Source organism: Sporosarcina sp. P1 (assembly GCF_002743155.1).
Taxonomy (GTDB): Bacteria; Bacillota; Bacilli; order Bacillales_A; family Planococcaceae; genus Sporosarcina; species Sporosarcina ureae_B.
Genome location: NZ_PDYS01000009.1, coordinates 1 through 115,343, shown reverse-complemented (window position 1 = coordinate 115,343; position 115,343 = coordinate 1). Strand labels below are relative to the sequence as shown.

The following is a 115,343-nucleotide window of genomic DNA, read 5'->3' as shown; positions in this document are numbered from 1 at the left end:
AGAAGATCAATGATTTTTAGAGAAAAGAAACCCCTTGTTTATGTCGTGACTGGACATGAATGAGGAGGTTTTTGTATGGTCAATATATGGAATGCACAAGAAGCAAAAAATAATTTTAATTTGAATCGCTTATTTTTCCCGCATGATGAAATGAAAAAATGCAATGCCATAATCGCACAGAAGGCAATTCACAGTAAAAATGAGTAAGGGGTGGGCTGAACTGGTTAAAACAATAACTTTTTCATTCAAAAGTACTGAATTTGAAGGTGTTGAGGCAAGTGAAACGTTTACTTTTGAAAAATTAGAAATTGATGAGAGTATGGATGAAAAAGAAGTAGAAATCGAACTCGAACGAATGTATCAAGCGTGGGTTTGGAACAAGCTAAATATATCGGGCAGCATCGTTACGGAAAAACCGGACCCAAGTTAATAATACTTGCCATGGAATCGGATATTGTAGTAGGAGGGGGAATTTTGAATGACTACTTTAGGCGTGGATATTGGTGGGACAAAGATGTTGTTAGTCGTTGAATATCAAGGTGAAAACATCTCGAAAATCGTACCGACAGGAAAGGCTAGTATTATCGCAAAAGCGAATACTAATGCCGATACACTACATAGAAACATAGAGCAGGGTGACACTACTGCGCATGAGATCGTCCAAATCGCCAAGGAGAACACACTTCCGGAATTATGGGCGGTATGCACCATTCGAAAATCAGAGAATGCTAAATATAAGGAAGCTGATGCTAATCTTTTGGAGTATAACGATTGTCAAGAAATTACCTTTTGAGGAAGGAAGAAAAGCGAGAGCGGCTTTCCGCTAGTATATGATTGTGGTATAATCGTCCTGGTTATGCCGGTTCGGACTCATGATCAGGCCGTTACATAAGGGGGATTTGCATTGGAGATCGATAAAAAGCAACTTATCATAGAGGCAGCCAAACTTTACTACCAATTTGATTATACTCAGCTCGCCATTTCAAAAAAACTGGGCGTCTCAAGGCCCACCGTTTCTCGGCTCTTACAGCAAGCGAAAAAAAATGGCTACGTGAAAATCGACATCATCGATCCATTTCATGACAATAATCAATTGGTGAAATCCTTACAGCACAAATATCAAATCGAAGAAGTGAAAATTGCGTACTCGGCAGTGGAAGATGAGCGGGATGTGATCCAGGCTATCAGTACAGAAGCGGCGGACTATTTGTATCGAACCGTAAAAGACGGTGATATTCTTGGCGTGACGTGGGGCCGGACGATGTATCGGGTGGCCAACGCATTGAAGCAAAAAGATGTAAAAGGAGTCGAGGTCATCCAGCTTAAAGGCGGCATCGGCTTGTCGGACGTCAATACATATGATTCTGAAACGGTTTACAAATTTGCGGAAGCCTTCCATACCATCCCCCGTTACTTGCCGCTCCCCGTCCTAGTCGACACGCCTGAAGTCAAAGTCGTGATTGAATCGGACCGGTATATGCACCGGCTCATTGAACTTGGGAGACAGGCGAATATCGCCGTGTTCACGGTGGGCGCTGTCGACAGCGAATCGTTGCTGTTCCGTCTCGGCTATTTGACTGCCGAAGAAGAACAGCAACTCCATCGAGAAGCGATTGGCGACATTTGTTCACGCTTCTTCAAACGTACAGGCGAAGTATGCGAGACTACTGTCAATGATCGGACGATCGGTATCCGGCTTGAAGAGTTAAAGCAAAAGGAAAAATCCATTCTTGTTGCTGGTGGGAACCGTAAAGTAGAGGCTATCCATGGGGCGCTTAATGGAGGCTATGCGAACGTCTTCATAACGGATCAGTATACGGCACAGGCTTTGTTGCTTCACCAATAGAAATACAGGGGAATCCGCTTATTAATAAGCGTGATTCTTTTTTTTATTCAGAATGAACAATGTTTCACCTACTCTGCACATCTGCTCAAGGTCTATGATATACTATACATAAAGTCAGGTCGTCTCGGCATCCTAAGAAAAATGGTGTGCAAGAAGCAAGTTGTAAGCGTAACCAACATGCAAGGGAGGAAGTATGATGAACTTTGTATTTTACATAACCGGATTGTTACTCGTGTTAACCGTGGGCTTGATTGTCAGTGTGGACCGCAGGAAAATCCACTATAAACCGATTGTGATTATGCTGGTGACCCAGCTTGTTTTGACATTTATCTTGTTGAATACAAAAGTGGGTGTAGTTTCCATCGGCTTTGTTTCGGCTTTATTCTCGAAGCTGGTTGACCTTGGGGTAACGGGTGTCAATTTCGTTTTTGGCGGTTTGGAAAATGAAGGGGAATCCGTATTCTTCTTGAATGTGTTATTGCCAATCATTTTCATTTCCGTGTTGATTGGTATATTAAATCAATTCAAGATTTTACCGTTCATCATTAAATATGTAGGACTCGTACTGAGCAAGTTGAATGGCATGGGGAAAATGGAGAACTATATAGCCGTATCCTCTGCGGTTCTCGGGCAGTCCGAAGTATTTTTGACTATCAAGGACCAAATGGATGATATTTCGAAAAGACGTTTGTACACGTTTTGTACTTCTGCGATGAGTGCAGTCAGTGTCGCTATCGTAGGTGCATACATGGAAATCATCGAACCGCAATTTGTCGTAGTGGCGATTGCGCTCAATATTATGTCGGCACTGATTGTCGCAAGCATCATCAATCCCTATGAATTATCGAAAGAAGAAGATACGCTGACGATCGAGTCGAAGAAGAAGCTGTCATTCTTTCAGATGATCAGCGAAAGTATCATGGATGGTTTTAAAGTCGCGATTATTGTCGCTGCCATGCTGATCGGTTTCATCGCGTTGATGAACGGAATCGATTATCTCTTTGAAATGCTGTTCAACGTTTCCTTCCAGACTATTTTGGGATATATCTTTGCTCCGATTGCCTTTGTGATGGGTATCCCTTGGGTGGACAGTGTACAAGCGGGCAGCATCATGGCGACCAAGCTTGTCACCAACGAGTTTGTTGCGATGTTAAGTTTCACAGATATTTCGGCAGGCTTGTCAACGAAAGCGGTAGGTATGATATCGGTATTCCTCGTTAGTTTTGCGAATTTCAGTTCCATCGGGATTATTACAGGTTCTGTCAAGGCGTTAAGTTCAAAACAAGGGGACGAAGTGGCAAGAAATGGTTTGAAATTACTTTTGGGTTCAACATTGGCGTCAGTTCTTTCAGCGACTGTCATTGGGCTATTTTTATAATAGGAATAGAACAAAAATTTAAAAACAGGAGTGGTGGATAGTATGCGTATGGTAGATATGATTGAGAAAAAGCGGGATGGACATGTGTTGACAAACGAGGAAATTTCATTTGTTGTCAATGGATATACGGATGGTACAATTCCAGATTACCAAATGTCGGCCTTTCAAATGGCGGTATATTTCCAGGGGATGACGTTGGAAGAAACCGCGCAGTTCACAATGGCGATGGTGGAGTCAGGCGACCAAGTCGATTTGTCTGCTATCGAAGGCGTCAAGGTAGATAAACACTCTACAGGTGGAGTTGGCGATACGACAACACTTGTGCTCGCACCACTTGTCGCCGCACTCGATATCCCGGTAGCCAAAATGTCGGGCCGCGGATTGGGGCACACGGGCGGAACACTTGATAAGCTGGAGTCAGTTCCCGGTTTCCATATTGAAATTACGGACAAAGAATTCTTTAATCTTGTCAATACGAACAAAATTGCGGTGATCGGACAATCCGGCAATATCACCCCTGCAGACAAGAAGATTTACAGTCTGCGCGATGTCACGGCAACAGTCAGTTCCATTCCGTTGATCGCAAGCTCGATCATGAGCAAGAAGATTGCGGCGGGATCGGATGCAATTGTTCTCGATGTAAAAGTCGGAACTGGCGCTTTCATGAAAGACCTCGACATGGCTCGTGAACTCGCGGGTGAAATGGTGCAGATCGGAAACAAAATCGGCCGTCAGACGATGGCGGTAATTTCGGACATGAACCAGCCGCTCGGTTATGCCATAGGAAATGCACTCGAAGTCAAAGAAGCCGTCGAAACGTTGCAAGGCAATGGCCCCGAAGATTTGCACGAACTGTGCTTGACGCTCGGCAGCCATATGGTTCGTTTGGCAGGAAAAGCGGACTCGACGGAGGAAGCACGAAAAATGCTCGAAGAAGTTATCCAAAACGGCAAAGCGCTTGAGGTATTTAAACTATTCTTGCGGTCTCAGGGCGGTGACACATCCGTCATTGACGATGTGTCGAAGCTTCCTACGGCCAAGTACAAAATAGATGTGCCGGCAAAAGAAGCGGGATATGTCTCCGCAATTATCGCGGATGAAATCGGTACGGCCGCGATGCTTCTGGGTGCGGGACGCGCAACAAAAGAGTCCGAAATCGATTTGGCGGTCGGACTGGTGCTGCACAAGAAAATCGGTGATTCCGTGAAAGTGGGCGAATCGCTCGTGACGATTCACAGTAATACAGAAAATATCGAAAGCGTAAAAGAAAAGATCTATCATGCGTATGGTGTATCGGTGTCTAAAGTACAGCCCGTCAAACTTGTGCATGACGAAATTACAAACTAATCAAAGGAGTGGTTCGCAAATGAATAAAGCACAAATGATTGACCATACACTATTGAAAGCCGACGCAACGAAAGACCAAGTCGCGGCGCTCATACAAGAAGCAAAAGACTATCAATTTAAATCGGTGTGCCTTAACCCGGGCTGGGTTTCATATGCCGCTGAACAGCTAAAAGGCACAGATGTGTTGGTCTGCACGGTGATTGGTTTCCCTCTTGGAGCGTCTACTTCTGCAGTCAAAGCATTCGAAACTAAAGATGCAGTGGCGAACGGAGCCGGAGAAATCGACATGGTCATCAACATCGGAGCGCTGAAAGACCGGAATGACGAATGGGTCGAATCGGATATTCGTGCGGTGGTCGAAGCAGCCAACGGTACATTGGTCAAAGTCATCATCGAAACGTGCTTGTTGACCGATGAAGAAATCGTCCGTGCATGCGAGCTATCTGTCAAAGCAGGCGCTGATTTCGTCAAGACGTCAACTGGATTCTCGACAGGCGGAGCGACGATACATGACGTGGCTCTTATGCGGAAGACGGTAGGCCCGAACGTTGGAGTCAAAGCGTCCGGCGGCGTGCGTAGCGGAGAAGATTTCGATGCGCTAGTCGAAGCGGGGGCTACGCGCATTGGCGCAAGCTCAGGTATTAGTATCGTAAAAGGCGAAGTTTCAGACTCGAATTATTAATAGATCCGTTACAGGACTGTTCTGCATATACGCAGGGCAGTCCTGTTTTCATGGAACGAAACGACCTGTACCGTCTCCAGCAATTGATATTGTACTTCTCGCTTCAACCTGAAAAGACTGGTCGTGTGTGTCCGGTCTCTTTTGGTTTTCTGAAAAGTTTCATATATATGTCTGTGTTGGTAAAATAAAATGAGAGAAAAAGATCAGTTTAAACTACTCCCTCTTCTACACGTAGTGAAAGTAGAAGTAGTTCAAGTGGAATAATTAATGACCTAGAAACGGGTGCAATGCTTATGCTATAATTATTTATATTAAAAAGTGAATATTCAGTAATAACTATCTTCAGCAATCGGGCCATATAGTGTTATGAGTTATGAGTTAGTAGTAGTCATGAGCATCTGATTTTGTGGGGCATATGATGAGTTTATAATCATATTTTATTGGGGGAATATTATAATGAATAACACTTATTATATGTACCCTTACCCGGTTGTTTATTATGCTAATGCACCAATGTGTAACTGTTGGAATATGCCGAATCGGACAGGTTATGAAAGGCAAGTTCGAGCGCATTCAAACACTCAGGGTTACACTAATCCTATATTAAAAGATTATGGGCAAGAACCCTTTGTTGTGAATATTAACCAAGCTACCAAGCAAAATAACACATATCGTACAGCTATATGGACGAGAAGTCACTTGCAAGTTACCTTGATGAGTATCGGTGTCGGAGATAATATAGGCTTGGAGATGTATCCTAATGTAGATCAATTTCTGCGTATTGAGGAAGGTCACGGATTTGTCCAAATGGGCAAGAACAAGGATAATTTGGACTTTGTAAGAAATGTAAGTGATGATTCTGCAATTATGTTTCCTGCTGGTACATGGCATGATATAACCAATACAGGAAATGTACCATTAAAGCTTTATTCAATCTACGGACCTCCTAATCATCCATTTGGTACTGTTCATCGGACTAAAGCAGATGCAATGGCCGCAGAAGAAGGCCATAGTAATGGAAATACAGTAGTTTTTGGAAGGACTCCAGATGAATGGATAAGATATACGGAGTTTTTGCTGCAAGAGGGATTGGAAGACGTTAAAAGAGGAATTAATATGACACACATCTTACAAGAATTTATTTTAATGGGGGTTCTTGTTGGAAAAGGATATTCTCCTGAAAAAGCATATGAAACGGTGGAAGAATGGGAACGTACAGGAGAATCCAAACTACTAAAGCAAAGCAAAAACGTGTAGAACATTTACATTTCCACAATCGGGCGCGATTGTGGAAAATCATAGCTATGAAATGATCAAACTTTATTTTAATGCCACACCTCACGCATTTTTACGTCCAACCCCAATCTAACTTAAGTTAGTTGTATCATGTGTTAAGTTAGATTCAAATGAGAAGCGAAAAAATGCACGAATAAAAAACAGCTTCGTCCTTTGTGTAGCAAGGGATGAAGCTGTTTTTATGAATCGAACATATTTACATTGTGTTAGATCATATTTTTTGGGCCACACTTAAATACATCTACTTCTACTCTTTGTCATCGGATAACAATGTAGAGCGATCATCCAAATAACGATATAAAGTAGACTTACTAATTCCAGTTACTTCTTTTATGTCATATAGCGTATAAGTCTTACTGTCATACATTGAAAAAGCCAACTCTAAATTGGCATCTGTTTTTCGTGGCCGACCAATCGATTTACCCTGCTGTTTAGCAGCTTGTAGCGTAAATGTAGAAGAATGGCTTAGAAACTTTGATTGCAAATCCGCAAAAAATGTAGCGCTTTGAAGTAATGAAGCTTTTTGTATCGTTTGGTTGGTTAATTGTTCATCGACAAAGTGAATAGTGATTTGATCTCGTTCTGCTAGTCGCAAAATATCTAAAAGTTGCTGAAGGGAATCTGCTAATACTGCGATATTTTGGACGAATAGCTCGTCATCTTTTTGAACAGTCATCAATAATTGTTCAAGCTCAGTTCGTTTCTTGGCAAGTCCATGTGCCTCTTTAAATAATGTATCAAAGAAAAGTTCGTTTAATTGATGGGTGCATTGTTGATCCTGAACAATCGGGCGGATGTATCCATATTTCATTTTTTTGCTCCTAACTTCCCAAAACGATTCACTTTTGGGAATCTAAATGATATGCTACATACATTCTAACATCGATAGTAGCTATGTTGAAATTTATGTCTTTATGAAAGGGGAACAGTATGCATACTTTAAAACAACAGTGGTTTGGGAATGTACGCGCTGATATTTTAGCCGGCATCGTTGTTGGGCTGGCGCTCATTCCGGAAGCATTGGCTTTTGCGTTCATTCTGGGTGTAGATCCACGTGTCGCATTATATGCTTCATTTACAATGGCGGTCATTACTGCGTTTGTCGGTGGCCGTCCTGGGTTAATCTCATCAGCAACAGGTGCGATGGCATTAGTACTCGTCAGCTTAGTGGCGAATCATGGCTTACAATATCTACTCGCGGCCACTATTTTAACAGGAGTCATTCAATTTATACTTGGGTTGTTTGGTGTAGCGAACTTGATGCGTTTTATTCCAAACTCCGTCATGCTAGGCTTTGTGAATGCGCTAGGGATTATGATTTTTATAACGCAACTGCCATATTTAATAGGTGGTGGCATGATGACATATGTCTTTGCAGGCGTTACGCTAATATTGGTGTATTTGATTCCGCGATTTTTTACCGCGATTCCTGCACCGCTCATTGCCATTGTGCTCATGACGGGCATTGCGCTCCTAAGTGGCGTGAAGTTACAGTCGATTGGTGATCTTGGATCGATGCCAAATTCGTTACCGATTTTTTTCTTACCAGATATTCCGCTTAATTTTGAAACGTTAAAAATTATTTTACCGTATGCATTGGCGCTTTCGGTTGTCGGTTTATTAGAATCACTACTTACATCCCAAGTGCTGGATGATATGACAAATACGCCGAGCAATAAAAATACAGAAGCGCGTGGGCAAGGGATTGCTAACTTCATCACTGGTTTTTTTGGTGGGATGGCAGGTTGTGCATTGATCGGGCAGTCGATTATCAATATTAAATCAGGAGGGCGTGGGCGTTTATCGACATTAACGTCAGGTATTTTTCTCATGTTTTTAATTATTGTTTTGGGCGATGTCGTCGTCAAAATACCGATGCCTGTTCTTGTTGGTGTGATGATTATGGTTAGTGCGACAACATTTAATTGGAGCTCGTTTAAGTTTTTGAAACAAGCGCCTAAATCGGAGTCACTTGTTATGCTTTTTACAGTTGCGATTATTTTATATACACATAATTTAGCGATTGGTGTTGTTATTGGAGTTATTTTGAGTGCGCTATTCTTTGTTGCAAAGATTTCTCGTGTGACAGTAACGCATGATAAGGATGGATATCAGGTAAAGGGTCCTTTGTTTTTTGCATCAACTACAAAATTTATTCAGTCATTCGATAACGTTTCAGAAAATGAAATCGTCATTAATTTTGAAAATAGTCAGCTGTGGGATGAATCTGCAGTAGCTGCAATATTTAAAGTGAAACAGAAGCTTGAGCAAAAAGGTATGAAGGTAGAGATTCAAGGGTTAAATTCTTCAAGTGAACAATTGTATAAACAATTAACGTAAGGGAGGAATCTACATGAGGATTGCTGTAGCAATTGATGGGTCAGAAAATGCTTTACGTGCGGCAAAAAATGCTATTACACTTTGCAAATACTTACCCGAGGCGCATTTAGAAGTTATTTATGTATCGGATTATAATAAGGTGAAAGATGAGCGGCTGTTATCTCAAAGCCCTGAGAGCTTAACATTGAAAAGAGAACAAAAAGTGCAGCCTATTATAGAACTAGCAAAAGACGTCGGAGTGAAGACGAAGATTACCATGTTAAAAGGGAATCCGAGTCAAGAAATCATTCAGTATGTGAATGCAGAAGAAATTGACCAACTTGTCATCGGGAGTCGAGGTTTAAATACTTTTCAAGAAATGATCCTTGGTAGCGTCAGTCACAAAGTCATGAAGCATGTGAATTGCCCAATTACCATTGTTAAATAAAGAACTTTCATTCCCAATACTATACGATGCGGTGACTGGTGAGAAATCAAATACAAGAAAAGCCCTCATTTGAAGGGCTTTTCTTGTTGTATCACAATAAAGATAATAATGATCCACCGATAGCTCCAGAAACCACAATAATCCAAGGTGGAAGTTTCCAATAGGCTAGCATACTAAACAAAATTGCAGCTAGAGCAAAATCAACAGGTGCCAAGATTGAACTTGTCCAAATCGGAAAATAAAAAGCAGAAATTAAAATTCCGATAACTGCTGCATTTACGCCCATTATTGCACCTTTAATTTTAGGATTGTTACGTAAACGATCCCAAAATGGTAACGCACCAAGAATAAGAAGGAAAGCAGGTAAGAAAACTGCAAACGTTGCAACTAAACCACCTTGCCAACCTTTCATAACGGTTCCTAAATAGGCTGCAAATGTAAATAGAGGACCAGGTACTGCTTGCGTAGCACCATAACCTGCTAAGAATGACTCTTCGCTTATCCATCCAGTTGGTACAAGTTCCTGTTCTAATAAAGGTAAAACGACATGCCCCCCACCGAAGACTAAAGAACCTGAACGATAAAAACTATCGAACATTGCTACCCAATAGGATCCGGTAACTTCTCTGATAACCGGTAATAGAAATAACAAACCGAAAAATAACAGTAGACAGATCACCGAAACCCTTTTAGCTATCGGGAAGTTCGATCTAGCTTCTTCAACTTCATCGTGTTGTTTAAATAAAAGGAACCCAAAGAATGCTGCGATTAAAATGACACCTACTTGAGTAAAAGCTGATTGCCAAAGAAGTGTACCTATTAGTGCAAATAAAGCGATGGCTTTTCTTTTTAAATCAGGCGTCAAGTTTTTGGCCATACCGATTATGGCATGTGCAACTACCGCTACTGCCACAATCTTTAATCCGTGTATCCATCCTGCATTTCCGATATCAAATCCAGTGAGCAGTAAAGCAAAAAGGATAAGCGCAATAACTGAAGGTAGCGTAAACCCAATAAAAGATGTAATTCCACCTAAGACACCTGCCCGCATAACGCCAATACCGATTCCCACTTGGCTACTGGCAGGGCCAGGTAAGAATTGAGATAAAGCAACTAAATCCGCATAACTTTTTTCATCCATCCATTTTCTTCTGCGTACATATTCTTCATGGAAATATCCTAAATGAGCTGTAGGTCCACCAAAAGAGGTCAAACCAAGCCGTGATGAAACTAAAAGTATTTCCAAAAGTGATTTAAATCCTCTATTTAGTTTCGTTTTTTTTATCATCAACACATCCTTTGTTAATACATAATTATGTCCTTATATTATTTGTATAAGGATAGCCAAGATATGAATCTATGGCCTATTTTACTTATTCACCTGTTTTAGAGAAACGTTCAATCCTTGCACCAATTTCATCACGAACACGTTGGAAAAAAGCCCACTTTTCTTCATCTGTTCCTTCTGCTTTTGCAGGATCATCAAATCCCCAATGATCACGTTTTACATAGGGGGGTGTCATCGGACACTTGTCAGCAGCATCTCCACAAAGTGTAACGACAAAATCTGCATTATTTAAGATTTGTGGATCAATAATATCCGAAGTTTGATCCGTAATGTCAATGCCAGCCTCATCCATCGCCTTAATAGCACTTGGATTGACGCCATGTGCTTCAATTCCCGCACTAAAAACTTGCCATTCTTCACCAAGATACTTTTTACCCCAGCCTTCAGCCATTTGGCTACGACATGAGTTACCCGTACATAAGAAATAGAGGGTTTTTTTCGACATAGTAAAAATCTCCTTTTTGTGTTTTATTGTATAAATGATAGCCATAAATACAGTCCGATTAGTGTAATCAGGAGTGTAGGGATAGTTAAAATAATACCGATTTTAAAATAGCTTCCCCAAGAGATCTTCACGCCTTTATGTGACAAGACATGCAACCACAATAAAGTGGCCAAAGAACCGATTGGCGTTATTTTAGGACCTAAATCCGACCCGATGATATTTGCATAAATCAATGCTTCGCGAATCGGCTCTGTTGTATTCGTTTCCGATATTGCTAGGGCGTTGATCATAACAGTAGGCATATTATTCATAATCGATGATAATATTGCTGCAATAAAGCCCATCGAAATCGTTGCTACAAAAAGTCCTTGATTGGCTGCCATTTGAATAACATCTGCCAAGATACCTGTCAGTCCGGCGTTACGCAATCCGTAAACGACCACGTACATTCCAACTGAAAAGAATACGATTGCCCAAGGAGCTCCTTTAAGTACTTGCTTCGTGTGGACCGCAGGACTTCTTTGTGCCATAAGCATAAAGAATATTGCTGTAATTCCAGCAATAATAGATACGGGCAATCCCGTAAATCCACTAGAGAAATAACCTACGAGTAATACGCTTAAAATCACCCAAGCTAGTCGAAACAACTTTATATCTTTGATTGCATCCTTCGGTTCTTTTAAATCTGATACTTTATAGTTTTTAGGGATACTTTTACGAAAGAATAACAACAGCACTAAAATACTCGCAACTAATGCAAATAAATTAGGTACAATCATCCGCGATGCGTATTCGACAAAGCCAATACCAAAAAAGTCTGCCGAAACAATATTGACTAAGTTACTCACGACCAATGGTAATGAAGTCGTATCAGCTATAAAGCCACTGGCAATAATAAATGGGAAAATCATCTTTTCATTGAAATTCAAATTTCGTACCATTGCAAGTACGATTGGCGTTAGTATAAGAGCAGCCCCATCGTTTGCGAACAAAGCAGCAACAACTGCCCCTAGAAGACTGACGTAAATAAACATGCGAATACCGCTGCCTTTAGCTAATCTAGCCATGTGTAAAGCAGACCACTCGAAGAATCCGATTTCATCTAAGATTAAGGAAATGATTATGATAGCGATGAAAGCTAACGTGGCATTCCACACAATTCCCGTTACATCTATAACATCCTGAAAATTGACTACCCCTACTAGCAAAGCAACTACTGCACCAATACAGGCTGACCATCCAATTGATAAATTTCTAGGCTGCCAAATTACAAAAATCAGTGTTATTACGAAAATCAATGATGCGGTAAAAACTGAAATCAACTTGCATTCCCCTCCTTACTGGCAACAAACTCGAAGCCCTTGTGCTTCCAGTTCAGCGATTGATTCGTTCTGTTCTGGAAGGTGTTCAAGAATGCTTTGAACAAACGGATAATCTTCATGATCTTTATTTATCGAAAAGAAAATCCATTGACCCCTGCGTTCTTCTTTCACTAACTTAATATCTCTAAGTTTACGTAAGTGCTGGCTAATCGCGGGCTGACTCATCTTGAAAATCTCAACAAATTCACATACACAACATTCATGTGACTGGAGTAACTTCATCATCGTCAACCGTGTCGGATCTCCGAGCAATTTTAATAGTTGTGATGCTCGTTGCAGATCAATCGTTACTGTTGTATTCATGTATCATCCCTCCTCAGAGTGCTTAGAAAACTTTCGAATTCATCAACATTATATAAGCATATGCTTATATACGCAAGTATGTTAATTGTTTAAATAAAATAAAAGCCGACAATACCTCAATCGAGGGAAGGTCAGCTTTTATTTTATCCTTTCGTAAATATAATTTGGAATGAAAAAATACGAGAAATTAAGCCATATTCCTTACAATTACAAAAGGCTTGATAAGGAAGGAATACTTAGTGAAACGAGTAATTTTAAGGTCTAACCTTATTCAACTAAAGGGCGCGATTGTTGAACATCAAAAGCCTGATTTCCCTAGCATTTAAAAGGGAAATCAGGCTTTATTATTAGTATTTATTTAACTTGCAAGTTATTCTTTTGGTTCTTGGTTATTAAAGACACAAAAAACAGCCTACTTATTCGATAAGTAGACTGTTTTCACTATAAACACTACATATTTCATGTTTCTAAATCGCTCTGTAACGCATTTAGAAAAGATTTCGTAGGTAATCCTCCATTAAACGCTAATTTGAAGCCTTATTTAAAAGAGAAAAACCCATTATTAATTTTGGTCGATCCAGTAAGCAATTAGTTCACTGGCACTCATGCCGGAATCGTCTGCTAATGATCGTAACTTTCTCTTATGAGTAGGTGTTAGCATTATTGACATCTGTTCTTTCGTTTCTTTAATTTTTTTAGGTGGAATACTGCTCTTAGTGAAAGGTGCTTTCGTATTGACTTCTTCTTTGGCTTTATTAAAATTATTGAATTTATCCATTGTCAATTAACTCCTTTATTTTTCGTTTATTATTGAAATGATTTTTTCAAATAGAACATTAATAGTATTATAAAAACCTTCGTGCCTCGCTCTTTCCTTGTTGTTCATAGTATCTTGCATTTTAAAAATACTTCTATCTTCTAAAAGTGTTTTCGCAAGTAATTCCTTTTTCTGAACCATGCCTAGATAATTGGGCTGTAATTCAACGATTTCTAAAAACGGTTTACTACTATTACCAATCTGATCTGCTTTATTAGCGATCAAATAAGGTGTAGCGGTAATATATGTTTGAAGAGAAAGTGAGTCAACTATTTCTTCTTTCAGATTATCTAGGTTTCCTCTAGTTCTAACCATGCTCGGAAACCATTTCGAGAAGGTTCAGAAGCACCTAATACTATATCAGCTACGGCTAAAAAATTGTTAGTCATAAGACTGAGGGTACATCTCTTTATTTGATTTAGGATTCTGACGTTTGGAATTTAGTGGATAAATATAAAATATATATAAATGAAGAGGTAACATATTTTCAACTAGTAGGTGTATAAAAGTTAATAGAAAATCTAGAATGAAGGATTTACTTTTACTCAATTAAGGTGTGGAGTTGTTGTGTAAGACTTACTACACTTCAATCGGGTGCGTTTTGGGAAGTACGTTTGAAGCACTTACTTAGTTGAACTTCGCTACAGCCGGCTACACCGAGAGCCATAACGAAGAACGGCTTTTGCGAGTGAAGCGAAGTGGGGTGCACCGCTCGCCCATAGGACATTCGTCAGGCTGTAGCGCAGATCAACGAGTTCCAACCACTGTAAAGTTAGGATGCGATTGCAGTGTAGACAAAATAGCGCGATGAACTTACACCGTCTATTGATTTTACCTCGCGAAAACTATATGCTTAGTAACAGTTACATAGAGTATTTTGGTTCTTTGTCCCGTAAACAAAGAGTAAATAGGAATCAGGTGAAAATCCTGAGCGGTCCGGCCACTGTAATGGGAAAATTGCCCCTAAGTCAGGAGACTTGCCAAAGTATGTAAGCATGACACCTTCCGGTAAAGGGTGATTTGTGTATCATTCAATTTGTGCAGTTTAATTATTGAACATACATGGTCCCCATCTCATTCAGGAGGTGGGGACTTTTTGAATTCAAAACGCTGTGCACAACATCCCTTTATAAGTAAAGAAAGGACGAGTTGGATGAAAAAAACGAAGAATGCATTCATGAAATACAAAAATTATATCTATTACAGCCTTATCGTCTTACTTCTATTTAGCACAATTACATATGCGGCGACTTCTACTGAAGAAACGACTCCATTTGATTTCAATGAAAAAGTGGTGGCTTCTACGCTAAAGTTAGCTAGCGGGGGAAGTGGGTCTTCTGATACGGAACCGAATCAAACGATGGAAAATGATGCTGATCAAGAAAACCCGCAACAACCGACAAATCTGGACAAGCCGCAAAAGGAACCGCAAGAACAGCCGCACGATCAACAAAAACCTGAGCCGGAACCGCAAAATAAGCCGATGGACAAGCCGGGAACTACTACACCCGATGCGAAACCGGATTCAAACGACAAAAACACCGCACCTGCTGACGGCAATACAGCCCCGGCACTAGGTAAACCAAAACCAAATGCCAAGCCAGACATCGAAATCGTCGATATCGCGGATCAGCAAAATCGCTACTTTACTACGAACATCACCAATAATGAAACCGTTACCAGCCCATTATATAACGTCAACGTAAATCATCTGGACGATACACTCATTCCCCAGGAAATGAACGTCAAGCTAAATGGCAAGAAACTGGATGACTACCAAGGTGTCATCATGCTAACGGAAGGCACGAACGATATTCAATTTCAAGTAATCTATAAACAAACGAATAACAAACTACTGCGCGTCAGTCAGTCGTATCGCGTGATGCTGAATGCTCACGATATCGTCATTACGACGCAATTAAAAGATCAAACCGTGAATGAAGAATCTCTTACATTCACAGCAACAGCCACGCAAGGTGAACTAGATGCCAAACTAACGGTCTTCGTCAATAACAAAGAACTAAAGCCACTGGCTGGCAGCGCGTATAAAGCCACACTAGCTGAAGGGAAAAATACGCTCAAGCTCACCGCGCAACGACATGGGAAAAAAGCGGACCAGACCTATACCGTGATCTATGAGAAAGAAAAAATCGCTATTTCATTGAAAACAGACTTAAAAGACCAACAAGCTAATGGCGCAGATTTTTCATTCTATGCGAAAGCTACAGCGAATGAAGTAGAAGTACCACTCCGCATTACCGTAAATGATCAACTGGTAAAATCATCGGATAGTACGAATTATCATGTACAGCTGAGCAATGGAACGAACATTATTAAACTCGTTGGACAATATAAAGACGAACAATTGGAACGGCAGTATACAATCACTTATAACGATCCGAATGAGAACGGGAACCCGCAAGTAGATCCCGATGCACCGAAACTCGTGACCGATCTAAAATCAGGCAGGAAAGTCAAAGGAGACATCAAGACGATCAATGTCTGGCCGGTAACTGCATCAGGGGAACGCATTCGAGGGAAAAACGTCCAAGTGCAAGTCAATGGAGAAAATATTCCGTTCACATGGGATGACAGCGTGAAAACCAGTTATAAACTTACATTGCGAACGGGACAAAATACCGTCACGATCAAAGTATGGGACGATGAAGGGCGCACAGTGGCAGAAACATTCACGGTCACGTCAGTAGCACCTGCAGAAGATGGTGTCATCGGTCAAGTAACGATCAGTCTAGAAGCTTCGGTATTAGGAATTCCCTATCTCATCAAGCCGACGAAGATGGATATACACCAAGGCCAAAGAGGTTCCTATATTCTGGATCAGCTACTGCGCAATAATGGTTTCACATATGGAAAAACTGGAAACCTCGACAGCAGTTTCTATTTGCGAGACGTCAGTAAGCCGGGCATGTTGAACAATGTAGCGATTCCCGATGATCTATGGGAAGTAGTCGAGAAAGTGTCTACCACTTCAAATCGGGATGCCTATTCACCAGATAGTTTAAGTGAATTTGATTTCGCGAACGGCTCTGGCTGGATGTACAGCGTCAATGGCGATTACCCGAACTATGGATTTTCGGATGCTTATTTCCTCGATGGAGATGTAGTGAGAGTTCGCTATACCCTTCATTATGGTAAAGATATTGGTGGGCATGACAGTTCAGGTACAAGTGATGCGAATTGGGATAAAGAATGGTAAGGAAAGAGAAGTGACGGAATGAGAAATGTCTATGCATGGCTAGTGACGATCGTGATGATGACGGCGGTATTATGGCCGTCCGTTGCGCTCGCGACACCTGAAAAAGAAGATTCGCTGTTGCACACAATTGAACAAATTATTGCGTGGAAAAAGCAAGATGAAAAGATCGCAGAGTCTGCCCCCTTACTAAGCAAACCGTTTCTTGCGCATGCGGGTAATACAAATGGTGACTGGTATCCGGTGGGTCTCGGCCGCATTGGATATCCTGACGATTACCAGGCGTATCTCGCGGTCATCAAGAATAATGTCATCGAACGCTATAAAACGAAAGATCAGCTTAGCGATATGAAAGCGACAGAATGGCACCGGATTTCATTGGCGATCTTGGCAGCGGGCGGTGACCCGACAGCTATTGGAGATATCAACTTGATCGCGGACGGTACGTATAATCGTGGATTGAAAACTTCTTTAGGTGCACAAGGGATCAATGGCTGGATCTGGGGGCTGATCACGCTCGATAGTATGCGCTATAAAGTGCCGGATGACGCGGATATGACAAGAACCGAGATCATCGAAGAAATTCTCTCCCTGCAACTCGAAGATGGTGGGTTTTCGTTTTATCAAGACGAAGCTGAGACCGATATGACCGCCATGGCAATCCAAGCACTCTCGCCATATTATCAAAGCACGGAAGAATTCAGCTATACACAAAAAGATACAGGAGAGAATGTCACGAAAACGATTCGTACCATCGTTGACGAAGCACTAGCGAAGTTGTCTGATATGCAAACAGCAACTGGTGGGTTCAGCACTTTAGATGACCCCAATGTCGAAAGTGCGGCACAAGTACTCGTTGCGCTGACGTCACTCGGTATCCATCCGAATGAAGACGAACGCTTCAAGAAAGGCGATCATACCTTGCTGGATTTCATCATGGACTACCAAATGGATGATGGCGGTTTTGTCCATGCAAAAACGTATAATCCGGATAATCCATCTTCCTTACCGGATGAATCGAACTCGATGGCTTCTGAGCAAGTACTCTATGCACTGGTGTCGCTTTACCGACTCGAAAACGGCTATCGTTCCATGTATGATTTCCGCCCTGAAAATCCGCAAGAGATGAAGCAGCAAATGATGGAGTTGATGGAAGACATTCAGGCTATCAATGAACAGACCAACGCCAAACAGCTTCAGCAATTGCTCGATACATACGAGAACTTCCCGATAGAGGAACGGTCCTATGTCTACAACTTCCATAAGCTCGCGGAAGCTGCAAAAAAGCAGTCCATCCCACTCGATCTTCCTGCATTCAGCGAGGCTTATGAAGTGTACACGAAGGGCGCCGGCACGATTGCACCGATCTATCAAGAGCAAACCGCGCCACGGAGTATTACCGAACAAGATGTAGAGAGAATCGATGCGATTCCTACACCTCTGACGACAGAGCCGTATATTGACGTCGTTTCACTGATCGACCAGTTCGAACAAGCAGATAACAAAGGCGACTTTGAAAAACAATTGGCCCAACTATACGAATACAAAGAAGAGATGGAGAAAATTGAAGCCGAGATCCAACGTATCAATGAAGATGTACTCGATCAACTGTATCCATTCAATGAATTAACAAGCAAAGATCAAGACAACGTCAATGCGATTCTCGAGCGATTCAACGCACTGTCTCCCTATGATCAAGGAAAAGTCTTGAACTATGAAGACCTCAAGAAATCAAAAACGCAAATTGACAACGCCGTTCGAGCACAGCGCATTTCATGGGGGCTCGGAATCGTTGCAGTAGGTTTACTCATCGTAGTGCTACTGAGAATCAAAAAAAGAAGGCGTCAAAGAGACTAGAGGGATATAATGAAGAAAGATCTATTAGCCGTAGCATTCATCCTCTTCATCGTCGGGTGGCTCGTCACGGGAACGAAGATTCAATCGGTAGAAGAATATTATTTGACGCATATCGACGAGATCACGGAAGAGTCGGAGACGGTGACACTTGAAATACGCAGTGACACCGTCCTTGATTCCATGGACAAGTTGAAGCCGGGTCTCGAGAAATATGTAGAACCAGACGGCGAAATCCTCGAGAAAACGGAGTATGTGCTGCAAAGTGGCGATACGGCATTTGATCTACTCGATCGCGCGACACGCCATCACCGCATCCCGATGGAGTACCAAGGAGCGGACTATAATATTTACAACAGTATTTACGTACAAGGCATCGCCTATTTGTATGAGTTCAATTGTGGTCCGCTAAGCGGCTGGATGTACAAAGTGAACAACGAATTTCCGAGCCGTGGCGTCAGTCAATACGAATTGCAAGACGGTGATGAAGTGGAGTTCCATTACACATGTGATTTAGGTAGAGATCTAGATGGCTATATACGAAAATAACAGAAAGTAGGAAACTAGATGAGCGCATTCTCAAACTTTCACCCTATATTGCTACTTGTCTACGTAACAGTTGTTTTGGTCACGATGTTCAGCTCGTTTCATCCGATCATCGTGGCACTGGCCATGATCGGGGGCATTTTGTATTACTTCATGCTGCATGGTGTACGGTCTGCTAGTAAAGACTTGATCTATTATTTTTTGGTCTTTCTACTACTTGCCGCAGCCTATCCGACTTATGTCCATAACGGTTTCACTCCGTTGTTTTTCCTCAATGACCACGCGGTAACGCTTGAAGCCGTGACGAAAGGACTCGTCGTTGCGGGAGCCGTAGTCGCAACCAGTTTCTGGACGAAGAGTTATTTCGAGATTTTCACGACGAATAAAGTACTCGCCGTACTGACGAACGTGTCCGCTAACCTCTGCATCCTCGTTTCCATGCTGTGGCGATTCATTCCGTTATTCAAAACAAAATGGCGTGAAAAGCAAATGGCACAACGCGGGATCGGCTATTACAAAGTCGGGAGCAGAGTGGAAAAACTTCGCCGCGCGTTCGCATTGTGGCGGCAGACGCTCGTTCAGACAGCGGAGTTTGTCTTTGTAAAGCCAGATATCATGAAAGCGCGAGGATATGGGATCACGAAAGAGAGAACGCAGTATAAGGTGATGCGGTTCACGAAACGGGATGGAATATTGACGGCTGGTCTCGTTCTGTTTCTTCTGTATTACATCGGATACTTTACGCAGCACCAAACGCAGTATTACCCGAAGATCAGTGAACAGACACTAGGCGCAGGACATTATGTCATCATCGGTTTGCTCATGCTATTACCGTTTATCTATGAAGCGAAGGAGAGTGTCAAATGGCGATACTTACAGTCGAAAATCTAAACTTCCATTATGAAGAACACCATGTGTTGCAGGACATTAGCTTTTCGATTAAGCGAGGAGAATTCGTAACGCTTTTCGGTCCTACCGGTTCAGGAAAGTCTACGTTATTGAAAATGGTGAAGCGGGAAATGCGACCGAACGGTAAACTTAGTGGCACGGTGTATTTTAACGGTGAAAAAATCGATGAACTGCCTGTGTCGACTACAGCGACTGCTATTGGCTACATGATGCAAAATCCAGATGAACAAATGGTCATGGAGAAAGTGTGGCAAGAGTTGGCATTTGGTCTCGAAAATATGAGTGTATCGACGGAAGACATGCAGCAGAAAATCGCCGAAGTCGCCAGTTTCTTTGGTATCCAGAACTGGTTGCATAACAGTATTAGTGATTTATCAGGCGGGCAGAAGCAACTCGTCAATCTAGCGGCAGTGCTTGTGATGGAGCCGGATATTTTATTGCTTGACGAACCGACTTCCCAACTTGATCCCATTGCGGCTTCAGAGTTCTTGACACTGCTTGAGAAAATCAATCGCGAACTCGGCATGACGATTTTAATTGTGGAGCATCGGCTAGAAGAATTATTACCGGTGTGCGATCGAGTGTTGTTCATGGAAAACGGCTCGCTTCTATATGACACGACGCCTAAAGCAATCGGCAACTTCTTGCTAGAACATCCGATGCTCGACGCACTCACGACCGCGATGCGTGTCTATTATAAGCTCGGCTTCCGTGATGAGACGCCGATTACGGTGCGAGAGGGAATGGATTTCATACGGCAATATCCACCGGCCATTCTGCCAATGGGTCCGGTGAAAAAAAAGCATCCACCGCTCATCACAGTGAAAGATGTGTATTTTCGATACAATCGGAAGAGTGATGATCTACTCGCCGATATGACATTCACCGTACATCGCGGCGAAATTTTTACGATTGTCGGTGGCAATGGAGTCGGCAAGTCTACGTTATTGAAATTGCTCGCTGGACTGCATAAGCCGTATGCCGGAAAGGTGTGGATGGATAATGTCGTGCCGGATAAGTGGAAAGGCAATATCGTCTTGTTGCCGCAAAATCCGCAAGCTTTATTTATGCATTCAACAGTGAAAGAAGAGCTGACCCACGCGGTTCCTGTGCAGAAATTGCCGAAAGAACAGAGAGAATCCGCTGTGTCTGGCATGATGAAACAGCTACATATCGAACATTTAGCAAAGCGAAATCCATTTGATTTAAGTGGTGGAGAGCAGCAGAAGACCGCGCTTGCGAAATTATTATTGCATAAACCAGATGTTTTATTGCTTGACGAGCCGACGAAAGGCATGGATGTCCTATCTAAACGAGAGGTGACGGAGTTGATCCGAACGCTTCAAAAACAGAACATCACGACGATTATTGTGACGCATGATATTGAATTTGCAGCAGAAGTATCGACACGTGTTGGTATGCTGTTCGATAAATCACTCATCGCAATCAATAATCCAAAAACCTTTTTCACATCCAATCGCTTCTACACAACCGCCGCCAGCAAAATCGCACGCGGATTATTCCCATATGCCATCACAGCAGAAGACATCGTGGACGCTGTGAACTTAAACAACAGGAGGAACTAAACAATGAGCAATCCATCAACACACGTACTGAATGAAATGAAAAAGGTAATTAACGGTAAAGACGACGTCATACAAAAAGTGTGGATGACGTTCCTAGCCGGAGGACATGTATTGCTAGAAGATTTACCGGGAGTTGGGAAAACGACACTCGCGAAAGCATTCAGCCGAGTCGTCGGTCTCGATTCGAACCGCATCCAGTTCACACCGGACGTTGTCGCGTCTGACGTCATCGGATTCACGATGTTCGACAAAGAGAAAAACGAATTCGTCTTTAAAGAAGGCGCGGTCATGTGCAACTTATTGCTCGGCGATGAAATTAACCGGACGTCTTCGAGAACGCAAGCTGCGCTCCTTGAAGCGATGCAAGAGAAACAAGTAACAGTGGACGGCATGACCTATCCGCTGCCGGCACCGTTTCACGTTATCGCGACGCAAAACCCGTACGGTACAATCGGTACACAACCATTACCGAGCGCGCAAATTGACCGTTTCATGACCAAGTTGAGTGTAGGGTATCCCGATTTTGAAGATCAAGTAGACATGCTGAGAAATCGTCAGCAGGCAGATCCATTATCCTCACTCACACAAATCATTACGAAAAACGAATTGCTTGCGCTACAACACCAAGTACAGAACCTGTTCATTCACGATGAAATCTTGCGCTACGTTACGGCACTAACCGAGAAAACGAGAAATCACTCGTCGATTCATCAAGGAATCAGTCCACGTGGCGCACTCGCTCTATGCCAGATGGCGAAAGCGCATGCCTTCTTACAACAACGCGATTACGTCATTCCGGAAGATGTCCACGCTGTGTGGTTGCCGACGAGCCGACACCGCATCGTCATGTCGAGCGTGCCAGGTACTGAACAGGAGCAGGATACGTTACTCGAAAAATTACTGCAAAGTGTTGCCACGCCCGACCAAGCAATGCTTGCGACATTTTAAGGGCTGATCGTATGATATGGACATTACTCATAAGCGTCGTGTGGCTGCTGTTTACGCTCGCGTTTTTCATCTTCACGACGACGCATTTTGCTCTATTATTCGCAGCGGGTTCGTTTCTTTTATGGCTGTGGCTCGTGTTGAGCGTCTATCTCGTCAAAGGAAAAATCCAGTGCGAGATCATCACCGCGAATGAAATCTATAAAAATGAACAAATGGGTTATCAACTGCGCGTACAAAATACAAGTCGCTTATCCGTTACACAACTACAAATACATCTCGTCATCGAACATATATTTACTGATAGACAAGAAAGTCACCAGCACAAATTGTCCATCCCAGCGAAAAGTACGGAAGAGTTTTCGTTCGTGCTACCGCAGAAATATATGGGGCAAGTGACTATACGAATCAACCAACTGACGATTAAAGACAGTTTCACGTTTTTCCGTTCGATGCAGAAAATGGATACGCAGTCCGCAATGTTGATCATGCCGAATCCGTATTTCCTGAAACTTCAACGCATCGAGCAAAATCAACATGTGCTGCAAACGCCGGGCATGATCCCGATGAAGAAGATCGCTGGCGAAGAGCTGGCGGAGTTGTCGGTGTATAAACCGGGCGACTCGGTCAAACAAATTCACTGGAAATTATCAAGTAAAGTGGATGAGTTATTCGTCAAGCAGCATGAAACGCTGACAGGAGATGCCGTCATGATGACGCTCGATTTTACATCGTTTACCAATCGCGTGACGCTATACAACGAATTTATTGAGACGTTTTCCGCTCTGCTTTATTCCTATGTTGCAGGCGATCACGAAGTCCAGCTTCTAGTGGATCATTCGACAGGTGAGCAGTTGACGATCGACAATGAACGAGGGGCAGCGAACGCGATAAAAGAAGTGTTGACGAGAAGTGCTGCGCACGTTTCGATGTCAGATGAACAGTGGAAGAAGCTCAGACGAACGTATCCAAGCTGTATCGTATTGACGACCAATAGTGCGCGTAGTACCGAATATCAGACGATCGTGATCTCGGATCAGAAGGAGGGATCAGTCGCATGAAATGGCTAGATGGAGTAGTTGCGTATAGTGTCCTCATAGCGGCGTTCCTCGTCATCCGTGCGATGCTGTTTCCTGAGATGAGTAGCATGCCCGCGTTCATTCTCGTCTTGCTGTGGATGATTGCACGGATACTGTGGAAACAGCGTGGCGGCGACATCGTCTTGATCGCAAGCGTGATCTTTAGTTTGATTTTCTTGTCAACGTACATAGACGACGTGAAACGAACGATCAACGCGTTGTTCATCACACTCTCAGAACACAAACATATCTATATGGATCTATTGTCCGTCAATGAAACGACTTCGTGGCTAAACGGCATGATCCTCGGTCAAATCACTTTGCTAATTGGCAGTGCCATTTATTACGCCATTGCGAATCAAAAACGTTGGATTCCTGTTGCGCTCGCTATCGTGATTTGGTCGATGCAATTACTACTTGGCACATCACCCGCATTGATTCTCGATATTCTATTTTTCGCGGCACTGATTCTGGCATTGCTGTATATGAATCAATTAACTGTACACTGGTGGAAACGGATTGCGATCGTGCCTATTTCATTGGTCATGCTAATGTTCATTTATACGGTGATCAATGAAAATGGTAATGAAGAATTTACGGGCAGCTCGAAAATGGAAGATACTGTACGGTATCAAGGCGAGAAGTTACGCTATTTTAAAGGTGAAGAACCTGTGCTGACAGCTGGCAACTTCGATCGGCTTTCCACGTTTACACCGGGCGATTATACCGCGTTAAAAGTCGCGATGGAAAATCCGAGTCCACTGTATTTGAAAGGATTCGTCGGTTCGACTTACACGCCGAGCGGCTGGAAGGAAATCGATGGGGAAGCGTATAGGGAAGAGAAATCTCTGCTTGAAGCGCTAGAGAAAGAAGATTTCACGGGTGCGAAACAACTGAGCTTGGCTGCGAAAAGTAGTCTGCAGGATGAGTACGAAGAAGCGAAACTCGTCATTCAAAACGTCGCTGCTTCTAGTCGCTATATTTACGCACCGTATGAATTAGCAGAGTTGGATGCCAATCTTTTCCGTACCAAACAAGCCGACGCGCTACATGCGACAGGGATATTTGGCAGACGGACAGTGGAAATGCACTATATGCTGACACCGTACACCGATTATCCGCAAATCGCGAATGCGTTGTACAAAACAAAAGACACCGACTATTTACGTCGTGAAAGTTATTATAACCAATATGTCTACAATGAATATCTTTCGGTGCCGCAAGAAAGTTTAACCGTATTGCGCAATCATATGGACGAAAGCGTGCTCGATGTAGAAACACGTTTACCGTACGAACAAACAATTCAGGAAGTGGAACGTTTCCTCGCACAGTCGATGAGTTATAACGAACATGCCAAACCGATAAAAGACCAGGATTTCCTGACAGGGATTTTGGAAGTGTCGAAAGAAGGTTATTCAGTTCATTATGCGACAGTTGCTACATTGGCATTCAGAATGCTTGGCACGCCTGCGCGTTATGCGGAAGGCTATATCGTCGGACTGAATGACGTGAAAGATTTACAGTCATTCAGTGAAATCAACGTCAGCGAGAAAAATGCCCATGCGTGGACAGAAATCTACGTCGACATGGTCGGCTGGGTGCCGATTGAAGTGACGCCGGGGTATGCTGAAAAAATGCCGGACATCAATAAACAAGACTACCCAGCAGCAGGCGCTGATTTACCGGATGCAAACAGCGGAAGTACGGCTGAACCTGAACCGAATGACACGACAGAAGTGCAACAAGATCAAGATAAGCCAGAAGACGCAAAGCAAGTGAATTCGAACACTACTATATGGTTCTGGATGAATATCGTCATTGCGTTCGTTATATTCTTCCTGTTATTGCTGTACTTCTTAAGAAAAAGAAAACGTCAACAAAAACTTCAAGTGAAAGATCATCGAGTAGCCGTTGTACACCATGTTCAGTTCATGGTGCAGATGCTAGAAAAAGAACAAGTTGTCGCGAAGCTGCCTTCATTCGAAATGCTACCTGAGGCAGTTGGTAAAATCGATCCGCAACTTCAACAGGATTTCGAGGACGGGTTGAAAATCTATCAAAAGGCTATGTACAGTCCACACGGCGTTACCCATGATGAACGCGCGAAGGTAGAAACGTTATTTGCGCACGTTCATACTGTGGTGAAGAAATCGAAAAAAGGGTTGAAGAAGTTACGATTTATCGTACGTTATCAATAAATAGTGAAGTAGAGAAAAAGCATCGCATAACACGGTGCTTTTCTTTTTTGAAAATGGAGATATAATTGAATAAATTAGAAATTTTGGAAAAAACGAACCCTTCGGCACTTTATGAACGTATGAATAGTAGAGTGATGCATGGTCTGTAGACGGTATAATTTACAGAATAAATATAGGGAGAGCATTTTTTGCAACGGGTGAATATTTATGGGTTTCTTGATTCCGAGTTGCTAAATAAAATTTAAAAATCCACGTGAAAATTTTCTGAGACTCCGGCACACTAATCAGAAAGTTTGAATGTTTATCTTAATTTAATTTGGGCTGTTAAATGAATAAGAATCGTACAACAATCGAGAGGGATTTTATGAACACTAATTATATATGTTTTATTGACATCGGTTTCAGTGGTGGGGATATTCAATTTGACGTTTCGAGTGATACACAGTTATTTAGTTTTAAATCAGGGATAGGCTTTATAGCGATACCTAATTTTTTCTCAACGCTTGCCTCTTTATATAAAGGCGAAATCAGTGAAGCCCAACTAGATTGTGAAGGAAACTTTGATTACTATATATTTTCCAGTGATGGTGAAAGACTTTTAATTGAACATAATGGTCATTATCCAGAAGGTATATTTAAATATGAATTCAATCTGAAAGAGTATATCTCAGCTATCTGTACTGGGTTTCAAGAATACCTGAAACAACTTGAAAGAGAAGGAATATTGCCTTTAAAAAATCAAGAACTTGCCCATCCATTAGGTGAGAATGTATTAAACGCTTTTGATGACTTCTCATCAATTGTAAGTAGTTAATTATGTAGATCTCTTAGTGTGATCCAACTAACGGATAGAATGATTAGCGTTCACTTTTTATAAATAGGTCATTTAACGATGTGAAATACACTGCAATCATATTGTTCACTATTAAAGAGCGATATGAAACATTGGAGGGAAGCTCTTGTTAGGAGAAGAGTTCTACAACCGGATCGGGAAATCAAGGAATACATTTTTGGCTTTTGCGATTAGCACAATTCTTTTCTTTTCAGGGATATCATTTACTTTTGTAATTCCCGGACTAAAAGGGTTTAGTTTGTTTTATATGATTGCGACATTATCAATGTACTTTATTGCGGCAAATTTATTTGTGGGCTTATTTAAAAATAGAGTATTGTTTGTTTTTACGCTCTGTATCATTTCAAGCGGTCTTGGAATGGGCTGGCGTTTATGGCTTGAATGGGGAGAATTTAATTTAATTGAACATATGAATTTAGCAGTTTATATCGGTTATCCATTTATTAGCGCTATCATCATTACAATATTATATACTATCAATAATTCTATATTTAAAAAGAAGGTTAACATTTCATTATGATAACAGATTGTTTTAAATGAGTTATTTTCTAACATCGAGCGTAATTGTTGAAGAAAGCATTGTGCTTGAAATGGGCCACTTTGTCTCATAGTGCATTATGCAGTAAACAAAGGGAGGATAAGAATGGATATATTCACTCTAATTAGCATAGGCTTTTTTGCAAATTTATTAGTTTTTATTATATCCAAAGTATTTAAACAAACCAATAAAATTTCATTACAGATTAGCTTTTATACATTTGTTGCGATTTTTATAGCATCGTTCGTTATTGGTGCTTGGGTAGGGCTGAGTATGGTTGTGATTAGCTCAGGCCTGTTCATTTTTGTTGTTTTTGCTAGTATTATTACTACCCGTTTATACCTGAAGAATGATGAAGAATAAATTAATAGATGGTGTTTTTAGCAGTTTAGGTATGCTGGCATTTCCATTTTTTATTCCAGTGCTAACAATTATTAATTTCTATACTCTAGAATTTATAAGATTTCAAAGCAAAAAAATCTTACTAATAATTTATTTGATTTCTTTAATGGAAAAAGTTTATGGGATAAGTTCAGAAGTGTTCACTAAGTTGCATTTCGTTACAGCCGACGACTCGGGGAGCTCATCGCATGACCTCCGGAACACGTCCGTCTACAGCACAAATCAACGAGTTTAAACTACTACCCAACTTTCGGGTGCGTTAATGAGAAATAGCTCTACCACAATAGGTCCAATTTTCGAATTAGAATTGCTGCCGCTACACAATAGGATTATTTCAAGGATTAATGAAATACAAAATGTAGAAATAAAAACGACTAGGGGGATTTCAAATGGAAGTATATCAAGCTACGATTGCGGATTTGGAAGGTGTAGCAAATCTATTCAATGCATACCGAGTGTACTACGAACAACCGTCAGATGTGGAAGGTGCAAAGGAATATATAAAAGAACGTCTGGAAAAAAAAGAATCTGTAGTATTTGTAGTGAAGAAAAACCAAAAGTATGTCGGCTTCACACAACTGTATCCTACTTTTTCATCCATCTCGATGAAAAAAGCTTGGATACTAAATGATATGTTTGTAGATCCAGAAGCCCGACAACTAGGAATTGGTCAAATACTTTTACAACAGGCGAAAAACTATGCCCGTGAAACAGGCGCAAAAAGTATTGTGTTGGAGACGGCACCAGATAACTACACGGCTCAAAAACTATATGAGAAAAACGGGTATGAGCGAGATACACAATTTTATCATTATGAATTAAGTTTATCTTACTAGGTAAATGATAGATTCTATCGTTAACGGATGGCTCTAGTGTGTAGAATCTAGTTTTATGTAGTAAGAGGACTAGGTAGGAGTGAGCCGATGACAGGTAAATGGAAAACGGAAAATTTCATATTCGATAGCTTGTTCGAAGCGGACGTTTGGGCCGATTCAATTGCAAATGAAATGTATGCAAAACTGTACGATGGCTATGCAACATCTGATTATAAAATAGCGTATGCTTTAGCTTTTAGACTTGCGCAGGTAGAAGAATTTAGGGTGATGACAGAAAGATCAATAGACGATAAATATAAAGTTTGGGTAATGCCGTCTTAGAATGGAAAAACACTCCCGAAAAATGAAGAGTAATTCTATTAACTGACGTAATTCTTCAATAAGGATTATGTCCGTTTTCATAAAACAAGTCATTTTTTAAAATTTAAGAAGTTCTAGATATTTATTCAACTTGGTTAACGTCATCTAGAGAGGAAGTCATATTAATGGATCAGGTTAAGAATAGGTCCGAAAAAAATACACATAGTTCCAAAACCAAAGATATGAACTTTGTGTTTTGTTCATTTACGTTCATTTGTTTCGCGATCATCTTTGCCCTTGTGGTTTACGATGTACTTACCATACAAAATTTACTTTCGTTTGATCGACCCATGGAATCTATCATGATTTTAGGTGTTTCATCTATTGCTTTATTACTATTCGGAGTCGTTCTGACTTTAACTATTCCCTCGAATTATATTGATGATAATAATCATACATACCAAGAAGATTCACTGCCAAGGATATTTACTTTTATGTTTATAGCAGCATTGTTTGAAGAGACATTATTTAGGGGCATCATTCAAAACGTACTTTTCCTATTTATATCTCATGAGTGGATGGCCATTCTATTAACGACTGGATTATTTCTGGTCTTTCATATCCAATATTTTAAGAAGCCTATTATGTTACTGAATATCAGCATTCCGAGCTTAGTTTTTGGTTGGATCTATTTTAAAACAAATAATCTACTAGTACCGATTTTTGTTCATTTCATAATGAATATCGGGATGACGATGTTATTCAAATACAAATTAATACGCTTTAAGAAATGATTACACAATTAACGGGTGGGAGTCTAGCCAAGGAAATGTGTGGTGATCAAAAGGAGGTTTATTTCCATGAAAAGAACTTTTAGTATATGGTCAATCATTTTTATCGTTTTAGGATTAGTAGCACTCATGGTCAATTGGATGACAACTGAAATAATTGAACCTGCTATTCTCATAGGATATTTCTTCTTACTATTTAGCGTGATCTTTAGTTTTATCGCTTTTTTGAAAATGGAAGAAGGCGTACTGAAAATACTATCAAGCGTATCCTTTTTCATTATTTTACTTTGTCTTGTGTTGATTGAGCCACTTATGTTTATTTATATATTAACTTGGTTAAAAAACTTTTTTTAACATTTGTGCGCCATTTTGGCACTTATGTTAAGCAAACGTTCATTGTCTGGTGCAATTAATAGGCCGATCCTGAGTTGCTAAAAGGAGGACTTATAATCTTGAAAGTTAAAAGTAAACTGTTGCTAAGTTTCACCTTGTTTTTATCTGTTTTTGTATTAGGAGCTTGTTCAAAAGAGGAGTCAGAAGATGCGAATAAGAAAGTGATCCAGGCGGTGCTTGAACTTCAATTCGATGGCCCCGACGAAAAATTCATGTCGCTTATTCATGATCCCCAATACACTACAATTATTGAGGGTTCTGAAGTGAATCCAGAATTGGATAAATATGTACAAGAAGAATACGGTCCATACTTTACACAGTTTTATGTTGAAGCCTTCCTTAACACTACTGGATTGATTTATCCTGTGACTGCTTATGTATCGGAATATAAGCTGAACTTAAAGGATGTAGTTATTGAGAAATTCAAGGATATTACCAATCGCTATACTTTCATAGCAACAGTTGGCTACCAGCAAGAAGGAGAAGAAGAAAAAATTGCTGATGTATCAGGTAGCGTTCTCTTTTCTACCGATGAAAAAGGAAAAATCGGCAAGTTGGAATATGAAGATGATAATGGTCTATTAGCAGAATTGAATAAGCAATAAGTAGTTCAAACTGGATTAGAGGTAAAGTGAGTTTCGGTCAGTATATTTTCGAAGAACCGAACCGTAAGATAAAAAGCCATCCCCTCGACAAGTGGAGGGAATGGCTTTCGTTCATATATCGCAAAACTATGGATTACAGCTTTGCCCAACGTTCCTCTAACCAATTCATAAATTCTACACCTTTGTCGCCTTCATATGCATCAAAGACATCTAGACGCATACGTTTTAGTTTATCCGCAAAGTCTTCCACCGAATGGTCCTTCGGCAAGCTCTTTTTGACGCGAAGGAAGATCTTGTCTGTGTTTTTAATAATATCAAAACGTGCAGGTAAAGGCTTCTCTACGTCCTCGCCAAACGCCGCAAGCGCTTCATAAGCTGCTACTTGCACCTGGCGGACAGGATCATGCTGCATACGATTTTTTAATAAATCTATGATTTTGTCATGTTGATAAGCCGATAATACGTTGACTGCTTCTAAACGTTCTCGCCAGCTAGACGTATAATTAGCCTGTTTTTTAAATGTTTCATAATGCTCAGGTAATGCTGTTTCAAACTGTTTCAAGTGATTGCACCTCTTTTTTTAACTAAAGGAAGAATGGATTCTTCTTCTTTTGCTTCTCTTATTATACGTTGTCTGGGTGAAAATAGCGATGAATCGTTGGTATCTGAAAAGTCAATAGATGCCTTCACAATAGTAACAGAAAGAAAAGGAACGAAACATTGTGGCTTGAATTCAAAACCATTGTAAAAACGAACTCTTTCATTCATTATGAACGTATGAATAGGAGAGCTATGCTTGTTCCGCACATTGTGCAAAGCCCCGATTGGGTAGTACAATCAATAAAATGGGAGAGTGAAGTATGGAAACGGAAAAACGAATGGAATTGGTTAATGTGATTGTTGAAGAAGTAAGACCATTATTACAAGGTAGTGAATCAAAAAAAATAGTCGACTATGGGAGTGGTTCGGGTCTAGTAAGTTTAGAATTAACGGACTTAGTAGATTCGATATTGCTCGTGGACTCTTCAAAACAGGCATTACAGGATGCAGCAGATAAAATTATGACAAGAGGCATTACGAACTGCGAAGTACTGTATTCAGATTTTACGGAAGACATGCCTGAACTTAAGGCAGATATCGTGTTACTCTCTTTAGTTCTTCTTCATATTCCCGACACTAAATTAATTTTGCAAAGGCTGTTTAGCATTTTACCTACTGATGGCCTGCTAATAATTGTTGACTTTGACAAAAATGATCAAGTCAATCATCCGAAAATTCATAGTGGATTTTCGCATAATGAACTAAAAAGCATATTAGTCGAAGTCGGATTTACGTCGACTACATGTAAGACCTTCTATCATGGGAAACAGATTTTTGCAAATCAAGATGCATCGATGTTTATAGCCACTAGTAGAAAGTGAAATTCCATATAAACCAGCTTGATTGCGTATTCAATGCAATCGAGCTGGTTTGAAAAATAATGTAATACCTACATAAATTGCAATAATCAGTGGAGTTGGAAACAAACAATAATAAAGACGACCACATTAAACCCTGCCATGACTTGCCCGTACTGCGAAGAAAAACAATATCAAACGCAAAAATCCAAAGGGGAAATTGGCATGTTAACTCCGATTGTTTTATTGCCACTGATTATTCAAATGTTCTTTGAGGTGCCAGAAGCTATAATACTTAGCTTATTTCCTATTTTATTCATTTTGGTTATCATTCTATATCCGTTTTTAGTAAAGTTAAATAGCCAAGAGAAATACAAAGGGTAATGCTGAGATTGTTTAATACGCCAGGTTTCAGCGCTATTCAACTGGTTACACAGAAAAAACCATCTATTGGAAAAGGATATACCCTGATCGCTTTAGATGGTTTTTCTTTATATAGTCACGTTAGGCAATAAATAGCGAAATGAAATAAGGGAATGTGTATCTATTAATTCCAATATGAATTTGTATCTCCAATCATGGTTTTCGATGTTTGCAATCCGCCGCCATAGAACCATGCTTCTGTATCCAGATAAATTACATAATCATTCTTATAAGCATTTGTCATTTTCCTGAGCTAATTTTCCCTTCATTCACCATAAAAATAAACGTTTTCCAAAGCTTAGTCCTGTACCGGATGCGATTGTATCATGAAGGATTTATGCTCTTTTAGTAATAAGACCAATAGTTTGTATAAATATCAAATTAAATCCAACAATAAATATAAGCGATAAATTATTGATAAGGGGAGAAGAAAATGATTAATAAAATCGGTCAAGTTATGTTGTATGTCAACAACCAAGATGATGCGGTGGATTTTTGGATAGAAAAAGTAGGGTTTATCGTAATATCAGATGAAGATAACGGTCAAGGAATGAGATGGATTGAAATTGCAGCTACAAAGGAAGCCGAAACAAGCATTATACTTCACAATAAGGCAATAATTTCTGAAATGCAGCCAGAATTGAATCTTGGTACACCTTCATTAATGTTTTTCTCGGAAGATCTCGATAAGTTGCATAGCACCCTGTCAAATAAAAATATCACAGTCGGAGAAATTGTAACTATGCCTTCCGGAAAAGTATTTAATTTTGCCGATAGCGAACAAAATTATTTTGCGGTTATGGAAAAGAGTAAATAACTACTAGTAGCACGTCGCATAAAAGTGGGATTTCGGAATCATTTCAATTAATTTACTTGGAAATTAGGTACAGTTAGTGAAAGGAGGTATTTATATCTTACTGGAAAATATACTGAAAAGTAAAAATAAATTTAAAAAGGAGAAATAATTATGGTTAAAAACTTTTGGGTCAATTTACCAGTTGAAGATACAAATAGATCAAAAGAGTTTTATAGCAAACTTGGATTTTCGACGAATACACTACCTGGTGATAGCGATCAAGTGCAATTAGTCATCGGAGAGAGTAATGCTATCGTAATGCTTTTTCCTGTTTCCACTTTTAAAAACTTCACAAAACATGAAATTGTCGATACAAAACAGGCTACCGAAGTATTATTTTCCATAGATGCAGGGAGTAAAGAAGAAGTAGATGAAATAGCAAAGAGGGCTGTAATGGCTGGAGGCACGATTTTTGGTGAACCTTCAGAGAACCAAGGTTGGATGTATGGGTGCGGTTTTGCTGATCTAGATGGTCACCGTTGGAATGTGTTGTATATGGATATGAGCATGATGCCGAAGGGGTAAGAAATAGAAAGCTGAATTTCTTATCAATTTATCGGGTGTAATTTTGTATAAGAGATCGGTAGCCTATTCAGTAATCGGAACAGGTTCTTAAGTAACGCTAATTGATATTATAAAGTAGTACATATAAACAGAAGAAGTAAGTTTCTTTAATAGGGACATTGAGAGTGTTTACAGGATTGTATAACTAAGTATTAGAAAAATAATATATTAACATTGAATCAATATATATTGGGAGTGGTTATTTGAAAGCTGAAAAAAAATTAAAGGTTTGTGAAAAAGGACATAGGTATTATAAAAGTAGTGACTGCCAAAGTTGTCCTACTTGCGATAAAGAGAATAAACCTGAAAGTGGATTCCTTTCGAAACTAAGTTCACCAGCTAGAAATGCCTTAGTTCATGGGGGAATCGATACTTTGCAAAAACTCTCAAAGTACACCGAAAGAGAAATTCTGAAAATCCATGGTATTGGACCAGCCTCCCTACCTATTATGAGAACTTCATTAGAAGAAAAAGGTTTATCATTTAAAGGATAATAGTTTGCTATACTTTAATTACGAACTCAATATTCAGGGACAATTGTTCAATAAGGATTTCGCCTACATTAATCAATAGACTAATAGACAAGAAACATGCGAAATAAAGTACACTCAAAATAAGTGAAAGTGTCCATGAACTTTGGTTAGGAGTGGTTTACATATTTAGAGGGAATATAAAAAAGATATTAATATCATTATTAACAAATCCACTATTCCTAATTGTATATTGGATTTTTTGTTATGAATTAGCTTTACTCTGTATGTATGGAAGAATAAATCATACTGTTCCTATTTTATTGGTATCTATAGTACTTTTAATTTCTATAATTGCATTTTTTGCAATGAAAATTGTAAAAGCTAAAGAACTTGAACCCAAAAGGTTGATTAAAATGAAGGCATGGAAATACGTTTCTGTTGTAATGATCATGAGCATTACAATATTTTATGGAATGAAGATTTATAAAAGTGCAACAAATTTCGGAGGCGAACTTGCTTGGTTTATTGATAGATTAAAAAATGAAGCTTCAGTTGAGTTTGAACATAACAACATCTATATGGATGGAGTAGAAGGGATTTTTAAAGATATAAATAAAGAATATGCTTTGCCGAAGAAATTATATATGGAAAGTGATTTTCACCTTAAATTTAATCAGGATGGAACCATCACATCATTTGATACTTTTGTTTATGGGAAAAATGCTGATGGGGAAGAGGAAAGTTACCTAATCACTTATGATCAAAATAAGGCGTCTACTATTACTGTAAGATTAAACGGATATCTACATGCCGATTATAATGAGGAAAAGCTAGTGGAACCTCTAATTAGAACGGTTAAGGTTATTCCAGTGAAGCAGACAGTGGATATGTGGAATGAACATACGTATGGGTTAGTTTATTACGGGAAAAGAAATTGGGGCTACAATACTGAGGGGATTATACACATGGATGAGAATGGTATGGAGCAGACTCCTACAAAAACTACATCTGAAATAATTGGCTATACGGTATCTATTTTTGTCCCTGGAAAAGAGAAAGAGATCATACCTGCTAGATATAATGTAATTGGTGACCCAGATTGGAGTCAGTCAAATACGATTCAATATCAAGATAGTTTTGAAGATGATCGGCAAGAAATACTTAATACCAATGAACAGTTTTATCTCTCAAATGAAGTAGGATATCTATTAGATGTTGCGGATAAAGCATTAGGAAGTACTTTATATTCACTCAGAAAGACGAGTGACGGCGGGAAAACTTGGACGGTTATCAATCAAAATCCATTCAATGGAACAGTTGGTAGTGCAGCAGGAATCACTTTTATTAATGAGGAACTTGGATTTTTAAGGGCAGCAAGACCTTCTGGTACTGAAGGAGTACTATTCCGCACAAATGATGGTGGGATATCTTTCGAAGAGGTTAGTTACGCCATGCAGGAAATGAAGTTAGATAGTGGACAATCTATAAATCCATTTGATTTTCCAGGTCTGCCTTTTGAAAAAGATGGGGTTCTTACTATGTTAGTTGGGCAAGGATCGGATGGTGATTACAATGGGAATAGTAGTGGACTTTATCAATCAAATGATCACGGTGAAACTTGGGAGTATGTAAAAGAGGTTGAGAGTAAATAGGCTTATAAAATGAATATTTACAATTTGGAAATATAATAATATCAGTGGTCCTTTTAGTGTCTAACGTGAAACTTCAATCGATATTACTAGTAGTTTAGAAGAACCGCATCGTAAGATAAAATAGCTATACTCTCCACAAGCGGAGGGAATGATGATCCTTCATACATCGTAAAACTATGGAGTATAGCTTTGCCCAACATTTTTCTATCCAGTTCATAGATTCTACACCTTGCGCGTAGGATTTTTTAATAAATTTATGACTTTGTCATGTTGATAATTTGATAGTATTTTAACTGCTTCCAAACACTCACACCATCTAGAGGTATAATTGACTTGTTTTTTATGTTTCATATTGCCTAGGAAATATTGTTTCAAACTTTTAAGCGTAATTGCACCTCTTTTTTAACAAAAAATACTCCTGTTTCTATCATTATACGTTGTCTGGGTGAAAATAGCGGTAAATGGCTAGTAAGGATATGTAAAGAAAATAGAAAACGAATTAACGAAGTATGAATTTACTAGAGTAGGAATACATACTTCTTTTTCTGTAGATATTTATCCTAACTTTGAAAGTTTTTCCCGTCTGTGCACTGCCAAACATAGACGGTAACCTGCCTAGAACAGAGTTAGAATAGAAGGGGAGAGATAAAAAGAAAAAATCATGAGAGCTTTCGGTGCATTGCTGGTCGTGCGCAACATTATCGCTTTTTAATACAAATGTTTCAAGTTATTGATAGTGCGTAAAATGACTGAATCGGACAACCAGTTTCATTCAATAAAATAAGGTGAGTATATATATGCATGTCAACGAACATATTGTCAGCATAGCTGCAGGAACTGCGAATGTTTACACGGCGAGTACTCCACGAAAGAATGATTTTAAGGAGAAAACCACCTTAGTTGATTGCCAACAGAATTTTGAGCTAGACAATCATTTATAAAACAATAGGGTGAGTTAAGCGAGGAAGTCCTACAGAAGACTTTTATTGAAGTCAACACTATTGATTTATAACTTGGTCTTAAAATAATGCCAATTAATTAGTTGAGTTAGACAATGGAGAGTAAATTCTATTGAGCAAATTTAATCATTGAGGAGAATGAAAATATACATTCAGAATGTCCATCCACTATCAGTCGACAATAAGAAATGGAATGCAATTCAAATGTGTTTAAAAGAAGAAGTTAGTATGGTCAACAGAATGGCTGCTACTGATATCAAGTTCATTGCAGGTGTGGATGTAGCTTACTGGGAGGATGAAGGAATTGAATGGGGTGTTTGTAGCATAATCGTCATAGATTATGTTACAAAAGCGGTTATTGAAGAAACAAATAGCGCAGGAATTATCGCAGTTCCTTATATACCAGGATATTTGGCGTTTCGGGAACTTCCCCTAGTTATTAGCGCGGCCAAAAAGCTTACACACGCACCAGATCTATTTATGTTTGATGGCAATGGCTATTTGCATCCAAGGCATATGGGAATCGCAACACATGCTTCATTCTTTCTGAATAAACCAACCATCGGCATTGCTAAAAGTTACTTGAAAATAGCTGATGCCGAATTTGAAATGCCTGAAAGTAGGGTAGGTTCTTATGTAGATATAATTATAAATAAGGAAATATACGGCAGAGTTTTACGAACACATCAAGACGTCAAACCTATATTCATTTCATGTGGGAACTATATAGACTTACCAACAGCAACAACTATTACTGAGGAATTAATAAATGGTGAAAGTCGATTACCCATACCAGTTAGACTGGCCGATTTGTCAACAAAGAGAAATAGAGGTCACTTACGAAACAAGAAATCTTGAATTAGTATCTCGTTATGAAATTTTGCATCATAAGTCTTAATCAAACTGTCATATAAAGAAAGGTACGTTAGGTGGGATGAGAGATCGGGTGCTAATCACACCCACCTGCTCAATTGCTGTTTCATCTGGTCGCTGGCTTTCATGCCCGTATTGGCCAGCTCAAAACTCCGCACTAGTTGCTTATTCTGTCCGTAATCCTCCGCAATCCCAATTATTTAAATCCGCTACATTAATTTTATCCGCTAAAAACTACCATTCCAAAAATAAAAACTAGAACTTAAGAAAGATTTGAAATACTTACTGGAAATAAAAATGACATTCCCAATTAGTTAAGGAATATCATTTATATTTTATTGAAATTAGTTTAATTAGCCATTAAATTTTGCATCATATATAAAGAATATTATTTTAACCATGTACCTACTGGGGCAATTATAACATTATTTTCTTCGAGTTTTGATTTTATACATCTAATGATTTCAAGTGCCCCTTGGGTATCACCGTGAACACAAATACTGTCAGCGCTCATATCAATAACATTACCGTCAATTGTGGTAACGTTACCTTCTAAAACCATTTGTAAAACCTGTTCAGCGGCTTTTTCAGGGTCCTTAATGACTGCGCCTTCTTGTTTGCGGGAAACAAGCGTACCGTCATTTGTATATGTGCGATCCGCAAATACCTCGTGAACAACAGCAATACCTTTTTCGACAGCTAGTTTATGAATAACTGTATTTGCAATTACAAACAATTTTGTGTTAGGTACTGTGTGTAATATTGCATCTGTGACAGCATCTGCTACTGTATGGTTTACATATGACATATTACCCATACTTCCATGTGACTTAACGTGTTGTATTTCTACACCATGTTTTTTGCAAAACGCCTGTAAAGCACCAATTTGATAAATAATATAATTGACTAGATCATCTTTAGCGATATCAATATCACGACGGCCAAATCCTAGTAAATCAGGATAACCCATATGAACACCAATACCTACACCATGTTTTTTTGCCATTTTAACAGTTCTATCCATCACATTTGGGTCTCCTGCGTGAAAACCACAAGCAATATTAGCAGATGAGATTAGTTCAATTACTTCTTCGTCATTACCTAATTTATAAGCGCCAAAACTTTCGCCCATATCACAGTTTAAATCAATGTACTTCATCACTAACTTCCTTTCTACTAGACATTTCAATAAATTGAATGACAATTAGCTCACGAAATAAAAACCAATACAGTAAATTGTTTGCACAAATTTCTACGTTACAAAATAAAGCAAAAGACAAGTCTAAAAAAGCAGGAACAGGTTAACTAAGCTTCCTTATATACTTGTATTAAAAACAGGACATTTTCGCAGAACTGCAAAGTTTGTATAGCTAATAGATTAAGTTGTTTTATTCGGTACGGAAGTTAAGTAATATTGGTTAATCGAACATTAATGGTCTTGCTACTTTTGAATAAGTTCCACCATCTACACGTAAAGAATGCCCACTAATATAAGAGGCTTCATCACTTACCAAAAACAAACATGCATGAGCAATATCATCAGCAGTTGCTATTCTTCCTAAAGGTTGATAGTCAAGCGTTTGCTTCCATGCCTCTTCAGGATCAGGTAAATTGTTCATCGTCTCATACAACATAGGTGTATCAACTGTACTTGGTAATACTGCATTAACACGAATATTATCCTTACCACAATCAAGTGACATCTGACGTGTTAAAGCTGTCATACCACCCTTTGAAGCTGCATAGGCAGCAAAGCGAGTGATCGTTTTGTCGGCGTGCCAAGAAGCAACGTTAACAATCGCCCCACGTTCTCTTAATCTCATTTCGGGAACTGCATATTTTGAACATAAAAATGCGCCGGTTAAATTAACGCCAAGGACCTTTTGCCATTCATCTAATGATGTCTCTTCTGCAGATTTTCTAATCGATACTGCAGCATTATTAACTAAAACATCTATTCTACCGAATGCACTTAATGTTCTATTCATTAGATTAATGACACTTTCTTCATTAGAAACATCTGTTTTAACAAAAATTGCATCAATTCCTTCTGCCATCAAACCTTCAAGTGCGGCATTTCCGGTATCTTCGTTAACGTCAGCAATAACAATCTTTGAACCTTCTTTACCAAACATTTGAGCTATTGCTTCACCAATTCCACGGCTACCCCCGGTGATTATTGACACTTTATCTTCTAGTCGCATTAATCTCACCCCATCATTAGTTTATTATAAAACTTCAAGTTCCTTTATGGTATTTACGATAACAGACATCGCTTCGTTTAGTTGATCATCAGTTATAACGAGTGGTGGTAGGAGACGGATAACATCCCCATCCGCGGCTCTCATAAATAAAACACCCTTTTTAAAACATTTATTTACTACATCACTGACAAAGCTACGATGAGATGCTTTAGATTGTTTATCTAATACAATTTCAATTCCAATCATAGCTCCTAAATGACGAATTTCACCAATATGTTTTGATTCGAAAGAAAGTTTGTCTTTAATAAATCGTCCGATTTCATTTGCACGCTCTAGTAAGTTTTCATTTTCTATCAACTTAATAACTTCTAATGCTGCAACACATCCTAAAGTATTTCCACTAAGTGTACCCCCAAGTTCTTTTACCTCGGGGAAATTAACGACTTCATTTTTTCCTGTAATGGCACTTAGTGGAATACCTGCAGCAATCGACTTCGACATTACTGTCAGATCAGCTGTACAGTTAAAATGCTCCATAGCAAACATTTTACCCGTACGACCGAATCCTGTTTGTATTTCATCTGCGATTAATACAATACCGTATTGATCACAGATAGCTCTAATTTCTTGTATAAATTGTTTTGAAGGAATGATAACTCCGCCATCACCTTGAACAGGTTCTAAAATAATTGCAGCTACTTCTTCTGGAGAAACCGAGACTTGAAACAATCGTTTAAGTTCATCAACTAACTGCTCATCTGTACGCTCATCTTTAAAGTAATATGGGTAGGGCGCATGATGGACATCTGATGCTAGGGGACCAAATCCCTTTTTGATTGAATTAACTTTCCCAGTTAAAGTCATTGCTAACATTGTACGGCCATGAAATGAACGATCGAAAGATATTATTCCTTTGCGACCTGTATACCGGCGAGCAATTTTCACGGCATTTTCAATTGCTTCTGCTCCACTATTAAAGAAAACAGACCTTTTTTGAAAATTACCCGGAACAATTTGATTTAGTTTTTTAGCTAAATCAATATATGGTTTATGCATCGTTACATTGAAAATAGGATTTATAAATAAATCGAGTTGTTTTTTTAATGCATCAACTACAGGTTTTGGAGAATGACCGACATTTAAACTAGAAATTCCCGCTGCTAAGTCAATATAAGAATTTCCATCGATATCAGTCAGAACTGCCCCTACACCTTTTTCTACTGCAATAGGGTAAGCTGTAGAGATTCCTCTTGCTACAGATTCTTCTTTTTCTTTTAATAAGTCAGTCGACTTTGGGCCAGGTATTGCTGTTTTTATATTTATCGATTTCATTATAATCTCCTTTACTATTAAATCGTTTGATCATGATTTGCAGATAAAATACACGGATCTGTTAATACTTCAATTAAAGCAGGCTTATTAGATGCTAAAGCTCTCTTTAATGCCGGAACAAATTCATCTGTATTGGTAACTCTTTCCCCAAAACCACCAAACGATTCAGCAATTTCTTTATAGTTAGGATTAGATAATTGAGTACCAACCATTCTATCAGGAAATTTACGCTCTTGGTGTGTACGAATTGTCCCGAAAATATTATTATTAATGACAATGGAAACGATTGGAATATTGTATCTAACAGCTGTTTCAAAGTCTTGCATTGTCATCATGTATCCACCGTCACCTGATAACGATACGACAACTTTTTCAGGATGCGCAATTTTAGCTCCAATTGCAGCTGGCATTCCATATCCCATAGCACCCGAAGTTGGTCCATAATATTTACCACCTTCATCATAACGGTAATAACGTGATAACCATGAGAAGAAGTTACCTGCATCACTCGTAATAATCGCATCTTTCGGTAATTGTTCAGATAAATGATGAACTAGACTGTTCATATCAACATAATTTTCTTTTTTAATCAATTTTGGTGTAGAAAAGTCAACGTAATTATTACGAATTTTTTCTTTATTAATCTTTCTTTTTTCGTCTTTATTTTCTGAAACTACCTTTACTATTTCTTCAAGGAAACGTTTTACGTCCGAGACTATCGGTAATGTCGGTGTATAAACTTTACCTAATGTTTCTTCAGAAGCATCGACATGAATGAGTTTTGAATTTTCATTTAGTAATGTATAATCAGATGTCGTCATTTGTGAAAATCTAGTTCCTAAAGCAATAACTAAATCACTATCTTTAATATATTTTAATAAGTCTGGGCGTGCGCCAATTCCTAATGATCCCACATAGTTATCATGGGAGTTTGGAAAGGAATGGAAACGTCTAAAAGCTGAAGCAACGGGTGCTTGAGTTAACTCTGATAACTTAACTAGCATTTCAGTTGCATCAGACAATACGATTCCACCACCGGCAATTATAATTGGACGTTCCGCTTCTTGAATTAATTTAGCAGCTTCATTAACTGCCAAATTATCAGGGGAGATTGTACTCGATTTAAATTTTTGATGTGTGATTTTTGTGACAATGTCATCGAGCATATCTTCTGGCAATGAAACAAGTACTGGCCCTGGACGACCAGAACGAGCAATATGGAAAGCGCGGTGCAGTAACTCAGGAACACGATCTGCGTGGTTAATTTCTACTGTCCATTTGCATAGATGGCTGAAAAAACCAACGAAGTCAACTTCTTGGAATGCTTCACGATCTCTAAACTCACGTTCAACTTGACCAATTAATGCTACAAGTGGAGTTGAATCTTGGTGTGCTGTATGAATACCAATCGATAAATTCGTTGCACCAGGTCCTCTTGTTGCCATACACACTCCAACCTTACCTGAAGCCTTTGCATATCCTTCAGCCATAAAAGAAGCTCCACCTTCTTGTCGGGTAGAAATATATTCAATGTTTTGGTGCTCATAAATTGCATCAAGTACGTTTAAATAACTTTCACCTGGCACACCAAAGATCTTAGTTACGCCTTCTTTCTCCAATACATCAACTATTAACTGACCGCCTGTTAGATTCACTGTATTTACATCTTCATCTTCTAATACATCAACTGCTATCTGTCTGTCTGTTAATTTCATTTTATTCACCCTTTATATTTTAATAGACTGCTGTTTCAATTACTAATTCATTTGTTTTAAATCGCTCTACTGAAAGTGAAGATATATCCATTGTTTCGAACTTTCCTAAACGAATCAGTTCAGATAACGCTTTTCCAGCGGCTGGTGCATGTTGGAATCCGTGACCACTAAATCCTGATACAATAAAGTATCCACCCAAGTCTGGATGGCCACCTATTATTGCATTCTGGTCAATATAGTTATAATCATATAAACCAGTCCACCCATTTTCTAATTTAAGTTGTTCGAAATGAGATGAACGTGTAGCTAAAACAGGCCAAATTTCTTCTTCAAAAAAACTCTTTTCAAGGTTAAAGTCGTAGCCATAAGGAACATCATTTGCCCAGCCAACGACTACTTTTGATCTTTCACTTCTGAAATGTAGACCGGTCGGATCAAATGTAAATGGAATTTCATGTTGGAATTTCAGTTGGGTATCAATTGAAAATAATTGACGTCTTAATGGTTTTACGGGAATTTCGAGTCCGATTTTTGCACTTAAATCACCAGACCAGGGGCCTGCTGCATTAACAACAATTGGTGCGAAATACTTATCACCATTAGTAGTTTGAATACCAATTGCTTTATTACGCTCCGTTAAAATTGTATCAACCTCTTCGTATATAAAAGAAACACCGTATTCTCTTATTTTCCTGATATACGCTTGTAATACAGAATACGGGTCTGCATTTCCGGCTTCTGGGTCAAATACAGACCCTACCAAATCTTCAACATTTAATTCAGGGAAAAAAGATTGTGTTTCCCTTTGATTCATAAACTTTGTTTTAACACCTAATGTTTCTTGTGTTTTTAAAATATCTTCAAAGATTGGCATTGATTTTTTATCAAGTAAATATAAGTAACCGTTTTCATTGAAGTTGATTTGTGCATTCTCACCATCGAATGCCATCTCCTCTTCAAATTTCTTATATACTTGGTAACTATATTGACTCATTCGAATGTTAACTTCTGTACTAAAAGTTTGACGAATTCCACCTTCACTTCTAGGTGTAGAGGAATATTCGTATTTATTATCCTTTTCGAATAGTGCGATTTTCCCGGTATAACCGTCTTTGTACAAATTGTAGGCTAAACTGGATGCCATAATTCCTGCGCCAACGATAATCAAATCGTAGTTATTTGACATTGATATCTCTCCTAAATATTTAGAATTTATTTTCCTGTTTAATTGGACACCTCTACAAATACATAAATTGCTTATAGAGTTTCGCACATTAATTGTATTCTAAATAGATCGATAGATTCCATTACCATTTTTTACGAAAATTCAGTCTATTGATTTGATTTTATAGTGCACCTTGTACAAAAAATGCTTAATATGTATTTGTTTTAATTGTTTTGTCATATATAATAGAACAGAGTGTTGTAATAAGTGAGTAAAAGAGGTAATATATCCCAAATTCTAAAGTTAACAACACCATCTTTCGTGCACTTATTGTTTTATTCATATTTTAAATGGGATTGAGGCCTTCGTGTAATGATAGATAGACACATAAATGATGATTTAGAATTGCACCTGTGCTTTATCTAATAATATAAATTAATTTAAAACTATCAGAAACGGAAACTATTAATTGTTCCTTATATTTTGTATAAAGCCACTAAAACAACAGTGCTACCTTTATTTAAATATTTACCTTTTTCGCTGTCGATTTGTTTAACTAGTAACTAAAGTTTAGTCACAGCTTATGTGAAGCCAATAATAATAGGATCACTATAGAAATCATAAGATAGGTGGAATATTACAATGTTAGAACAAATTGCACAGAAGATATCAGAAGATACAACTAAAATAATTGGCTTCCCAGTAACTATTTCTGATAAAAATGGATATTTAATAGGAGTAAATGATAATAGTCGTATTGGGATTTTCGACTCTCTTTTAGCGGAAGTTATTAAAACAAAGAAATTAACATTCTTTGATGAGGAGGCTGTCAAAGATTATCCGGATATTTTCCCTGGGGTAGCGGGTCCGATTATTGTAAATGGACAAGTTTTAGGGGCGGTCGGAATAATTGGGAAAACTGGCCAAGACATTGAAACAACAAACTACATTCGACTTGTTAAAAACCATATTGAAATGATTTGTCATGAAACTTTGATGAAAGAAATGAAATCATTACAATCAAATGCAGTGGATACTCTCATTCACTACATATTGAACTATGAAAGTTCACGAAATAACATCGAACAAATTACACGCTACGGCAATATGATGGGATTTAACGTGCATAAAGAAAGAATCTGTATTATTATTCAAATTAGCCGAGAAAATAACGACGATAATACGGAACCATCACTACAAATTTACGATCAACTGTACGAAACAATAAATGAAGTCTTTAATGTAAATCATCATGATATTACGGGTCGACTTACATTTGAACAGTTTTGTATATTAAAAGTTGTCGGTGAAGATACCGAAAAACTATTTAATGATATTGAACGATACGCACAGCAGCTTAATGATACTTTGTTGAATCGATATAATGTGTCAGCAAAAATTGCTATAGGAAATCCAAGTAGTGGTATTGAAGGAATACAAAAATCATATAACAATGCGCTTATAGCTATGGAGTCAAATGAAAAAACAAATCCAAAACATTTCTTATTTAATTATAACGATTTCTCAAGCAAGCTAAATATTATTATTAATTCCCTCCCTAAAAAAAAGTTTGAGAGTATTTCTTCTACATTAGATACATTTATCAATCACAGTAATTTTAAAGTATTATCGGAAACTTTTCTTATTTATTGTGAAAGTAAATTTAACTTCAGTGACGCTGCCCGTAGTTTGCATCTTCATCGAAATTCATTGATCTATAGAATGAATCAAATAAAAATGATTACAAATATTGATATTAATAACTTTAATCATTGTATTATTTTGTATATATATATAAAAAAGCATCTTATTGAGGTGCACCCCGAAAGTAGAGTGAAAATCTAACATTCGGGGTGTTTTTTATGGCTAAATATAGCGTGGAATTTCAAATGATAATTGCTCAAGAATATTTTGATGGGGAATTGGATACGACTTGTTAGCTTGAAAATATAATGGGAAAGCTAACACACAAATATTGATTTGAGTAAACGTCTATAAGAAATACTGTTTAGAAGGATTGGCTAGAAAGAAAACTAAAAAGGTTTGTTTTGTTCAATTTAAGCTAGATATACTAAGCTTTATGAAAAGACAGTCTGTATTTGAAGATAACGACAGAAGTTATAGCTATCGTAGAATTCAATAAGCACTGAGAAATAAAGGAATTATAGCAATCCATAAGAAAGTAGAACGACTCATATTACGGAATGTAAATGTTCTGATGAGGTGAACTATATCTCAGTCCCAAAGCGCACGTACGAAGAACTAAACGAGATTTCGAATTACATATTGAGTATTCTAATAACGAACGAATCAAATAGAAATTGGCTGGCATGAGTTGGGAACAATACCGTCTTCACACCAGCGAATTAGCTGCACAATTTAAAACTCTAAATTTTAGGGATCATCACATATTAACGCTTCTAATTGAGGACCACGTATAAAGTGCACAAATTTATACGTGAATTCGAAACAAAGATTGTATATATTGTGAATAGCTATCAATAAGAAAAAGAATTAAACTGAAGCTGTAAACGTAAATGACTAAATAGTGTAAATTTAGAAAGCGTTTTCAAAAAATCTGATTTGGGGGGATTTTATGAAAAGAAGATTACTTTTACTGCTCGTAGCAATGGCATTGTTAGTACTAACGGCTTGTGGTGGCGAAGACGAGAAAGAAAAAGTTGCTGTTAACAAAGAAAATGATGACGAAGAATATGTATTAAGATTAGTACATTCACACCCACAGGCTTCAATGCACCATAAATATGTTGAATGGTTGGATGAGGAAGTTCAAAAACGTAGTAATGGACGTTTGAAAATTGAAACCTATTCAGATGGTCAGCTAATGCCGAGTGATCAGGAAATTCCGGCCATGCTTCAAGGGCAAGCTGATATGGTTCACTCAAGTTCAGCAATTGCCGGTAGTTTCGATCCAATTTGGCACTTCTTCGATTTACCGTTTCTATTTAACTATGACCCGAATGATAACGACGTATATTTAGACAACAAGAAAGCTTTTATTGATAGTGAAAATGGTGGAAGAAAAATTGCTGGACTTATGGAATCCAAAGGGGTTAAAGTTCTTTCAATGAGCTCCACTGATATGTACGGTACTATTTGGACCGGAGATGAAAAGAGAGTAATCACCAGCCCCGAAAGTGCTAAAGGTTTAAAAATTAGAGTCCCAGGAGGCCCAATAGCTTCAGAGACTTTAAAATTGGTAGGGGCAAGCGGAACATCAATTCCAGGACCTGAATTACCAACAGCATTACAACAAGGCGTAGTAGATGGCATGGTTATTGTTCCATTATATGTATACGACAGTAAATTACCAATTAAAACCCAATCGCTTTATCCGTTAATTAGTTATGTTATGCCAGTAATGATTTCGATGGATAAGTTCAATTCATTACCAGAAGATCTACAAGAAATTTTAGTTGAAACAGGCAGAGACTTAGAAGAGTATGCAGATAAGTTAGTAAGAGAAAAAGGCAAAGATGTCTTCGAAAAGCTTGAAAATGATTATGGCGTGAAAACCTACTATCCAACAGATGAAGAAATTGAAGATTGGAAAGAGGCAACAAAGGGCATGTACGATAGTTACGAAAAAACTGAACCGCGAGCGGCAGAATTTATTGAAGAAGCAGAAAGAATTAAAGAAGAAATGAAATAGATAATTATCATACAATAAAATAACTTTGAACTAAGAATTAGCTTGAAGAAGAGGGTAGATTGGGATTCCCAATCTACCCTATCTACGTATTTTTTCGATATGATATTGTTTTTTGTATTTCCTGTATCTAGCGAAAGTAGTCAAGGAAGGTTTTACATTTGATGGGTTTCGCTAGATACAGGACATTGCACGAATGAATGTCACTTTGAAAGGAACGTAACTTATTCGTATCCAACAGTTTGATTGATATTAAAAAACTGGTACGGATTTTTTATTTATTTAAGTAATATAATTTATTCTTTACGTTTACTTTCTATCATGTATATGTATAGCGAATTACACTGATCTGGATGAATGTAAATAAAATAAGCATAGTAGAGGATAAAAGAGGAGTTAGAAATATGGAAAAAATAAACGTGTTAGATAAAATAACTGATAATTTAGATAAGTTATTGGAATACTTCGCTATTGCAATGTTGGGAATTAGTGTTTTATTAGCTTTCTCAAATGTGATAATGCGATATGCATTTGGAATTTCACACGAAATTTTAGCAGAAATTTCGATTTATACGATTGTTTATGGCGTGTTTTTCTATATGGGACCATTAATTAGACAAAATGAACATATTAAAATGAGTGCATTACATGAAATACTTAGTGAAGAAGTTTTGGTTTATATTGATTTACTAATTAATATAGTCCTTGCTCTAACATTTGCTTTTTTAATCTATGGTGGATATAACTGGTCATTTTCTTTACTAGGGATGAATATAAAAACTTTATCCGGTGGAATGTTATTATTCGTCCCAGCGCTAGCGATTTTAATTGGAATGATTATTGGATTACTTTATTCAATACTAGAAATAATAAAAGGTATTAAAACGATAAGCGACAGATAGAAGGTAGGGGTTACGTATGATTATATTAATTGGTCTAGTTATATTTTTAGCTTTTTTAATTATAGGAGCTCCGATATGGCTTAGTTTGAGTATAAGTGGGGGAACAATACTCTTTGGTTTTTTAGGTCTACCTATTGAAACTGTTGTGTCGCAATATTTAATTGCAACTGACAGTTGGATTTTATTGGCTATTCCGTATTTTTTATTGGCAGGTAATTTAATGACTGATTTAGGAATGGCAAAAAGAATGTTGAAATTCATTACAAACTTAGTTGGTCATTTACCCGGTGGAATGCCATCTGCCGCAGTATTGTCCTGTGTGATTTTCGGAGCGCTATCTGGCTCATCTGCCGCAACGGTTGTAGCTGTTGGGGCAATGGTTGTTCCACAGATGCTCAAACTTGGTTATTCAAAAGAACAAAGTATGGGGATCGTTGCAACTTCTGGTACTTTAGGACAAATGATCCCGCCTAGTGTTTATATGATTGTTTATGCATCAATGACTCAACAAGATGTCGGAATGATGTTTATGGCGGGAATAATACCTGGACTATTTATTGCAACCGTATTGATTATTACTGCTGTTATTCTGACATATAAAGTAAAACCAATGTCACAAGTTAGACCAAGTAAGAAAGAAGTTATCAAATCATTCCTCTATGGATTACCTTCATTATTAATGCCGATTATCATACTGGGCGGTATTTATTTAGGTATATTCACACCAACTGAAGCAGCAGCAATTGCGGTTGTCTACGTACTTCTAATTAGTTACATTTTTAATCGTAAGGATTTTAAAAAGAAAAATATTATTAAAAGTTTTATTGCTTCAATCAAAACAACGACTGTCATTTACTTATTATTATGTGGAGCAGTTTTGTTTTCAACAGCATTAATGTATATACAAGTTCCGGCTCAAATCACTCAATTTGTATCTGAGTTAAGCGTCCCGAGTTGGCTTATTTTACTAGCAATTTTAGGGCTATATATCATATTCGGTATGTTTTTGGACGCATTACCAATCTTATATATTACTATTCCAATTGTTTTCCCTACAATTCTTGCATTAGGTTATGATCCAGTGCATTTTGGTGTAATTACAGTAGCATGTATGATGATTTCACAAGTAACGCCACCTGTTGGTATTAGTTTGTTCGTATTAAGTGGTCACTTTAAAGTAAAGGTAACTACAGTCATAAGGGGATCTGTTCCTTATTTAATTGCGCTAGTTTTAGCTACAATTGTACTTATATACGTACCCTGGTTCAGTACTGTACTAACAAAATAACTTTTTTGCTGGAGGAATGCCTATGTTAATTATTAGTGAAGAAGATGTACTAAAAAATTATAGTATGAAGCAGTGTATAGAGGATGTTGAAAGAGCGTTTGCACTTTCGAAAAGATCTGAAATTGTAATACCTTTTAGAACGCTTATGCATCAAGGTGAGGATGGCGCACATACATTATACATGCCTTCATTTGTCCCAGAAATTAATTATTCTGCTGTGAAAATTGCGAGTATATTTCCTGGTAATGAAGAATATAACATTCCTAGGATCCAAAGTACTATTGTGTTATCAGAATCAAAAACTGGTCAACACGTAGCAAATATTGCTGCATCAGCTTTAACGATGTTAAGAACAGGTGCAATAAGTGGAGTCGCAACGAAACATATGGCAAGAGAAGATGCGAGAACTCTATCGGTTATCGGCTGTGGTGTTCAATCTTTTGGTCAAATACTTGCAATTATGGAGGTTCGAGACATTGATAAAATTTATCTTTATAACCGAACAAAAAACAAAGCATTTGATTTAAAAGAAAAGGTTACCAAGCAATACCCTAATTGGAATGGTGAAATACTAATTGTCGATTCTGCAAACGATGCTGTAAGTAAAGCAGATATAATAGTTTCAAGCACATCGGCAAATACACCGGTTTTTTCAGGGGAATATGTAAATGCAGGAACTCATATCAATGCAATTGGTTCATGTGAACCAACTAAACAAGAATATGATGTTGAAACATTAAAAAAAGCGAATAAAGTTATCGTTGATACTTTAGAAGGAGCTAAAGGAGAAGCAGGTGGATTGGTTATCCCCAATGAAAAGGGAGAATGGTCGATCGAAAATATTTATAGTGAACTTGCAGATATTGTTGTAGGTGAAAAAGTAGGTCGTGAAAACAAAGAAGAAATTACTTTACTTGATTCGGTTGGAGTAGGCTTTTTAGATACAGTCTGTGCAGCATCAATATATGAAAGTTTTTAAAAAGTAAGATGAAAGCTATTCGGAATTCAACAAATGTAATCCTTTAATATGATGATGAACCAAATTATCAACAAACTAGAAATCGAGCACCAATCGATTTAAAAAGACTAAAACAAAATGGGAATTCAATTTTGTAAACGATCGATTATGAAATTGACTTATATAAGTAAGTCATGAACTTAGGAATATATGAAGGGGGATTACTACTATGTATATTAATGGACAATGGATTGAAACTGAAGATAAATTACGCATGTCTAGTCCCGCAACTGGGGAATTTACTTATGAGGTAACTAATGGAACAGAAGAACATGTCCAGCAAGCGATTGATGCGGCGGATGAAGCATTTAAGACATGGTCGAAAATCTCCGCAAAAGAAAGAGCAAATTATTTGATAGCTGTCTATAGAAAAATGGAGGAAAAGAAAGAGTTTTTAGCAGAAGTTATTACCAAGGAAATGGGGAAGCCGATCAAGGATGCTAGAGGTGAAGTTCAATCTTCAATTGAATATTTTAGATGGTTTGCCGAAGAAGCTCGTCGAATATATGGTGAAACAATACCTTCCGATTCACATGATAAAAGAATTTTAGTTATTAAACAACCGATTGGCGTTGTTGGAGCAATCACTCCATGGAATTTTCCGTTATCTATGGGTGCACGTAAGGCAGCACCTGCAATTGCGGCAGGATGCACACTTGTTATTAAGCCTTCAAGTAAATCACCACAATCGACAATAGAACTGGCGAAAATATTTGAAGAAGTTGGCTTGCCTAAAGGTGTATTTAATGTCGTAATGGCAAATTCATCTAAATTCACTGAAGTATTAATGGATAGTAAAAAAGTAAAAAAGATTACGTTTACTGGATCTACAGGTGTAGGAAAATTACTTATGGAAAAATCGGCGAAAACAGTAAAACGAATTTCGATGGAACTTGGCGGTCACGCACCTTTTATTGTATTTGATGATGCCAATATCGAACAGGCTACCGAAGACTTATTATCAACTAAATTCAGATGTTCTGGTCAAATGTGTACTTCAACCAATCGAATTTACGTTCAAGATACAATTGCGGAAAAGTTTACAGAGTTAATTATAAATAAAGTTAGAAATTTAAAAGTAGGAAATGGTCTCAAAGAAGAAACGAATGTTGGGCCTTTAATTGATCAAAATGCAGTAACTTTAGTTAAAAAACAAATAGAAGATGCTGTAAATAAAGGAGCCCATAAATTCGAAAATAAAATGGAGCTATCTGAAGCTGAAAGAGATAATGGAAACTTTGTTAATCCTACAATATTAACAAATGTTACACCTCAAATGAATATATATACTGAAGAATCATTTGGTCCTGTCGCTCCAATTATTGTCTTTAATTCTGAAGAAGAACTTTTGAATATGGTTAATCACGATAGCTACGGCTTAGCTTCATATTTATACACTGATAATATGTCTCGAATCATTCGCGTATCTGAAGCATTAGAGTATGGGATGGTAGGTGTAAACGATCCACTTCCATTTGTCGTACAAAGTCCTTTTGGAGGCGTTAAAGAGAGTGGAGTCGGCAAAGAAGGCGGACACCAAGGATTAGATGCTTATCTTGAAGAAAAGTTAGTTGCTATAAAGTATAACCTATAAGTAATAAAATAAATTGCATTTATGAACTGTCCTCTTAATAGGTAAGTCAGTTTCATAATTGCTTTTTTATAGTGCGAAAAAAGACAGCATTTACAAATTATATTTCAAAATATCAATGATGCGGTTAGATTTGTTTAAACGGACATCTCTTCCGAATACTTACTAAGTATTTACTTTTTGTGTACACTTGCTCGGTAGTGTACAAGGGCTTGGAATTATGAGTTTCATTCATGTTAAAGACTCAATTTTAATATCTTTGTTAAAAGTGTACGGTTTCACGATACTATGAACAACTATTTTCGTACAGATTGCCAATATCTTTTAACTTAATAGGTGGTTTACAATTAAAACAAGATAGGTGTCTGAAAATAGAAACAACTACATTTTTTCATTACATTAAATCGAAATCAAATGCTTGTAAACATAATGTGATTTTAGAAAATGAAGTTAAAAATCAATCAACATTCTACTAAAGACTGAATTTTAGAGGTGAAAATATGAGTATTGAAAATAACCAATATCCTTCTTATTATCCCATGGGTGACCGTGCGATTGTGGCACAATTTGAAAACATTATAAGTATAGATGTAAGTAGAAAAATACAATCATTTTTATATATGATTAAAAAACAGGACATTAAAGGAGTTATAGAACTATTACCGGCATATAACAATTTAACAATCGTATATAATCCGGTAATCATCAAATACGATGAACTGGTTATGGAATTTAAAAAAATCGAGAAAGACATATCCGATGATGTAAAAATAGAAAGTAAAACAGTTCATATTCCAGTAGCCTTCGGCGGTGAATATGGATTAGATATAGATGAAATTGCTGAAAGAGCAGATCTGACATCGTCCGAAGTAATTAAAAAGTTACAGAGTAAAAGCTATTATGTATATATGATTGGATTCATAGCTGGATATCCTTATTGTGGTAATATCGATGAAAAATTGCGTTTTAAACGGCGTTCCAATCCTCGTATGAGTGTAAAAAAAGGTACAGTTCAAATTGCTGATAAACAGGTAGGAATATTCACTATGGATGCACCATCTGGATGGCATATAGTTGGTTGGACTCCTATGGAAGTTTTTAATCCACATCATTTACCTCCTGGGTTATTAAGTGCAGGGGATTATGTAAAGTTAGAACCTGTTAGTTCAGATTTTGTTAAAACCTGGGATAAAGAGAAGGAGAAGGAGTGGAATCGCAATTGGAATATGTAAATATCTTGAAACCCGGATTATTAACGACAGTTCAAGATCTTGGAAGACGAGATTATCGAATTTATGGTGTTTCAGTATCAGGTGTAATGGATCCGCTTTCATTTAGATTGGCTAATACTTTAGTAGGGAATCATGAAAATGATGCAGCAATTGAAATAACGATGATGGGACCTACTATTAAATTCGAGACGAAGACTGCATTCTCTATTACAGGCGGAAATTTATCCCCGAAATTGAATGGAAAGAGCATTGATATGTGGAAAGTTATTTTTGCGAAGGCAGGAGATGAACTAAGTTTCGGTAAATACATTTCAGGTTGTAGATCATATATCGCGTTGGCTGGTGGAGTGAACGTTCCAGTAGTTATGGGAAGTCGTGCGACGTTTACTCGTGGTCATTACGGTGGATATATGGGAAGAGCCTTAAAAAGAGGAGACAAATTATATTTTAATAAACCTGATTTTAATATAAAACAATTACAAGGTAGAAGATTACGAACGAATGACATCCCAGATTTTGGTGAAGAGCGTCCAATTAGATTTATATTAGGTCCACATATAGAACGTTTTGTAAATAAGTCCATTGAAACTTTTTCAAATGCTACATATAGTTTATCAAATTCATCAGATCGAATGGGTTATCGTTTAGAGGGTGAACAATTAATCCATAAAGATGGTGCTGATATAATATCTGACTTTATAACACCGGGAACAATTCAAGTGCCAGGTAATGGTTATCCAATAATCCACATGGCAGATTGCGGAACATCCGGTGGTTATACAAAAATTGGTGTTGTCATAACTAGTGATATACCCTATGTTGCTCAGAAAAAACCTGGCGATAAAATTAAATTTCAAGTATGTGATATTAACGAGGCACAAAATGAATATCGAAAGATTGAAAAAATGTTATACGATATTGAATTAAATAATAAACTATTGTCCAGAAATTAGTGTATAACGGTTGGAATTAAGTTTTATTTCAATCGTTTATTGTTTAATAAAAGAAAATAAGACTTATTTTATTAGAAAGCGAATATTCAATTTCCAAGGAGTGGTATGATGAATCGACTATCTACAAGTGAGCTATTGAATCTTATAGAACAAGAAATACCAAGGGAAAGAATACTGGATAGCTTAGCTAATCGTTACTCATACAGTTTTGATGCATCATTTGGTGAATATTTACCTGACATTATCGTACAAGCCACTACCAAGGAAGAGGTTTCATTTTTATTAAAGTTAGCAAATGAACATCAATTTCCAGTCTATCCTCGTGGAACCGCTACATCATTAAGCGGAGGTTCTTTGGCGGTACACGGCGGCGTAATGTTAGATATATCGCAATTCGAAAAAAAACTTATTGTAGACCAAGAAAATTTATTAGCTATTGTATCACCAAGTGTTATTACAAGTGAAATTCATGAAGCAGCTGAAAGTGTTGGTCTTTTCTACCCGCCAGATCCAAGTAGTTCACATGTATCAACAATTGGTGGTAATATATCAGAAAATTCGAGTGGTCCCAAAGGTTTGAAATATGGAACAACTAAAGAATATGTAATTGGTTTGGAAGTTGTTACACCTACAGGAGAAATTATTCGCACTGGAGGAAAAACAGTAAAAAATGTAACAGGGTATGATTTGACGCGACTTATTGTTGGTTCTGAAGGAACCTTAGGTGTTATTACAGAAGCGATAATTAGACTTATACCTAAGCCTGCTGATCGAAAAACACTTTTGGCATCTTTCGATTCAGTGATTAACTCTGGGAAAGCAATTACGAATATATTGGCATCGGGAATATTACCGAGTGCCATGGAGCTAATGGATAATGCATGTATAGTTGCAGTAGAAAATTATATGCCAAGTGGTTTACCAACTGAAGCAGCGGCAATCATAATTATTGAAGTAGATGGACATAAAGTTGCAATACAGGAAGAAATTGATAAATGTGCAGAGGTATGTGAACGATTTAATGCAACAAGTGTAAAAGTAGCCAAAAATGAACAAGAACGAGAGCGGATTTGGAAAAGTAGACGAATGGTTTCTCCAGCAATAACACAATTAGGCCCTACAAAAATATCTGAAGATGCAACAGTGCCAAGAAGTAAAATTCCTGAAATGATGGAAAGACTCGGTGAAATTAGGGAAAAGTATAAATTAAACTTAGTTGTTTTTGGACATGCAGGTGATGGAAATCTACACCCGAATATTTTAACCGATATACGCAATGTAGAAGAAATGAAGCGTGTAGAAGATGCGGTTAGTGAAATTTTTGAAGCGGCAATAGAATTAGGTGGAACATTGTCAGGTGAACATGGCATTGGTTTATTAAAGGCTCCTTATATGTCCTTAGAGCTGGGGGAAAATGGATTATTGATGATGGAAAAAATTAAAGAAGCTTGGGATCCGAAAAACATTTTGAACCCAGGAAAAATATTTCCGGAGGAAGGACAAAAAAAGGTGGTGTTAATTTAACATGAAAACAGATGAAATTGATAAAAAGTACAGTAATAAATTGTATGAATCAGCTTATGATGCTGCAAATATGTGCGTTCAATGTGGTTATTGTTTACCAGTATGTCCTACTTATTTAACGATGGGTAATGAAGCACAATCTCCAAGGGGACGAATCAATTTAGTGAAGATGGCAGCTGAAGGTAAGATTGATATTTTAAATGACTTAAAAGAACCGATGGAATTATGTTTAGGGTGTCGAGCGTGCGAGGTTGCTTGTCCTGTTAACGTTCCATATAGTGAAATTTATGAATCGGCATTGAATGTGATTGCTGAAAATAAAAAGGCTTCAAAATCATCGCATACTATGCCAGATAAATTGTTACAAACTATGCTGAAAAATTTATTCCCTAAAAAGAAACATCTACGTACAGCAGGAAGCTTTTTATGGTTTTATCAATCATCAGGTTTAAGTAAATTAACACAAAAGACTAAGATTATGGAAATGGTTTCTAAACCAATGGGGCAATTTGAACGGGCTTTACCAAAAGTAGAATCGCCAAATAAACGTTATAAATTTGGTGAGCATTACAAAGCTGTTGGAGAAAGGAAAATGATTGTCGCTTTTTTTCCAGGTTGTATAATGGATGCAGTTATGTCAAAAATTAATCGTCAATCTATTGAATTACTACAAAAATGTGGAATTGAAGTTGTAATACCTCAAAATATAACTTGTTGCGGTGCACTACATAGTCATCAAGGTGAAGTAGATGCAACAAAGAAATTGGCAAAACAGAATATCGAAGCATTTGAAGAACTAGGTGTCACTTATTTGATTAACAATGCTGGTGGTTGTGGTGCGATGTTATATGAATACGATAAATTACTTGCTGATGAACCTGAATGGAAGAATCGTGCAAACAAATTCGTTGCTAGATCGAGAGATATTACTGAAGTATTGGCTGAAATTGACGAAATTCCATATGAAAAAGAATGGAGAGGTGTTATCACCTATCAAGATTCTTGCCATTTACGAAATGTTCAAGGAGTCATTGATTCACCTAGAAAATTATTAAAGTCAATTCCAGGAGCCACATTTGTAGAACTAAAAAACAGTCATTTATGTTGTGCATCCGGTGGAATATATAATTTACTGCACTTTGAAGAATCGATGGAAATACTAGATGAGAAAATGTTACACGTAATAAAAACTGAAGCAAGTACAATTGTTACCACAAACCCGGGGTGTTTATTACAAATGCGTTTAGGAATTGAACGTAGTGGCAGTAAGAATAAAATGCAAGGACTTCATTTAATGGAAGTAATAGCAGAAGCATGTGGAATAAATTAATAAAGTAGGAAATCGTTTAAGTAATATTATAGCAAGGTATATTAGTTATCAACTATAGGGCCTATCCAAACAATACATTTCAAAATACAGCATCTCCTTCGTACGATTAACGTATCAAGGGTTGCTGTTTTCATTTCTGAAGAAAAGTTAACAATCGTTCCCATCACATTCTTCCTTTATTAGTAAGGGGCATTCCTTTATTCTACTTTGAAGCCTCCATCACCGGAGATTGATCTATTCCATGGATTTTACGCTTATTTGAGGAAAACCGACTCTATTGTGTTTTATATAGAAGCGAACATGATTTGACCATAGTTAAAATTCAAAAAGCACGAATGAGTGAAGAACTTTTTTATTGGCGATGTATAGTGCAAAATGAAAGAATATTATTTTTCCACTTTACAAGGGGAGGCGAGTGTGTTAATTTTTGCCGGGCAAACCGGTCACGTATTGCTTGGTTACCCGGCTTGGAACTTAATCCCTTAGAGGCTCCGTGTCAAGTGGTTATCAACGCATAATGTTTTGCAATCTTTACTTTTAAAAACTGTTTTATTCCCAAACTGACAAGCGTTCCGACAGTTTGTTTCCATACAATACTAAAGCGTAGTAAGTTCTTGGGTGTTCGGTAGGAAAGGAATGATATGGGTGGTGAAATCCAGTGGCAATAATCATTTTATCCCTGATAGGTAGATCTTTATTTACAAAAAGGTCTTATTATGTGCACTTTCAAAATTTTTCATAAGGGGTTTTGGCTGAAACTGAGTGTTTGGTGTGCTTTTATCTTGGTTGCAACGCTATATAAAAGGAAATCGTATTGATTGCAGTCTTTATTATAAAAGATCTTATTGGAACTGGAGATAGTGTTGTTAGATGCTTAGTTCGAGGAAGAAATCTCATAAGGACATAAGAAGCCATTAGTGTTGCATAAAGTTAGACAGTTAATGATTAACGCGAGATGAATCTGATCTTTTACCCTATTGTTTTTTATTTTATGTAGATATTAATGCTTAATTTTCATAAAAAAGTAAAGTAATACAAACAATATTTCAAGCGATATAATATCAAAATAGCAATTAAAGGAGTTGGATTTTGATGAAACAAGCATTGAATGGAATTAAAGTTCTTGATTTATCCAGAACTTTGGCGGGGCCATATTGTAGTATGTTGCTTGGAGACATGGGTGCAGATATCATAAAAGTGGAACAACCAGGAAAGGGAGATGAATCAAGATATTTTACGCCCCCAACATGGAATGGGGAAAGTTGTTACTTTCTATCTACAAATCGTAACAAAAGAAGTATTACAATTGATTTGAAATCGCCCGAAGGCAAAGAGATTATTTATAAACTTTTAGAAGAAGCTGATGTTCTACTTGAGAATTTCCGTACGGGTGCCCTGGATCAGTTAGGATTTGGCTATGAAGAGATTAAAAGAATTAACCCCCGTCTAGTATACTGCTCAATATCAGGTTTTGGTCGTACGGGTCCAGAAAAAAGTAAAGCGGGGTATGATTTACTTCTGCAAGGTTTCGGTGGTTTAATGAGTATTACTGGAGATGCTGATCGGCCACCCGCTAAAGCTGGAATGGCGATTGTGGACTTGACGACAGGAATGTTCGCGGCTTATGGTATTTTGACTGCTCTTTTGGCTCGGGGCCAGACAGATAAAGGCCAGTTTATTGATGTAAGTTTGTTAGATGGTCAAATCTCACTTTTAAATCATATGGCAACTGGCTTTTTCGCCACAGGAAAACCAGCAGGACGTATGGGATCTAGTCATCCATCTATTGTTCCCTATCAATCTTTTAAAACCAAGGATCAAGATATTATTTTAGCTGTTGGGAATGATGGTCAATGGGCGAAATGTTGTGATTCTTTGGGGTGGACAGATCTATATAATAATCACAAATATAAAAAAAATAGCGATAGAGTAGATAATAGAAACGATTTGATTCCAATTATCAGTGAAAGGTTATCAAAATTAACGAACGAGGAGATAATTAAGAAACTAGAAGCAGTGGGAGTTCCATGTGGACCAATCCATACTTTAGATCAAGTCCTTGAACATCCCCAGGTTAAAGCAAGAGAAATGGTATTGGATGTTGAGCATCCTATAGTAAATAATTTAAAAATACCAGGATTTCCTGTTAAGCTTTCAGACACTCCTGCAACTTTAACAAGGTATCCCCCGTTGTTAGGTGAGCATACAGAAGAAGTAATGGCGGAATTGGGGTATACTTCTGATGAGATTAAAGGATTAAAAGAACGCCTAGTAATAGGTGGTTTTTCTAAACCAAATATTTAAAATATCTACTCCCATTTCAAGCCGCTCACTTCTGTTTTCTACAATTATTAGGAATCTTGAAAAAGAACTTATTTTATTTTGTAGTGGCTTGGTTAAGTTTACTGCTTTTTAATAATTGGCCAATTCTACAACCAAGTTAGCCCCCTAAGTTCAAATAAAATAATGCCACTATAAAATTTCGTGTATCATTGAAATTGCGAAACAAACAATGAGAGGGAGTGTTATAGTGGCACAACTTGAGAATACTATACAAGACCGTAAAGATAAACACTTGTCACCTTTTGAACGCGGTCAAATCGAGGCGCTTCACAAGGAAAGACATTCCAACCGAGAGATCGATAGACGCATAGGACGCGTTCATCAAACCATTGCTAATGAATTAGAGCGTGTAACCACGACCCAACTTCAAACTGGACGCACACCCTATACAGCCTATTTCGCTGAAACGGGACAGGCTATATATGAACGTAATCGACTCCAATGCGCGCGAAAAGTTAGTTGCTTGTCGTGAGTGTTTTTTGATTTCGCGTGTGGAAAAATCATAGATCAGGACTGGTCACCAGATGCAGTCGTCGGTTTTTCAGCCTGCAATACAATTGTAAGAACCGACCTACAGTGTCCACTAAAACCCTTTTCAACTATATAGATTTAAACTTATAGCACGTTCGAAACATAGACTTGCCCATACTGCGAAGAAAAACAGTATCAAACGCAAGAATCCAAAGGGAAAGTGGATATGTTAACACCGATCATTTTATTCATTCTTATCCTAATTCTGTATTCGTTTTTAGTGAAATTGATTCAGAGAACAAAAAATAATAGTTCCTACAAAAAATCATCTAGTGCAGAATGGGGATAGCCCGAAAGCTATAGATGGTTTTCCTTAGTGTGAATCATTATCAGAACAAACCGCTTAAGTTTTAAGATTGATGTTTTTTAAATTTTCGATGTAAATACTCCTCTGACTTTCCTTTTGGGATGCTAAGAGTTTCCCAGTCCCCATCTTTTATCTCTTTTCCAATATAAACAATTTGACCAACATGATAAGCATAATGTGCCATTTGTCTTTCGATTGCTTCTAGTACAGTGTGTTTCTCACCCCGAATGGTTACATTTTTTAATAAATATTGGCATTCTAATCCATTCAATGTACCAAAAAAAGTATTCCAACCGTTATTCCTTATAGTTATCATTTCCCACTTTGAAGCAATGTCATCCTCAAATTCCTGATCACGATGTCTAGAAGGTTTCTCCCCATCTGTTGTCAAAAAATCAAACCATCTAGATACCATATTGCCACTTAAATGCTTTACAATAATAGCGATACTATTTGATGCATCATTTAATTTCCAGTGTATATCTATCTCTAATAATAGGCTTATTGTTTGATCTCCAAGATGTTTAACGCTTTGAAATCATTCTTGTATAATCATCAAATATTCATTGTCGAGATTCATAAATATATCCCCTCGTTTTGTACAACAATATGGTCTTTTTATTTAATAAGTACAGTCACTTCCGTTAATGAAACGCCTTGGAAGCAATTTAAAAGATAATTCATTCGCCTTTGTCACTCTGATCTTGGTCTTTTTTGACATTCATTTTCAAGGTTGTGTTGATGTTCATTAATGCTATTAATATAAACCCGAGCATTATGAAAGTGACAATTTCTCCTGTGAAAAATGATACAATTCCCAATATCAAGGCATATAGCCCGTACCACTTGTCATTCATATGTAAAACCTCACTTTTCCTCATTCTAATACATGCAATTTCTATGTGCTAAATGGAATGATTTTTTCAACAAGACTTTGTTTCATTGTGCATTTACCATAAATAGGATTCTTATTCATTTATGAAGTGCTTCGTTCAATAGGGACCAAGTAAGTTAAATTGAACCACGATGATAATGGTCGCTACTATTATAAGCATTTCCGTTACAGTCAAAATAGATTGTTTTGGATCGTGTGTGTACTTCCACTCGAAAAAGGCTCTTATCAAATAATCCAGGATCGCAAAACCCACCATTGCGAAGAAAAACAAGTAAAGTAACTCCTCCCTATAAAACAACAGCATAGAATATAAAGTGATTAGGCTAATCGTAGAAAAAATCCGCAAAAATTTATCGATTTTTCGATGCGATTCATTTATATGATTATACGAAAAAAACTTTTTCTTTACTTTTTCAATTTTAAGTAGCCTCCTTAGAAGAAACTTAACTAGTGAAATAAGAGCAAAAACAAATACCAGAATCAACCCCAGTTTTAACCAGAACACACAACTCCTCCTCTTCTATTAACCACTTTTTATTCTTCCCTTCATTCTACTCATCAGTATCCTTTCTTTTCATAATTATACCAAAGATATCCAGAGTCTACTAAAAAATTAAGAATCATCACGAAATATAGCCTCTAGCTCAACCGTATACTAGTAAGTTTCGATTGTGGTGTATCCATAAACGGAAATCACTCTATATACCCTATGAAGCAAGCAATATAAATCGAGGGGGAAGTGGATATGCATCAAACGGCTACGAAACCATACATGAAAACGACTGCATTATGGATGGAAAAGAACGCTTGGCATACCTGATTCTACTTCGAAATGCCATCAAATCAATTACGCGATGTATGTGTAAAAATACATAATTTGCAAGGGGTGGAGAGCTGTACTTCCACTCTTTTTTAGCGTATGTAAAATTTATTTTTAAAATCAGTATCCTTTTCTTAAAAACTCTCTATATGGAGTATGAGAAGTGCAAAGTGAGCACTCATCTACTACCTATCTACAAGGGGAGAAGCCAAATGAAATTATTAATTGAAGAAGAGTCAATACCGCTACTACCGTCGCTCGTACACTTAGTAGGAATCAATGGAGCACTATTTATGCAACAAGTACATTTCCGCTCGCTTATATCCAAGAACGTTCGGGACGGTCATAGGTGGATCTATAAAACGTATGATGACTGGACTAAAGAATTTACGTTCTGGTCGTCGAACACGATTAGACGTATTATTTATGATCTTGAAAAAAAGGGTTATCTCATTTCAGCACATCATCACAACCGGATGAAGATCGACAACACGAAATGGTACCGAATCGACTATACTAGATTGCCTGAAAGTACATTCGAACATGGGCAAGTCACTTGCTCAGAAGCGCCAAGTGCGCCTGGTGAAGTTAAGCAAGTCCACGTGGCAGATTTGGGCAAGCCAATAACCAAAGAACTTAAAGAATCTTTAAAAATAAAGAATAAAGACCAAGTCGAGATGAATCTCGACGTCGCACATAGTGTGATTCAGTATTTGAATGATCAAACCGGAAAGCAATTCAAAATCACTTCAACAACTACTAAGAAGTTCATCGCTGGCAGAGTGAAAGAGGGCTATACGCAAGAAGATTTCATGAAAGTCATCGATCTCAAAGTGTCACAGTGGATGAACCATGCTGAATTCAACCGCTTCCTGCGGCCATCGACGTTATTTAGCGCAACGAATTTTGAAAACTATATCAATGAACTAGCTGTAGTGCAGAAGCCGAAAAAGCGTTTGCTCGCTCTACCAGTGCTGGATTTCAATAAAGGAGATGAACACGTATGAATAGTGAACTAATGGAAAAAAGTCTTCTCGGTACGATGATGGAGGAAAATTATTTGGTTTTGGACAGTGGGATTCAGACAGCATTCTTTGAGACACAACTGCACAAAAATATTTATCTTACCATGAAAGAATTAGCTAACAACGGACGCCCAATCGACTTCATCACCTTGCTGACGACACGGGAACCTGCAGAACTTGGTGGGGCCAATTACGTATCGGAACTACGTCGCTTTGCCAACCCCGCGCGCTTTGACGAGTATTTGGAAATGGTTATTACAAAGTGGAAAAAACGCGAGATGGAGAGAATCTTACAGCAAGCACAGGTCGAACAGTGGGAACTTAATGATGTTTTTAAAGAGTTAGAAAAACTGGATACCGATTACACGTCAGATGATTCGCTGTTACTCGACGAGATCCTAGTGGCACAGTACGAACGCCCATTCATCGAAGGACCGGAGATGACAGGAATTAGCACAGGCTTACAGCCGATGGATTATCTGCTGAACGGATTCCAAGACAGTGAATTCATTGTCATCGCTGCAAGACCTTCTATGGGGAAGACGGATACACTCAATCATCTCGCGCTGACTGCCGGATTAAACGATCATTTACCGATCGTCTTTTCACTCGAAATGAGCCGTAAAACGATGACCGACCGTCTGATATCGACAGCGGGTGGATACAGTCGATTAAAGATGCGCGATCCATATAAACATTTTGATAACACACAGAAGAATACATGGATGACAGCACTCGAGCATCTGCAAAGCGCTAAAATCCGTATCGACGACAGAAGTGGAATAAAAGTCAGTCAAATAAAAGCCACTGCCCGCAGAGTCATTAAAGCACAACCGGACAAGCGACCGATTATTTTCGTTGATTACTTGCAGATCATCCGACCGGAAGAAACAACGAATAACCAAAACCAAGCAATCGGCCAAATTAGCGCAGATTTAAAAGCGATGGCAAAAGAATTTAACTGCCCTGTTGTCGTCCTGTCTCAGCTTTCCAGAGCAGTTGAACAACGCCAGGACAAACAACCGATGATGAGCGACCTACGTGACTCTGGCAACATCGAACAAGACGCCGATGACGTGTGCTTCCTCTACAGAGACGATTACTACAATCAAGAATCGGAACTCATGAACCATCTCGAAATCACGGTTGCCAAGCACCGTAACGGTCCAGTCGGTGGCTGCACTGTCTACTACAACAAAGACAATGGCCGACTCGCTTCAATGTCCTGAACCGTTCTAAATATTTTGCCCCACTAAAGGAGAGTGTACCTATGATCACAGTTGAAGAATTATTTGATTACGCAGTTGATACCGATATGTCCTTAACTGCTCACAGTATCTTCTGGGCGATTACGAATCAAAAGATTTGCATGGATGAAGATAGCAAAAAACTAAAAAAAATTAAGTTCGACGAGGAAGCAATCCAGCAATCGATGAAAGAGAACACATTGCGTATTGGGGAGATCAAGCTCTTTGTCGTGGAAAGTACACAACCGAATTGGTATGCATTTTATCTCGGCAAGAAAGAGGCAGACGCGTATCGATTACATAGCGAAACGTTTCGTGAGACCGGTGTGAAGGTCACGCACGCTGATCGATTGATGCCGAATTTATTAACATTTGCTGAATCGGGAAAAGAAGAAAGTTTGTACGAGTATCGAAAGCGTATGGTGCAGTTTCCGGTGTATGTGGGGCATGTGGAGGCAGGGAAGCGTTTGGTGCATCGTGTATAAGCGAGAGGAGAGATGGGTGTGAACATAGCACGTACTACACGTTCTGTATTTCACAAGCCATGTTTAAATCCAGCTATCTTCATTGGAGAAGATGAGCTGGATCTCTAGTACAAAGTGAATTCATTTTAAGGGCTTTCAGGATCAGGATTCTTTTTTAACTTATTTCTTCGAAAGGCATATACGATAACTAGTAAAAGAGGCAAGAAAAGTCCAATTGATATGGAAATGAATATTTCAGTCGATTGTTCAATTTCTTTTTGGTAGACGACGTTCGGATAGATCACGAGAGAAAGTATCACGGCAATCATGCCTAACGGTAGCGTTAAAGGGCGGTAGTCTTGTAAGTTTAAAATTTGGGCGATCCCCAAAACGGAAGCATAAAAATAAAGAATCGTCTTAAAATAGAGCGCGATAAACCAAAGGAAACCCATTAATTCTTCAATGCGCTGTAAAAAATCACCAACATTTATTCGTTTAGCCAATTCATAGCCTGGATAAATCTGTCTTGCTGTATCATCGGCACCTACTACCGAAATGCTTAAGAATGTAAAAATGAAGATGAAGATTCCGCCTATTAAGTTTCCAATTAAAAAGGATTTTTTAGCCTGTTTCATTTTATTGATCAAGGACGGGAAGATCATTAATAACACAATTGCGTTGAGAGAAGAAGAGGTAACAAAATAGATACTGGATTGAACAAGCGTTTTTGTTCCTGTCTCAAAAATGGGCTGTAAATTTTCAAATTTTATTTCAGGTGAAATAAACACCACTAAAATGAGAAAAAGTATAAAGAATACGACAATAAAAATTTCTGCAGACCGAGCGATCGTTTCCAATCCAAGCCGGACGCCCATCACGACAATTCCCATCATCAGAATATTAAGGGCTATTGGAGGAGTGTTAGGCATCATATTGGTCGTGATAAATGTCGAGGAATAATACAAAAGACTAGCCGTGTAAAGTGCTGCCATGGATACAAATAATACGGAAACAGCTTTCCCTATCCACTTACCAAATATCTTTTCATTGATTTGGATATAAGTGAGATGAGGGAACCAAAGAGCTATAGTCGTGAATAGCCAAATGACCAATAAGCCGATTCCCATACCAATTATAGCGGCAATCCACGCGTCTTGTTTCGCTTCGGTAGCTAATACTGACGGAACAATTAAGATGCCTGTACCAATCGTAAAGAAAATAACCAAAACTAGGAATTGGTATGGATTAATTTTAACATTTTGCATCATTTCATATCCTACCTTTCCCTTCACATGAGTCTTTACTTCAGCAAAGGAGCAATAAGGTTAGTGAACAGTGTAAATAAAAAAGTGAGCAAGTCCATTGGAGTGGGAATAGTTTTTCCGAATCCAAGTATAATGCCAAGCACGACACCAATCGCAAGAAGAATGGAAAACGCGAGCAATTCTTTTTTTTGTTTTTTATCCAAGAGAGAAGGAACTTCAAACCACACAATCGCAGCAACTATCAAAAGTATGCTTATACTTTTTAGCATAATCCGTTAGTCCTTGATCTTATCTAGGAAGGAATTATTTATTGTACCCGTTCGGCGAATGTTCATATCAATTTGTACATTTACCGGCAAGTCGGTAAATTTTTCATCCCACTGTTCTTTCATTTTGTTCCACTCTTTAGGATTGGATCGATGAATGGCTTCACCAAATCCGAAGATGTCTGATTTATATTCATTTTGTACCGTTTCTATTGTTCGTAGAATAATTTCTTTCACCTCTTTTTTATAAATTTTCTCTAGCTCGTGAATGGTTTCTGGTTTCAAAAGATCAATTGAACATAGTACTTCTCCTATATTGCCTTCTGCCTCAATTTGAATATTCACTTCAGGCTCTCCTTTGTTGATAGCGCCTTTAATTTTAGAATGATATTTAAGAATATCTATAGTGATTTTTCCTTCTTTAGGACAAGGAATAGAGGTGACGGTGTTTTTTACTGAGTTGGTAATATCTGAGTAGCCCCTGCTTTCTTCTTCGGTTAACCAGCCGACCAGCTTATCTGCTTTAAACACAGCTAAATCATCATATTGAATTCGTGCGGCAGGAGTAATCGATTCAACATTCTGTTTGCTTTTTCCTATTTCTTCGTCTCCTATTACTTGAATCCCTGTTAACACAGCTTCCTTTCCGTCACTTATGAGATTGGTTACTAGCTCATCTAATATAATGCCTTCTGTTCCGGCCCAGTTTTTTTCTGATATTTTAAGCGCATTAAACATTTTATTGGCTGGAATGCTTTCTATAGGTGTAGTCACATTCAATACTTCAGATGCAGTCAAATGTTTCGCAATGACTACATAGAAGTCTGATCGAAGCTCCCAATCTCTTGATAGTAAATCTAATGATTCGGCGATCCCTTCTTTGGCTAAGTCTTCACTGAGAACTAGTATTTGTAGATGTCCGGGATAAATTTTTCGTGGGGTGTTCTTTGTCATTTTTCGAAAGGCTTCATATACAGTGTCCCCGGTTGCTTTATAGAGAGTGACCGCTGAACGTCCTGTACTTGCCTTCATGGATACTTCCGAAGGCACGACGACTTGTGCACTTACTACGTATTCATTTTCAATTTTATCTATTCCTATTGCCATTGTAATACTCAGCTCATTTAATTCCCTCTTGTCCCAGCACCCCGACAAGAAGAGGGGGAGAATCAAGAGTGTAACTATGCACTTTTTCATCAATGAACTCCCTTTCCTATTCCTCATTTTTTGGGCGGCTGTGGTTTTGCAGAGGCTGGATCTTGTTGTCTCACCTTATTTGTTTGATTGGTTAGGCGAGGGCGAGTAAACATTTTCCATATTGGCACCACAATTAACGTATCTTTTTGATCGGAAACATTAAATGGAGCTAAAGGTGACATATAAGGCATACCAAATGAACGTAAGCTGCATAAGTGGAGAATAAGAGCCACGAAACCAATGGCGATGCCGAATAAACCAAACGAAGCAGCTAGCACCATAAATCCAAAGCGTAGTATCCTAGCAGATATGGCAAAGTTGTAAGTAGGCGAAACAAAACTTGATATGGCGGTTATGGAAACGACGATGACCATTGCAGCTGAAATAATACCGGCTTCGACCGCTGCGGTACCAATCACAAACGCACCTACAATGGACATGGCTGAACCGATGGAGCGGGGCATCCTAACGCCTGCTTCCCTTAATAGTTCAAAAGTGACTTCCATTATGAGGGCTTCAATAAATGCCGGAAATGGCACACCTTCTCGTTGGGCTGTCAGGCTAATAAGGAGTGCAGGTGGTAGCATCGTTTGATGAAAAGTGGTAATCGCAATAAATAACGCCGGTGCAAGCAAAGCAATTAGGTATGCAAAGAAGCGTAACAGTCGAATTAGACTTCCAATACCGGTATGCACATAGTAGTCTTCAGGAGATTGGAAAAATTGGACGAATAGTGCGGGAACAATTAGTACAAAAGGGGTTCCATCTACTAAAATGGCTATGCGTCCTTCAAGAAGTGCTGCAGCTACTGTGTCCGGACGTTCGGTATTAAAAACGGTAGGGAAAGGAGAGTATGTTGAATCTTCAATAAGCCCCTCGATATTACCACTTTCCAAAATCCCGTCAATATCTATTCGATCCAAACGCAAACGGACTTCATCGACGATTTTGTCATTAGCAACCCCGTGAATATACATAATGGCAACATTCGTTTTCGTCCGTGTCCCAATCACTTTTGACTCCATCCAAAGACTCGGATCTTTCAGTTTCCGTCGAACCAAAGCTGTATTGACACGCAGATTTTCAGAAAAACCTTCGCGCGGTCCTCTAACTACTGTCTGAGACGCAGGTTCTGTTATTCCACGCTCAACCCAATGCTTATTACCAATGACCAGACCTTCGGCATAGCCATCGATCAAAAGAATCGCATCCCCTGATAAAAGAGAAGTGAAAAGATCATCAAAATTAGTTAGATCTTTAATCTCTCCTACTGTCATGGCAAAATCTTTTAATGCAGTTAAAAGATTATGCTCAGGCGTTAACTTCTTCTCTAATCCGGTACTTTTTATATCTAACATCAAGGTTTCCATTATGAAATTTTGTAATGAAGGCGTATCAGACAACCCGTCGGTATAAAAAATACCCGCTTTAACCGATCCTCCTCTACCAATTCGAATTTCCCGAATGACAATATCGGTGCTCTCGCCCAGGCTATCCTTTACGAATTGTATATTGTCTTGAAGACTTGTCTTTAAATCGTTTGTTGAGTTTGTTGAACTGGTTTCTTTCGTTTGGCTAGGGGGAGTGGATTGTACTTTAGAGTTACCTTTCTTTTTGAAAAAGCCCATACACTACCTCATTTACTGTTTGGTGTTTTGCGTAGGTACGCATATATATTGATTTTTCATTACTGTTTTATTCATCATGTCCTTATTATTGTTATTTTATGCGGGTTGGGCGGGGAAATGAAAGGAGTAATTGATTGGGATGGATGTAGAATAAAGTAAAAGATTAGAGTTATTGGTAGCACTAATTGGAAGTCTAGAAGATAACTAAAATTATTTAATATAATACGAGCGCATAAAAATTTTGAAAATTTTCTTGCATTTTACTGTCTGAACGGAGCTATCATGCTAGAACTATAAGAGAAACAAACACGAGTGTTTTTCAGAATTATTAATACATCTAGTGAAAAGATTAGTTTTTATAATCCAAAATAGTATTGGGACAAGGCACCTTAAAGTGCCAGCTATCGATCATCATATCGATGGCTGGTACTCTTTTTTTATTGAGTTGAATCGGGAAATACTAGGATCTAATACGATGCATACTGGTGCTAGAACCTGGTACCTCTACTATAGGAATGGTATACTGGCAGATGGATATTTATATAAACCCGATCACAAAGATGGTGAGGAGTTAAATAGAATGACATACGCATTAGAAATTAAAGATCTAAAAAAAGTCTATGCTGGTGGTGTTGAAGCTTTGCGTGGCATCAATTTGAAAGTGGAAGAAGGAGATTTTTATGCTCTTTTAGGTCCTAACGGTGCCGGCAAATCTACAACTATCGGCATTGTGACGTCTCTCGTCAATAAGACATCAGGAAAAGTGAATGTCTTTGGCTATGATATGGATACGCAGTTAATGCAAGCCAAGCTGCAGATCGGTCTGGTTCCTCAAGAATTCAACTTCAGTCCGTTTGAAACGGTTCAGCAGATTGTAGTGAACCAGGCGGGCTATTACGGTGTGTCTAGGAAAGAGGCGCTAAAGCGTAGCGAAAAATACTTGAAGCAGTCTGATTTGTGGGAGAAACGAAATGTTCAGGCCCAGATGCTTTCTGGAGGGATGAAACGTCGACTGATGATCTCACGTGCTTTGATGCATGAACCGCGCTTACTTATTCTTGATGAGCCTACAGCTGGTGTAGATATTGAATTAAGACGAGAGATGTGGACGTTTCTTAAAGAATTGAATGAAAATGGCACGACGATTATTCTGACAACACATTACTTGGAAGAAGCGGAAATGTTGTGTCGTAATATCGGGATCATTCAAAAAGGGCAGCTAATTGAAGATACTAGTATGAAATCATTGCTCGCTAAGCTTCAGTATGAAACCGTTATTTTAGATATCGAACCTTCAGGACGGACGCCAATGATTAAAGGTTATACTAGTGAACTCATGGACGATGGATCTCTTTCTGTAGAAGTAGCACGTGATCAAGGGATCAATGAAGTGTTTAACCAATTGACAGAACAAGGGATTAAAGTGTTATCTATGCGCAACAAGTCCAATCGATTAGAAGAGTTATTTTTAAAGCTTACGGAAGAAACTGCATAGTGGAGGATATACATGTTTAAATTATATTTAACAGCATTAAAAGGTTTATCGGTCAAAGAAACGAACCGCTATTTAAGAATCTGGGTCCAAACATTGGTCCCGCCAGTCATCACAACTTCTTTGTACTTTATCATTTTTGGGAATTTGATTGGTAAACGGATTGGCGAAATGGACGGATTCTCTTACATGGAATTTATTGTCCCAGGATTGATCATGATGTCAGTCATCACTAGTTCCTACTCAAATGTTTCGTCATCATTTTTCTCGCAAAAATTTCAAAAGAACATTGAAGAACTATTAGTTGCCCCTGTACCGACTCATATTATTATTTGGGGCTTTGTCATTGGAGGAATAGGAAGAAGTGTTCTCGTAGGGATACTGGTCACGATAATCTCTCTGTTTTTCGTGCCGTTGCAAGTGCACTCGTGGAGCATTGTCATCTTGACGTTTTTGATGACGGCTATTTTGTTCTCGTTGGCGGGCCTGTTGAACGGTATTTTTGCCAAGTCATTTGACGATGTGTCTATTGTGCCTACGTTTATTCTTCAGCCGTTGACTTATTTAGGTGGCGTATTTTTTGCCATCTCGATGTTGCCTCCATTTTGGCAAGTAATTTCACAGTTCAACCCGATCGTTTACATGATTTCCGGATTCCGGTTCGGGATTCTCGGTGTGATCGATGTACCCATTATATTTTCCATTGTCATTTCGATTACGTTTATCGTAGTGCTTTACGTAATCAATTGGTATTTGATTGAAAAAGGCCGTGGACTGAGAAGTTAACATCTTGGACGTACTGTATCAGTTACTTGAGAAATAAACTTGAATGCCTAAACCATACAATAGACTCCTGATCAGCCCACTTCGTCATGTGAGCCAAACAGGAGTCTGTTTTAATTTAACCTTGCATAGCTTCTTGAGCAGCAGTGGAGCCTAACAAATCAATAGGCATTGCTGTCATATCTTCAGAGTCCTTCATATTAAACGTCGTCACGCAACATTTTCTGATTGTCGTCTCCATGAGTAGCTGCATCAAGTGCAATAAGTCCTTCAAATAGTACAGAATCACCTCGGATTTCTCCGATACCAATCGTCAGTAGTTGCATGATCGATAAAGACATTACACTTTTACCGCAACCTGATTCGCCTTCTATATTTAATTACATCTAGTAACTAGTAAGCACAATTCCATAAAAAACGTAAAATTATTCTGATTATTTAAAATCCATTTTTCCAATATACTATATATAAACAGAAAGTTAACAACACGTTTTTGTGAAATACTAATAAATTAGAAATAGTGAGTATTTAGATTTTATATAACTTGTAAATTACACTACTCAAAAGATTCTATTTACCTATATATACCGACGCTATTATACAAAGAATAAAATAATAATAATCTTTGAAACTATATTGAAAATTTAGCGTCTGTACGTCAACCTACAATTACAGAACAGAAAGGAAGGAACACAATGAAAAAGATCTGGATGGCATTTGGCACGGTAGCTCTCGCTCTGAGCTTGCCATTAACAAGTATGGCCGCTAGTAACCAGAAGTTCACAGATGTGCCTGAAACAAAGCACTTTGCGGAGGCGGTTAATGAATTGGCAGAACGTCATATTATTACGGGGTATGCGGACGGCATGTTCAAACCGGGTAATCCCATCACTCGCGGACAAGTTGCGGCGATTATAGTAAAGTTGCTAAAAGAAAATCCTGATTATTTTGTAAAGGATCCAGGGTTTAAAGACGTATCGAAAGCGAATGGGTATTATAATTCCATCGCAAAGCTTGCAGAACTTGAAATAATGAGTGGCTATGCGGACGGCAGTTTCGGTCCGAATGATCCCGTCACACGAGGGCAAATGGCTTCTATTCTTGTCAAAGCATATGACTTGCCGCGTTTTGAATTCATTTCTAAGGAAAATCCTTTCCGTGATGTGAAATCGACTAATTCACACGGTGCCAATGTGTTGATTCTGTATAAACTCGGCATCACTTCAGGCGTGACGCCGGAGAGGTTCGGCATCAATGAATTCGTGACAAGAGGGCAAGCTTCTAAACTGATGCTGACAACGGAGCGCGTGTATCCTGATACGTATTCAATAGAAACGGATGGGGACAAGTCGGGGATGATGATGCGATTTTCGGAAATCATGGCGGATGAGGATACAGATGAATTCATTCCGAACTCTGAGATTTATCATGCAGCGATCATTAAGGGCAGACAAACACCTGCTGGCTATACAGGCGACCGCTTGCAGTTAACTCCGCTTAAAGAGGGCAGAGGAACACTTCAAGTCGGTGGTAATTATGGCATGGAAGCGCAAAACATTAAACGGTATTACAATAAATATTATGTCGATGTGAAAAAGGTAAACGGTCGATTGAAGATCCAACTTCAACATCCGAGCGAAATCTTAAAGACTCGTGTACGGCTGAAAATGGCAGCGGGTGAAAAGGTCGAAAGTGTTCATTTCGCGCAAACCGATGGAGTGGTGATATCCGACAATATGGCTTTTGAAGGATATAACGATTCACCGGATGTGTTCATTCGCGTCAATAGACACGGCAACTATATCGCGACAGTCCGCTTAACTGACGGAAAAGAAGTGCGTTATACGGTGGATGTGAAAGCGCCGACTAAGCATAAGCTTTATTATGAAATCAAGATAACAAAAGTGAAAGATAGTAAGTGAGTTAAGGGTGCCAGATCCCGACACAATTCAGTAAAGTGTTGGGGCCTGGTGCTCTTTTTTTATGAGTATAAAAGCTTTAAGTGAAGGACAGTTATGTTTTAGAAAAAATAAAAATTATAAATGTACCAGATTGTGATTAATTTAATAGATTTTAAGGGTCAGGTACTTTTGTTTAAGAGATAATCATGATATGGACTTTGTACGCATTAAAAAGAATGAATCTATTTACACTAGTATCTAAATTTTAACATGCTTTTTTATCATAAAATGGTTTTTTAATGAGATAATTAACATAAATCTATTAACTAGTACAAAAATCCTGTTACGTTAAATAAATTCATGTAAAATGAAAAAAAGAGGGTGAGGAAAAGGTAATGAGAAAAACTCTAATTGTAACTGCAAGTCTATCTCATTGTTATTGGGTTGTGGAGAAGCCAAAGAAACAACGTCAACGAATTGAGTAGTGGGCACTTCAGATATGAGCGCACCTGTTCCTAATGTACTTTCACCTAGTGAAAAAGCATTTCTCGGTGAAAGCGCTATGTGGAATGCGGTAGATAATACGAATAAAGAATTGGTAGACGATATTCGGTTGGCTGCCGGTCTTTATGATAGTGAAGGGAAATTAGTAGCTGTCTTAAAAGGGAGCTTACAAGTAAGTCTGAATCCGAACAATACAGCAGATTTTGAGATTTTCTATCCTAACTTCCCTAAGGATATTAAAGGCAAGGTCACTGAAATGGAGGTTAAGTCATATAACTGGCACTGGTGATTTTAAAACGGGTTGTGAAAATGAGAAGGGCCTAATTATTCTAGTATTATTTTTGCTGATTTTCATAGTTTGCTGTTTGTAAGATAAAGAGAAGAATGGCAATAAAGAGCAAAGTAAAAAAGTGTATGAAGTAAAAAACTCAGGAGATACGAGTAGAATAGTGGCGGTAGATAAAGGTTTGCTAGAGGTTGAAATAACCGTACCGAAATCTTTCTTCCCAGATGAAGAGCTAAACGAAGTAGCAGTAAACGCAGAAGGAAGTGAAATGAAGAGTGCGACTGTAAATTCAGATGATACGATCACGTATAAAATGTCTAAAGCAAAGAATAAAGAATTAATGACGGAGATGAAAAAAACATCATTGAATATACGGATGATTTAGGCAGCATAAAGAGTTTTCTTCTATCAAAGATATTACCTAAGACGAGAATTTTCAATAGTTGTTGATCAAGAGAACGACTCGAGAACAGTTTCGACGGATTCGCTATACTAGGTTTAGGTATGACGGGTATGTTTTACCAACTGTTTGATAGAGTAACTTCTGACAAGTTGGACGTGACAATACATTCAGTGAATGCGGCTTCTAGTGAAAGAATTGGTACAGTTAACTACCCGAAGGACATTGAGGATTAGGGTAAGTCTGAGGATGCAGAGTAACAAAATATATAATGAAAAAAGCATGTTTGATATGTGTTGAATATGTTTTGTATAGTGCAAAATGAAAGTACATAGTTTTGCAAGCCAACTCGGCGTTGCAACTTTACTTGAAGTGGTGTGGATAATAGCTTTCGCAGGCAGATCCAGACCTTAGTATCTCTGGATTTATGGCTTGTTACTCATCCTCGCGGAGGCTCTATGTTTAGTTGGAATATTATATAATTACAATTGCGGGATTTTGCAAATTCTTCTTGTAAAACATAGTTCTTGAGAGAAGAGATGAACACAAATAGTATTTTTAAGTATGTTTCATCCTTAGAATCCTATTTTTAATTTGTTTATTATATTTAAGTGTATTGGTGAATAAGCATAAGAAATCTTGAATTACTATTTGTAGAAGGAGGATAGGATATGCCAAATTGCAATAGGTGCAATACTTACAATCTAGTAGGTATAAGAGATTGCAAGAAGTGTGGTGCTGTACTTCCTGTAAATGTAGGTGATAATTGTCCACGATGTCATAAAGAAGCAGGAACATTTGCCAAATCATGTAGGTACTGTGGATATGATTTTTTGAAAGTTAAAGAACCTATGAACAAGAGAAGGTTCAATATTATACTTCTTATTACCGTGCTCTTCATAATACTGACCTATGTATATCTACAATAGAAGGTTAAAAATAGCATTAATATATTAATTACATTGAAGAGATCTACTTATACACAAAGAAATCATTTTTAGCATTTAAGGTGAGTGCAAATTTCAGGAACAAAGTTCTGATACAAATTAAGGTTTAATGTGCCAGTGTTTTTCATATGAGTTTAATAATTAAACAAAATTTTACAAGGAGTGAGGTCTTAAAAAAACTACTGCAAAATATTCTTTGTACTACAATGCTATTCATCTTATCCATTACTTTCATAAACATAGGACAGGCATCCGCAAAAGAGTTCAAAGATGTACCGAAGAAGCATCCCAACTATGCAGCGATTCAAGAAATGGAGAAGAAAGGATTTATCAGCGGCTATCCCGACGGCAAATTCCGACCGAATGAGCCGATCAGCCGTAAACATGTCGCGTCACTGCTCGACAAGGCACTGAAGCTGCCAAAAGCAAGTAAGAAGCTGATCTATAAAGATGTACCACTGAACCACCCATACTATCAGCCAATCATGAATCTAACACAAGCTGGAATCGTGAGCGGCGGATTGAATCAGAAATTCAATCCGAATGCACCAGTAACTCGAATTCAGATGGCAAAAATTCTGGATTTAGCTTTCCGTTTTCGTTTGGAAGAACGGCCAGGCGGTTTCCATGATTTATATATGGATCATTGGGGCTTTGTACACGCGCATGTCCTGTTGGCCAATGGGCGTAGCAATGGGTGATCGAGGTAATTTCCATCCGAACCGGCCGGTGACGCGTGCGCATTATGCGGAATTTTTAAGCCGTGCGCTGGAAGTTGGTGTCACACCTACGGAAACAAGAATAGTAAGCTAGGAGCAAGTGCTAGATCTTCTGTTCCGCACACCAGCTGAAGTAGAAGGTGTCATGATCAAAGGATTCCTAGCGAACAAAAAGTTTGGTGAAATTCGTTCACAGCTGCAAGTTTATGCAACTGCAAGATTCACAGACGTGCAAATGAAGCCAGATTATCAATATGTTTGTTTCGAATGCGATTCATCATTCTTCCCTAACTATGTATCAGAGTTGTGGATACGCTTAGATTATTCGCAACCTAGCAAAGACACGCTGTATATTAACACAATTTTGGTGGACTCACCTGGACAAGTATCAGGCGGGGCCTTTGTTGATTATATATTAAAAAAAGATAGTGGTAAATGGAAAATGCATGATGTGAAGTACACTAAAATTGGAAAACGGAATTTTGAGCTGACATCAGAAGAAGCGAGGTTGTTTTTGCTTTATAACCAACCTCTTCACGAACCAGCATATATTAATATTGAGTTCGTTTCCGAGTCAGAGGCGACTGCCAGAGATGGGGAGAACGGGGAATTGTATACGTATAAAAAGTATCAGTTTACCATTCAAACCAATGATGGATATGATACGGTCATGGTGGATTCAGACAGCGGCTATTACGAATATTGAGGATGACGAGAAAGTCTAACGGATTGTGGGGAGTTCTGTAATATTTGAAATAGATATTTTTCAGACAAAAATCAAACTATTAATACTTCAACATGTATAGAAGGAGGAGATACATTGTTAAATTTCACAGTCGGTCCTGTCAGATTGGATAAAGATATACTGGAGATAGGGTCCAAACAAATTCCTTACTTTAGGAATGGAGAATTCTCTGCCATGACATTAGAAAGTGAAGAGCTGTTAAAACAAAGTATGAACTCTCCTTCAGATTCTAGAGTAGTTTTTTTAACTGCCACTGGTACGGCTGCAATGGAAGCAACCGTTTTAAATTTGTTTGATCAAGAAGACAAGTTGCTTGTTGTAAATGGAGGAGTTTTTGGTTCTAGGTTCTCAGAGATTTGCCAAGTCCATAGTCTACATTATAAAGAGATTAAATTAAACTTCTTTGAAGATTTAACTATTGGTGATTTAATTCCTTACGATAAAAAAGGTTTTACCGGCCTTCTCATTAATATACATGAAACCTCTACAGGTGTACTCTATGATATAAATTTGGTTAAGGAGTTTTGTAAAAAAAATCATTTACTCCTAGTAATAGACGCAATTAGTTCATATTTAGCCGATCCTTTTGACATGGAAGGAAGTACTGCTAATGCAGTTATTATTAGCTCCCAGAAAGCATTAGGGCTCCCGCCGGGTATGTCCTATGTTGTTCTCGACAAAAAATCACAAGATCGTGTGAGAGAGATTTCCTTTAAAAGCGTATACTTTAACTTCAACAAATATTTGTCTGACGGTGAAAGAGGGCAGACTCCCTATACTCCAGCCGTAAGTAATTTGTTACAATTGAATAAAAAATTGAAGTATGTTGATAAACAGAGTGTGACAAAAATAATTAAAGAAACTAGAGAACTTGCCATTCATTTTAGAAATGAAATTATCAAGCTGCCTTTTGAAATTCCAACTAAAAGTCCTTCAAACGCATTAACAGCTGTAAGTCCACTTAGATCAATAAGTCCTGAATCAGTTGTTCAATCTCTTAAGATGAATAGTGATATATATGTAATGCCTAACGGAGGAGAATTAAGTTGTAAGATATTTAGAGTCGGACATCTCGGTGCAATTACTATCGAAAATAACCAATATCTACTAGATGAAATAAAGAAAAATTTAAAAACTATTTCATAAAGGGAGGGTTATATTTGAAAGCTATATTATTGGCTGGTGGAAGAGGAACAAGAATTAGCGAATATATTGGCGACGTGCCCAAATGTTCACTTGATATAGGAGGGAGGTCATTAATCCGCCATACTGTTGAATTATTCCAACGAAATAATATTGAAGTTATAATTGTTGTTGGATATAAAGCGGATATCATTAAGGATCTTCTATGCGATCTCGATGTTAAGTATTATTTCAATCCGTTTTATAGTGTTACAAATAGTGTAGCCTCTTTATGGTTTTCGAGAAACGAACTTAAAGACGAAGATATTATCATAGCGAATGCAGATGTATACTTTGAGCAGAATATGTTAGACAAGCTACTAAGCTCTAGGCATGAACAAACTTTCCTAATGGATTCGAATAGTGAACTAGATTACCTTTTCTATTGCAATAATAATCAGCTAATCGGGCATGGTAAAGAATTAAAAGAATATAGTGGGGAATATGTTGGCATAGCAAAAATCAAGAAAATATTTTTGGAGAAGTTCGTAGAGAGACTCGAGGAACTAATAAAAGAGCAAAATCACAATTTTTGGTGGGAAAACGTTTTATATTCATTTATAGATGAGATAACTATAAATGTTGTAGACGTTAGGGGTATGTTTTGGTCAGAAATAGACGTCATAGAAGATTATCAAAGAATCCTTGAATTTCGGAGAAACACTGATTTTGGGTACCAGATTCCGACAGTATTATGAATTGTGTAGGGACCTGACACGCTTTTAAAATTCATGCTTCATATCACATAAAAGGAGAGGGTAGAATTGGCTGATGAAAAAATAGAAAAAGCAGCATTTGCAGGAGGGTGTTTTTGGTGCATGGTGAAACCGTTTAAAGAATGGCCAGGAGTCCACGACATCGTGTCTGGTTATATGGGCGGGCATCTCGATAATCCAACATATGAAGATGTGAAAACAGGCACATCCGGTCATGTGGAAGTCGTTGAAATCACGTTTGATCCTGTACTATTCCCTTATGAGAAGTTACTTGAAGTATACTGGCAACAAATCGATCCAACAGATGCAGAAGGTCAATTTCAAGACCGCGGCTTATCCTACACAACCGCTATTTTTTATTACACAGAGGCGCAACGGGAAGCTGCCGAAAAATCAAAAGAAAATCTAGCGGCAAGTGGCATTTTCACAAAACCGATCGTGACACCAATCCGACGAGCAGAAACGTTCTATCGGGCAGAAGAATACCATCAAGATTATTACATAAAAGAAAAAGATCATTACGAGGAGGATCGTGCACGTTCAGGGCGCAATGAATTCATCGCTGAGCACTGGGGAGAGTAATGGGAATCGCGAGTGTGTGAACGTTCTTACATGATAGAACTTGCACGAAAAGGTAATGTGTTGATTGAGATACACAATCATGAAAGTTTGCACGCACTCATTAAACGAATCTAAATAGCAACAATATGTAATTGAAGAAATGAGTTTTTATACTGGGTCCCGACACAATGTAGAATCGTGTCGAGACCTGTTTTTTATAAATAAATTGAAACTGTTTTTTCTGAAATAAATGATAGTAGATAGTGTATACTGGAATTAAATAGAAATATCTTAATAATTACTTAATTATACGTAGTTCTTGAAAGTAAAATAAAAACTTGTCTGGAGGATGGTGAAAATGAATATCGATGAATTGAAACAACTAGTTACACCACTAGTTTATAACAGGACGACCACTATGCCTTATTTACGTCCTTTCACGCTGCCACAAAGGTTTCAAATTCCTGTTGATATCTTTTTAATAGGCATTAATCCAGCTACATTGATTTCACCTAAAGACATTTGTGTAAATTGTTATGTTAATTTGCTATATAATGAAGAGAAATTTAATGAGTTTTATAGCAATCTTAGATCTAATGACGGCAAGACTAGTATTTCACGTACTCGTTTAGGAACGAGTAGTTTGGTTGGTTTGTTAGAAAGAGAAACGAAACAGAAAGTACTCCGCACAAATGTTATTACTTATCCCACCCCACGAGCTAAAGATCTGAAATCATTGCCTAAAAAAGAAATGGATCGTGCCACACAGTTATTCTTGAAAGTCCTGTATGAACATGAGCCTAAAACCTTAATCACGTATGGACAGTCTACTATTCAACACCTTGTAAGTGTACTAAATAATGCAGGGCTTTTGAGTACTGCCCCTCCGCTAAAGATTAAAATCAGAGAGGAAGAAAAGAGCGGCGTGCCGGTTTTACGTTTCAAATATAAAAGCGGTAAAGAAGCCACTGTTTTTGCATGTAGACATTTAATGTACTATGGGAAAAATGGCGTTTCTTTTAAGGATTTTAAGCAGACGGTCATTACACATATAAATAGTCAGTAGTGAAAGGTAGGGGGCATATTGGGAAAAGAATTTACGTTACGAATTGAAAGTAAAGAGAGTGACTATTTGTTAATAGTAGACAATCAGTCAAATGAGGATGTAGTTAATTTCACAATGTATACAACAGGATTTATGAGTGAAGATGAACATGTATTCACAGTAGACTACAATACACGTGTCGATATATTACAGAGTCAAGAGAGCATGATTGTAGAAGAATTGACTCCGCTAGATTTGGATTATATGACAAATTATAATGTAACAGGTGTGGTGAATGTTTCTTGGATCAATCATCTATTTCAAAATGAAAAGTTGAGAAATTCGGAGAGAAGCGAAACGAAATCGGGTGAAAAAGTTTGGTGTATACCATTAGTAGAAAAAAACTCTATTCCGATAGGTGAACTGATTCAAGTAATGTTTAAAGATAAATATTATACGGAACCCCAAATTTTAGATTCGCACTATAGTCAAATGGTTACAAATCATCCCTTTACAAAACTTGCGCTTGATGAATTATATAGGTTGGCAGATTATTATTATATGGGTGAGGGGAATGATGATCAAAGAAAGTGGGATATGGCTGATTTATTACAACAAGAATATGATGTGAGATTCGAACAATCGGAAGGAAGCGACATTCTGTTGGCTTACTGCGTTGCAGGTTTGGAGTATTTCGGATTGACAGAAGATGAAATGGCAAAGTACTTTTTAACTTATGATTGACAGGCTTTCATGATTGTTCATACATTAACGTTTGTATTTCAAAAAAAATTTAGTATCTCATTTAATTTTCCATTTACAAATTCGTCATCGGTATTAGTAGTCGAGACAGAAAAAAAGGAGATGTGAGAAGTAGTTATATATCCCATCACAATTCAACATCGAGTCACATACAAGAAACCCTTCCATGACCTAAATTAGTCGTAGGAGGGTTTTTGTTCATTAATATAATTCACAGTGAACGCGCCTGTTACTAGAGGGCAGGCAGCTAAACTGATGAAAGCAACCGAAGAGAATAAATCAACAACGATGGTCACGTTAGAGGCAGAAACGGTTGGACTTGATGAACTTCAAAATGCAAGTTTTGAAAATGATAGTAATCTGTATGAATTAATTCGTATAATTGAAAAACCAGGTTTTACAAAAATGAAGATTCAATTGATCCCTTTAAAAGAGGGAGAAGGTAAACTTAACGTTTGGGGTTCACATGAGAGGGTGAACAACCTTAAGAAGTTTACTGTTCATATAAAAAATATAAATGGTGAATTAAAACTTACACTTGAAGAAAAGGCCGATTATTTATCTTCAGTAGGATTACTTGATATAACTGCGGATGAAAAAATTAAAAACATCAGTCTTTCCAAACTAGATGGAAAATTAGTGTCTGACAATGTTTCATTCGAAAACTGCATTAACTCTAACTACTATACGTGCATCGGTATCGAAGAACGTGGAAAGTACATCGCGACTGTACGATTTGCAACAGGTAAAGACCTGCGCTATGCAATTGAAGCTATAGTGCAAAAAGAAGGACGTCTTTATGATATAAAGACGTTAAGAGAGCGACCAACGTATGTATTTGATATAGAAGAATTATTCAATCATGATTATTCTTATGACAAAGAAGCATTGAAAAAGATAGGAAAGCATACGACTCTAACACCAAATGCGAATTGGTACAACTAACATATCAAAAGACAGTAAGTTGAAACTGAACTCTGTCGCTATGGATGGGTCGGACAGAAAACAGAACGTGATTTACATGCACAACAACTTTTTTCGATAAAAAAGACCGCTAATGGATAAATTAACGGTCTTTTCGTCTTCTATTTAACGTACCAGGTCCCGATACTATTCAGAATCGTTTCGGGACTTGGTACCTCTACTCATGTGAATGGTAACAGAAATGATTTATTTATCTTATTTACACCCGAACACGCTTCACAAACAACGAGACAATAAAACCTGTAATAGCAAATCCAGCGATAAAGTAGAATGCATACTTCGTACCCGCTGCAATTATTTCAGCAGACGAAGCACTAGGAGAAGCTTCTAAAAATACGTTTTCACCATGTATCATGAATGTAATCGCCAAAGCCGTTCCCATCGCGCCTGCAATTTGTTGGAGAGTATTCATTACGGCGGAACCATCTGCGTAGAGTTCGCGTGGTAATTCATTTAACCCATTCGTTTGTGCAGGCATAATAATCATTGCAATGCCTACGAAGAATATTAAGAAAGCGATGACCACTTGCCAAATGGGTGTTTCAGCCGAAATAATGACGACGAAAAGGACACTTGAGATCGCGGTCAGTAGGAAGCCGATCGGTAAAATCTTTTTGACACCGAACTTATCCGACAGCATGCCTATCACTGGAGACAACAATGCGTTCAAGGCGCTACCTGGCAACAGAACAAGCCCCGCTACTGCTGCGCTGACGAGTAAAGATGTTCTCATATATAGAGGCAGCAAGATCGCGGTGGATAAAATTAAAAACATCCCAATGAACAATAGCACTGTCCCTAACGTGAACATCGGATATTTAAACACATGTAAATTGATCATCGGCTGCTTCATTTTAAACTGTCTTATGACGAATAAAAGTAGTGAAATGAAACCGACTAGTAATGGGAGATAGACGTATGCAGACGTTAAAGATTTTTCCGCCATGGTGCTTAAGCTATAAATGACTCCACCAAAACCGACCGTAGATAACAAAATCGAAACGACATCAATCGCAGGTTTCGTAATTTGAGAGACGTTGTCAATTTGCTTGAGACCCAACACGATCAACCCTACATAAAACATCAGGCTGACCCAGAAGATGAATGACCAACCAAGTGTATCGACTATCAACCCGGACAAGGCAGGGCCAATTGCAGGAGCTGTCGTGATCACAAGTCCCATGACGCCCATGACCGCACCACGTTTGTGGATCGGGAATATCAATAAAATGACGTTCATCATTAACGGCAATAATATCCCTGTCCCAACCGCTTGAACGACACGCCCTATGAATAACACGGCAAAGCTCGGGGCTAGCGCAGCTAAAATTGAACCGGCTATGGAAAAGCTGAGAGATGCCACGAATAATTGTTTCGTCGTGAACCATCGAATTAAGAGTGAAGAGACAGGTACTAGGATACCGAGCGTTAATAAGTATCCTGTAGTCAGCCACTGTGCGGTAGCGGAGTTAATTGAGAAATCGGCCATAATATTAGTCAGAGCCATATTTAAAGCTGTTTCGCCAAACAACCCGATAAAAGCTCCAAACATAAGGGTAAACGCCATCGCTTTTGGATAACGTACTTGTACTATTTGTAATGAGGACACGATTTACTTCCTTTCTAAAACAGATTGATGCAAAGTACATAATTTTGACGCAATAAAGGATATCAACCCTGGCGACGACCAGAAGCAGATATCCTTAGCTGAAATAAGTTCGTTGCTATTCATAACTTGCCGCTTGAGCATTATAACATGTATATATATATGGAGGAATATAATAGCACCTACAGAAGAAACATTCATGTTTGTTTCTCATGTGGTGCTTATTTATTTTCTTAAAAACATAATTGACCAACAATTCCGAATCCTATATAGTGTTGGTAACTCCAAGAATAATTCTGGTCTTACCAAGCATACACTACTAGTTAAACAGCTTCATAAATTAATTGACTATAGGATAGGAGGACGGTTCATGAATACAAAATATATAAAAGAGTTCATCACGTTTCCAGATATCACTATAATGCTGGTGCTATTTATTCCGCTCATAGTCTATACTTTTTTACATGTTTACTCCGTTGGTGTGTGGATCTCCTTTGTAATAGGGATGGCTACTTATGCAATGAGTGAGTATATGATTCATAGGTTTTTATTTCATATGAAAACGCCGACGAATCCATTTTTACTGAAAACGATTAAGCGCTTACACTTTGATCATCACGTAGATCCAGCAAATTTAAAACTATTGTTCTTGCCGATTTGGTTCAGTTTACCCGGCTTCTCCATGTTTGCATTTATTTTCTATTTAATAACCAATAGTTTTCCGTTCACGATGGCTTATCTTGCGGGAATCATTGTCTATTTCATGTATTATGAATGGAAACATTATATTGCGCATCGTCCTGTTCAACCACGTACTGAAATGGGGAGACGTATTAAAAAAGCGCATCTTTGGCATCATTTTAAAAATGAAAACTACTGGTTTGGTGTAACACATACGTCTTTCGATAAAACGTTCGGAACGTATAAAGATCAGAAAGTAGTTGAAAAAAGCGATACCGCTAAAAACCTAGAGAATCGTACGTAAGGAGACCGATCTATGAATCGAACAGTAACTGTGGAAAAAGAACTGATCAAAGCAATTCTTCAAGGTGAATATTTGGCGGGAAGTCAAATCGAGACGGAGAGAGAATTGGCCGCAATGTATCAACTGGGACGTCCCGCCATTCGAGAAGTCTTACAGCGCTTGAGTCACGGTGGTTGGCTGACGTTACGAAAAGGCCAACGCGCTGTCGTCAATGATTATTGGAACGGAGGAAATATTACTACAATCGTTGATATTATTGAGTATGTCGATCAAGTGCCAGACGCTTTCGTTCTCTACTTTTTGGAATTACGTATTGCACTAACACCTCAATATGTAAAAAAAGCGGTACTGCTTAATTATCCTAAAGTAGTGGGTCTACTAGCTGAAATCGATGAGTTACTAGATACAGCGGAAGCTTTTGCGTTATATGACTGGAAAGTTCAAAAGGAGTTAGCTAGATTGTCAGAAAATCCGCTCTTTTCGCTCGTGCTAAACAGCTTTGAACCAGCGTACGTGAAAATGGCGTTAAAATACTTTGAAAGTTCATTTCGTCGTGAAGCTTCACTCAGTTATTATAAAAAGTTATTGTCCGTTGCATTATTAGGCGATGATCAGCAAGCAGAAAAACTTTCCCAGGAAATGATGAAAAAAAGCTATGATCTATGGAAAAACCAATTATCACCAGATGAGAGAATCGGCGTGAAGTTTAAGCTTGATAGTATACAATAAGTACATTTTATTCGTAAACATTATGGAAAGGAGGATATGTTAATTACTCATTTACTAGTCAAGTCCATTTCAATCATTCTGCTCCTAGTAACCATCTTCACTCTAGATGTTCCAAAAGGAAAAGCGGAATCAGCAGAAGAATCAATCACTATTCTTTTTACGCATGATTTACATGACAACTTCCTTCCATTTGAAGTAGATAGAGGAGAAAAGAAGAAATCCGTCGGCGGATATGCTAGATTACATAGCGCGATTGTTGAGCAAAAAGAGAAAGATCCGGATGCGATTCTAGTTGACGCGGGTGATTTCGCAATGGGCACATTGTTCCAAACGATTTACGCAACTGATGCACCCGGATTACAGATGATGGGGCGGATGGGGTATGACGTGACGACTTTGGGGAATCATGAATTTGACTTTAGAGCAGAAGGTTTAGCGAGTAGTTTACGCGCTGCGAAAGACAGTGGGGAAAAATTGCCTAGTATTGTCGCTTCGAATACGATTTTCTCGACAGATGAGGACGGCAAGATGCCTCGCAACATTCAAGCGTTAAAAAAATCGATGGGCGATTATGACGTAAAAGATTATATGGTAATAGAACGTAAAGGGATTAAAATTGGCATCGTTGGGTTAATGGGAGAAGAAGCAGCTGGCAATGCGCCGATGTCCGGTGTGACGTTTGATGACGCGGTTGAAAGTGCCAAGTCCACGGTGGCGACATTGAAGAATGAAGAACATGTAGATCTAGTCATCGCTCTTTCACATTCAGGTACGTCGGAAATTCCATCGCAGTCCGAAGATGAAATGATTGCAAAGAAAGTTCCTGATATTGATGTTATAATTAGCGGGCATAGTCATACTACATTTGAGGAACCGATTATTGTAGGTACTACTATCTTAGGTTCGGCGGGGCAATATGGAGAAAATCTTGGCGTCCTCCGTATTACACGAAATGAAACCAATAAATGGACAGTTAATCATTATGAATTACGGCCAATTGACGATTCTCTTCCTGTAGATTCAACGATCACTAAAACAATCAATACATACAAAAAATCGATACAAGAGAACTACCTCAATGATTTTGGAATGAAGTTTGATGAAGTGTTAGCCTATTCACCGTTCGATTTCGCGCGTTTTTCCAAGTTAGGAATCGAACAAAAAGAAGAACCTATTGGAAATTTAATAGGCGACTCATTTATTCACATGATTCAACAACTGGAAGGAAAGGACTATGAACCGATCGCTGCCGCGGTTGTTCCAGTGGGTACGATCAGAGATACCTTCAGCAAAGGCGACATCACCGTTTCAAATGTTTTCAATGTCAATTCTTTAGGAATCGGTCCCGATGAAATCTCTGGCTATCCGCTTGTAGACATTTATTTGACCGGTAAAGAGTTGAAGACCATTGCAGAAGTCGATGCTTCGATTACTCCTATTATGAATGAAGTTCAATTGTATATCGCAGGTTTACGGTACACGTTTAATACAAATCGCTTCATTTTCAATAAAGTCACGGATATCAGTTTGCAATCTATGGATGGGACAAACGAAGAAATTGACGATGAAAAGCTTTACCGTGTGGTTGGCGGTTTATACTCCGTTCAAATGCTTCCTTTTGTAAATAAAAAATCTTTTGGTATCCTATCGGTTGTGCCAAAGACAAAAGAAGGTACACCGGTGACAAATTTTGAAGACCACATCGTGTATATGAATGAACACCAAGAAGTGAAAGAATGGTATGCCATTGCAAATTACTTCAAATCCTTTAAAAAGATGAACGGTGTCGCACAAGTACCACCATATTACGAGCAAACACATGGTAGAAAAATCGTAGAGCATGATTCAAATATTTGGGCCATCCTCAAAAATCCGAACGGGATAATCCTAACTGTCTATGCGATCGTACTCACAGTTGTCGGCCTAGTGGCTTTGCTTGTGACGTTTATTGTGAGGAAGCGCAAAAAAAATAGTTGATTCGGTGAGTGGTAAACATGCTGAAATGATGAGCGGATTCACATCGGACGAGGGCGTACACTAGCATCGCATATAGCGATGCTTTTCTTTTACATCACTTTACGAGAATTTGGTTTTATGGATACCTACAGTGGAGTACATAGTAGAGTGGAATAAAAACGTTGAAACATAGTAGCATGAATTCAACACATCTGAAAAAAACGAACCCTTTCACAGGTTATGAACGTATGAATAGTAGAAATATATTTGTTTCTCGAACAAGCTAGTTGATGATTTCAAAGACCATTTACGTGTCCAAAGGTGGTGAAGGACTCATGAGTAACAAAATCTTCATAATGAAAAGATAAAAAACAACAAACAGTAAAATAAAATCTATATCCAGTTGTTGAATAGGCGCCGCGCTAGCATCTTATTATATTGCTTTACAAAATTATGAACTGTTGGACGACTAAATTAGAAAGAGGAGGTTCATAGATGAAAACGGTTAGCCGAGAAATACAAGAAATGACCATAAAATCTTTAGAATCAACGTTTCATAAACTTTCGAATGCTTATAAAAGTATGACGGAAAAAGGTTCCAATACAACACTTGTAGAAAAACGACGTGACGCTATAAAAGTTGGGTTAGAGAGCGTAAAAGACGTTTGGAATGGTGTAGATTTCTTCTATACTAAAGAAGAGATCTTACAATCTAAGGATATTCTACAACGTATCATTCCATCTATTGAAAAACAATTAGTAAAAGCAAAGGATGGCAGTCCTCAAAAAACGTTAAATGAGCGTCGTGTCATCGCACTTAAACTGGCTATCGAATCCTTGGAAACCCGTCTTAAATGAAGTGAACGCGATCTCTGATTACTTCATTGTATCCATAGCATGAGTTTTCACATAAGACGAAATCAGAATAATAATATTATGTAAACTAACAATCAGATTTAATCAGAGCTCAGTAACTTCATATGCTTTTATGGCCGTTTTTTGTGGAATGAATAGGCTTTTGGAGCACGAACCACTAGATGAATATGAACTAGAAGAAGTAACGGAAAATCTATACTAAAAGCAGAAAAACGATTGGATGTATTACTACCAAATTTTCATGCCTAAATTAAGTATATTTTAGCGGATAAATAATTGCGGCTGTTCAACACGCGCCGTGTTAGAATTGAATCAGTAAATTGCAGAAAAAACAAATTGAAAATACCTGAGGTGAACAGTATGGTGTTTAATAAACAATCCTTACGCATGATTTGGCCTATTCTATTTTTACTTGTACTGGCTTCCAACTTTGCTTTATATCGTTCTTCACTAGGAATCAGCATTTTGCCTGCGAATACCAATCCTGTAGTTCTAGGTTCTCTCATCGATCTCACTATTGTAGCTCCAGTATTATTTTTAGCGTGGCAACGGAAACTAAGCTGGAAATATTTCCTTACTTTAATGGCAGGTGGACTAATCGTCGCTCGCTTTATCATTCCAATGCACTATTTAACCCCTTTTAAAACGCTTACTCTAATGGGCTTTGTAGTGGAAGCTGTGTTCGTTTTGCTTGAACTATTATTATTGTTGACTCTATTCAAGTATTTACCTGAAATTATCCGGAGCGTGAAGAAGAGTTCTTTACCCCATTTATTTGCTTTCTCCAATGCAGTAGACCAAAAAGTAAGGAAACAACCGATTATTCAAGTGATTTGTTCAGAAATGCTGATGTTCTATTATGCTTTTTGCCTTTGGAAGAAACAGCCTCTACCTAAAGAAAATACGTTTACGCTACATCAGAATTCAAGTCTAATTGCCTTTCAAGTGATGATGATTCATGCAATTGTAGTTGAAACGTTGGGAGTGCATTGGTGGTTACATGATAAGTCACTGATTTTATCGTTGCTACTTTTAGTTATAAATATCTATTCCGTTGTTTTATTTTTAGGAGACATTCAAGCTATACGATTTAACCCGCTACAAGTGGATCATGATCGCATGTATGTTTCATTGGGCTTAATGAAACGTATGGAAATAAAGTGGAAGGACATTGATGGAATCATAGAAGACCGTCCCACATTAGAAAAAAAGCTCAATAAGAATACGATAGATTTTGTAGCACGCGATTTTGAGAAAACGTACCCGGACATCATAATAAAACTAAAACATCCACAGGAAGCGGTTTTGTTCATGGGGATGAAGAAAAAGTATGAGCAAGTGGCTATTCGAGTAGATGACTCCGAAAAATTCAAGGAGATATTGAAAACGAAATTACAAAACTAGTTGAATGATAGTATTTATCCACGAATTGGGCACGAGAGCGGCATTTAATATATGAACTTTAAACTCTTTCAAAACATACCATGATAGAAATGTATGTCGAAAGGTGATCCTGCGTATGGATAGTCAATTACGTTCATTTATTTATGGATTGCAAACTAGAACGCCTTTACAAACTGTAGAGTTATGGATTTTAGGGTTGCAAAATCGAAGTGGCGCCGTTCAATATGCAGTGCTATCTCCAGCACTTCAAAAACGAACACAAAAGCAATTTGTAGAAAATAATTGGATAACTGGACAATCGAGTCCGTGGGTGTCAAATATTCATATTGTCCATGTAAATAAAATCAATGAAACAACGCAACAATTTACTCTTGCCTATGACCTGATCACTTCTTATGCAAGTTTCGGGAAAGGGCATAAAGTGATTACGGTAGAAAAGAATCCGGAACCGGGACGTGAGAATTGGTTCATTACGAAAATTAGTACGACATCCCTCCCAAATGAAGCGATTACCCCAGCTGAAATGATTAATCAATAAAATGATATACTTAGTACTAGATGTGCATAGGCTGTGATTCTCGATTTAGCAACCTTTTTTAGAATTGCACGGTTTAAGTAATGAAAAATTCTTAGGAAGTCAAGTGCCGACTGTCTGTATGAGAAAATGAATGTTTTAACCCTTTTAGCCTACTATATAAGCGCTTTTATGAGGTGATATACGTAGATGAATTCTGCATATGTACTGTTTATAAAGGGCTCAGGTAGCGAAATGATAGAAGTATATTCAGATTCTGGAATATATAATTGACAAAAAGAAGTGATGGAGACCATAGCCGTCTCCATCACTTCTATTTAACCTCTCCTACTCCTCTTGCATCCATAATTTGCTCGACTCGATCCTTGAACAATAAATACATTCCATGACCGACATAGCTGTACCGGTAATACAAAAAGCTTTGTTCATCTAATAAATAAAGAGTTCAGGGTTTTTCCAATTGATGCTTTTTTATATGGTACTGTAAGCTTTGACGGGTGATTCCCAGTCTGCGCGCGGCTTCTGAGATATTCCATTCGGTCTGTTCTAGAGAAGTTTGGATAAACTGCTTTTTCGACTGATTCAATAAGCTCTTTATCGGTCTACTTGCTTTGTCTTCTCCATTTTCTACAAGTAGTCGTTGCTCAGAAATAATTTTTCCACGAATATACGAAGGTAAGTGCTGAATTTCAATTGCCTTTGCATCCTCGTTCACTCTGATGACAATATTCTGCATTAAATGCTCTAACTCTCTAATATTTCCGGGCCACGAATAGCGTAGCAGTGCATCCCGCAAAGAAGGAGACAGCGGGGGTGTTTGAGTGCCCATTTTTTCCTGGAAATATTCCAAAAAGTAATTAATGAAAAATAAAATATCTTCGGGACGATCGCGCAACGGAGGGATAAATAGACTTGTATTAGCAACACGATAAAATAAGTCTAGTCGCATCCGTTCTTCTTCAATCAATCGTTCAGGATCTTCGTTTGATGCACTAATAACTGTACAGCGGACGGGAGTTACGTCGTTAGATCCTACTCGACGTACTAAACGCTCCTGCAATACGCGCATGAGTTTCGATTGCAACGTCATAGGCATGGAATTTATTTCGTCCATGAATAGTGTGCCTTCTCCAGCATATTCAAACAAACCGATTTGGTCTGTAGCACCCGTGAACGCTCCTTTTATCGTACCGAACAATGTACTTTCCAATAAATTTTCTGGAATAGCAGCGCAGTTGATAGCAACAAATGGCTTATCTCGGCGTGAACTGTGATTATGCATACTTTGTGCGAATAGTTCTTTCCCTGTTCCAGTTTCTCCTACAATCAATGTATCTGTATTGTATACAGATACCGCCTGAGCTTCTCTTAATAGTGCTTTTAATTCGGTACTTTGACCTTTAATATCTTCAAAAGTAAAAATGGTTCCATTAGAAGAGAAAGCTTTTTCCTCGGTTACTTGATGTTTACTTCGCTTTAACTCAATCGTTTGATAAAGTTGATCTTTTAATTTGGATTCATTTGTACTAATAGAGAAGACCCCGATCGTTTCTCCATCTTTCTTTATAGGAAATGTACTGTAGCTGACATACTGTGGAACTCCGTCTACTTTAGAGTGTGCGCGATATCTTGAGAAGATTGGTTTACCGGTACTAAATACGTGTCGGTGTTCAGAGAACTGTGGATTATAGTTATACGCATCCCATAAAGGTCTTCCAATTATTTCTTGAGCATTTAAACCTTCCATTTTCTCTTGTGCTGCATTGTAAAGCGTAATATCCCCAACAGAGTTACTCATCATCACGCCTTCATCTATAGTTTGGATAACTTCTTCTAAGCAATACAGACGCGCTTCGTTGTTGTCCAATTGGAATGAAAATTCTTTTATACATAAGATCACTAGAGGTTCAGGCTCTTCAAGTCGCTGGACAGCTACCTGTAATGGCTGATCTTGAATCTCTATATAAAATTCTTCTTGGTGGTAGAAGTGCAAATCTCCTCGTTTAAATAACTTATTAATATCAGTAGCCAAATCTATTGTAAAGGATAGATTTTCTTTCAATTCATACCATAAAACTTTGTTTGATGAATTAAGTACAATGACGCCGTCTACAAAACTTCTCGCGAATGTACCAATGGCTTTAGCAAACATCTAATAACCTCCTATGTTCAGTAGAAATTTTATTATATCATTTAGATGTCAGAAAAGTCTGCACTTGCATGCAGGAAATATCTGCATAGTTGAAAATGCTTTATGGCTAAGTGTTTTTTGAACGTTGTGGTTGAAAAGTTAGTGCAAAGAGGAAATTTATCTGCAGGTGAAAGTGAAAATTAATAGGAATCTACCATCGGAGTTCCGAATATTTTTAATGGTCATAAACCTTGGTGTAATAAGATTTCTATAGAATAATTACTATTTGTTTTTTCTCTTTTCGGAAGTTGGCACGGTACTTGCAATATATTAAAGCGAGAAACAAAAATACTAGTATATTCAGGGGGAATTCATAATGACGACAAAACCAGAAATTTTATATTCCGTAAAAGCGCAAAGAGGACCAAAACTTCGCTGCAAAGGATGGAGACAAGAAGCGATTCTTCGTATGTTAGAAAACAACATGGAAAATGCAGAGAAACCTGAAGAACTAGTAATCTACGGCGGAATCGGTAAGGCAGCCCGTAACTGGGAATCCTATCATGCGATTGTCCAATCATTGAAAGATCTAGAAGACGACGAGACATTAGTGGTTCAATCTGGTATGCCGGTTGCGATCTTTAAAACCCATAAATACGCTCCGACAGTTGTCATGGCGACAACGAATATTATGAAAGCGGATTGGCCTACATTCTATGATCTGCAAGATAAGAACCTAACAATCTATGCAAACTATACTGCAGCACCTTGGGAGTATATCGGAACACAAGGCGTAATCCAAGGTACATTTGAGACATTATCAGCGATTGCTCGCCTTCACTATAACGACTCCCTCGTGGGTAAGATCCTATTGACTGCAGGTGCAGGTGGTATGGGTGGAAACCAAACACGTGCGATGACAATGCATGGTGGCGTGTGTATTCTAGTTGACTCAAATGTGGAAATTATCAATCGACGCATTGAGAAAGGTTTCATTGATGAACTAGCTCCTTCACTTGATGAAGCGATTAAAAAGGCGAAAGAATACGCTGCAGCAGGCAAACCACTTGGAATCGCAGTAGTTGGAAACGCTGCAGACATATTTGAAGAAATTTTGAAGAGTGACTTCCGTCCCGAAATTGCAACGTCTATGACGCCAGGTCATGACCCGATCTCATATCTTCCTTCCGGCTACACAGTAGAAGAAGCAGAGCTGTTGCGTGATACAGACCGTGACTTGTATTTGGAAAAAGGTCGCGAAACAATGATTCGTGAATTGAAAGCGCTTATTCAGTTCATGGATGAAGGTGTTCATGCATTTGAATACGGTACAAGCCATCGTAAAGAGTGTATGGATGCAGGGATGGATAAAGAAGAGGCGAAGCGTTTGCCAGGATTCGTAGCGGAATATATTCGTCCATTGTTCTGTGAAGGCCGCGGACCTTTCCGTTGGATTTGTCTATCAGGAGAAGCAGAAGACCTTCGTAAAATTGATGATATGATTCTTGAGAAGTTTGCAGATGACTACTTGGTTACGCGTTGGATTAAACTAGCGAAAGAACATATTCCAATCGAAGCACTTCCTGCACGTATTTGTTATATGGGCTTTGGTCAGCGGAAAAAGTTTGCTTTAGAAGTAAATGACATGATTCGTCGTGGTGAATTAGCGGGTCCAGTTGCATTTTCACGTGACAACTTGGATTCAGGATCTATCGTTAACCCGACATTTGAATCAGAAAACATGAAAGACGGCAGTGACTTGATTTCTGATTGGCCGATGTTGAACGGATTATTAAATGCAGTGGGTATGTGTGATCTTATCGCAATTCAAGCAAACTACTCTATGGGTGAAGCAGTTCATACAGGTGTCACGATGGTAGCGGACGGCACAGCTGAATCCGATATGCGTCTTGAAGTTGCGATGACAGTAGACTCCGGAATTGGTGTGGTCCGCCATGCACAGGCCGGCTATGAAACGGCACGTGATGTGGCTAACGGTAAAGGCGAATTGACTGAGGAAAGTATTAAAATTCCATTATGGTGGGAGAGTAAAGCAACATTTGGACCTAAAGATTTAGTGAAAGCAGAAATGAAATAATTAGTACTAGAACCTAAGAGAAGTGGGTGGGGGATGTCAAACGCCTGTTTGACCTCCTCTGTTCTTGTTTAACTAACAAAAACACTTACTAGGGCGGGTGAGGAGAATGAACGATGTAAATGAGATGGTTGATTTGATGGATGCACATCCTATAGAGGAACAAGAAAATATTTACTCCATGCGTAACATTTTCAGCTTTTTCTTCTTCAGTTTAATTGGTATTTTCATGTTTTTTGTTCCAATAGATTTGAATGGGAAAACTTCTATTCCTTTAGATCATTTTGTAACGTGGATTCGTAATACCATTCCAACATTTGTTTCATATTATATTTTGATCATTATGGTTCTTGGAGCTTCTTACCCTTTTTATTCGGGTGTTTGGCGTAGAACCAAAATGGATATGATTTTCTCTAGTTTAAAAGTTTTAGGAGCAATCGCATCTTTTCTTGTTTTATTTGAAATGGGTCCTAGATGGTTATTGGCGGATGATATGGGGCCTTATTATTATTCGGTAGTATTGACGCCAATTGGTGTATTGATTCCAATTGGAGCAATCTTTTTAGCATTGTTAGTGGGCTATGGTTTGCTGGAATTTATCGGAATCCTAATGCAATCTATTATGAGACCTGTTTGGAAAACTCCTGGAAAGTCAGCGGTAGACGCTGTCGCTTCTTTTGTAGGTAGTTATTCTATCGGACTGTTGATCACGAATCGCATTTACAAAGAAGGCAAATACTCCCGTCGTGAAGCAACTATTATTGCTACTGGATTTTCTACCGTATCTGCTACATTTATGGTCGTCGTCGCTAAGACATTGAATTTAATGGAGATTTGGAATCTGTACTTTTGGCTAACATTCCTTGTCACATTTTTGGTTACTGCGATTACAGTCAGAATGTGGCCGATCAACAAAATACCTGATGATTACTATACGGGCGATGGTGCACCTGAAGTAATTATTAAAGAGAAAAGAATCCAGCATGCTTGGCAAGAGTCGATGCTAACTGCTCAAAATGCGCCAGGACTTTTTAAAAATGTCATATCGACGCTGAAGGATGGTATTCTCATGGCGATGAGTGTACTACCATCTGTTATGGCAATAGGCTTAATTGGTTTAATCTTGGCTAATCATACGCCTGTGTTCGATTATTTAGCTTATATATTCTTACCATTAACGTGGATTTTACAAATACCTGAACCATTTCTAGCTGCAAAAGCAGCAATGATCAATCTTGTGGATATGTTCTTACCATCATTAATGGTGATAGAAACTAGTCTACATACACGATTCATTGTAGGTTCTATTTCCATCTCCACTATTCTATTTTTCTCTGCGTTGATCCCGTGTATCTTATCCACAGATATCCCAATTAAAATGCGGGAGATTGTAGCTCTCTGGTTCATCAGAACGGTCTTATCATTAATTATTGTAACTCCATTAGCATTTTTATTCCTATGAAAGCGCTTTCCAATAAAAGGCACAACATTATTTAGCAGGAGGGTTCTATTGTGACTCTAATGAATGGTAATACAAAAGTCGATTTAGTAATTCGTCATGCAGCGGAAGTTTTGACTTGCGCTGAAGAAGGAATGGCAGGTCTTGGTGTCATTAAAGATGCTTGGGTTGCGGTGAAAGACGGACGTATTGCGGGAGTAGGTTCAGAAAAAGAAGGAAGTAGCACAATCAATCTGGACGATGCGCGTCAAATTGATGCTACTGGAAAGGTTGTCGCACCAGGGTTTGTTGATTCGCATACGCACCTCGTCTTCAATGGTACACGTGTAGAAGAGTACGCTGTAAAAATAGCAGGAAGTGATTTGAATAAATTAGTAGAAATGGGCATAACGGCAGGACCAAACCGAACTATAGAACTGACTCGATATGCATCTGAGGAAGAGTTATTTCGACAATCAAAAAAACGAATGATGAACATGTTAGAGTACGGCATGACAACCATTGAAAGTAAAAGTGGATATGGGTTAACGACAGAAAGTGAAATTAAAATTTTGGAAGTTGGACGACGTCTGGATAAAGAAACACCTGTTGATGTATATAACACATTTTTAGGGGCACACGGATTCCCAGAAGGCATGACAAAAGAAGAGTATTTACGTGTCATTATAGAAGATATGATTCCAAAAATCGGCGAACGTAAATTGGCGGAGTTCTGCGATGCTTGGTGTGATGACGGATACTTCACGGCCGAGGAGTCCGAACAGATACTTGAAGCTGGCTTAAAATATGGTATGAAACCGAAATTGCATGCGGATGCCTACTCGTATATCGGTGGATCTGATCTTGCAGTCAAAATGAATATGGTCTCCGTCGATCATTTAAACTACACGCCGGTTGAAGTAATGGAGAAACTTGCTAAATCGAATGTAACAGGTGTGTTAATGCCAGCATTAGATTTTGCGGTAGGTCATACCAAACCTTTCGATGCACGTAAAATGCTGGATTTAGGAATGAATATTGCGCTGGCCACGGATCTTTGTCCAGCATGTTATACAGAGTCGATGCAATTTGTTATCAATTTAGCTTGCAGACTGTATAAATTCACGGTGGAAGAAGCTATCAAAGCAGCGACTTACGGTGGAGCATGCGCGTTAGATTTACATGATCGGGGCGTGATTGCTGAAGGCAAAATAGCTGATCTACAGATTTGGGCTATTCCTTCTTATGTCCATATCGCATATGAACTCGGAACCAATATTGTGGAGACTGTATTAAAAGACGGCGAAGTAGTCGTAGAGCATGTAAAAGCACAGTGAGAAAAGGAGCGATGTAGAATGACAAATAAACAAGTGAAAAATAACGCAGCAGAATGTGTGGATGAAAAACGTTTACTCGACTTATTCCTTGAACTAGCAAAAATTGACGGACCTAGTGGGAAAGAACAAAAGGTAGCAGACTACTTGGTGAAGGCACTACCAGAACTAGGTTTTACTTTTGAATTCGATGAGGCGCATAAAGAATTCGGCGGACAAGTCGGCAACTTGATTGCGTATAAAGAAGGAACAGATTCATCTGTAGCACCAGTATTTTTCTCTACACATATGGATACTGTGCTTTCTACGAAAGACTTAAAGCCAGTAATTAAAGACGGTGTGATCTACTCAGATGGCACAACCATCTTAGGAGCAGATGATCGGGCAGCATTGGCCGCATACTTAGAAGGTGTTCGTGCTGTGATTGAGAGTGGAATTCCACATGGGCCGATTGAATTGGTCTTGACAGTCAATGAACAGCCAGGTCTCGTAGGTGCGCGTCATTTAGATTACAGCAAACCGAAAAGTAAATTCGGTTACATTTTTGATAGTAGCGGTGATGTGGGTCAAACGATTTTGAAAGGTCCATATAGTAGTAGGATCTGGATGAAAGTAAAAGGAAATGCGGCGCATATTGCTCTGAATTCAGAAGAAGGGAATAATGCGTTCATTTTAGCGGCAGCTGGTTTGTTGAAGCTGAACTTAGGTGAGATCGATGAAGAAACCTTAGCGAATATAGGTATTATCGAAGGCGGAGAACTCACTTCCATTATACCGGGCGAAGTGACAGTCGCTGGTGAAGTGCGTAGTTTCTCCAAAGATAAGTTAGATAAGCAACTACAACATATGGAAGACGCCATGCGTAAAGCTGTGGAAGATCGTGGTGGCTCCGTAGACGTGAAAATCGAGAAAAAGTATAGTGGTTTCGCAATTCCGGAAGATCATATCCTAACAAAAACCGTTTTGGATGCATCGGCCAATATAAGTGTCGATCCATACCTAACCCAAACACTAGGCGGAGCTGACACAAATGTATTAAATGAAAATGGATTGACTTGCTTGACGTTAGGGAACGGTTTTCAAAATATCCATTCATTCCGAGAATGCATCAGCATAGAAAACCTAACAAATACAGGAAAATTAACCGCCGCATTAATTCAGAAGTGGTATGAAAGTCAAAAGTAATCTGATGCGAGAGATTGATTAAAAGAAGGTACTGAAATTAGATAAGAATTCAGGGGGATGAGAGTAGTGTTAATGAATCCAGTGTTCATTTCCGTATTAGTTCTAACAGTATTAAGCCTAGCTAGAGTGCATGTCATATTTGCGATATTAATGGCAGCGATAACAGCGGGACTTCTTTCCAACTTATCGTTATCAGATACAGTTTCCTTATTTCTTGGCGGAATGGGTGGTCAGTCTGAAACTGCATTAAGCTATATATTGCTGGGAATCTTTGCAGCCATGATTGCCCATTCGAGCATTACAAAATTGTTGATAGATAAATTATTGTCAGTAAAAAAAATGAGTAAATATACGTTGCTTTTGATGATTGCGGGCTTGACTTGTCTGTCAGGAAATTTGATACCGGTACATATTGCCTTCATACCGATTCTCATCCCGCCTTTGTTGATTTTCTTCAACTATTTGCGTTTGGATCGACGAGCTGTCGCTTGCGCTCTGACGTTCGGTTTGAAGATGCCTTATATGTTAATTCCAGCAGGTTACGGTTTGATCTTCCACGGCATAATTGTCCAGGAAATCAGTAGCAACGGGATGCCGGTCACATTATCGCAAGTACCTTTTGCAATGGCAATACCAACAGTCGGTATGTTTGTCGGTTTATTTATCGCAGTATTCATAACGTATCGTAAGCCACGTGATTATGCATCTGCAGAAGAACGCGCTAGTCAGGAACAAATATTTTCATCTACTGTTCAATTAGCGGCTACAGAGGGATCGGTTAGACACAAGCTTGACTTACGAGATATTTTAACGCTTGTTGCGATTGTTGCTGCTTTAGTCGTCCAGGTTTTGTTACACTCATTAGTGATCGGTGCGTTAGTAGGCATTATCGTGATGTTTGTTGCAAGAGTCGTCACATTGAGTGAAGGTGAAATGGTTGTCCAAGAAGGTGTGAAGCTTATGGGAGCGATTGCATTTGTCATGCTTCTTGCTTCAGGCTATGCAACTGTTTTAAAAGATACAGGTGCTGTAACCAGTCTGGTGACGGCGGTAGAAGGCTATTTCAGCTATGGTAAAGTGGCGGGAGCTGCACTTCTCTTATTGATTGGTTTACTAGTGACCATGGGGATTGGAACGTCGTTCGGAACGATTCCGATACTCACTGCAGTGTTCGTTCCGATATGTATGGTTATGGGGTTCAGTCCTCTTGCGACCATTGCATTGATCGGTACAGCAGGGGCATTAGGAGACGCAGGTTCACCCGCTTCAGACAGTACACTTGGGCCCACATCAGGATTGAACGCGGACGGTAAACATCATCATATTTGGGATACGTGTGTGCCTACATTTTTACATTATAATATTCCTTTATTTATATTCGGAATAGTGGCAGCTGTAGTTTTATAAAAAAGAATAAGAGGTGTTGGAATGAGTAAAGATGGGAAATTGATTCAATTAGACAGAAACTTTACAGATGAAGAAAAGCAGTTGATTCAATTAGACGGTGAATCACTCGATAGAAAACAAATTGAGCGTATTGCTTTTGGTAAAGTGCCAGTAGGAATTACCGATCATGCCTTGCAACGTGTTCGAGAAAGTCGGGAGCGTATTGAAAAACAATTACGAGATGGAAAAGTTATCTATGGTGTAAATACTGGATTTGGCAAGTTAAGTGATATTCAGATTGAAGATGAAGACATTACAAAATTGCAACTTAATCTGCTTCGTGCGGACGCTGTAGGTGTCGGGGAGCCTTTACCACAACCTGTCGTACGGGCCATGATGGTTTTACGTGCGAATGCACTAGCAAAAGGTTTTTCCGGAATTAAAGAAGACACACTACAATTATTGGTTCAGTTGATCAATAAAGGCGTTCATCCAGTCGTTCCGTGTAAAGGTTCTGTAGGTGCAAGCGGTGACTTGGCTCCATTATCGCATGTAGCGATTGTACTAATTGGTGAAGGCCGTGCAGAATTCGAGGGAGAGATCTTGCCAGGCGGAGAAGCACTAAAGCGTGCGGGATTAAAACCGGTCACTTTGCAGGCAAAGGAAGGACTTGCTTTGATCAATGGTACGCAAGCAATGACTGCAGTTGGTGTTATTGGATTAAATGAAGCGGAACGTGTAGGTCTGGCTGCGGATATGGCAGCAAGTCTAACAATGGAAGCATTACAAGGGATCATTACAGCGTTTGATAAAGGACTTCTAGCTGTGCGACCGCATAAAGAGATGGAAGTGGTCGCCTCACGAATGCGTAATTGGCTAAAAGGCAGTAAACGAATAACTAGCCAAGGACAAATCCGTATGCAAGATGCCTATTCCATTCGTTGTATTCCGCAAGTGCACGGTGCCTCTTGGCAGTCGCTTCAATATGTCGATGATCGTTTACGTGTCGAAATGAACTCTGCCACAGATAATCCAATCATTCTTGAAAACGGCGAAATCATTTCTGGCGGTCATTTTCACGGACAGCCGATTGCACTGGCTATGGACTTCATGAAAGTTGGCGCAGCTGAATGGGCTAATATTTCAGAAAGACGAATTGAGCGATTAGTCAACCCGCAACTTAGTGGACTTTCTCCATTCCTTGCAACAGATCCAGGTTTGGAATGTGGTTTGATGGTGGCGCAATACGCTGCAGCTGCACTTGTTTCGGAGAATAAGGTACTTGCCCATCCAGCGAGTGTAGACTCTATTCCAACTTCTGCTAACCAGGAAGATCATGTCAGTATGGGGACAATTGGTTCTCGACAAGCACGTGAAATTATTCATAACAGTTCCCGCGTCATCGCAATTGAACTGATTTGTGCTTCACAAGCTATTCACTTGGAGCAAGCGGAGAAAGAGCTTGCCCCAGCAACTAAAGCCTATTTAGAAAAAGTGCGTACTATTTGTCCGCCATTAGAAGCGGATCGTGATATTTCGCAGCAAATTGAAGCATTGTCTACTTTTATCTTGCGTGAGGATATTTTGGCTTGATGAAGTGCCACAGTACCATCTGATGTAAAAACCATTCTATATGATGACATGCAGGGTCGTTATATAGGATGATGAATGAATCTCTATCTATAAAGTACAAAAGCGCATCGCTACTATCAGGATGTGCTTTAAAGTAAATAGATGTTTGAATCCTTCCTAAACACGTGATACAAGCACTTTTATGAGGTAATATCTAGCTATCGTAGTGGCTAGATGTTATCTTATTTTTTATGGTCAGTAAAAGTTATGGAAGAAGGTTCAATACATGGAGGATTCAATACAAGAAAAGATAAAAAATAAAGAGCTAAAAGTCGCTCCCATCATGACTGCGCTACTGATTGGTGGCTTTATCGGATTGTTTAGTGAAACCGCTTTAAATATGACGATGAATGATTTGATAAAGGAATTTGCTATTTCTGCATCTACAGCGCAGTGGTTAACTACGGGATATTTACTCGTGCTTGGTATTATCATTCCCGTTTCCGGCTTACTCATAAAACGTTTTCCGACAAGGAATCTTTTTATTACGAGCATGAGTTTGTCTATTTTAGGTGTACTAATTGCTGCCGTATCTCCAAGCTTCATCATTTTGTTAATCGGACGGATTATTCAGGCGATAGGTACTGGGTTGCTCGTGCCCTTGTTATTCCATACCGTTCTGATTCTCTTTCCACCTTGGAAAAGAGGGACTGCGATGGGATTAGTCGGTCTAGTGATGATGTTTGCACCCGCTATAGGTCCGATTTCAGCTGGATTGATTATTGATTATTTCAATTGGCATATGATATTTTGGTTGATCACACCAATTCTTGTTTTCGCATTGATATTCGGGATGATATACTTACCGAATCTATCCGCTGTTGAAAAGCAAAAAATCGATGCATACTCCATAATTCTTTCTACGATTGGTTTTGGGGGCATTGTAGTTGGATTTAGCTATGCTGGAGAAAGTGAAGGATGGTCAAGTCCGATTGTGATGGCATCTTTTGCGGCAGGTTTGATGGCTCTCGTTCTCTATGCTTTTCGTCAAAGATCAATTAAAGAACCGATGCTTCATTTGGAAGTGTTTAAGCATCCAATGTTTACGTTAGGCATTATCCTAACGTTGTTTGCTAATCTAATTATATTTTCTTCCAATATTTTATTGCCACTGTTTATGCAAGCAGGACTCGGTTTATCAGCTTCTAAAGCAGGCTTATTGCTATTACCGGGGGGTATTTTTAACGGTATTACATCTATGGTCAGTGGGCGGGTTTTTGATCGATATGGTCCAAGGGGCTTGGTTATTGGTGGATTTGCAATGAGTATTGTAGCTACGTTATTTTTTGCCACGATTTCATCGACGACTAGCTTTTACTGGATCATCCTCTTCTTCATGCTCTTAATGATGAGTATGTCAATGGTGACGACACCCTCTCAAACAAATGGAATTAACTCGCTACAACTAAACCGCTATCCTGATGGAACAGCAATTGTTAACTCGACCATTCAAACGTCTGGAGCAATTGGTACAGCGATTGGGATTACTATACTAAATACGTCACAAAATACGTTCTTACGCAATATTAGCGATCCTATTACAGCTGCTCATCAAGCCGAAGCAGTCATTACAGGTGTGCAAAACGCATTTTTATTTGCGACCATTATATCGATTTTTGGTTTTATCTGTTCGCTATTTATCAAGCGGGTCAAAGTGTATAATGGCTGACCAGTTGATCGCGTAGTATGATTTTCATTTATTTTATAAATTCTGTGAATTCTTACTATAAATTTTCATTTCCTATTACATTCAATACTCCTATATGATACAATACGAATCATAATAGTAAGAATTAAAAGGGGATGGGTTTATGTCAACAACGAACCATGCATTAGTAAAGATTGCTGCTACAGCGAAGTGGGACGAAGGGGTTCGCTCTACTCATACGATCCGAGACTTCGAAGGTTTTCCGATGGATGAACCTGTTCATTTAGGTGGAACCGACACCGGAGCGAATCCACTTGAATTTATTGCGGCTGCGCTGAATGGCTGTAAAGCGGTAATGATTCCATTAATTGCGAACGAGCAAGGCTTTGTTTTTACAGCAATTCATTTTGATACGACAGGGATCGTGGACGCTAGAGGTTTGATGGGGGAAGAAGGCATAAAAACACATTTCCAGAAAGTTCGTTTTGTTTGCGAACTCACTACACATGAATCAGATGAAGCGATCGAGCAATTGAAAGCGGAAGTGGAAAGAAGATGCCCCGTATATAATCTATTTGCCGATGCAGGAATTCCTTTGGAGTCGAAATGGATAAAGAAATAATGCAAGCAAAGCTAAAATCGCGTGAAATCAAGTTTTCTAACTTGGTTTCACGCGATTTTTTATTCGAGTTTTCTAATCAGCTAGTATTTTATCGTTCGCAAGCAAAATCATCTTTATCGCGATCCATTTTAGCTTGATATGCGGGATGACTGCTTGGCACACCGTTAGGATAGGTCTTCCTTAGTTCTGTACAATTTTGAAACCATTCCGTGTTTTGGACAGGTGGTGTGGGCTTGGCTACAGGCGCAACTGGTTGTTCTGTCTTTACAGAATGGGGTGCTGGTGTCTCTTTTTGAGGTGCCGGTTCAGCAGGTTTTTCTTTTACTACCTGCGCGTTAAAGCCTGAGTCGGTAGCATAATCTTCAACTGACCAAATACCCAACTTTTTTTCTTTCGCTATCGCTTGTGTCTTCTCGTAAGAATCTACGTATCGAGTATTTGGGGGGTAGATGTACGCTACACGAGCTAAACCTTCACTCAACAAGACTTTTTGGAGGCTTTTTCCATCTACATAAATATAGGCAAGTAAACGGTCGTATTTATCAAAACGTTCTCCTACATCGAATTCAATTTCTAGTGTCCCGCTTTCTATCAGTTCTTTGTTTCTAGCTTTGGCTTCATCCCCAAACGGTTGCTTCCCCAGTCTAGGATGATTTGTTTCAGGCGTGTCGATCAACAAGTATCGAACGTTTTGCTCCTTACCGTTATAAAGGATCTTAATCGTATCGCCATCTATTACTTTCACTAATTCTACTGGAATTCTCGCAGTAGTACCGCTTGTATCCGTTGAATCCTGTAGTTTTTTAGGAGTTACTGTTAAAGAATCATTTTTTTGTGGCACAACGACTGGAACGGGTTTTTCTTCAGTAGCTTTAGAACTTTCTTTTTTCGGTTGTTCTACTTCTTTTACCGCTTCTTTTTCAGGTATGTCGTTCGTCGTTTCAGCTGGTGTATCTGAAGACGTCTGTTCCACTGAATCAGCTTTCTCTATTTCAGGCTCTATCTCATCTGGCGTAATGACTACCGCCACTATGAACATCGCAACACCTACTAAAGCGAGGGTGGCAAAATTTCTCTTGCGCTTTTTAAAGATCGCTTTAATAAGTAAGCCGACGACACCAATCAATATAAATAGAAAACCAAATAACGCAAAAAATACAAACATATTATCACTCTCGATTCACTTTAATAACATAACACGTACTTCCATGAGTGAGATTACCATAGTTTTCAAGAAAGATATACGCAACTAAATACGTAGTGCTAATAGATCACAAACTGTCATGTGAAAAAGTATTCTAAAATTCATACTTTCAACTAGACTACACGTGAACTTACGGAAGATCCATAGAAACAAATTTAAGACAGAAACGAGAGCAAACCATCACGTTAAATGTTTTCATCTATTCGATGGTGAATGGAGCTACAGATGGTAAAAGAAAATGAAGTAAGAATTAATTACTCATGTTGAAAACATATTAACAACAATAAGCAAACAATAATTAGTTTTGTTTGCTTATTTAGTAAGACTATAACGTTACATAAAAATCGTCGGGAAAGATTCAGATTCCTACATCCTATTATCTGGCCATGTTGATTCGTATTTCGCTGGGTTTCAAGATGATAATGTAGCAATCGGTCCACTGCTAGGAATCGCTAAAGGAATGATTGGCAGCGGCTATCAACCAGAAAAGACCATTATTTTCAATGCGATTGCCGCAGAGGAATAGGGTAATTCAAATACTCGATACGATTGGTCTACAGACGCTTACAATCAAATCTTTACGATTCATCCCAAAATGGGTCGGAAAGATGTTTGCCAATATGAACTTTGAGCTTCCGGCATATGAACAGGCACAAAACCACTGCGGCCTCTATGGACTTCATAATCCAACGTCCCTTGCATAGGATATACTGCATGAAAATCACTTAGGGGGATTGAAATGAATAGAGACGCCAATAATCAATCAACATTTGACTATATCGTTGTTGGAACGGGGCCTGCGGGAGCTGCTATTGCAAGAAAACTAACCGATGATAACCAAAATTCCGTGTTAGTTTTAGAGGCGGGGGATAATAATAGTAAGGAACGGCCAATCAGAGATTCTTTGTTTGCGCCACCATTTATTCTCACTGATGACTTTTTCCCGCAATACTTTTGGCAAGGAAAAAGTGTTCCCCAGAAAAACGTAAAAGGTAGGTCGTTTGATTGGACGGGAGGGCGAACTTTGGGAGGTGGATCTTCCATTAACAATAACCAGTATGTAAGACCATCCCAGGTGAATATGAAACAATGGGAAAACCTTCTAGGTCCACTGTGGTCACCAGAACAAGAGACCTATCAATTTTCACAACTAGAAAACTACAATGGCCAAACGGAAAATCCAAATGCGAGAGGATATAACGGGCAGTTGGATATCAGGCAGGCTCCTGCTAATCCAACCACCATGGCTGAAAAATTAGTTACAGCGATGGAAAAAGCCACTGGTTTCAAAAGAATTTTAGATTATAACGATCCCAATACACCACTTGGCCCCTTCACGAGGTGGCAGCTTTACCAGACCCCCTATGGTCAACGAGAAAGTGCAGATACGGCTTTTCTTTCAACGGATGTTATGACTGATAACGGTGAAGGAGTAAATGGAAGAAGATTATTAGTATCTTATAATTCAACAGTGCAGCGTGTGATTTTTGATGATGAAAGGCGGGCGATAGGTGTTGAATTTCACAAGAAAGGAACATGTTATTACGCGTATGCTCGTAAAAAAGTCATTGTATCAGCTGGAATAAATAGCCCTCAACTATTAATGCTTTCTGGAATTGGGCCATCAGAAACACTGAATAAAGCGGGTATTCCCGTCGTTCATCATAACGCGAATGTAGGAAAGAACATGACCACCCATCCAGTTAACACTGCCACCTTTACAACGAATTCGAATGACAAAGCACTTCCGGACGCTGATCCCTTTGCGCTCTATACAGGTGGAGCCTTCTTGCCGGATCCAATGCCCGGTGTTGACCCCAACCGCCGCGGTGTGCAGTTAATTGGCCAAATCGGTACTGGCGGAATGTTAAGCATCGTCATTATATTATTGGAACCAAAGAGCCAAGGATCAGTCAGAATCCAAAATGGAGATCCATTAAAGATTGTACTTGCCGATGTTGCCTTTTTGAATAAACGTTCCGATCTAGAAACCATAAAAAATATTTACAAAGTATATATTAAAAACATTGCAACGGAACTTTCAAAAATAGATGCACACTATCAACTCGTTACTCCCACACTGGAAACTATTGAGGATGATAGCAAACTTGAAAAGTACATTCAGGAAAATTTAGGTCCAACACATCATATACAAGGCACGCTACGAATGGCGCCAAGTGAAGAACATGGCGTAGTGAATGCTGCCGGGGAAGTATACGGTGTAAAGGATTTGATTGTTGCGGATGATTCTATCGCACCGTTTGTTTCGGACGGCAATACGTCGGCGCCAGCTTTTTTCATTGGCGCAAATATTGCGGAACAAATAGTGAGACAGAATGGTATGAACTCCGAATAAATACCATTGCACGAAAAATTAACAGAGCGCACAAAGTCATCAGACGTATGCACGTGAAGTATACATTTCAATAAGAAGTACCTGTGAAAACAAACATGACTGTTTAATCGTTCATAGTTGTTTTTCAATACAGGTGCTTTTTTTATCGTTTCAACTAGTATACAATTAGATAAATACCTAATTAGACAAAAAACTAAATACCTCAAGTGGAAGGAGAAACCCAATTTGAATGAAGTTTTTAAAGCTTTAAACGACGAAACGAGAAGACAAATACTTACTTCACTCAGTGAAAAAGGTTCTTTGACTGCGAGTGAAATACATGAAGAATTCGAGATGAGTAAGCCGAGCATTTCCAATCATTTAAACATCTTACGTAACGCAGGGCTCGTCAGTTCAGAGAAAAAAGGACAGTATATTTACTACACTCTCCACACAACCGTTCTCCAAGATCTTCTTGTTTGGATGATAAAACTGAATAAATAAATTAAAAACATTCTTAAGTTAGTGCTCCTATACATATGTTCAGGGTAAACTTCATCTTAAAGAATACATGTGTTTGCCTTTAAAGGTGCAGGCGTAATGCTGTGCAGTCGCTGTTTAGCCCTCTGCATACCACCGAAGCAAACAAAATATTGTTTTGTTTGTTTTATAAAAAACTTACGGTTGCACCAAACGCAACTCTTTAAACATTCCCAAATTTTTGTTGCGCGAGTAATTTATGATCAACTATACAACTCAATCGCATCACGAACTACGGATTCTTTAATGTGATAATGTGTGGCTTGCCATGTTGCTTTCTGACCTTTTACGATTAATACTTGTGGTGATTCATGCCTTACGTTTAAGTCAGTTTCAATCGCTTTTGAAACGGCTTGATCTGTCTGTACGACAATAATGTAAAGTGGTAAGTCCGTAACGAGAGTATGTAATTCTTTTTTTGCCGATAGGCTACTGAAACATGTCAAACTCATTTTAAAGAGAAGGACGGATTGTTTTTTGGAACTTTCCCATACAGTCCGCCATTCCTCTATTGTTTTTATGCGTTTCAATTTAAATCCTCCATTTAATACGTTTTATATTTTATGTAGTTTAATCTATACAGTTTCACTATATACCCACGGAGGTATACAATCAATTTATATCTACAGAATTCTATAGAATCTTTTATGTAAATGCAACTTAACGCGATTGGATTCGTTTACATTATTAGTTAATTTTGGTTAAGGGTTGACGCATAAAAATTCAAAATAGTAGGAGGTCCCAATGAGGACTTTTCTTGAGAAATATAAAGTATTAGTATTCTTATTGTTTGCTTATTGGGGCGTCTGTCTGGTCATGCTTTTTAAGAGTTTGGACTTCCTCTACGTTGCGTTGTCTTGGAATGTGTTATTGGCTGTATTACCGTTATTTTTTATTAGGCAAGCGGTCACGACGGTAGGGCAGAGGAAGATCAGTTGGTCTATTTTTTGGATAGTGCTTTGGTTAATCTTCTTCCCTAATTCTGTCTATCTAGTAACGGATTTTATTCATATAGCGAATGAAAAGTTCAAATGGATGTCAAATGCAGGACCGTATGCCCCAGACGGCGCGATCGTATACAGTCATGACATCTTAATATGGATCAAGTTATTAGTGATTGCCATGGGCTTCTTTTATTCCGTAGTAGTTGGACTGGAGTCTGTCTATATTTTCGAACAGATTGTTAGAAAGAAGTATTCAAAGAAGATAGGCTACGTGAGCATTTTAAGTGTAGGGTTGCTGACTGGGATAGGCGTCTATATAGGAAGGTTTTTGCGCTTTAATAGTTGGGATATAGTTTTCAATCCATTCCAAGTGTTAAAGCAAGTAGCAGATGTAGATAGATTTGAAGTACAGTTCATTATCGCGTTCTCTGGCTTTGTTTTATTCTGCTATATGCTTTATCGATCGTTTAAGGAAAAATAACCATAGCACTTGTGGCGGCAACACACATGGATGTTCAACTATTCATGTGGATTGCCAACACGAGTGTTTTTTGATTCTTAACAGCAAAGAATGTTTAGTGCACTTTCAGCAAGGGAAATTACATGGATGAGACGAGTAGTAGTTACGTCCGATCAATTCGTATGTTTCTCAATAAATGCGTGTATGTAATAAAAAGGAGTTAGATAAAAATGGATGAAAAGAATGTACAATCAATGCATTTGAATGATGGAACGGGCCTTCCATCCATTGGTTTCGGAACGGTAAAAGTAAAAGGGGCGCAAGGTGTGGTCAGTACGTTGACAGCGATCGAAGCGGGATACAGACTGATTGACACGTCAACAAATTATAATAATGAGGGAATGGTAGGAGAAGCAGTACGTCGATCTTCTGTGCCTAGAGAAGAACTGTTGATCAGTTCCAAACTCCCCGGCGCTTCACATGAGTACGAAAGAGCGATTCTGATGATTCAAGAGTCACTGTATCGTATCGGAATCGATTACTTTGATAAATACTTGATTCATTGGCCACTTCCAAAACAAGATAAATACGTAGAAGCATGGCAAGCGTTAGTCGATGCACAGAAATTCGGACTGATTAAGACGATAGGTGTATCTAATTTCTTACCGGAACATCTGGAGCGTATCATTGAAAAAACAGGTGTAACGCCTGCTACCAATCAGATTGAACGCCATCCGTATTTTACTAATAACGAACTAGTGGAATACAACAAAAGCCGCGGTATTGTAACGGAAGCATGGAGTCCTTTAGGCCGTGAATTAAACGACGTGTTAGAAAATGAAACGATTGTCTCGATTGCTAGAAAATACAATAAGGAACCAGCGCAAATTATTATTCGTTGGAACCTACAGAACGATATCTTAACGGTCGTAAAATCATCTAACTATGCCCATCAAAAAGCCAATCTTGATGTATTCGATTTTGAATTGTCCGAAGAAGATATAAGACAAATTGACTCTTTAGATAAAGGTGAAGCGGGAAGAGTAGAAGGACAGCACCCGAATGAATATGAAGAATTTGATTAAACGTATCTTTTTTAGTATTAAGTTACATTCAGTTTAATGAATACATGTAATTATTTATTTTATTGTAATTTGAATTCATATGTTAGTGTAATATCCAAACAAGTTTTATTTATATATATCAATGGCGGAGGTGACCTCAATGAAAATGAGTAACTTGCTAATTACATTAATTAGTGTTGCTCTTGTTTTTATCCTAATAAGTAGTGTGCAAGACGAAATTACCTGGCCATTATTAATGCTATTGTTAGTAGTGGGATTTGTAATAAACTTTTTTATCTCTTTATTATCACGTAAGGAAAAATGAAATTAGTCATTAATTTTACATTTTCGCTGCATTTAAATAAATAAGTATAATTATGGTTATCTCTTAGAAGTAGGGGGATTGACTTGAATGTTATTTGAGAAAAATAAGTTCAGTATATTTACGATTATTACTTGTTTAGTGATGATGGTTAGTATTGTATGGACACCACAAAATACTCAGGCTGCTAGTTTACATGTGGATGAGGTAGCTAAGATTACTTCGGAATATCTTGTATTGAATGAAAAAGATGGCACAGTGATCATCGAAAGAGAGGTAGAATTAGAATCTCGAATCGGTAAAGAATATTTTAATGAGTTAGTACAAACCTTAGAAAAACTTAATGAAGTTTTATCAAGTCCAGCAGGTGAGAAGTACAAAAAAGAAATATTCGAAGAAGCAAACTCGAATGTTGTGTCGATGGCTAAAATAAGTGGCTGTGGCGCTGCAACCCTTGCTGGTTTTGCACATACTGGAGCCTTTACTGGGCTTATGACAGTTGCAGGTGTTAGTGGTCCAGCAGGATGGGCTTTAGGTACTGTTGTTGGCGGGGTATGGCTAGCAGGGAGTGCGGCAGCTGGGTGTTTAAAATAATTTATAGATTAAATACTGAGATTAATACTCAAAAGCCCTCCAGCAATGGAGGGCTTTTGAATGTAACTTAATTAGTAAAGAGGTACATTGAAAAAGTCTGCGATTTCAGATCCTGTTATTATGATGAAAATGACTCACCAAGGTCCGCATTGTAAAGGGGCGAGGTGGGTCATTTTTTATTGTATCAACATGAAATTCAACTTTTAAAGGACAACGGCTAAAAGTATTTGTGTAATCGGACGCGTGAATGGAAAACGATATTGAGTCACAATACCGATGAGTTTTTCAGGAAGCCAACAGAGCACAAATCCTGTTTTTGAATAGCGGAACATGTATTAATAATGGACACTCTCGATCTTCAAGCATTTCATACACTTCCTATATATTACGTTTTCTGTATATTCGTGTATACACTGGGCTTGCAGGTGAGCTAACTGTTCTTCTAACTGATGAAGGTTACGGCGTTTTACAGAGATCTGATGTATTAACTGTTCAGTTGTCATAACTCTATTCACTCCTAATTATAGATAGATTTCAGCACCCGATTTTTTAAATTCTTCAGCTTTTTCTTTCATACCATTTTCTAATGCTAGTTTTTCTTCTAAACTGTTGTCATCCGCATATTTTCTAATGTCGTGTGAAATTCGCATACTGCAAAACTTTGGTCCACACATCGAACAGAAGTGGGCGACTTTTGCCCCTTCAGCCGGCAATGTTTCATCATGGTATTCCATCGCGCGTTCAGGATCCAGACTTAAATTAAATTGATCTCTCCAACGGAATTCGAAACGGGCTTTTGATAATGCATCGTCACGTTTGTATGCGTCAGGATGGCCTTTTGCTAAATCAGCTGCATGTGCTGCAATTTTATATGTGATAACGCCTTCACGCACATCCTCTTTATTGGGTAGACCGAGATGCTCTTTAGGCGTTACATAGCACAACATCGCGGTCCCGAACCAACCAATCATAGCCGCACCAATAGCAGACGTGATGTGGTCATAGGCAGGTGCAATATCTGTCGTCAACGGACCGAGTGTATAAAAAGGCGCTTCTTGACAAATCTCCATTTGCTTATCCATATTTTCTTTAATTAAATGCATAGGCACATGACCAGGACCTTCTACCATGACTTGGACATCATGGGACCAAGCAATTTTCGTTAATTCGCCAAGTGTTTCAAGTTCAGCGAATTGTGCTTCGTCATTGGCGTCAGCGATGGAGCCTGGACGTAACCCGTCTCCTAATGAAAAAGCAATATCGTACTGTTTCATAATTTCACATATGTCTTCAAAGTGCGTGTACAAGAAACTTTCTTTATGATGCAACATACACCACTGCGCCATAATAGAACCACCACGTGAGACAATACCCGTCACGCGATGAATCGTCATGGGAATATAACGAAGCAGAACACCAGCGTGGATTGTAAAGTAACTGACACCTTGCTCTGCTTGCTCAATCAATGTGTCACGGAATACTTCCCATGAAAGATCCTCCACTTTGCCGTTTACTTTTTCCAACGCTTGATATAACGGAACCGTTCCTACTGGGACAGGCGAGTTGCGAATGATCCATTCACGTGTTGTGTGGATGTTCTTTCCAGTTGATAAATCCATGATATTATCTGCACCCCAACGTGTAGCCCATGTCATCTTTTCCACTTCTTCAGCAATGGAGGAAGAGACCGCGGAATTTCCGATATTCGCATTGATTTTCACATGGAATTTACTTCCGATAATCATTGGTTCTGCTTCTGGGTGGTTAATATTGGACGGGATAATGGCTCGGCCTCTCGCAACTTCATCCCGTACAAGTTCAGGCGTTACATTTTCACGAATCGCAATGAACTCCATTTCAGGTGTAACGATCCCTTTACGTGCATAATGCATTTGTGTAACATTCATGCCGCTTTTTGCTCGTAATGGTTTGCGTTTCAACAAGGGAAATTCTGCGTCATTTTGCATTTGTTCCATTGAACGATACCCGTTATCTCGTGGCTTCACTTGTCTGCCTTCATATTCTTCTACGTCATTTCGTTCAACTATCCAGTTCTTCTTGATGTTTGGAAGTCCTTTTTTAATATCCACTGTGTAACCGGCTTCCGTGTATTTACCACTCGTATCATAGACACGGAAAGGTTCATTCGGTATTTCCCCTTGATCGGTTACAGTGGGGGATAACTCAATTTCGCGCATCGGTACAAGTATGTCTGGACAACTACCTTGTACATAAACTTTTCTACTTGCCGGAAAACATTCATGGATATGGATTTCTTCTTTCTTCTCTTGCATTTTGTCATCGTCTCCTTTTGAGGTGTGACATGACTCGATTCAAGTAAAGGGAATCGGCAACAAAAAAAGACCAGTTCCGTAGATAGGACCTGGTCTTCAAAACGCAAAAATACGCGTTGCAGATAAAATGAAAACTTCCCTACGCTGGTACGAGCCAGATCAGGTCCAAAGAGTCCGGAATGCGTGTATAATCATTCCATCTCAGTCCAATAACGTTGGACACCCCTAGTTATAGTATTTAATTGTGTGAACAGGAATAGTCTACCATACGCTCAGCCGTTTTAAAAGAGTTATTATACTTTTGATTTCCATACCACTCAAAAAAGCAAGTACTCATGAGAAGTGAATGTCTATGTATGACTTGTAGGATGCATAAGTAGTGATGACGTGAGATAATTAAATATGAAAAAACAAAAGAGGGAAGGATCGTTGTAATGAAGTTGTCGTCGTATAAAATATAAGCGAATGAGAAAGATGAGTGCTATGGGGATGTAAAGTCCAATTCATGAAGCTTGAGGAATCATGGTGCTTGTAGAACATTACATAGTAATTGAAGTCAGTAAAGAAATTATATTATTATGGTCAGGACATGCGTCCAGACAACTAACTAGAAATTTCATTCCAACAGAGGAGGTAACCACTATATGGCTTATGTATTACTAATTATCGGATTTGTATTATTGATAAAAGGAGCCGACTATTTTGTGGATGGCTCTTCAAATATCGCAAGACTGCTGCAAATTCCGCCTATTTTGATTGGTCTCACCATTGTAGCGCTCGGAACTAGCTCACCAGAAGCAACGGTCAGTATTATTGCGGCGATGGGTGGAAACGCAGACGTCGCAGTAGGGAACGTAGTGGGAAGTAATATATTCAATATTACTATCGTGGTAGGGATCGCGGCATTTCTGTTTCCGTTGAAAGTACAAAGTGAGACCATTCGCAAAGAAATTCCGTTTACTTTACTGGCAGGTATAGTGATGTTGGTATTGATGAGTGATATGGCATTACAAGGCTTCAGCAGCAATATGATCACGCGCGGTGATGGAATTATTTTCTTGCTATTCCTATCAATCTTTATGTACTATGTGATTGAACTTGGCCTTCGAAGCCGTCAAAATGCCACACTTACACAAGCCACTGATAATGTGAAGTGGGGAAAGAATATCCTCATTACACTAGTTGGGCTGGCGGCAATTATTTTCGGAGGAGATTTGGTTGTCGATAA

107 protein-coding genes, 2 pseudogenes and 2 riboswitches (1 of these 111 running past the window's edge) are annotated in these 115,343 nt (G+C 38.4%); of the genes and pseudogenes, 84 read left to right on the top strand and 25 right to left on the bottom strand.

Going from position 1 to position 115,343, the window contains the following annotated elements:
- The 9 genes from CSV73_RS10560 to CSV73_RS10525 all read left to right on the top strand — a co-directional run.
- A protein-coding gene (locus tag CSV73_RS10560; protein WP_085130969.1) for a hypothetical protein crosses the window boundary here: on the top strand, nucleotides 1-13 show its 3' portion. Its footprint begins 248 nt before the window's first position; only the last 13 of its 261 coding nucleotides appear in the window; its start codon lies off the left edge, out of view; it ends in the stop codon at nucleotides 11-13.
- Nucleotides 14-75: 62 nt separating this feature from the next.
- A complete protein-coding gene (locus CSV73_RS16835) occupies nucleotides 76-207 on the top strand; it encodes a hypothetical protein (RefSeq protein ID WP_255407856.1) in 132 nt (43 codons plus the stop codon).
- Entirely contained in the window at nucleotides 200-430 is a 231-nt protein-coding gene (locus CSV73_RS10555; protein WP_232319188.1) for a hypothetical protein, read from the top strand. Before CSV73_RS16835 ends, CSV73_RS10555 begins: the two co-directional genes overlap by 8 nt.
- A 48-nt stretch (nucleotides 431-478) precedes the next feature.
- On the top strand, nucleotides 479-793 hold the full coding sequence (locus CSV73_RS10550) for a hypothetical protein (protein ID WP_099627527.1): 315 nt from the start codon (nucleotides 479-481) through the stop codon (nucleotides 791-793).
- A 111-nt stretch (nucleotides 794-904) separates the two neighbouring features.
- Nucleotides 905-1,846: a DNA-binding transcriptional repressor DeoR gene (locus CSV73_RS10545; protein ID WP_099627526.1), complete on the top strand. Its 942-nt coding sequence runs from the start codon at nucleotides 905-907 to the stop codon at nucleotides 1,844-1,846.
- Between the two features lie 196 nt (nucleotides 1,847-2,042).
- Entirely contained in the window at nucleotides 2,043-3,224 is a 1,182-nt protein-coding gene (locus CSV73_RS10540; RefSeq protein ID WP_085130966.1) for a NupC/NupG family nucleoside CNT transporter, read from the top strand.
- Nucleotides 3,225-3,266: 42 nt separating this feature from the next.
- Nucleotides 3,267-4,571: a pyrimidine-nucleoside phosphorylase gene (locus CSV73_RS10535; protein WP_099627525.1), complete on the top strand. Its 1,305-nt coding sequence runs from the start codon at nucleotides 3,267-3,269 to the stop codon at nucleotides 4,569-4,571.
- 19 nt (nucleotides 4,572-4,590) lie between these two features.
- Entirely contained in the window at nucleotides 4,591-5,253 is a 663-nt protein-coding gene (gene deoC, locus CSV73_RS10530; RefSeq protein ID WP_085130964.1) for a deoxyribose-phosphate aldolase, read from the top strand.
- A 456-nt stretch (nucleotides 5,254-5,709) separates the two neighbouring features.
- Nucleotides 5,710-6,510 (top strand): cupin domain-containing protein, encoded by an 801-nt coding sequence (locus tag CSV73_RS10525; RefSeq protein ID WP_099627524.1) that lies wholly within the window; start codon nucleotides 5,710-5,712, stop codon nucleotides 6,508-6,510.
- A gap of 286 nt (nucleotides 6,511-6,796) precedes the next feature.
- Here the strand turns inward: CSV73_RS10525 and CSV73_RS10520 are convergent, their stop codons facing one another.
- Nucleotides 6,797-7,360: a recombinase family protein gene (locus CSV73_RS10520; protein WP_099627523.1), complete on the bottom strand. Its 564-nt coding sequence runs from the start codon at nucleotides 7,358-7,360 to the stop codon at nucleotides 6,797-6,799.
- A 119-nt stretch (nucleotides 7,361-7,479) separates the two neighbouring features.
- Between CSV73_RS10520 and CSV73_RS10515 the strand changes: the two genes are divergently transcribed.
- Both CSV73_RS10515 and CSV73_RS10510 read left to right on the top strand, forming a co-directional pair.
- A complete protein-coding gene (locus CSV73_RS10515; RefSeq protein WP_099627522.1) occupies nucleotides 7,480-8,889 on the top strand; it encodes a SulP family inorganic anion transporter in 1,410 nt (469 codons plus the stop codon).
- A 13-nt stretch (nucleotides 8,890-8,902) separates the two neighbouring features.
- Nucleotides 8,903-9,316, top strand: a complete 414-nt coding sequence (locus CSV73_RS10510; protein WP_099627521.1) for a universal stress protein — start codon at nucleotides 8,903-8,905, stop codon at nucleotides 9,314-9,316.
- Between the two features lie 91 nt (nucleotides 9,317-9,407).
- On the opposite strand, the gene chrA is transcribed toward CSV73_RS10510, so the two are convergent.
- The 6 genes from chrA to CSV73_RS10480 form a co-directional block, all read right to left on the bottom strand.
- Nucleotides 9,408-10,604 (bottom strand): chromate efflux transporter, encoded by a 1,197-nt coding sequence (chrA, locus tag CSV73_RS10505; RefSeq protein ID WP_099627520.1) that lies wholly within the window; start codon nucleotides 10,602-10,604, stop codon nucleotides 9,408-9,410.
- Nucleotides 10,605-10,689: 85 nt separating this feature from the next.
- Nucleotides 10,690-11,109, bottom strand: a complete 420-nt coding sequence (gene arsC / locus CSV73_RS10500) for an arsenate reductase (thioredoxin) (protein ID WP_099627519.1) — start codon at nucleotides 11,107-11,109, stop codon at nucleotides 10,690-10,692.
- 23 nt (nucleotides 11,110-11,132) lie between these two features.
- A complete protein-coding gene (locus CSV73_RS10495; protein WP_099627518.1) occupies nucleotides 11,133-12,431 on the bottom strand; it encodes an arsenic transporter in 1,299 nt (432 codons plus the stop codon).
- Between the two features lie 15 nt (nucleotides 12,432-12,446).
- Nucleotides 12,447-12,794 (bottom strand): ArsR/SmtB family transcription factor, encoded by a 348-nt coding sequence (locus CSV73_RS10490; protein ID WP_099627517.1) that lies wholly within the window; start codon nucleotides 12,792-12,794, stop codon nucleotides 12,447-12,449.
- Between the two features lie 562 nt (nucleotides 12,795-13,356).
- Nucleotides 13,357-13,572 carry a hypothetical protein gene (locus CSV73_RS10485; RefSeq protein WP_099627516.1) on the bottom strand — a complete coding sequence of 72 codons (216 nt, stop codon included), beginning with the start codon at nucleotides 13,570-13,572 and terminating at the stop codon, nucleotides 13,357-13,359.
- Between the two features lie 15 nt (nucleotides 13,573-13,587).
- Nucleotides 13,588-13,926, bottom strand: coding sequence for a hypothetical protein (locus CSV73_RS10480; protein ID WP_099627515.1), 339 nt, complete (start codon nucleotides 13,924-13,926; stop codon nucleotides 13,588-13,590).
- A 546-nt stretch (nucleotides 13,927-14,472) separates the two neighbouring features.
- Nucleotides 14,473-14,610: riboswitch (cobalamin riboswitch) on the top strand.
- Between the two features lie 154 nt (nucleotides 14,611-14,764).
- On the opposite strand from CSV73_RS10480, the gene CSV73_RS10475 reads away from it, so the two are divergent.
- The 16 genes from CSV73_RS10475 (at nucleotide 14,765) to CSV73_RS10400 (ending at nucleotide 30,660) form a co-directional block, all read left to right on the top strand.
- Nucleotides 14,765-16,828, top strand: coding sequence for a DUF4430 domain-containing protein (locus CSV73_RS10475; protein ID WP_143560954.1), 2,064 nt, complete (start codon nucleotides 14,765-14,767; stop codon nucleotides 16,826-16,828).
- An 18-nt stretch (nucleotides 16,829-16,846) separates the two neighbouring features.
- Entirely contained in the window at nucleotides 16,847-18,682 is a 1,836-nt protein-coding gene (locus CSV73_RS10470; RefSeq protein WP_099627513.1) for a prenyltransferase/squalene oxidase repeat-containing protein, read from the top strand.
- A gap of 9 nt (nucleotides 18,683-18,691) precedes the next feature.
- Nucleotides 18,692-19,228, top strand: a complete 537-nt coding sequence (locus tag CSV73_RS10465) for a DUF4430 domain-containing protein (protein WP_099627512.1) — start codon at nucleotides 18,692-18,694, stop codon at nucleotides 19,226-19,228.
- An 18-nt stretch (nucleotides 19,229-19,246) separates the two neighbouring features.
- Complete coding sequence (locus CSV73_RS10460) at nucleotides 19,247-20,116, top strand: energy-coupling factor transporter transmembrane component T (protein WP_099627511.1); 870 nt, start codon at nucleotides 19,247-19,249, stop codon at nucleotides 20,114-20,116.
- On the top strand, nucleotides 20,089-21,720 hold the full coding sequence (locus CSV73_RS10455) for an ABC transporter ATP-binding protein (protein ID WP_099627510.1): 1,632 nt from the start codon (nucleotides 20,089-20,091) through the stop codon (nucleotides 21,718-21,720). The genes CSV73_RS10460 and CSV73_RS10455 overlap by 28 nt, the downstream gene beginning before the upstream one ends.
- Nucleotides 21,721-21,723: 3 nt before the next feature.
- Nucleotides 21,724-22,668, top strand: coding sequence for an AAA family ATPase (locus CSV73_RS10450; protein ID WP_099627509.1), 945 nt, complete (start codon nucleotides 21,724-21,726; stop codon nucleotides 22,666-22,668).
- 11 nt (nucleotides 22,669-22,679) lie between these two features.
- Entirely contained in the window at nucleotides 22,680-23,726 is a 1,047-nt protein-coding gene (locus tag CSV73_RS10445) for a DUF58 domain-containing protein (protein ID WP_099627508.1), read from the top strand.
- A complete protein-coding gene (locus CSV73_RS10440; RefSeq protein WP_099627507.1) occupies nucleotides 23,723-25,942 on the top strand; it encodes a transglutaminase-like domain-containing protein in 2,220 nt (739 codons plus the stop codon). Before CSV73_RS10445 ends, CSV73_RS10440 begins: the two co-directional genes overlap by 4 nt.
- Nucleotides 25,943-26,306: 364 nt before the next feature.
- Nucleotides 26,307-26,756 carry a hypothetical protein gene (locus tag CSV73_RS10435; protein WP_099627506.1) on the top strand — a complete coding sequence of 150 codons (450 nt, stop codon included), beginning with the start codon at nucleotides 26,307-26,309 and terminating at the stop codon, nucleotides 26,754-26,756.
- Between the two features lie 145 nt (nucleotides 26,757-26,901).
- Complete coding sequence (locus CSV73_RS10430; RefSeq protein WP_099627505.1) at nucleotides 26,902-27,315, top strand: ABC transporter permease; 414 nt, start codon at nucleotides 26,902-26,904, stop codon at nucleotides 27,313-27,315.
- A 123-nt stretch (nucleotides 27,316-27,438) separates the two neighbouring features.
- On the top strand, nucleotides 27,439-27,696 hold the full coding sequence (locus tag CSV73_RS10425; RefSeq protein ID WP_099627504.1) for a hypothetical protein: 258 nt from the start codon (nucleotides 27,439-27,441) through the stop codon (nucleotides 27,694-27,696).
- 428 nt (nucleotides 27,697-28,124) lie between these two features.
- On the top strand, nucleotides 28,125-28,571 hold the full coding sequence (locus CSV73_RS10420; protein WP_099627503.1) for a GNAT family N-acetyltransferase: 447 nt from the start codon (nucleotides 28,125-28,127) through the stop codon (nucleotides 28,569-28,571).
- Nucleotides 28,572-28,658: 87 nt separating this feature from the next.
- Complete coding sequence (locus CSV73_RS10415; protein ID WP_099627502.1) at nucleotides 28,659-28,892, top strand: hypothetical protein; 234 nt, start codon at nucleotides 28,659-28,661, stop codon at nucleotides 28,890-28,892.
- Nucleotides 28,893-29,056: 164 nt separating this feature from the next.
- Nucleotides 29,057-29,665 carry a CPBP family intramembrane glutamic endopeptidase gene (locus CSV73_RS10410; protein WP_099627501.1) on the top strand — a complete coding sequence of 203 codons (609 nt, stop codon included), beginning with the start codon at nucleotides 29,057-29,059 and terminating at the stop codon, nucleotides 29,663-29,665.
- A gap of 66 nt (nucleotides 29,666-29,731) precedes the next feature.
- Nucleotides 29,732-30,016, top strand: coding sequence for a hypothetical protein (locus tag CSV73_RS10405; RefSeq protein WP_099627500.1), 285 nt, complete (start codon nucleotides 29,732-29,734; stop codon nucleotides 30,014-30,016).
- 98 nt (nucleotides 30,017-30,114) lie between these two features.
- A complete protein-coding gene (locus CSV73_RS10400; RefSeq protein ID WP_099627499.1) occupies nucleotides 30,115-30,660 on the top strand; it encodes a hypothetical protein in 546 nt (181 codons plus the stop codon).
- A 133-nt stretch (nucleotides 30,661-30,793) separates the two neighbouring features.
- On the opposite strand, the gene CSV73_RS10395 is transcribed toward CSV73_RS10400, so the two are convergent.
- A complete protein-coding gene (locus CSV73_RS10395; protein WP_099627498.1) occupies nucleotides 30,794-31,222 on the bottom strand; it encodes a HEAT repeat domain-containing protein in 429 nt (142 codons plus the stop codon).
- Between the two features lie 298 nt (nucleotides 31,223-31,520).
- Between CSV73_RS10395 and CSV73_RS10390 the strand changes: the two genes are divergently transcribed.
- From CSV73_RS10390 to CSV73_RS10360, 7 genes are all read left to right on the top strand, one after another.
- On the top strand, nucleotides 31,521-32,081 hold the full coding sequence (locus CSV73_RS10390; RefSeq protein ID WP_099627497.1) for a class I SAM-dependent methyltransferase: 561 nt from the start codon (nucleotides 31,521-31,523) through the stop codon (nucleotides 32,079-32,081).
- Between the two features lie 72 nt (nucleotides 32,082-32,153).
- A complete protein-coding gene (locus CSV73_RS10385; protein ID WP_099627496.1) occupies nucleotides 32,154-32,441 on the top strand; it encodes a TIGR04104 family putative zinc finger protein in 288 nt (95 codons plus the stop codon).
- Nucleotides 32,442-32,913: 472 nt separating this feature from the next.
- Complete coding sequence (locus CSV73_RS10380; RefSeq protein ID WP_099627495.1) at nucleotides 32,914-33,297, top strand: VOC family protein; 384 nt, start codon at nucleotides 32,914-32,916, stop codon at nucleotides 33,295-33,297.
- A 150-nt stretch (nucleotides 33,298-33,447) separates the two neighbouring features.
- Nucleotides 33,448-33,861, top strand: coding sequence for a VOC family protein (locus tag CSV73_RS10375; protein WP_099627494.1), 414 nt, complete (start codon nucleotides 33,448-33,450; stop codon nucleotides 33,859-33,861).
- Nucleotides 33,862-34,103: 242 nt separating this feature from the next.
- Entirely contained in the window at nucleotides 34,104-34,394 is a 291-nt protein-coding gene (locus CSV73_RS10370) for an RNA polymerase alpha subunit C-terminal domain-containing protein (RefSeq protein ID WP_085130934.1), read from the top strand.
- 176 nt (nucleotides 34,395-34,570) lie between these two features.
- Nucleotides 34,571-36,025, top strand: coding sequence for a WD40/YVTN/BNR-like repeat-containing protein (locus tag CSV73_RS10365; protein WP_143560956.1), 1,455 nt, complete (start codon nucleotides 34,571-34,573; stop codon nucleotides 36,023-36,025).
- Nucleotides 36,026-37,188: 1,163 nt separating this feature from the next.
- Nucleotides 37,189-37,842, top strand: coding sequence for an endonuclease V (locus CSV73_RS10360; RefSeq protein ID WP_099627551.1), 654 nt, complete (start codon nucleotides 37,189-37,191; stop codon nucleotides 37,840-37,842).
- A gap of 403 nt (nucleotides 37,843-38,245) precedes the next feature.
- Here the strand turns inward: CSV73_RS10360 and CSV73_RS10355 are convergent, their stop codons facing one another.
- The 5 genes from CSV73_RS10355 to CSV73_RS10335 form a co-directional block, all read right to left on the bottom strand.
- Nucleotides 38,246-39,016 (bottom strand): LamB/YcsF family protein, encoded by a 771-nt coding sequence (locus CSV73_RS10355; protein ID WP_199093069.1) that lies wholly within the window; start codon nucleotides 39,014-39,016, stop codon nucleotides 38,246-38,248.
- Between the two features lie 259 nt (nucleotides 39,017-39,275).
- Complete coding sequence (locus CSV73_RS10350; protein ID WP_085130931.1) at nucleotides 39,276-40,061, bottom strand: SDR family NAD(P)-dependent oxidoreductase; 786 nt, start codon at nucleotides 40,059-40,061, stop codon at nucleotides 39,276-39,278.
- 24 nt (nucleotides 40,062-40,085) lie between these two features.
- A complete protein-coding gene (locus CSV73_RS10345) occupies nucleotides 40,086-41,393 on the bottom strand; it encodes an aspartate aminotransferase family protein (RefSeq protein WP_099627491.1) in 1,308 nt (435 codons plus the stop codon).
- Between the two features lie 17 nt (nucleotides 41,394-41,410).
- On the bottom strand, nucleotides 41,411-43,108 hold the full coding sequence (locus CSV73_RS10340; RefSeq protein WP_085130929.1) for a thiamine pyrophosphate-dependent enzyme: 1,698 nt from the start codon (nucleotides 43,106-43,108) through the stop codon (nucleotides 41,411-41,413).
- A 19-nt stretch (nucleotides 43,109-43,127) separates the two neighbouring features.
- Nucleotides 43,128-44,294: an NAD(P)/FAD-dependent oxidoreductase gene (locus CSV73_RS10335; protein WP_085130928.1), complete on the bottom strand. Its 1,167-nt coding sequence runs from the start codon at nucleotides 44,292-44,294 to the stop codon at nucleotides 43,128-43,130.
- Nucleotides 44,295-44,915: 621 nt separating this feature from the next.
- On the opposite strand from CSV73_RS10335, the gene CSV73_RS10330 reads away from it, so the two are divergent.
- The 12 genes from CSV73_RS10330 to CSV73_RS10275 all read left to right on the top strand — a co-directional run bounded on the left by CSV73_RS10330 (nucleotide 44,916) and on the right by CSV73_RS10275 (nucleotide 60,596).
- A complete protein-coding gene (locus CSV73_RS10330; protein ID WP_085130927.1) occupies nucleotides 44,916-46,118 on the top strand; it encodes a sugar diacid recognition domain-containing protein in 1,203 nt (400 codons plus the stop codon).
- A 751-nt stretch (nucleotides 46,119-46,869) separates the two neighbouring features.
- Nucleotides 46,870-47,946, top strand: a complete 1,077-nt coding sequence (locus CSV73_RS10325) for a TRAP transporter substrate-binding protein (protein ID WP_099627490.1) — start codon at nucleotides 46,870-46,872, stop codon at nucleotides 47,944-47,946.
- A gap of 401 nt (nucleotides 47,947-48,347) precedes the next feature.
- Nucleotides 48,348-48,845 carry a TRAP transporter small permease gene (locus CSV73_RS10320; protein ID WP_158232340.1) on the top strand — a complete coding sequence of 166 codons (498 nt, stop codon included), beginning with the start codon at nucleotides 48,348-48,350 and terminating at the stop codon, nucleotides 48,843-48,845.
- Between the two features lie 16 nt (nucleotides 48,846-48,861).
- On the top strand, nucleotides 48,862-50,133 hold the full coding sequence (locus CSV73_RS10315) for a TRAP transporter large permease (RefSeq protein ID WP_099627489.1): 1,272 nt from the start codon (nucleotides 48,862-48,864) through the stop codon (nucleotides 50,131-50,133).
- Nucleotides 50,134-50,155: 22 nt separating this feature from the next.
- The gene (locus CSV73_RS10310) at nucleotides 50,156-51,112 is read left to right on the top strand and encodes an ornithine cyclodeaminase family protein (RefSeq protein ID WP_099627488.1); all 957 of its coding nucleotides are present in this window, start codon (nucleotides 50,156-50,158) and stop codon (nucleotides 51,110-51,112) included.
- A 208-nt stretch (nucleotides 51,113-51,320) separates the two neighbouring features.
- Nucleotides 51,321-52,745, top strand: a complete 1,425-nt coding sequence (locus CSV73_RS10305; RefSeq protein ID WP_099627487.1) for an NAD-dependent succinate-semialdehyde dehydrogenase — start codon at nucleotides 51,321-51,323, stop codon at nucleotides 52,743-52,745.
- A 497-nt stretch (nucleotides 52,746-53,242) separates the two neighbouring features.
- Complete coding sequence (gene pxpB, locus CSV73_RS10300) at nucleotides 53,243-53,974, top strand: 5-oxoprolinase subunit PxpB (RefSeq protein ID WP_099627486.1); 732 nt, start codon at nucleotides 53,243-53,245, stop codon at nucleotides 53,972-53,974.
- Complete coding sequence (locus CSV73_RS10295) at nucleotides 53,950-54,927, top strand: 5-oxoprolinase subunit C family protein (RefSeq protein WP_233202880.1); 978 nt, start codon at nucleotides 53,950-53,952, stop codon at nucleotides 54,925-54,927. The genes pxpB and CSV73_RS10295 overlap by 25 nt, the downstream gene beginning before the upstream one ends.
- Nucleotides 54,928-55,035: 108 nt before the next feature.
- Nucleotides 55,036-56,451 (top strand): FAD-binding oxidoreductase, encoded by a 1,416-nt coding sequence (locus CSV73_RS10290; protein WP_099627484.1) that lies wholly within the window; start codon nucleotides 55,036-55,038, stop codon nucleotides 56,449-56,451.
- Nucleotide 56,452: 1 nt separating this feature from the next.
- The gene (locus CSV73_RS10285) at nucleotides 56,453-57,781 is read left to right on the top strand and encodes a (Fe-S)-binding protein (protein ID WP_099627483.1); all 1,329 of its coding nucleotides are present in this window, start codon (nucleotides 56,453-56,455) and stop codon (nucleotides 57,779-57,781) included.
- A 1,092-nt stretch (nucleotides 57,782-58,873) separates the two neighbouring features.
- Nucleotides 58,874-60,085: a CaiB/BaiF CoA transferase family protein gene (locus CSV73_RS10280; protein WP_099627482.1), complete on the top strand. Its 1,212-nt coding sequence runs from the start codon at nucleotides 58,874-58,876 to the stop codon at nucleotides 60,083-60,085.
- Nucleotides 60,086-60,311: 226 nt separating this feature from the next.
- The gene (locus tag CSV73_RS10275; RefSeq protein WP_158232339.1) at nucleotides 60,312-60,596 is read left to right on the top strand and encodes a helix-turn-helix domain-containing protein; all 285 of its coding nucleotides are present in this window, start codon (nucleotides 60,312-60,314) and stop codon (nucleotides 60,594-60,596) included.
- 409 nt (nucleotides 60,597-61,005) lie between these two features.
- Here CSV73_RS10275 and CSV73_RS10270 read toward each other — a convergent pair.
- Nucleotides 61,006-61,542: pseudogene (locus tag CSV73_RS10270) on the bottom strand (DUF1572 family protein).
- Between the two features lie 412 nt (nucleotides 61,543-61,954).
- Nucleotides 61,955-62,362, bottom strand: a complete 408-nt coding sequence (locus tag CSV73_RS10265; protein ID WP_085130915.1) for a DUF4181 domain-containing protein — start codon at nucleotides 62,360-62,362, stop codon at nucleotides 61,955-61,957.
- Nucleotides 62,363-62,889: 527 nt separating this feature from the next.
- Here CSV73_RS10265 and CSV73_RS10260 point away from each other — a divergent pair.
- From CSV73_RS10260 to CSV73_RS10250, 3 genes are read left to right on the top strand one after another with little or no spacing between them, the layout of a single operon-like run.
- Nucleotides 62,890-63,684, top strand: coding sequence for a conserved phage C-terminal domain-containing protein (locus CSV73_RS10260; protein WP_158232338.1), 795 nt, complete (start codon nucleotides 62,890-62,892; stop codon nucleotides 63,682-63,684).
- The gene (locus CSV73_RS10255) at nucleotides 63,681-64,931 is read left to right on the top strand and encodes a replicative DNA helicase (RefSeq protein WP_099627479.1); all 1,251 of its coding nucleotides are present in this window, start codon (nucleotides 63,681-63,683) and stop codon (nucleotides 64,929-64,931) included. Before CSV73_RS10260 ends, CSV73_RS10255 begins: the two co-directional genes overlap by 4 nt.
- 41 nt (nucleotides 64,932-64,972) lie before the next feature.
- The gene (locus CSV73_RS10250; RefSeq protein WP_099627478.1) at nucleotides 64,973-65,434 is read left to right on the top strand and encodes a hypothetical protein; all 462 of its coding nucleotides are present in this window, start codon (nucleotides 64,973-64,975) and stop codon (nucleotides 65,432-65,434) included.
- A gap of 125 nt (nucleotides 65,435-65,559) precedes the next feature.
- Here CSV73_RS10250 and CSV73_RS10245 read toward each other — a convergent pair whose 3' ends face one another.
- From CSV73_RS10245 to CSV73_RS10230, 4 genes are read right to left on the bottom strand one after another with little or no spacing between them, the layout of a single operon-like run.
- Nucleotides 65,560-66,681 (bottom strand): GerAB/ArcD/ProY family transporter, encoded by a 1,122-nt coding sequence (locus tag CSV73_RS10245; RefSeq protein ID WP_099627477.1) that lies wholly within the window; start codon nucleotides 66,679-66,681, stop codon nucleotides 65,560-65,562.
- A gap of 32 nt (nucleotides 66,682-66,713) precedes the next feature.
- Nucleotides 66,714-66,947: a hypothetical protein gene (locus tag CSV73_RS10240; RefSeq protein ID WP_099627476.1), complete on the bottom strand. Its 234-nt coding sequence runs from the start codon at nucleotides 66,945-66,947 to the stop codon at nucleotides 66,714-66,716.
- A 6-nt stretch (nucleotides 66,948-66,953) separates the two neighbouring features.
- On the bottom strand, nucleotides 66,954-68,141 hold the full coding sequence (locus CSV73_RS10235; RefSeq protein ID WP_085130909.1) for a Ger(x)C family spore germination protein: 1,188 nt from the start codon (nucleotides 68,139-68,141) through the stop codon (nucleotides 66,954-66,956).
- A gap of 23 nt (nucleotides 68,142-68,164) precedes the next feature.
- Nucleotides 68,165-69,769: a spore germination protein gene (locus CSV73_RS10230; protein ID WP_099627475.1), complete on the bottom strand. Its 1,605-nt coding sequence runs from the start codon at nucleotides 69,767-69,769 to the stop codon at nucleotides 68,165-68,167.
- 580 nt (nucleotides 69,770-70,349) lie between these two features.
- Here CSV73_RS10230 and CSV73_RS10225 point away from each other — a divergent pair.
- Nucleotides 70,350-71,264: an ABC transporter ATP-binding protein gene (locus CSV73_RS10225; protein ID WP_099627474.1), complete on the top strand. Its 915-nt coding sequence runs from the start codon at nucleotides 70,350-70,352 to the stop codon at nucleotides 71,262-71,264.
- Between the two features lie 12 nt (nucleotides 71,265-71,276).
- Nucleotides 71,277-72,047: an ABC transporter permease gene (locus tag CSV73_RS10220; RefSeq protein WP_085130906.1), complete on the top strand. Its 771-nt coding sequence runs from the start codon at nucleotides 71,277-71,279 to the stop codon at nucleotides 72,045-72,047.
- A gap of 197 nt (nucleotides 72,048-72,244) precedes the next feature.
- Here CSV73_RS10220 and CSV73_RS16975 read toward each other — a convergent pair whose 3' ends face one another.
- The gene (locus CSV73_RS16975; protein ID WP_158232337.1) at nucleotides 72,245-72,385 is read right to left on the bottom strand and encodes a hypothetical protein; all 141 of its coding nucleotides are present in this window, start codon (nucleotides 72,383-72,385) and stop codon (nucleotides 72,245-72,247) included.
- A 354-nt stretch (nucleotides 72,386-72,739) separates the two neighbouring features.
- Here CSV73_RS16975 and CSV73_RS10215 point away from each other — a divergent pair, with 354 nt between their 5' ends.
- The 12 genes from CSV73_RS10215 (at nucleotide 72,740) to CSV73_RS10160 (ending at nucleotide 82,757) form a co-directional block, all read left to right on the top strand.
- Entirely contained in the window at nucleotides 72,740-73,966 is a 1,227-nt protein-coding gene (locus CSV73_RS10215; protein ID WP_099627473.1) for an S-layer homology domain-containing protein, read from the top strand.
- Nucleotides 73,967-74,444: 478 nt separating this feature from the next.
- On the top strand, nucleotides 74,445-74,738 hold the full coding sequence (locus tag CSV73_RS10210) for a hypothetical protein (RefSeq protein WP_099627472.1): 294 nt from the start codon (nucleotides 74,445-74,447) through the stop codon (nucleotides 74,736-74,738).
- A 121-nt stretch (nucleotides 74,739-74,859) separates the two neighbouring features.
- Nucleotides 74,860-75,120, top strand: coding sequence for a hypothetical protein (locus CSV73_RS10205; RefSeq protein WP_143560953.1), 261 nt, complete (start codon nucleotides 74,860-74,862; stop codon nucleotides 75,118-75,120).
- Between the two features lie 686 nt (nucleotides 75,121-75,806).
- Entirely contained in the window at nucleotides 75,807-76,064 is a 258-nt protein-coding gene (locus CSV73_RS17015) for a double zinc ribbon domain-containing protein (protein ID WP_099627470.1), read from the top strand.
- A gap of 146 nt (nucleotides 76,065-76,210) precedes the next feature.
- Nucleotides 76,211-76,783: an S-layer homology domain-containing protein gene (locus tag CSV73_RS10195; protein ID WP_099627469.1), complete on the top strand. Its 573-nt coding sequence runs from the start codon at nucleotides 76,211-76,213 to the stop codon at nucleotides 76,781-76,783.
- 118 nt (nucleotides 76,784-76,901) lie between these two features.
- Nucleotides 76,902-77,507 carry a hypothetical protein gene (locus tag CSV73_RS10190; RefSeq protein ID WP_099627468.1) on the top strand — a complete coding sequence of 202 codons (606 nt, stop codon included), beginning with the start codon at nucleotides 76,902-76,904 and terminating at the stop codon, nucleotides 77,505-77,507.
- A gap of 114 nt (nucleotides 77,508-77,621) precedes the next feature.
- Nucleotides 77,622-78,692 carry a pyridoxal-phosphate-dependent aminotransferase family protein gene (locus CSV73_RS10185; protein ID WP_099627467.1) on the top strand — a complete coding sequence of 357 codons (1,071 nt, stop codon included), beginning with the start codon at nucleotides 77,622-77,624 and terminating at the stop codon, nucleotides 78,690-78,692.
- A gap of 14 nt (nucleotides 78,693-78,706) precedes the next feature.
- Nucleotides 78,707-79,426: a phosphocholine cytidylyltransferase family protein gene (locus CSV73_RS10180; RefSeq protein WP_099627466.1), complete on the top strand. Its 720-nt coding sequence runs from the start codon at nucleotides 78,707-78,709 to the stop codon at nucleotides 79,424-79,426.
- A gap of 81 nt (nucleotides 79,427-79,507) precedes the next feature.
- On the top strand, nucleotides 79,508-80,026 hold the full coding sequence (gene msrA, locus CSV73_RS10175) for a peptide-methionine (S)-S-oxide reductase MsrA (protein ID WP_099627550.1): 519 nt from the start codon (nucleotides 79,508-79,510) through the stop codon (nucleotides 80,024-80,026).
- Between the two features lie 337 nt (nucleotides 80,027-80,363).
- The gene (locus CSV73_RS10170) at nucleotides 80,364-81,071 is read left to right on the top strand and encodes a hypothetical protein (protein WP_099627465.1); all 708 of its coding nucleotides are present in this window, start codon (nucleotides 80,364-80,366) and stop codon (nucleotides 81,069-81,071) included.
- A gap of 18 nt (nucleotides 81,072-81,089) precedes the next feature.
- Nucleotides 81,090-81,794, top strand: coding sequence for a hypothetical protein (locus CSV73_RS10165; protein ID WP_099627464.1), 705 nt, complete (start codon nucleotides 81,090-81,092; stop codon nucleotides 81,792-81,794).
- 273 nt (nucleotides 81,795-82,067) lie between these two features.
- A complete protein-coding gene (locus CSV73_RS10160) occupies nucleotides 82,068-82,757 on the top strand; it encodes a hypothetical protein (protein ID WP_143560952.1) in 690 nt (229 codons plus the stop codon).
- 238 nt (nucleotides 82,758-82,995) lie between these two features.
- On the opposite strand, the gene CSV73_RS10155 is transcribed toward CSV73_RS10160, so the two are convergent.
- The gene (locus CSV73_RS10155; RefSeq protein WP_099627549.1) at nucleotides 82,996-84,363 is read right to left on the bottom strand and encodes a DHA2 family efflux MFS transporter permease subunit; all 1,368 of its coding nucleotides are present in this window, start codon (nucleotides 84,361-84,363) and stop codon (nucleotides 82,996-82,998) included.
- 409 nt (nucleotides 84,364-84,772) lie between these two features.
- Here CSV73_RS10155 and CSV73_RS10150 point away from each other — a divergent pair, with 409 nt between their 5' ends.
- The 6 genes from CSV73_RS10150 (at nucleotide 84,773) to CSV73_RS10125 (ending at nucleotide 90,890) form a co-directional block, all read left to right on the top strand.
- Nucleotides 84,773-85,387: a sterol desaturase family protein gene (locus CSV73_RS10150; RefSeq protein WP_099627462.1), complete on the top strand. Its 615-nt coding sequence runs from the start codon at nucleotides 84,773-84,775 to the stop codon at nucleotides 85,385-85,387.
- A gap of 12 nt (nucleotides 85,388-85,399) precedes the next feature.
- A complete protein-coding gene (locus CSV73_RS10145) occupies nucleotides 85,400-86,116 on the top strand; it encodes a GntR family transcriptional regulator (RefSeq protein ID WP_099627461.1) in 717 nt (238 codons plus the stop codon).
- Between the two features lie 36 nt (nucleotides 86,117-86,152).
- On the top strand, nucleotides 86,153-88,093 hold the full coding sequence (locus CSV73_RS10140; RefSeq protein WP_099627460.1) for a bifunctional metallophosphatase/5'-nucleotidase: 1,941 nt from the start codon (nucleotides 86,153-86,155) through the stop codon (nucleotides 88,091-88,093).
- Between the two features lie 474 nt (nucleotides 88,094-88,567).
- The gene (locus CSV73_RS10135; RefSeq protein ID WP_099627459.1) at nucleotides 88,568-88,930 is read left to right on the top strand and encodes a hypothetical protein; all 363 of its coding nucleotides are present in this window, start codon (nucleotides 88,568-88,570) and stop codon (nucleotides 88,928-88,930) included.
- 378 nt (nucleotides 88,931-89,308) lie between these two features.
- Nucleotides 89,309-90,352: a beta-carotene 15,15'-monooxygenase gene (locus tag CSV73_RS10130; protein ID WP_099627458.1), complete on the top strand. Its 1,044-nt coding sequence runs from the start codon at nucleotides 89,309-89,311 to the stop codon at nucleotides 90,350-90,352.
- A gap of 115 nt (nucleotides 90,353-90,467) precedes the next feature.
- The gene (locus CSV73_RS10125; protein ID WP_099627457.1) at nucleotides 90,468-90,890 is read left to right on the top strand and encodes a hypothetical protein; all 423 of its coding nucleotides are present in this window, start codon (nucleotides 90,468-90,470) and stop codon (nucleotides 90,888-90,890) included.
- 442 nt (nucleotides 90,891-91,332) lie between these two features.
- Here the strand turns inward: CSV73_RS10125 and CSV73_RS10120 are convergent, their stop codons facing one another.
- Nucleotides 91,333-93,039 carry a sigma-54 interaction domain-containing protein gene (locus CSV73_RS10120; RefSeq protein ID WP_085130887.1) on the bottom strand — a complete coding sequence of 569 codons (1,707 nt, stop codon included), beginning with the start codon at nucleotides 93,037-93,039 and terminating at the stop codon, nucleotides 91,333-91,335.
- Nucleotides 93,040-93,394: 355 nt separating this feature from the next.
- Between CSV73_RS10120 and hutU the strand changes: the two genes are divergently transcribed.
- The 8 genes from hutU (at nucleotide 93,395) to CSV73_RS10080 (ending at nucleotide 104,358) form a co-directional block, all read left to right on the top strand.
- Complete coding sequence (gene hutU, locus CSV73_RS10115) at nucleotides 93,395-95,116, top strand: urocanate hydratase (RefSeq protein WP_085130886.1); 1,722 nt, start codon at nucleotides 93,395-93,397, stop codon at nucleotides 95,114-95,116.
- 106 nt (nucleotides 95,117-95,222) lie between these two features.
- On the top strand, nucleotides 95,223-96,575 hold the full coding sequence (locus CSV73_RS10110; RefSeq protein WP_232319186.1) for a YjiH family protein: 1,353 nt from the start codon (nucleotides 95,223-95,225) through the stop codon (nucleotides 96,573-96,575).
- 59 nt (nucleotides 96,576-96,634) lie between these two features.
- Complete coding sequence (gene hutI, locus CSV73_RS10105; protein ID WP_099627547.1) at nucleotides 96,635-97,888, top strand: imidazolonepropionase; 1,254 nt, start codon at nucleotides 96,635-96,637, stop codon at nucleotides 97,886-97,888.
- Between the two features lie 18 nt (nucleotides 97,889-97,906).
- Nucleotides 97,907-99,070 (top strand): M20/M25/M40 family metallo-hydrolase, encoded by a 1,164-nt coding sequence (locus CSV73_RS10100; protein ID WP_099627456.1) that lies wholly within the window; start codon nucleotides 97,907-97,909, stop codon nucleotides 99,068-99,070.
- 57 nt (nucleotides 99,071-99,127) lie between these two features.
- Nucleotides 99,128-100,477: a Na+/H+ antiporter family protein gene (locus CSV73_RS10095; RefSeq protein ID WP_099627455.1), complete on the top strand. Its 1,350-nt coding sequence runs from the start codon at nucleotides 99,128-99,130 to the stop codon at nucleotides 100,475-100,477.
- Nucleotides 100,478-100,498: 21 nt separating this feature from the next.
- Complete coding sequence (gene hutH, locus CSV73_RS10090) at nucleotides 100,499-102,049, top strand: histidine ammonia-lyase (RefSeq protein ID WP_085130883.1); 1,551 nt, start codon at nucleotides 100,499-100,501, stop codon at nucleotides 102,047-102,049.
- 265 nt (nucleotides 102,050-102,314) lie between these two features.
- The gene (locus tag CSV73_RS10085) at nucleotides 102,315-103,757 is read left to right on the top strand and encodes a DHA2 family efflux MFS transporter permease subunit (protein ID WP_099627454.1); all 1,443 of its coding nucleotides are present in this window, start codon (nucleotides 102,315-102,317) and stop codon (nucleotides 103,755-103,757) included.
- Between the two features lie 142 nt (nucleotides 103,758-103,899).
- On the top strand, nucleotides 103,900-104,358 hold the full coding sequence (locus tag CSV73_RS10080; protein WP_085130881.1) for an OsmC family protein: 459 nt from the start codon (nucleotides 103,900-103,902) through the stop codon (nucleotides 104,356-104,358).
- A gap of 88 nt (nucleotides 104,359-104,446) precedes the next feature.
- Here the strand turns inward: CSV73_RS10080 and CSV73_RS10075 are convergent, their stop codons facing one another.
- Complete coding sequence (locus CSV73_RS10075; RefSeq protein WP_233202879.1) at nucleotides 104,447-105,523, bottom strand: thermonuclease family protein; 1,077 nt, start codon at nucleotides 105,521-105,523, stop codon at nucleotides 104,447-104,449.
- A 376-nt stretch (nucleotides 105,524-105,899) separates the two neighbouring features.
- Between CSV73_RS10075 and CSV73_RS16970 the strand changes: the two genes are divergently transcribed.
- The 3 genes from CSV73_RS16970 to CSV73_RS10060 all read left to right on the top strand — a co-directional run bounded on the left by CSV73_RS16970 (nucleotide 105,900) and on the right by CSV73_RS10060 (nucleotide 108,401).
- Nucleotides 105,900-106,088, top strand: coding sequence for a M28 family peptidase (locus tag CSV73_RS16970; protein ID WP_199093074.1), 189 nt, complete (start codon nucleotides 105,900-105,902; stop codon nucleotides 106,086-106,088).
- A 213-nt stretch (nucleotides 106,089-106,301) separates the two neighbouring features.
- Nucleotides 106,302-107,918: a GMC family oxidoreductase gene (locus CSV73_RS10065; RefSeq protein WP_099627453.1), complete on the top strand. Its 1,617-nt coding sequence runs from the start codon at nucleotides 106,302-106,304 to the stop codon at nucleotides 107,916-107,918.
- Nucleotides 107,919-108,143: 225 nt separating this feature from the next.
- On the top strand, nucleotides 108,144-108,401 hold the full coding sequence (locus tag CSV73_RS10060; RefSeq protein ID WP_085130879.1) for an autorepressor SdpR family transcription factor: 258 nt from the start codon (nucleotides 108,144-108,146) through the stop codon (nucleotides 108,399-108,401).
- A 239-nt stretch (nucleotides 108,402-108,640) separates the two neighbouring features.
- Here CSV73_RS10060 and ytxJ read toward each other — a convergent pair whose 3' ends face one another.
- On the bottom strand, nucleotides 108,641-108,967 hold the full coding sequence (gene ytxJ / locus CSV73_RS10055) for a bacillithiol system redox-active protein YtxJ (protein ID WP_099627452.1): 327 nt from the start codon (nucleotides 108,965-108,967) through the stop codon (nucleotides 108,641-108,643).
- Between the two features lie 214 nt (nucleotides 108,968-109,181).
- Here ytxJ and CSV73_RS10050 point away from each other — a divergent pair, with 214 nt between their 5' ends.
- From CSV73_RS10050 to CSV73_RS10040, 3 genes are all read left to right on the top strand, one after another.
- Nucleotides 109,182-109,862, top strand: a complete 681-nt coding sequence (locus CSV73_RS10050) for a DUF1361 domain-containing protein (protein WP_099627451.1) — start codon at nucleotides 109,182-109,184, stop codon at nucleotides 109,860-109,862.
- A 209-nt stretch (nucleotides 109,863-110,071) separates the two neighbouring features.
- Nucleotides 110,072-110,926, top strand: a complete 855-nt coding sequence (locus CSV73_RS10045; protein WP_199093064.1) for an aldo/keto reductase — start codon at nucleotides 110,072-110,074, stop codon at nucleotides 110,924-110,926.
- A gap of 391 nt (nucleotides 110,927-111,317) precedes the next feature.
- A complete protein-coding gene (locus tag CSV73_RS10040; protein WP_099627450.1) occupies nucleotides 111,318-111,821 on the top strand; it encodes a hypothetical protein in 504 nt (167 codons plus the stop codon).
- 521 nt (nucleotides 111,822-112,342) lie between these two features.
- Here CSV73_RS10040 and thiC read toward each other — a convergent pair.
- Entirely contained in the window at nucleotides 112,343-114,115 is a 1,773-nt protein-coding gene (gene thiC / locus CSV73_RS10035; RefSeq protein WP_099627449.1) for a phosphomethylpyrimidine synthase ThiC, read from the bottom strand.
- A gap of 119 nt (nucleotides 114,116-114,234) precedes the next feature.
- A riboswitch (TPP riboswitch) is annotated at nucleotides 114,235-114,352 on the bottom strand.
- A gap of 407 nt (nucleotides 114,353-114,759) precedes the next feature.
- Here thiC and CSV73_RS10030 point away from each other — a divergent pair.
- A pseudogene (locus tag CSV73_RS10030) lies at nucleotides 114,760-115,343 on the top strand (sodium:calcium antiporter); the annotation flags it as partial.

Excerpts from the sequence above, each read along its gene's own strand:
- CSV73_RS10225 (WP_099627474.1), top strand. The coding sequence starts at position 70,350 with ATGACATACGCATTAGAAATTAAAGATCTAAAAAAAGTCTATGCTGGT.
- CSV73_RS10330 (WP_085130927.1), top strand. The coding sequence starts at position 44,916 with ATGTTAGAACAAATTGCACAGAAGATATCAGAAGATACAACTAAAATA.
- CSV73_RS10170 (WP_099627465.1), top strand. The coding sequence starts at position 80,364 with ATGAATATCGATGAATTGAAACAACTAGTTACACCACTAGTTTATAAC.
- CSV73_RS10160 (WP_143560952.1), top strand. The coding sequence starts at position 82,068 with ATGAAAGCAACCGAAGAGAATAAATCAACAACGATGGTCACGTTAGAG.
- CSV73_RS10440 (WP_099627507.1), top strand. The coding sequence starts at position 23,723 with ATGAAATGGCTAGATGGAGTAGTTGCGTATAGTGTCCTCATAGCGGCG.
- CSV73_RS10310 (WP_099627488.1), top strand. The coding sequence starts at position 50,156 with ATGTTAATTATTAGTGAAGAAGATGTACTAAAAAATTATAGTATGAAG.
- CSV73_RS10465 (WP_099627512.1), top strand. The coding sequence starts at position 18,692 with ATGAAGAAAGATCTATTAGCCGTAGCATTCATCCTCTTCATCGTCGGG.
- hutH (WP_085130883.1), top strand. The coding sequence starts at position 100,499 with ATGAGTAAAGATGGGAAATTGATTCAATTAGACAGAAACTTTACAGAT.
- CSV73_RS10250 (WP_099627478.1), top strand. The coding sequence starts at position 64,973 with ATGATCACAGTTGAAGAATTATTTGATTACGCAGTTGATACCGATATG.
- CSV73_RS10045 (WP_199093064.1), top strand. The coding sequence starts at position 110,072 with ATGGATGAAAAGAATGTACAATCAATGCATTTGAATGATGGAACGGGC.
- CSV73_RS10410 (WP_099627501.1), top strand. The coding sequence starts at position 29,057 with ATGGATCAGGTTAAGAATAGGTCCGAAAAAAATACACATAGTTCCAAA.
- CSV73_RS10470 (WP_099627513.1), top strand. The coding sequence starts at position 16,847 with ATGAGAAATGTCTATGCATGGCTAGTGACGATCGTGATGATGACGGCG.
- CSV73_RS10325 (WP_099627490.1), top strand. The coding sequence starts at position 46,870 with ATGAAAAGAAGATTACTTTTACTGCTCGTAGCAATGGCATTGTTAGTA.
- CSV73_RS10120 (WP_085130887.1), bottom strand. The coding sequence starts at position 93,039 with ATGTTTGCTAAAGCCATTGGTACATTCGCGAGAAGTTTTGTAGACGGC.
- CSV73_RS10100 (WP_099627456.1), top strand. The coding sequence starts at position 97,907 with ATGACAAATAAACAAGTGAAAAATAACGCAGCAGAATGTGTGGATGAA.
- CSV73_RS10140 (WP_099627460.1), top strand. The coding sequence starts at position 86,153 with ATGTTAATTACTCATTTACTAGTCAAGTCCATTTCAATCATTCTGCTC.
- CSV73_RS10065 (WP_099627453.1), top strand. The coding sequence starts at position 106,302 with ATGAATAGAGACGCCAATAATCAATCAACATTTGACTATATCGTTGTT.
- CSV73_RS10380 (WP_099627495.1), top strand. The coding sequence starts at position 32,914 with ATGATTAATAAAATCGGTCAAGTTATGTTGTATGTCAACAACCAAGAT.
- deoC (WP_085130964.1), top strand. The coding sequence starts at position 4,591 with ATGAATAAAGCACAAATGATTGACCATACACTATTGAAAGCCGACGCA.
- CSV73_RS10150 (WP_099627462.1), top strand. The coding sequence starts at position 84,773 with ATGAATACAAAATATATAAAAGAGTTCATCACGTTTCCAGATATCACT.
- CSV73_RS10460 (WP_099627511.1), top strand. The coding sequence starts at position 19,247 with ATGAGCGCATTCTCAAACTTTCACCCTATATTGCTACTTGTCTACGTA.
- CSV73_RS10260 (WP_158232338.1), top strand. The coding sequence starts at position 62,890 with ATGAAATTATTAATTGAAGAAGAGTCAATACCGCTACTACCGTCGCTC.
- CSV73_RS10340 (WP_085130929.1), bottom strand. The coding sequence starts at position 43,108 with ATGAAATTAACAGACAGACAGATAGCAGTTGATGTATTAGAAGATGAA.
- CSV73_RS10135 (WP_099627459.1), top strand. The coding sequence starts at position 88,568 with ATGAAAACGGTTAGCCGAGAAATACAAGAAATGACCATAAAATCTTTA.
- CSV73_RS10520 (WP_099627523.1), bottom strand. The coding sequence starts at position 7,360 with ATGAAATATGGATACATCCGCCCGATTGTTCAGGATCAACAATGCACC.
- CSV73_RS10095 (WP_099627455.1), top strand. The coding sequence starts at position 99,128 with ATGAGAGTAGTGTTAATGAATCCAGTGTTCATTTCCGTATTAGTTCTA.
- CSV73_RS10355 (WP_199093069.1), bottom strand. The coding sequence starts at position 39,016 with ATGAAGTACATTGATTTAAACTGTGATATGGGCGAAAGTTTTGGCGCT.
- CSV73_RS10315 (WP_099627489.1), top strand. The coding sequence starts at position 48,862 with ATGATTATATTAATTGGTCTAGTTATATTTTTAGCTTTTTTAATTATA.
- CSV73_RS10335 (WP_085130928.1), bottom strand. The coding sequence starts at position 44,294 with ATGTCAAATAACTACGATTTGATTATCGTTGGCGCAGGAATTATGGCA.
- CSV73_RS10085 (WP_099627454.1), top strand. The coding sequence starts at position 102,315 with ATGGAGGATTCAATACAAGAAAAGATAAAAAATAAAGAGCTAAAAGTC.
- CSV73_RS10510 (WP_099627521.1), top strand. The coding sequence starts at position 8,903 with ATGAGGATTGCTGTAGCAATTGATGGGTCAGAAAATGCTTTACGTGCG.
- CSV73_RS10280 (WP_099627482.1), top strand. The coding sequence starts at position 58,874 with ATGAAACAAGCATTGAATGGAATTAAAGTTCTTGATTTATCCAGAACT.
- CSV73_RS16835 (WP_255407856.1), top strand. The coding sequence starts at position 76 with ATGGTCAATATATGGAATGCACAAGAAGCAAAAAATAATTTTAATTTG.
- CSV73_RS10290 (WP_099627484.1), top strand. The coding sequence starts at position 55,036 with ATGAATCGACTATCTACAAGTGAGCTATTGAATCTTATAGAACAAGAA.
- hutU (WP_085130886.1), top strand. The coding sequence starts at position 93,395 with ATGACGACAAAACCAGAAATTTTATATTCCGTAAAAGCGCAAAGAGGA.
- CSV73_RS10195 (WP_099627469.1), top strand. The coding sequence starts at position 76,211 with ATGAGTTTAATAATTAAACAAAATTTTACAAGGAGTGAGGTCTTAAAA.
- CSV73_RS10555 (WP_232319188.1), top strand. The coding sequence starts at position 200 with ATGAGTAAGGGGTGGGCTGAACTGGTTAAAACAATAACTTTTTCATTC.
- CSV73_RS10050 (WP_099627451.1), top strand. The coding sequence starts at position 109,182 with ATGAGGACTTTTCTTGAGAAATATAAAGTATTAGTATTCTTATTGTTT.
- CSV73_RS10490 (WP_099627517.1), bottom strand. The coding sequence starts at position 12,794 with ATGAATACAACAGTAACGATTGATCTGCAACGAGCATCACAACTATTA.
- CSV73_RS10040 (WP_099627450.1), top strand. The coding sequence starts at position 111,318 with ATGTTATTTGAGAAAAATAAGTTCAGTATATTTACGATTATTACTTGT.
- CSV73_RS10075 (WP_233202879.1), bottom strand. The coding sequence starts at position 105,523 with ATGTTTGTATTTTTTGCGTTATTTGGTTTTCTATTTATATTGATTGGT.
- CSV73_RS10455 (WP_099627510.1), top strand. The coding sequence starts at position 20,089 with ATGGCGATACTTACAGTCGAAAATCTAAACTTCCATTATGAAGAACAC.
- CSV73_RS10525 (WP_099627524.1), top strand. The coding sequence starts at position 5,710 with ATGAATAACACTTATTATATGTACCCTTACCCGGTTGTTTATTATGCT.
- CSV73_RS10475 (WP_143560954.1), top strand. The coding sequence starts at position 14,765 with ATGAAAAAAACGAAGAATGCATTCATGAAATACAAAAATTATATCTAT.
- CSV73_RS10240 (WP_099627476.1), bottom strand. The coding sequence starts at position 66,947 with ATGCTAAAAAGTATAAGCATACTTTTGATAGTTGCTGCGATTGTGTGG.
- CSV73_RS10220 (WP_085130906.1), top strand. The coding sequence starts at position 71,277 with ATGTTTAAATTATATTTAACAGCATTAAAAGGTTTATCGGTCAAAGAA.
- thiC (WP_099627449.1), bottom strand. The coding sequence starts at position 114,115 with ATGCAAGAGAAGAAAGAAGAAATCCATATCCATGAATGTTTTCCGGCA.
- chrA (WP_099627520.1), bottom strand. The coding sequence starts at position 10,604 with ATGATAAAAAAAACGAAACTAAATAGAGGATTTAAATCACTTTTGGAA.
- CSV73_RS10215 (WP_099627473.1), top strand. The coding sequence starts at position 72,740 with ATGAAAAAGATCTGGATGGCATTTGGCACGGTAGCTCTCGCTCTGAGC.
- CSV73_RS10420 (WP_099627503.1), top strand. The coding sequence starts at position 28,125 with ATGGAAGTATATCAAGCTACGATTGCGGATTTGGAAGGTGTAGCAAAT.
- CSV73_RS10445 (WP_099627508.1), top strand. The coding sequence starts at position 22,680 with ATGATATGGACATTACTCATAAGCGTCGTGTGGCTGCTGTTTACGCTC.
- CSV73_RS10360 (WP_099627551.1), top strand. The coding sequence starts at position 37,189 with ATGTGTTTAAAAGAAGAAGTTAGTATGGTCAACAGAATGGCTGCTACT.
- CSV73_RS10435 (WP_099627506.1), top strand. The coding sequence starts at position 26,307 with ATGAACACTAATTATATATGTTTTATTGACATCGGTTTCAGTGGTGGG.
- CSV73_RS10080 (WP_085130881.1), top strand. The coding sequence starts at position 103,900 with ATGTCAACAACGAACCATGCATTAGTAAAGATTGCTGCTACAGCGAAG.
- CSV73_RS10130 (WP_099627458.1), top strand. The coding sequence starts at position 89,309 with ATGGTGTTTAATAAACAATCCTTACGCATGATTTGGCCTATTCTATTT.
- CSV73_RS10210 (WP_099627472.1), top strand. The coding sequence starts at position 74,445 with ATGAGCGCACCTGTTCCTAATGTACTTTCACCTAGTGAAAAAGCATTT.
- CSV73_RS10480 (WP_099627515.1), bottom strand. The coding sequence starts at position 13,926 with ATGGTTAGAACTAGAGGAAACCTAGATAATCTGAAAGAAGAAATAGTT.
- CSV73_RS10235 (WP_085130909.1), bottom strand. The coding sequence starts at position 68,141 with ATGAAAAAGTGCATAGTTACACTCTTGATTCTCCCCCTCTTCTTGTCG.
- CSV73_RS10285 (WP_099627483.1), top strand. The coding sequence starts at position 56,453 with ATGAAAACAGATGAAATTGATAAAAAGTACAGTAATAAATTGTATGAA.
- CSV73_RS10450 (WP_099627509.1), top strand. The coding sequence starts at position 21,724 with ATGAGCAATCCATCAACACACGTACTGAATGAAATGAAAAAGGTAATT.
- arsC (WP_099627519.1), bottom strand. The coding sequence starts at position 11,109 with ATGTCGAAAAAAACCCTCTATTTCTTATGTACGGGTAACTCATGTCGT.
- CSV73_RS10110 (WP_232319186.1), top strand. The coding sequence starts at position 95,223 with ATGAACGATGTAAATGAGATGGTTGATTTGATGGATGCACATCCTATA.
- pxpB (WP_099627486.1), top strand. The coding sequence starts at position 53,243 with ATGAGTATTGAAAATAACCAATATCCTTCTTATTATCCCATGGGTGAC.
- CSV73_RS10345 (WP_099627491.1), bottom strand. The coding sequence starts at position 41,393 with ATGAAATCGATAAATATAAAAACAGCAATACCTGGCCCAAAGTCGACT.
- hutI (WP_099627547.1), top strand. The coding sequence starts at position 96,635 with ATGAATGGTAATACAAAAGTCGATTTAGTAATTCGTCATGCAGCGGAA.
- CSV73_RS10390 (WP_099627497.1), top strand. The coding sequence starts at position 31,521 with ATGGAAACGGAAAAACGAATGGAATTGGTTAATGTGATTGTTGAAGAA.
- CSV73_RS10405 (WP_099627500.1), top strand. The coding sequence starts at position 29,732 with ATGAAAAGAACTTTTAGTATATGGTCAATCATTTTTATCGTTTTAGGA.
- CSV73_RS10350 (WP_085130931.1), bottom strand. The coding sequence starts at position 40,061 with ATGCGACTAGAAGATAAAGTGTCAATAATCACCGGGGGTAGCCGTGGA.
- CSV73_RS10145 (WP_099627461.1), top strand. The coding sequence starts at position 85,400 with ATGAATCGAACAGTAACTGTGGAAAAAGAACTGATCAAAGCAATTCTT.
- CSV73_RS10550 (WP_099627527.1), top strand. The coding sequence starts at position 479 with ATGACTACTTTAGGCGTGGATATTGGTGGGACAAAGATGTTGTTAGTC.
- CSV73_RS10415 (WP_099627502.1), top strand. The coding sequence starts at position 28,659 with ATGACAGGTAAATGGAAAACGGAAAATTTCATATTCGATAGCTTGTTC.
- CSV73_RS10230 (WP_099627475.1), bottom strand. The coding sequence starts at position 69,769 with ATGGGCTTTTTCAAAAAGAAAGGTAACTCTAAAGTACAATCCACTCCC.
- CSV73_RS10255 (WP_099627479.1), top strand. The coding sequence starts at position 63,681 with ATGAATAGTGAACTAATGGAAAAAAGTCTTCTCGGTACGATGATGGAG.
- CSV73_RS10155 (WP_099627549.1), bottom strand. The coding sequence starts at position 84,363 with ATGGCGTTTACCCTTATGTTTGGAGCTTTTATCGGGTTGTTTGGCGAA.
- CSV73_RS10375 (WP_099627494.1), top strand. The coding sequence starts at position 33,448 with ATGGTTAAAAACTTTTGGGTCAATTTACCAGTTGAAGATACAAATAGA.
- CSV73_RS10320 (WP_158232340.1), top strand. The coding sequence starts at position 48,348 with ATGGAAAAAATAAACGTGTTAGATAAAATAACTGATAATTTAGATAAG.
- CSV73_RS10515 (WP_099627522.1), top strand. The coding sequence starts at position 7,480 with ATGCATACTTTAAAACAACAGTGGTTTGGGAATGTACGCGCTGATATT.
- CSV73_RS10540 (WP_085130966.1), top strand. The coding sequence starts at position 2,043 with ATGAACTTTGTATTTTACATAACCGGATTGTTACTCGTGTTAACCGTG.
- CSV73_RS10245 (WP_099627477.1), bottom strand. The coding sequence starts at position 66,681 with ATGATGCAAAATGTTAAAATTAATCCATACCAATTCCTAGTTTTGGTT.
- CSV73_RS10125 (WP_099627457.1), top strand. The coding sequence starts at position 90,468 with ATGGATAGTCAATTACGTTCATTTATTTATGGATTGCAAACTAGAACG.
- CSV73_RS10305 (WP_099627487.1), top strand. The coding sequence starts at position 51,321 with ATGTATATTAATGGACAATGGATTGAAACTGAAGATAAATTACGCATG.
- CSV73_RS16975 (WP_158232337.1), bottom strand. The coding sequence starts at position 72,385 with ATGTCTTTATCGATCATGCAACTACTGACGATTGGTATCGGAGAAATC.
- CSV73_RS10535 (WP_099627525.1), top strand. The coding sequence starts at position 3,267 with ATGCGTATGGTAGATATGATTGAGAAAAAGCGGGATGGACATGTGTTG.
- CSV73_RS17015 (WP_099627470.1), top strand. The coding sequence starts at position 75,807 with ATGCCAAATTGCAATAGGTGCAATACTTACAATCTAGTAGGTATAAGA.
- CSV73_RS10485 (WP_099627516.1), bottom strand. The coding sequence starts at position 13,572 with ATGGATAAATTCAATAATTTTAATAAAGCCAAAGAAGAAGTCAATACG.
- CSV73_RS10425 (WP_099627504.1), top strand. The coding sequence starts at position 27,439 with ATGGATATATTCACTCTAATTAGCATAGGCTTTTTTGCAAATTTATTA.